We start from the raw sequence: 112,809 nt of genomic DNA on the forward strand, positions 1-112,809 counted from the left end.
GCAAGCCTGTGCGCCTGCCGACGCCGGTCGTAGAGGAAGCCACGCCTCGGGCCCAGCAGGGTGGCGTTCTGGATCTACGCACCTTCCCCGGAGATGCGCGCATCACTGTGGAACCGTGGTGGTTTATTCTGTTGGACCAACTTGGCTGGCTGGAGTGCAGGGGGATCGAGGATCAGACCGGTGCTCGCTACACCATCAAAGTGGCTGTCGCTAATCCAATTACCTCGGGGGATGTGTCGGACGGATTGAACAAACTGCTCAAACGTACAGAATTGGAAAAACTGCGTACTAACACTCCGTTGGTCGTTGCGTTTAAAGCAACGCCCGATAAAGGTGGCGTCGTGGGCAATGCGATTGATTTTCCGGAGTTAAACCTTACGGTTACCAAACCTTTCTGTGATTTATCGGACTTTACTGATAATGGAGACCTAAACGGTTGGCGGCGGGGGCCTGCGGCGGCGGACCCAAGGGACTTGGTACATTATCGGGAGGCGGACGGTAATGGGTGTTTGTTTAACTTCACCTATTCGGAAAAAAGTAATGGCGCTTTACTGTTTAAAATTATTCACGGCTTTGAGGTAGGTCGCACATATAGTTTCAGCATTACAGTGAAGCGTTTCAACCTGGCAGGTGCTGTTCCGCGTTTTTCGTTGAGCGTAAATAGTGCTCCCGTTACGGCGCAAACTGATTTTCCACATATGGTTTGGACCGAACTGGTTGGAACGTTCACAGCGACCTCAGCGAGCATGCAGCTGAACATCGACTCTCATGTTTACACTGGTGGAGGGAACGATTATCTCCTGGATAAGATTTATGTAAGAGAGGTGTAACGGTAAGGCCTAAACCACAGGGCAAAGTCGAACACTTCTATTTTTCTAAATGGAAGTGTTCGATTGTTGTTCGGGTGAATACTTTTGTCATCCCTATAGAAACCTGTCGGCGTTATTTCGGCCCTAAAATCTTCCCCAACTTCTCCGGCGACGGCGCCCCTTGCTGTTGCTGCAACCCACCCTTGTCATCCAGATAGAAAATCGCCGGCGTCGCCGACAACTCCAGTTCATCCATCAACTTCATGTTCCCATCCAACTTGGCCTCGATATTCGCCGGGATCTTCGCCAGTGCCTGCAGCTTGCTGCCCTTGCCGGCGGCTTCGTGTTCTTCCAGGGCCTTTTGCGGGTCTTTGGCGGCGAACAATGCGGCGGATTTGGCCGCGCTGTCTTCGCGGATGATGCCGACCATGATGTGGCGCAACTGCACCTTGCCGGCCTTGACCCACGGGCGCGCCTGTTCCCAGAACATGTTGCAGTACGGGCAGTTGGGGTCGCTGAACAGGTAGACGATACGTGGCGCGTTGACGTCGCCGTCCTGGATCCAGCTGCTTTTTTCCATCTTGGCCCAGACTTCCTTGGCCATCGGCGCGTACACCAGTTTTTCCAGGGGCGCGCTGCTCAGGTCGTTGCCTTGGGCGTCGTAGAGGTTGCCGGCTAGCACGCTTTTGCCGTCAGCGGTCAGGTACAGGGCCATGCCGCGGTTCTGGTACTGCGCGGCGTAGCCGGTGAGGCCGCTGGGGGCGTCGAACTTGCCGAGGATCTTGGCGCCCTTGGCTTCGATCTGTTTGATCGGCGCTGGCCAGTCTTCGGCCTGGGCCAGGGTGGCTGCAAGAGTCAGCGGCAGCAGGGTCAGCAGGTGGCGGAGGCTTGGCATGTGGGTTTCCTTGCAGGGGCGGTGTCGAAGGGTTCCATGGCGCGGGCCAGGCTGGCTTGGGACAGTTCACCAAGGTGGCTGTTGAGCAGGCGTCCATCGGCGCTGTAGAACAGCGTAGTCGGCAAGGCCATCGAGCCCACGGCCTGGCCGAGGCGGCCGCTGGCGTCGAACAGCACGTTGTCGAGGGTCAGGCCCTGGGTGGCGAGGTAGGTGCTGACGCTTTGCATGCTTTCGGCCTGGTTGACGAACAGGAAGGTCACGTCGGGATGTTGGCGTTGTGCGCGTTCCAGCACGGGCATTTCCCGGCGGCACGGTGGGCACCAGGTGGCCCACAGGTTGATCACCAGCGGGCCGCCCTTGTAATCGGCCAGTTGCACCGTTTCGCCGCTGGCATTGCGCAGGGTGATGTCCGGCAGTTGGGCGCCCTTGTCGTACAGGCTCAGGGACAAACTGGTCAGCCCCCAGAACACCAGACCGGTGACCACCCCTGCACCCAGCGGCGTGCGCAGGGCCGGGCGGCGCCAGCCAAACGCCAGCGCGCCGAGGATCAGGGCAATGACGCCGGGCCAGGCGAGGAAGCCGCCGTCACGCAGGTCCACCATCAGCAGCGGGTCGTGGCTGTAGTCGCTCCAGTACACCAACACAAAGCTGAGCCGCGCCACCAGCATGCCCAGCAGGAACAGGCTGAACAGCACCGATTCCGGGTTCTCACCGCCACGCTTGGCCACGCGCCAACCCACCAGGGTGGCGAGAATCAGCGCGCTGATCAGCAGGAGGTGATTCAGGGCGATGGCGAAGGTGCCGATGGTCAGGGTCAACATCAGAGGGCGTCTCGGGTTTGCGTCCAGCGTTGCAGGAAGGCGGCGGCATCCACTTCGCCGGTGATGCGTTGGGCGCGGCGTTCTTCACCGTCCGGGCCGATCCATACGAAGCTCGGCGGGCCGGGCACTTTGTAGCGGCCCAGCAGTTCGCGGCTGGCGGCGTTGTCGGCGGTGACGTCCAGGCGCAGCAGGCGCACGTCCTTGAGGGCGTCCATCACCTCGGGTTTGCCGAACACCTGTTTTTCCATGATCTTGCAGGACACGCACCAGTCGGCATAGTAGTCCACCAGCACCCACTGACCCTGGGCCTTGGCGCTGTCGAGCTGGCTTTGCAGCACGGCGGGGTCGCTGATGGTCATGAAGGCATCGTGGGCGCTGGGTGCAGCCGCCACCGGCGAGCCGCCATAGACCTTCAGCGGTTGCCACAGGTCATCGCTGCCACCGGCCGCGCCCACCACCAACACTGCGCCCCACAGACCCAGGACCAGGGAGCCGGCGCCAAACACCTTGGCGGCCAGGCCGTATTCGCGGGCCAGCGTCCAGCCGCAGTAGGCCATGACCAGCGCCAATGCGCCCCACAAGCCGAGCCACAGGCTGGCATCGACCACCGGGCGGATCATCAGCACGGCGCTGCCGAGGAACAGGAAGCCGAAGATGCCCTTGACCAGGTTCATCCAACTGCCGGACTTGGGCAGCACACCGTTGCCCAGGGTGACGAGCAACAACAGCGGCACACCGATGCCGATGCCGAGGGTGAACAGCGCGAGGCCACCGAACACCACGTCGCCGGTCTGGCCGATATACAGCAGCAGGCCCGCCAGGGGGGCCGTCATGCAGGGGCCCACCACCAGCGCGGAGAGGGCGCCGAGTATGCCGGCCCCGACCATGCTGCCGCCGCTTTGCTGGCGGCTGAGGTTGTCCAGGCGATCACGCAGGAATGCCGGCAGTTGCAGCTCGAAGAAGCCGAACATGGGCAGCGCCAGCAACACAAACAGCGTCGCGATGGAACCGAGCACCCAGGGTTGCTGCAGCCACGCCTGCAGGTTGGCGCCGAGCAGGGCCGCCACCACGCCCAGTGCGGCATACACCAGGGCCATGCACACCACGTAGCTGCCGGCGAGGGCAAAGCCGCGCCGCGGGCTGGCGCCACTGCCCACCACCAGGCCCGCGAGAATCGGCAACATGGGCAACGAGCAGGGCATAAACGCCAGGCCCAGGCCGAGCGCGAAAATCGCCAGCAAGCTCCAGAACAGGTTCCGTTCACTGAGGAATCGGGCGATTTTCTGGTCGTCGGCCGTACCGCCAGCCACTGCTGGCTTGGCTGCCCCGCCCAGGTCCACGGTCATCGACTGCGGCGGATAACACAGGCCCGCATCGGCGCAACCCTGCCAGCCCAGCTTGACCTGGCCGGTGACGCCGGCAGGAATTTTCACTTCCAGGCCCTGGCGATACACTTGCTGCTCGCCGAAGAATTCATCGCTATGGGCTTCACCCTGGGGCAGCACGGGTTTCTCGGCCAGGCCGTCGAACTTCATGCGCTGCTGGTACAGGTAGTAACCGTCGGCAATCTGCCAATACAGTTGGGTCTCGCCACTTTCCAGGCGCTCGGAGGTAAAGGTGAAAGCCTTGCCCACCGGGAGGAAGTCGGGTTTTGTCTCAAACGGATTGCCCGGCGCGGCCTGGGCGAACCCCGCGAACAACACCAGCAGAAAGATAAACAGATGCCGCATGGTCAAGCCTTAGTTCGATGCAAGTGAGGCACACAATGTGTGGCGTTGATTAACCGATGATTAACCGGGGCTATTCTAGAGGGTAGGGAATCTCTGAGCATGGATCTTTTAGCGGCATAATCTGTACTTAATCGGCTGCACTTTTAATCACGCCATCTTTCATGAAGGGTTCAGCATGCACGTACTGGTCTGCGAAGACGATGATCTGATCGCCAGCGGCATCGTGGCCGGCCTCACCGCCCAGGGTTTTACCGTGGAGCGCGTTGGCACGGCGGCGGCTGCACGGGCCATGCTCAAGGCGGCGACGTTCGACATCATGGTGCTCGATCTTGGCTTGCCGGACGAAGATGGCCTCAAGCTGCTGCAGCAACAGCGCAGCCAGGGCCTGGAAATCCCGGTGCTGATCCTCACCGCACGGGATTCCGTGACCAACCGCGTCGACGGCCTGCAAGCCGGTGCCGACGATTACCTGCTCAAACCCTTCGACCTGCGCGAGCTGGCCGCCCGCCTGCAAACCTTGTTGCGACGCATGGCCGGGCGCAGCGTCAACCTGATCGAGCATGGCCGCTTGGCCTACGACCCGAGCAGCCGCGAGACTTTTCTCGGTGGCGAACCGGTGGACCTGTCCCGTCGCGAGCAGGCGTTGTTGCAAGCCCTGCTGCACAACAAGGGCCGAGTGCTGTCCAGCGAGCAGCTCAAGGACAGCGTCTATGGCTTCAATGATGAACTGGAAAGCAACGCGCTGAACGTGCATATCCACCACCTGCGCCGCAAGTTGGGCAACGGCATCGTCGAGACGGTGCGCGGCCTCGGCTACCGCCTGGGCCCGGCGGACGATGGAGAGGACGCGTCGTGAAAAGCCTGCGCCTGCGCCTGACGTTCAAGCTGGGCGCCGCCTTTGTGTTGATCTGGGCCCTGGCGGCGGCCTGGATGCTCAACGATCTGCGCAACCAGATGATGTTCTCCCTCGACCAGCGCCTGGTGGCTTCGGCGCGCATGGTCGCCGGGCTGATGGAAGAGATGCCGGGCTTGGCCAGTTCCAGTGTGGGCAAGCATTTCGGCGCCAAGCCACTGAATGTGCCGGGCGGCATGGCCTGCCAGGTCAGTTCGTTGCGCGGCGAAGTCCTGGCCCGCAGCCACACGACCCCGGACGAGGGCCTGGAGTCCATGCGCAGCGGCTTTCGCGACCAGGTCATCGACGGCGCGGCGTGGCGCAGTTTCACCTTGTCCCGTGGCGATCTGTTGATCACCACCGCTGACCGTCAGGTGGAGCGCGAGGCGTTGAACCTGTCGATCCTGCTCGCCGCTTCGGTGCCGGTGGGCGTGGCGATGCTCGGTTGCCTGTGCCTGTTGTGGCTGGGTATCGGCCAGAGCCTGGTGCCGCTCAACCGCATGCGTGACGCGCTGATGCGGCGCAGTGCCGACTCCCTGGAACCGTTGCAGATCCACCCGCTGCCCAGCGAACTCAAGCCGCTGCTCGACACCCAGAACCAACTGTTCCAGCGCATTGCCAAAGCCATCGAGCGCGAGCGCCGCCTCACCGGCGACGCGGCCCATGAGCTGCGCAGCCCGCTGACGGCCATCAAGACCCACCTGCAAGTGGCCCGCATGACCGACGGTGCGGCGCGCGACCAGTCCCTGGTCCATGCTGAGGAGGGCGCCGACCGTTTGCACCGTACCCTGGAGCAACTGCTGTTGCTGGCGCGCGTGGAAGGCAGCCTGTCCTTCGACGACGGTTTGCAATCCAGCGCCGAGCAAGTCGCGCGGCTGGCCATCCAGGACGCCAATGCCGGCGACAACGGGCGCATCGACCTGATCCTGGCGGACAACCTCGTCGACACCCCGGTGGAAATGCCGGTGGGCCTGGCGGTCGCGGCGCTGCGCAACTTGCTGGACAACGCCTTGCGCCACACGCCCGCCGATACACGCGTGGAACTAACTGTGTTCACCGACGCCGAGCATGTGGTGTTCCGCGTGCGTGACCATGGCAAGCAGATCTCCAGCGAGGACTTGCAATACCTCACCCAGCGTTTCTGGCGCAATGGCAACAGCGAAGGCTGCGGCCTGGGCCTGGCGATCGTGCAGGCGATCGTGCAGCGCTGCTCTTGCTCGTTGAAATTCGACAGCCAGGCCGATGGCCTGCGGGTTGAGTTGGGCATGCCGCTGCGGCGCTGATCCTTTTCTTTCAAGCGCCAACAAATAGTTACCGCCCACCTGGAATTCAACCCTTCAGGATGGCGGTAATTTTTTTGCGCTTGAACGGGCTGAATGATTCGGCCTGGACTGAAAAGGACAGCTTTTATGTTGGTGATCGATACCAGTTTTCCCTCCAAGGATTTCAATGAACGCAACGGCGACGCCGTGCGCCAACTGATCCTGCATTACACCGCTGCGCCCTTTGGCTCATCCCTGCGCACCCTGACGCGCGATGGCGTCAGCGCGCACTATCTATTGCCCGACCCGGATGAACCCAGCTACCGCGCCGCCGGTTATGAGGAACTGCGCGTATTCCGCCTGGTAGACGAAGACCAGCGCGCCTGGCATGCCGGGGTCAGCCAGTGGGGTGGGCGGGATAACCTCAATAGCTGCGCGATTGGCATCGAAATCGTCAACCTGGCACGGGATGACGGCGGCGTGTTTACCTTTCCTGCGTACGCGGAGGAACAGATCGATGTGTTGATCGCGCTGATGCGCGACATTCTTGGCCGTTACCCGCAGATCGGCCCGAGTGATATCCTCGGGCACTCGGATGTGGCGTATTGGCGCAAAAGTGATCCCGGCCCGCGCCTGCCGTGGCAGCGCTTGCATGAGGCGGGGATCGGCGCCTGGTTCGATGAGGCGACGCGGGCGATGTACCAGCGCCGGTTTTGCCTCGGCTTGCCGCCGGAGGTCGAGGTGGAGCGGGCGTTTCAGCGTTACGGGTACAAACCTGCGCAGAACCGGCGGGCGTTTGAACAGCGCACGCGGGCGTTCCAGATGCACTTTCGGGCGCGGGATTATGGCGGGTTTCTGGATGCGCAGACCTGCGCGATCTTGTATGCCTTGAATGAAAAGTACCGCAGCCTTTGACCGCATACACATATCTTGTGTCTAACTCGGTCCAAATGTGGGAGCGGGCTTGCTCGCGAAAGCGGTGGGTCAGTTACACATGTATTGACTGACACTCTGCATTCGCGAGCAAGCCCGCTCCCACATTTTGTATCTGTGCCTATCTGGCAGATGTCCTCAAGCACTCAGGCTTTTTAGTGACCACCGGCCTAAATCCTCCCTTCGCTGGTGCGTTTCCAGAACAGGAATCAGATGAGGGATCGAGTAATGTCCGTCGCTATCAGCCATATCGAAGACACCCCGCTTCACGAAACGCTCTACCAGTTCGACGAAACCCCGCTGCTGGCCCGCCAGCGCCAGCAGGAGTCCAACGCCCGCAGTTACCCGCGGCGCATCCCCCTGGCGCTCAAACGCGCCAAGGGCATCTACGTGGAAGACGTCGAAGGCCGCAGTTTCATCGACTGCCTGGCCGGCGCCGGCACCCTGGCGCTGGGGCATAACCACCCGGTGGTGATCGCGGCTATCCAGCAGGTGTTGAGCGATGAACTGCCGTTGCACACCCTGGACTTGACCACGCCGGTCAAGGATCAATTTGTGCAGGACCTGTTCGGCCTGCTGCCGGCAGAGCTGGCGCAACAAGCGAAAATCCAGTTCTGCGGGCCCACCGGTACGGATGCGGTGGAAGCCGCATTGAAACTGGTGCGCACGGCCACCGGACGCAGCACGGTGCTGTCGTTCCAGGGCGGCTACCACGGCATGAGCCAGGGCGCCTTGAGCCTGATGGGCAGCCTGGGGCCGAAAAAACCCTTGGGCGCGTTGCTCAGCAACGGCGTGCAGTTTCTGCCGTACCCGTACGACTACCGTTGCCCGTTCGGCCTGGGCGGCGCGGAGGGGGTGCGGGTCAACCTGCATTACCTGGAGAACCTGCTGAACGACCCGGAAGCCGGGGTATTGCTGCCGGCAGCGGTGATTGTCGAAGTGGTGCAGGGTGAGGGCGGCGTGATCCCGGCCGACCTCGACTGGCTGCGCGGCCTGCGCCGTATCACCGCGAGCGCCGGCGTGGCGTTGATCGTCGACGAGATCCAGAGCGGCTTCGGTCGCACCGGCAAGATGTTTGCCTTTGAGCACGCCGGCATCATCCCGGATGTGGTGGTGATGTCCAAGGCCATCGGCGGCAGCCTGCCGCTGGCGGTGGTGGTGTACCGCGACTGGCTCGACACCTGGCTGCCGGGCGCGCATGCCGGGACGTTCCGTGGCAATCAGATGGCCATGGCGGCGGGATCGGCGGTGATGCGTTACCTCAAGGAGCACGACCTGGCCAGCCATGCCGCCGCCATGGGCGGGCGCCTGGGTGAACACCTGCGCATCTTGCAACGCGACTTCCCGCAACTGGGAGATATTCGCGGTCGCGGGCTGATGTTGGGGGTGGAGCTGGTCGATCCGCAGGGCACCGTCGATAGCCAGGGCCATCCGCCGGTGCATCGCCAACTGGCGCCGCTGGTGCAGCGTGAATGCCTCAAGCGCGGCCTGATCCTGGAGCTGGGCGGGCGCCATGGCAGTGTGGTGCGCTTTCTGCCGCCACTGGTGATCACCGCTGCTGAAGTGGACCGGGTGGCCGAGATCTTTGGTCGCGCCTTGGCCGCAGCGGTCGCCAGCCTCTAATTTTTTCGCGGCTCTGTACGTTTCTACAGATATCAGCGCTGCGCGTGGTGCGCAGCCAGCCTTTTAGCGATGGAGAACAGCAATGACCTCAGTATTTGACCGCGACGACATCCTGTTTCAGGTAGTGGTCAACCATGAAGAGCAGTATTCCATCTGGCCCGACTACAAGGCCGTGCCGGAAGGCTGGCGCACCGTGGGCAAGAGCGGCCTGAAGAAAGAGTGCCTGGCCTATATCGAAGAGACTTGGACCGATATGCGCCCGTTGAGCCTGCGTCAGAAGATGGATGGTGCTGCGCTAGCTTAAGCAGCGCAGATCAAATGTGGGGGCGGGCTTGTGTGGGAGCGGGCTTGCTCGCGAATGCGGTGGGTCAGTCAGAGACGAATTGACTGACACTGCGCATTCGCGAGCAAGCCCGCTCCCACATTGGGACGGTGTTGCCTTTTAGGTGTTCTTCTCTTTTTCCGACCCGGCTGTCACCACCTGCACACTCAAACGCGGCGTAGCCAGATCCAACCCCGCCTCATCCAGATGCCGCTTCAGTGACAAGTTGAACGCCCGCGACACTTCCCACTGCTTGATCGGCGCCGTTTTGAACCGTGCGCGCAGGATCGCGCTGCCCGACTCGAAACTCTCCACCCCCTGAATCTCCAGTGGCGACCAGATATTGCGGCGTTGCAGCGGGTCGTTGCGCATCTTCTGGCCGACATCGCGCATCAGCTTGATGGCGTCGTCGATTTCCATGTTGTACGGGATCGCCACCCGGAAGATCGCGTAGCCGAACTCCCGCGAGTAGTTCTTGATGCTCTTGATTTCGCTGAACGGAATGGTGTGCACGATGCCGTCGATATCGCGCAGGCGCACGGTACGGATGGTCAGGCCCTCGACGGTGCCGAGGTGGCCGCCGACGTCCACGTAGTCATCGATGGCCAGGGAGTCTTCGATGATGATGAACAGGCCGGTGATCAAGTCCGCCACCAGTGACTGTGCGCCAAAACCGATGGCCAAACCGATCACACCGGCACCGGCCAGCAGCGGCGTGACGTTCATGCCCATGTTTGCCAGGGCGACGATGGCGGCGATGATAAAGATGGTCACGAACAACACGTTGCGGATCAGCGGCATCATGGTCTGCGCACGCGCATTCGCCAGGCCTTTGCGCGAGCGGGTGAGGGCGTGGTGGATCGCGGTGTCGCTGAGGATCCAGATCAGCCACGCAAACAGCAATGTGCCGGCCAGGCCGAACAGCTTGACGCTGATTTCATGGCCGTCGCCTTCGGTAAAACGAATCAGCGACAGGCCCCACACCCGCAGGCCCAATTCGATAAACACCAGCCACACCACCAGGTGGGCGAGGGTGTAGACAAAACTTTTCAGCCGCTCGGAGTACAACGCATGGCGCTTGTGCCCGCGTTGAGGCTTGAGCGCGTGACGCCGCACCAGGCCGTTGATCACCATGCACAACACCAGCAACACCGTGCACAACAGCGATTGGCGCAACGCGGTGCTGGTGTCGCCGGCGGAGACAAAGGTGGCGAACAGCGAGATACCCACCAGCAGCAAGGCCGGGATGTACCAGAAGGAACCGATGATCTCGATGGTGTCGCTCAGGGCGCGGCGCGTGAGGCGGCGCGACAGCGGCTGGTTGCGGATCAGGTGGGCAATCGGCCGGCGGAAACGCAGGATGAATACGCCGGTGGACAACGCAGCCATCACATTGGCGACGGTGGCCGCCGTGTGGGACAGGTGCTGGCCCAGGGCCTGGACCAGCCGTGGGTCGCTCAAGGCTTCACCGAAGGCGGCAAAGCTGCCGATCCACCACAGCGGGCGGAAGGCCTGGTGGCGCAGGATATACAGGGCGCGATGGCGGTGCGGGCCGTCGAGCACCGAAAACGCAATTACACAGATCGCCGAGAAACAGGTGCCGACCACCAGCGCATAGGCCAGCACCATCGCCAGGGATTTGCCCAGGGACGACGGCAGCACGTAGCTCAGGTACACCGTGATCACCAACGCGATCAGCCACGGCCCCAGTTTGCGCAGGGCGAAGCGCACCATGTCCCAGGTGCGCGGGTGTTGCGGCAGCTCTTCGGGGAGGCCGAAACGTTCGCGCACGCGGTGGCTGAGCCAGATCAGTGCGTAGGCCAGCAGGCTCCACACCGCCAGGATCAAGGCAAAGCCGAAAATGATCGGCAGCCATTCGTTGGCCGGCAGCAACAGGGCGCTGAATTCATCCTTGGCTTGCTCGAATTCATTGGACCAGCGCCCCAGCGGGCTGTCGGCCCCGGAAAACTGCGCTTCCAGATTGGCCAGCGTACCGCCGATCAACCCCAGCACACCTTCTTCGGCGGCGGGTTGGGCTTTTTGTGTGGCGGCGCGCAGTTTTTTCAGGTCGCTCAGCAGTTGGGTGCGCTGCTGGTCGTTCTCCAGGGTCTTGATCACCTCGTCCAGCGACTGCCCCAGCGGCACTTCGGCCTGGGGCTGGGCCTTGTTGTTGCTGCCAAGCAAGCCGGGCAGGCCCACGGCGTGGGCAGGCGCGAGCGGCAGCAAGGTGAGCAGGGCGATCAGCAGGTAGCAGGGCAGGGCAAGCAGGCGGGAGAACACTAGGCGGTCAACCTTGAACACGACGGGTTGACCGAGTGTACGAGGGCAGGGGTCATTCGGCCAGTTTGGCGAGGATTTTGTACACCACGGTGCCGAGGATCAGCAGCATGCCGATCCACATGCCGAACACGCCCAGGGGTTTGTCGCGAAAGTTGAAGCCCACGGCCAGCATGATCATGCCGATCAGGATCGGAATAAGCATGGCGTGGAAGGAGGACATGGAGATCATGGTGCGACGGCCTTGTCGGAGTGGGAATAGTGACAAGTCTAGGTCGGATTTTTGGAAGTGGGAGTGATATGGGTCAGGTTAACGCAGAACCAAATGTGGGAGCGGGCTTGCTCGCGAATGCGGTGTGTCAGTCAGCACTTTTGGTACTGACAGACCGCATTCGCGAGCAAGCCCGCTCCCACACAAGCCCGCTCCCACATTTTTGACCGAGTCAGCCCGAAGTATCAGGGCAAATCGCGACTGGCGTAGAAAGCCCCCAACACCTTCACCAGATGCGCCAGGTCATGGCTACCGCACAGCTCGCGAATGGAGTGCATGGCAAACGTCGGCAAGCCGATATCCACGGTGCGCACGCCCAGGTGGCTGGCGGTGATCGGGCCGATGGTCGAGCCGCAGCCCATGTCGCTGCGCACCACGAAGCTCTGCACCGGCACTTCCTCGGCCATGCACAGGTGGCGGAAGAACCCGGCGGTTTCGCTGTTGGTGGCGTAGCGCTGGTTGCTGTTGACCTTGATCACAGGCCCGGCGTTGAGCTTGGGGCCGTGGTTGGCGTCGTGCTTCTCGGCGTAGTTTGGATGCACGCCGTGGGCGTTGTCCGCCGAAACCAGCAGGGATTTCTGAATGGTGCGTACGAATTCATCCCCTTCCGGCAGCAGGCGGCGCAGGGTCTGTTCCAGCATCGGGCCATCGGCGCCACAGGCTGAGCAGGAGCCGACTTCTTCGTGGTCGTTGCACACCAGCACGCAGGTTTCATCGGTTTCGCTGGTGAGCAAGGCTTGCAGGCCGGCGTAGCACGACAACAGGTTGTCGAGGCGGGCGCCGGCGATGAAGTCGCCATTCAGGCCGATCACGGCTGCGCTTTGCGTGTCGTAGAAGCTCAGCTCGTAGTCGAGCACCACGTCGGCGTTCAGGCCGTGTTCGCGGGCGAGTTGCTCGGTGAGCACTGCGCGGAAGTCCACGCGCTCATCGCCGGCAAATTGCGCGAGGATCGGCGGCAGCTCGGTCTGGGCATTGATCGCCCAACCCTGGTTGGCTTCACGGTTCAGGTGGATGGCCAGGTTGGGGATGATGGCGATGGGCAGCTTGAAGTCGATCAGTTGGCTTTCGACCTTGCCGTCGCGGCGGAAGGTCACGCGGCCGGCCAGGGACAGGTCGCGGTCAAACCACGGTGCCAGCAGCGCGCCGCCGTAGACTTCGACGCCCAACTGCCAGAAACCTTGGCGTTGCAGCTCGGGCTGGGGCTTGACCCGCAGGCACGGGCTGTCGGTGTGGGCGCCGACCAGGCGGATACCGCCCTGCAACGGCGAGTGGCGGCCGAGCTTGAAGGCGATGATCGAAGAGTCGTTGCGGGTCACGTAATAGCGCCCGTTGGCCTCGGTGGCCCAGGTTTCGCGCTCGTCGAGACGCTGGTAACCGGCGGCTTCCAGGCGCTGGGCCAGGGCAGCAGTGGCATGAAAAGGAGTAGGGGAGGCCTTGAGGAAGTCAATCAGGCCTTGATTCAACGCTTCGCGCATAAATAGCTCCAGACAGCAATGCGCGGAGTTTACCGTATTGGTTTCACTCGGTGTCTAGAACTGGCGCAGAACTAAATGTGGGAGCGGGCTTGCTCGCGAAGGCGGTGTGTCAGTCAACATTTTTGGTACTGACAGACCGCCTTCGCGAGCAAGCCCGCTCCCACATTTTGATTGTATTGCCAACTTTAGAACGGGGCCGGGCACTCGAAGCGCAAACGCTCGCCGCTTTGCGGGTGGGTGAAGCTCAGCATGCTTGCGTGCAGGCACAGGCGCGGCCAGGCGGCCAGGGCTTGTTCGTGGGCGTACAGGCCGTCGCCCAGGAGTGGGTGGCCGATAGAAAGCATATGCACGCGCAACTGGTGCGAACGCCCGGTAATCGGCGTCAGCTCCACACGGCACCAGTCGCCACAGCGTTCCAGCACTTTCCAGAAGGTCAGCGCGTGTTTGCCGAACTCGTGGTCCACCACATGGCGTGGCTTGGTGGGCGGGTCGTAGCGCAGGGGCAGGTCGATGCTGCCGCTGTCCAGTTCCGGTTGGCCCCAGGCCAGGGCGGTGTAGGCTTTTTCGGTTTCACGGTCGTGAAATTGGCGGGACAGTTCGCGGTGCGTGTCGGCATCGCGTGCCAGCAGGATGATCCCTGAAGTTTCCCAGTCCAGGCGATGGACGATGCGGGCTTCGGGGTAGCCGTTTTCCTGCAGGCGGGTGATCAGGCAGTCCTTGTTGTCATCGGCGCGGCCAGGCACCGAGAGCAGCAGGGTCGGCTTGTTCACCACCAGGACGGCGTCGTCCTGATGAATGATATGGATATTGGACAACGGCATTAAACAGCCTCGTAACAAACGCCAACGGCGGCTCGCCCACCCAGGTCCCCAAAAGGGAACAAGGTGCGCGAGCCGCCGTGGCGACCGCCTGTTCGCTTAACGATCAGGCAGGGTGATATTGAGTTCCAGAATCGAGCAGCTGCCGTCGTTTTCCAGGGCGACATGCACGTCATCGTTGCCGATATTGACGTACTTGCGGATCACCTCGACCAGTTCCTTCTGCAAGGCTGGCAGGTAGTCCGGCGTGCTGCGTTGGCCGCGTTCGTGCGCCACGATGATCTGTAGACGCTCTTTCGCTACCGACGCGGTACTTGGCTTTTTGTTGGCGCGAAAGAAGTCGAGAAATTTCATTGTTTAGTTGCCTCCAAAGATACGCTCGAAGAATCCCTTCTTCTTTACATCGAGGAAGCGATGTTCCACGGTCTTGCCGAGCAAGCGATCAACCGCATCGCTGTACGCCTGGCCGGCGTCGCTCTGGTCATCAAGAATCACCGGCACGCCCTGGTTGGATGCCTTCAGCACGGCCTGGGATTCCGGGATCACGCCCAGCAGGGTCACTGCAAGGATGTCCTTCACGTCTTCAACACCGAGCATTTCGCCGTTGCTGACGCGCTCAGGGTTGTAACGGGTCAGCAGCAGGTGTTCCTTGATCGGGTCTTCACCTTTTTCGGCGCGCTGGGACTTGCTGGCCAGCAGGCCGAGCATGCGGTCCGAGTCACGTACCGAGGACACTTCCGGGTTGGTCACGACGATGGCTTCATCGGCGAAGTACATCGCCAGGTGAGCGCCGGTTTCGATACCCGCCGGGGAGTCGCACACCACGTATTCGAAGGTTTCCTTCAGTTCAGCGAGGACTTTGCCTACGCCTTCCTTGGTCAACGCATCTTTGTCGCGGGTCTGGCTGGCAGCCAGTACGTACAGGTTCTCAAGGCGCTTGTCCTTGATCAGGGCCTGTTGCAGGTTGGCTTCGCCGTTGACCACGTTGACGAAGTCGTACACCACGCGGCGTTCGCAGCCCATGATCAGGTCGAGGTTGCGCAAACCGACGTCGAAGTCGACGATGACTGTCTTGTGGCCGCGCAGAGCGAGGCCGGTACCGATAGCGGCGCTGGTGGTGGTCTTACCCACACCACCCTTGCCGGATGTAACCACGAGAATCTTGGCCAAGGTGTTTCACCCCTAAGGAAAAAGGACGTTTCAGTCCCTGAAAAACATCTCTTGATACTCGCCGCAGGCGGACAGCCCTTGTAGGGAAAAGACGGGTTTGCGCAGGAAAAACGCCAACCTTCAGATGTTCCTACACAAGTAATGCCAGTTTCGCTGTGCTATCAGAGTCTAGAGATGCTTGGAAAATGCGGCAGTATCCGTTAAAGACGGAGGATGTTCAACACATCGCCCGACAGGCTGACCTGCACCCCCGCCCCCCAGAGCGGATCACGGCGCAAATCTTCGGAAACCTTGTAACGGCCTGCGATGGACACTAGCTCAGCGGTCAATTGCTGGCAAAAAATCCGCGCCTTGGTATCACCCTTGATGCCGGCCAGGGCACGGCCACGCATCGGGCCGTATACATGGATGTTGCCATCGGCGAGAAGTTCCGCCCCGGGACTGACCGAGGAGATCACCACCAGGTCGCTGCCTTCGGCGTAAATCTGCTGCCCGCCGCGTACGGGCGAGGTGATGATCTTTGTAGGCTTGATCGTCGGAGCCGGTGGTTTTTCCGGTTTTTTCTTCTCTTCGGCGACCAATGGTTCGATTGGACGCTCGCGCGCGCCGGACGGCGGCAGTACTGGCAGTTCAATGGCGATGGCCGCGGCAATGTCTTCGATACGGCTGGCACGAATCGCCAGGGTGCGCAGGCCATGGGAGCGGCACACGCGCATCAGGCCGGGCAGGTCGATAAGGCCCTGGCCAGCCGGAAGTTTGTCCAGGGCCAGTACCAGCGGGGCATTGTTGAAAAAGTTCGGCGCCAGGGCGACCTTGGCGGCGAGCTGGCGGTCCAGGGCGTCGAGGTCGTTGCGGGCCAGTTCCAGCACGGTGATGGCGAGCATGCTGCCTTTCAGCTGGAACACGGGATCTTGGTCTAGCGGTTCGGTTTGGCTCATGGTCGGCATAAAGCGGCTTGTCACGAAAAGTGTCGAGACTTATAACGAGAACATCCACTGGCCGCAAGCCGAGTCGAACCGTTGTAGAATGCGCGGCCCTGTCTTTACCGGAATCTGTAATGGATCGCCCGCGTTTTCGAGCTGTATTTTTTCACCCGCGTTTCTGGCTGTTATGGCTGGGGCTCGGCCTGCTGTGGCTGGTCACCCAGTTGCCGTACCGTGCGCTGTTGACCATTGGTCGCCTGCTGGGTGCGGGGATGTACCGTGTGGCCGGCGAACGCCGCCGCATCGCCGCGCGAAACCTGGAACTGTGCTTCCCGGAAAAATCCGCGAAAGAGCGTAAACATTTGCTTAAAGAAAACTTTGCCTCCACCGGCATTGCCTTCTTTGAGATGGCCATGAGCTGGTGGTGGTCGCGCCAGCGCCTGGCGCGCCTGGCCCATGTCGAAGGGCTGGAACACCTCAAGCAGGCCCAGCTGGATGGCAAGGGCGTGATCCTCATGGCCTTGCACTTCACCACCCTGGAGATCGGTGCGGCTCTGCTTGGGCAAAAGCACACCATCGATGGCATGTACCGCGAACACGGCAACCCGTTGTTCGACTTTATCCAGCGCCGTGGCCGTGAGCGCCATAACCTCGACTCCCTGGCCATCGAGCGCGAAGACGTGCGCGGCATGCTCAAGCTGCTGCGCGCCGGCCGTGCGATCTGGTATGCGCCGGATCAGGACTACGGCGCCAAGCAGAGCATCTTTGTGCCGCTGTTCGGCATCCAGGCCGCCACAGTGCCGGCCACCAGCAAGTTCGCCAAGCTGGGCAAGGCGCTGGTGGTGCCGTTCACCCAGGAGCGCCTGGCGGACGGCAGTGGTTACCGGCTGGTGATCCATCCGCCGCTGACCGACTTCCCGGGCGAAAGCGATGAAGCCGACTGCCTGCGTATCAACCAGTGGGTCGAAGCCTCGGTGCGCCAGTGCCCCGAGCAGTACCTGTGGACCCATCGCCGCTTCAAGAGCCGGCCACCGGGCGAGCCCAAGCTGTACGAAAAACGCCGCCGATAAGACAGATGAGCACTTGTGGCGAGGGAGCTTGCTCCCGCTGGAGTGCGAGGCGCTCCCAAGATGTTGGGGCCGCTACGCAGCCCAGCGGGAGCAAGCTCCCTCGCCACAATAAGACCGACCTTTCCCCACATGGAGTGACGCGATGCGCCCAGCTGAACCGGTTACAGGCTTGATTCTTTCCGGCGGTGGGGCGCGAGCGGCGTATCAAGTGGGAGTGTTGGCGGCGATTGCCGAGTTGTTGCCGCCGGGGGCACCCAATCCGTTTCCGGTGATCGTCGGCACCTCGGCCGGCGCGATCAATGCCGTCAGCCTGGCCAGCGGTGCCACGGATTTCACCGCGGCGATCCAGCGCCTGACTGCTTTCTGGCAGGGCTTTCGCAGCCATCTGGTGCTGCGCAGTGATTGGCCGGGGGTGATTCGCCAGGCGAGTCGCTTCTTTATCCATAGTTTGCTGGGCCTGGGCGCTCAGGTGCCGGTGGCGCTGCTCAACAGCAGTCCCCTTAAAGCGTTGCTCAAGGACAAGCTGCATCTGGACGGCATCGACGAGGCCATCCGCAACAAACACCTGCATGCAGTGGCGATCACCGCATTCGGCTACGAATCCGGGCAGGCGGTGACGTTCTATCAGGGCGGCGGCACCATCGACGCCTGGTTGCGCCATCGGCGTATCGGCGTGCCCACGCAATTGTCGGTGGAGCATCTGCTGGCCAGTTCGGCGATCCCGTTGCTGTTCGCCCCGGTCAAACTCGACCACGAATACTTCGGCGATGGTGCCGTGCGGCAATCCGCGCCCATCAGCCCGGCCCTGCACCTAGGCGCCAGCCGTGTGCTGGTGGTGGGCGTCAGCGGCAACCCACGTGGCAATGAGCCGGCCGTGCAGCGTACCTTCACCGGCCAGGAGCCAACCCTGGCGCAGATCGGCGGGCATATGCTCAACAGCACGTTCATTGACAGCCTGGAAAGTGATATCGAGTTGCTGGAACGCCTCAACCAGTTCAGCCATTTCCAACCGGCCGACAGCGCGGCCCGTGGCCTGGCGCCGGTGGAAGTGTTGGTGATTGCGCCGAGCCAGCCCATCGACGAGATCGCGGCACGGCATCGCCAGGAATTGCCGGCGGCGTTGCGTCTGTTCTTGCGGGGGCCGGGGGCGACCAAGACGAGCGGGGCGGGGGTGTTGAGTTACTTGCTGTTCGAGGCGGGGTATTGCAGCGAGTTGATCGAATTGGGGCGGCGGGATGCGTTGGCCAAGCGGGAAGAATTGTCGAAATTCTTGGGCCTCACACCAAACTAAATGTGGGAGCTGGCTTGCCTGCGATAGCGGTATGTCAGCCAATAAAATTGGCACAGACAGATTGCTATCGCAGGCAAGCCAGCTTCCACAAGGAATCGCGGCTAACAGTTAGAAGTGGTACTTGACCAGGAAGCTCGCCGTGTCCTGGTTGGTCTTGAACGCACCGGAATCTTCGATCCCGTACTTGTTCTTCCAGTAGTCGTACTCAAAGCCGACATACAACTGCTTCGCGCCCCAGTTCATCGCCTTGCCCAGGTCATATTTGACCTGCGGGTTGAAGTGCAGGTTGGCGTGGTAGGTGCCACGGGCGTTCTTGTCGTTGTCCACCACCCAATCCATAAAGCCATCGATCAGGATGTCGGAGTTGCCCACTGGCAGGGTGTAGGCCCATACCGGGGTGATCTGCCAAACGCCATCGCCCGGGCGGTTGCCTTCGGTCTGGCGCTGGTAGAAGTTCAGCTGGAAGTAGTCGAAGCCAGGCACGTTCAGGTCAAAGCCAGGGCCGAACAGGTACGACTCGTTGTCGCCTTCGCCGAACTCATAAGTGAAGGCCAGCAACACGTCCTTGATCGGGCCAAAGGACAAGTCTTGGTTGAAGATCTTGCCGAACGACAGGCGTGGGCTGATTTCGCCGTAGTAAGTACTTGGGCCGACGTTGCCGTCTTCTTTGCCGTTGTAAAAGATGCGGTCGACAAAGAGGAAGTTGTCGCCGTACTTCCAGGCATCAGCATGTTCGAACGTGACGGTTTGCTGGATCTGTGGGTTGACGGTGAAGTTCTTGCCCCACAAGTAAGTCAGGCTGTTGTTTTGCCATTGCAGCAGGTCACCGGCCACGGCTTGGCCACCGGCCAGCAGGGATCCCGCCAGCATCAGGCCTTTGAACATAGGTTTCATTCGGTTGCTCCCGAGTTAAAGTTTTGTGGTTTTTCTTCTACGCAGGCGCTCTGGTGTGGCGCCTTTTGGTTCGCTGCAAAAATCGTCTGTTCGGTCAGCTTTAATGCTTTTAGCAAGACCTGCGCCAAGGTGTTTAAAAAGCCAAAAAATCCCCGTCGGCTGCATGAGATGCAGTCGAATTCAGAGGACGTTTGCGCACTTTGGCAGCAGACATTAGGCCGGGATAAGTTGGCCTTGCAGTCAGCTTTTACATTCGCTGTTTTTTTTTGAGTCGATTCGAGCGGGCGCGGAGAATACTGGCTCCAAAGCCTTGGCTCAAGTGCGCTGTTAAAGAGCGCGTGGGGCGAGAATGGGGCACGGCTTGTGGCCGGCCCCGGGTGAATGGCGTGCATGTCGGTGTTCCCTGTTCGTTTTTGTTTTTGTAATTAACGAAGGAATCAATGCGAGTGGGCGACTTCCGGGCGTTCCGCGCCGCCGAGGATGTTGAACAGCACATTCAGCGACAACGCGCTGAGGGTGGCCATGGCAATGCCACTGTGGGTAATCGGGCTCATCCACAGCGGCAGTTGCGCGAAGAACTCTGGGCGTACCACCGGGATCAGGCCCATGCCGATACTCACCGCCACCAGCAGCTGGTTGCGTCGGTCGGCGATGTCGGCTTCCTGGAGGATCTTGATCCCCGTCGCCGCCACCATGCCGAACATGGCAATCGCCGCACCGCCGAGCACCGCCGGCGGAATCGACGCCACCAGGTACGCCGCCTTGGGCAGCAGGCTCAGCACGATGAGGAAGGCGCCGGCCATGATCGTCACCGAGCGGCAACGCACGCCGGTCATCTGCACCAGGCCGATATTTTGCGCGAAGGACGAGTGGGTAAAGGTGTTGAAGAACCCGGCCACAAACGACGCGCCGGCATCACACAGCAGGCCACGGCGGAGCATTTTCGGGGTGACGTCCTGGCCGGTGATCTTGCCCAGCGCGAGAAACATCCCGGTGGACTCGACAAAGATGATCACCACCACCAGGCACATCGACAAGATGGGCGCCAACTCGAACTTGGGCATGCCGAAGTGCAACGGTGTCACCACCTGCACCCACGGCGCCTGGGCCAGGCCGCTGAGGTCGACCATGCCGAGCAGGCCGCACAGCACGTAGCCCAGGCCCATGCCGATCAACACCGAGATGTTCACCCAGAAGCCGCGCATGAAACGGTTGATCAGCAAGATGGTGCCCAGTACCAGCGCAGCAATCGCCAGGTAGATCGGCGAGCCGAAGGTGGCCGCCGCGCTGCCGCCGCCGGCCCAGTTCACGGCCACTGGAAACAGCGACAGGCCGATAGCCGTAATCACCGTGCCGGTGACCAGGGGCGGAAAGAAGCGCACGACCTTGGACATGAACGGCGCGATGATCATGCCAAAGAACCCGGCGGCGATGGTCGCGCCGAAGATCCCCTGCAAGCCGATGCCGGGCATGCCGGCCATGGCCACCATGCTGCCGACGGCGGCGAAACTGGCGCCCATCATCACCGGCATGCGAATGCCCACCGGACCGATGCCGAACGACTGCACCATGGTGGCGATACCGGCCACCAGCAGGTCGGCGTTGATCAAAAAGGCGATTTCTTCACGGCTCAGGCCCGCGGCCTGGCCAATGATCAAGGGCACGGCGACGGCGCCGCCGTACATCAGCAAGACGTGTTGCAGGCCTACCAGAATCAGTTGCAAGAGGGGCAGCCGCACCATGGCGGGTGCGGCAGGAATCTGCGGTTCGGCTAACTCGGTCATGCAACACCTCGGATCTTTTTTATTGTTGTGTTGTTTGGAACGCAATCTTCAAAAACGCTGCAAATTCCCTGTGGGAGCGGGCTTGCTCGCGAATGCGGTGGTTCAGCCACTGATGTGTTGGATGACACACCGCATTCGCGAGCAAGCCCGCTCCCACAGTTGGATTTGTGTGGATCAGTTAGTTGGTACGGGCCCCCTGATTGATCCAGGTGCCAATCAGATCCCGTTCCTGCTGGGTCATCTGGGTGATGTTGCCCAACGGCATGATCTGCGTCGCCACGGCCTGCGCCTGAATACGCGCCGCCTGCTGCTGGATCTGCGCCGGGGTATCAAACATCACTCCACCCGGTGCGGTGCTGAACAGCGGGCTGGTGGGCTTGGCCGAATGGCACACGGCGCAGCGTTCCTGGATCACCCCATGCACTTTGTCGAAATCAATCGACGCCTGCGCGGGTGCAGGTTCGGCAGCAGGCGCAGCGGCAGGTACCGCCGGTTTCAAGCCGCCACCCAATGCCGTTTCCGGCAACGGTTGGTACTCGATGGCCGCAGGGGCCTTGGCCACTTCGGCCACCGGCTTGGGACCGGTCACATAGGCCAGGCTGATCATCGCCAAGGCGCCCACCGGCAAGGTCCACGCGTACTTCTGGCTGTTATGCCGGGTGTTGAAGTAGTGACGGACCAACACGGCGGCCACGGCGATACCGGCCAGGATCAGCCAGTTGTATTGGCTGCCGTAGGTGCTCGGGAAGTGGTTGCTGATCATGATGAACAGCACCGGCAAGGTGAAGTAGTTGTTGTGGCGCGAACGCAGCAAACCCTTGGCCGGCAGCGCCGGGTCTGGCGTGCGGTTCTCGGCGATGGCCGCCACCAGTGCGCGTTGCGCCGGCATGATGATGCGGAACACGTTACCAACCATGATGGTGCCGATCACCGCACCGACATGCAGGTAGGCGCCACGGCCGCTGAACACTTTGCTGAAGCCGTACGCGGCGGCAATCAACAGCACGAACAGGATGAAGCCGAGCAGAGCAGGGCGTTTGCCCAAGGCTGAGTCGCAGAGGAAGGAGTAGATGAACCAGCCGGCGAACAGTGAGCCGATGCCCAGCAAGACGCCTTCGGTGCCGCTGAGGCTGCTGCCGGGGGCGAGCAGGTACAGCGTCGGGTTGAGGTAGAACACCACGCATAGCAGCGCGACGCCCGACATCCAGGTGAAATAGGCTTCCCATTTGAACCAATGCAGGTTGTCCGGCATGGTCGGTGGGGCCAGTTTGTATTTTTCCAGGTGGTAGATACCGCCACCGTGGATCGCCCACAAGTCACCGGCCAGGCCGCTCTTGGGGTTGACGCGATTGAGGTTGTTTTCCAGCCAGACAAAGTAGAAAGAAGCGCCGATCCACGCGACGCCAGTGATCATGTGAACCCAGCGCACGCTAAGGTTCAGCCATTCCAACAGATGTGCTTCCACAGTCTTTACCTCTCGCCTGTCACCCTTGTTGTCGGGTGATCAGACCTTCTCTTATTGGTGGGGGGCGAGGATCAACCGCTCATCCTCTTTGAAAAAATGCTCATCGCAGTTATTGCCTGTGCCACTGCGATCAACCACCAGGAAGTCATCCCGCTTTTCGATCGTCAGCACCGGGTGGTGCCAGACGCCGCGATGGTAATTAATGCCCTGCCTGCCGTTGGTGACGAAGGCGCGGACCAAGCCCGATACAGGTCTATCGCCAAGTGGCGCGACCACGATCAGAAAGGGGTTGCCGAGCAGCGGTATGAAAGCCTGGCTGCCCAGCGGGTGTCTCTCCAGCATGCACACGGTCAGTGGCATGTCCTGCGCGTCGGCGCGGAAGATGCTGATGATGGCGTGGTCTTCAGGCGCAGCGGTTTCGACCGTGGCCAATTTGTGAAAGCGCATGGTCGACCCGTTGTTGATCATGAAGTGATCGCTGCCGTCGGTTTCGATAACGTCTCCGAAGGGGGCGAAGGCTTCTTTGGTCAGGGGTTCGATCACTAGTGTGCGCATGGCTGTCTTCTTATCCGAATTCGATCGTTCCCACGCTCTGCGTGGGAACGCTGCCTTGGACGCTCTGCGTCCGCTCTTTGTGACGCAGAGCGTCACGGGATGCATTCCCACGCGGAGCGTGGGAATGATCGGTGGTTACTTGGCTACTTTGCCCAGAACCCGCAGGCGGCTCACACCACCATCCGGGAACACATTCAGGCGGATGTGGGTAATCGGCCCCAGTGCCTTGATCTGCTCGGCGAAGCTGTGTTCAGCGTGCATTTCCAGCTTCTGCGCCGGCAGCAGTTCGCGCCAGAACAGCGATTGGGTTTCGATCTGGCTGTCGGTGCCGCCTTTCACGAAGGCGCCCTGGATGGAGCAGGTGTCCGGGTAGTTGCCCTTGAAGTGCAGGGTGTCGACGATGATCTTCTCGATCTCGCCCGGGTGGCCCAGCGCGACGATCACCCAGTCATTGCCCGGTGTACGGCGACGCGCGGTTTCCCAGCCGTCGCCCATGTTGATGCCACGGCCCGGGTTGAGGATGTTGCTCATGCGCCCGAAGTGTTCATCGGAGCAGGCCAGCGCACGGCCGCCGTTGAGGGCCGAGGCCAGGTCGACTTGTTCGTTGTCGCCAATCGACGACCAGTCGCGGAACGGAATGCCGTACACACGCAGACGGGCCACGCCGCCATCCGGGTAGATGTTGAAGCGCAGGTGGCTGAAGGCCTTGTCGTTGTTGATCTCGTGGTAGTGGTGGCTGTTGCCTTGCAGCTCGACGGCCGACAGCACTTCCACCCACTGGGTGTTTTCATCAGGGTCGCCCGAGGCCAGGAAGCAGGCTTCCAGCGAGGCCGACGGCGGGAAGTTGCCGGTGAAGAATGAAGTGTCGATGTCCACGCCTTTGATCGAGCCGGGTACGCCCAGGCGGATCACCGCGCTGTCGTAGCCTTCGAAGCGCTTGCGGCGTGATTCCCAGCCGTCCATCCACTTGCCGTTGTCATCGAAAACGCCCTCCTTCCATACGGCCGGGGTCGGCTGGAACAGGCGGTTGGCGTCGGCGAACCAGTCATCGGTCACCGAAAGAATCTTGGTGCCCAGGCGGGCATCGGCCAGGTTGACGAACTTCTCGAAAGGTACGGCGTAAGCTTTCATTCTTCTTGTCTGCCTTAGATAGAGTGGCTGGGGATGGTCGTTTAGAGGGTCAGTAAACGGAACAACGCGATCTTGTTGATCTCGGCCAGTGCGCATTTGAACTCGGTGTCGACCGAGTTGTGGATGCGCGTTTCGAACGCGGCCAGGATCTGATGCCGGTTGCTGCCTTTTACCGCCATGATGAAGGGAAACTTGAACTTGGCCTTGTAGGCATCGTTCAGCTCGGTGAAGCGAGAAAACTCTTCGGCCGTGCATTGGTGAATCCCCGCGCCAGCCTGTTCATCAGTGCTGGCTTGGGTCAGTTGGCCCTGGACGGCAGCTTTGCCGGCCAGGTCCGGGTGAGCGTTGATCAGGGCCAGCTGGCTGGCATGATCGGCGCTCAACAGGATGTCGCTCATGCGCTGGTGCAGGGTTTCGATCTCATCGATCGAAGGGTCCTGGCCCAGGTCGAAGGCCTTTTCGGCCACCCATGGCGAATGTTCGTAGATGTCGGCGAAGGCCTGGACGAATTCGTCACGGCTCAGCGTCGAGGGTTTGAGGGTCTTGAAGGCGGTCATTTGGCGGCTCCCTGGAACGGGTGGGTGTCGTGCCAGTGACGGGCAATGTCGACACGGCGGGTGAACCACACCTGTTCGTGGCCTTTGGCGTATTCGATAAAACGCTTCAATGAGGCCAGGCGTGCAGGGCGGCCAATCAGGCGGCAGTGCAGGCCGATGGAAAGCATTTTCGGTGCCTCGGCGCCTTCGGCGTAGAGCACGTCGAACGCGTCTTTCAAGTAGTCGAAGAAGTCATCGCCCTTGTTGAAACCCTGCACCTGGGTGAAGCGCATATCGTTGGTGTCCAGGGTGTAGGGGATCACCAAGTGCGGCTTGCCGGTGGGGTTGTTGGGCTCCCAATAGGGCAGGTCGTCGTCGTAGGTGTCGCAGTCGTAGAGGAAGCCGCCTTCCTCCATCACCAGCCGCCGCGTATTGGGGCCGGTGCGCCCGGTGTACCAGCCCAGTGGGCGTTCGCCGGTGAGTTCGGTGAGGATGCGGATGGCTTCGAGCATGTGCTCGCGTTCCTGGGCCTCGTCCATGTACTGGTAGTCGATCCAGCGGTAACCGTGGCTGCAGATCTCATGGCCGGCCTCGACCATTGCGCGGATCACATCCGGGTGGCGTTGGGCGGCCATGGCCACGGCGAAGATGGTCAGCGGGATATCGAATTCCTTGAACAGCTTGAGGATGCGCCACACGCCGGCACGGCTGCCGTATTCATACAGCGACTCCATGCTCATGTTGCGCGCGCCCTGCAGCGGCTGGGCCGAGACCATTTCCGAGAGGAACGCCTCGGACTCTTTGTCACCGTGCAAAATGTTGCGCTCACCGCCTTCTTCGTAGTTGAGTACGAAAGACAGCGCAATGCGTGCCTTGCCCGGCCAGTGGGGGTGAGGAGGGTTACTGCCGTAACCGATCAGGTCGCGTGGGTAGTCAGCGCTCACTGCAGTCTTCCTTCTTGTTCGTGATCATTCATGTGGCGGCCGGGCAGTGGAATGACTGGGTGGCGTCACAGCGATGAGTGATTGTATACAACTTATCGCTCACTTTGTAAGCCTACATTTCTGCATTTTTTCCGCAGGTCTCTGTGTAAAGGGTGTAGCAAGAAACTTGCCTGGTTGGTCAGCTAATGGACAAAAGGTCGTTTAAAAGCAAGGATTACTCGTCGATTGGCTGCTCAGGCAATATGGGCGGGGTGATCAAAAGGTTTGTGATTTTTATTGTGTACAATTTTTTTAAAAAGTGTCTTAATCAGCCATCGCCGGCTTTTTCACTGCCCTGAAAAAGTGCGGACCTTTCTTCTACTGACTTCGGGAGGCGCGTAGACGCCATGGGACGTTTGACCACACACGTTTTGGACGCCGCACACGGCTGCCCCGGCAGCGCGATCAAGGTTGAGCTGTATCGCGTCGAAGGCGCGCAGCTGGAACTGGTTGCCAGCGCCCACACCAACAGCGACGGCCGCTGCGACGCGCCATTGTTGCAAGGTGATGATTACCGCAGTGGTGTCTACCAACTGCAATTCAGCGCCGGCGACTACTACCGCGCCCGTGGCGTGCAACTGCCTGAACCGGCTTTTCTCGACGTGGTGGTGCTGCGCTTCGGCATCAGCGCCGAACAGGATCACTACCATGTCCCGCTCCTGATTTCGCCCTACAGCTACTCCACCTATCGCGGTAGCTAGCGTCACCTCGCTTCACACCCCCAAAGCTCTTCGTTGGTTTTTTGCCCGCCCACACTGCGGGCTTTTTTTCGTCCGCTCAAAGGCGTGGCAAGTATGTAAAGCACTGCGCGCGGCAAGCTGCTTAGGCTGGACTTTTGTGTGGGCAGGAGCCAGCCATGAACAACCCTATCGACGCTCAACCTGAAGCATGCGTTCAGACGCTGCTGACCCGGCGGATCAATGCTATTGGCGATCCCGGCAGGCTGATCAATCAGTTGCACAGGGCCCAGACGCGCTGTATCGAAACGGGCAAAGGGCTCAAGCGCTTGATCGTGCGGGCGCCGCGTATTTCACGGATGGTCCGGCGGGTATTGCAGGATGCCTTCGCCCTGAACCCCGATCACCTCTTGTTTACCGAGCCGGGTCAGGTCAATAGCCTCACCGAGCGCGCCCTGGCCTTGCTGGTCGATCCGTTGATACCGGCCAATATCAACCAATTCACTCAGTTGAGTGTCAAGGACGATGGCGCGCGAAAACTGTCCTACAGCCCCCTTCAGGCCCTGGAAAAGGTCAGGGCGCTGGGTTTGCTGGAGCGCTTCAACCAGGCTGCGGCGGCGTACTGGAGTCGCCTGGCCTACGGCTCCTGGCGTACGCGGCGCGAGCGGTGGGTGCAGTTGTATGGTGCGCAGTTTGCCGACCAGGCATTCATTGCGTGTCAGTTGTATGAGCTGTCGGAGCCGGGGTTTGCCATGGTCCGACAAGTGGTGGACGCGCCCACTCCCCAGGCGCGGCGGCTTGCCGGTGGTGAATGGGCGGGTGTGCAGGTGCGTCAGTTGTTCTGGCCGGGGAGCAACCAGGCGGCGCTGGCGATTCCGGGTGCGCTGTATGTTTCACGGGGACCGCTGCACGTCGCCTATCTGCCCGGCCTGGAACGTGGGTTTTATGAGTACCCGTCCTGGGCGCAGATGCAACAAGGGCTGGGGACGTTGCTTCGGGGGCGTTTGTTCACCCTATTGTGGCAGTGCCTGCCGCTGCTTCGGCGTGATGCAGCCCTCGAGCAGGGCCCGATCGTGCATGACGACGCGTTGGCCCACAGTGCATTGGCCCTGCTGGATGGGCAGTGGCACAACGAGCTGGCATGCGCCCTGACGATCAATCACACCGCTGTCGCCGCGTCGGGGCAACCACCGCCCCAGCCCCGTCGCTTTCTTGCCCATATCGAAAAGGCCCGCAAGCACTTGGTGGGCGAGCCACGCCTGGTGCCGTCACTGACGGCCTTGCTGAAATGGGACGGGCAGCGACAGGCGGCGCAGGTCATGTTGGGGCGTTTTACCCCGGGGCTTTCACTGGCCGGTCGTGAGCACCGGGTGCGCCGTCATGAAAACGGCCTGTTCGCGTTGCTCGATAGCCAAGACCTGGCAAAAGACACTGAGCCCTATCTGGCATTTGTGGCCCTGCAAGCGCGCTGGCAGATGCAGCGCGAACGCGTGCGGCAGTGGACCGAGGTTGCGCCCGAGCGTGCTTTCGATCCCGCATTCTGGCTGGAGCGCCCGGACGGCACCCGCAAGCGTGCGACCCTGATGCTTGAGGCCCGGCGCCAGGCGCTGCTTGCCGAAGCGGAGTTGCTGCGGCGTGCACAGCTGATCAGTGCGGCGCATCGGCAGTGCCTCGTCGATGTGCTGGAGACGCCCCTGGCCGGTCAGCGCACCGGCAGTGACGCGTGTGTATTGCGTATCCGAGTGGGACGCGAAGGAGAACGCGGCGTACCGTTGCACGATGTGTTTGTGGTGACCACGCGCAAGGGGCACAGGCATCCCACTCGGCAACAGCCGGCACTGCTGGTGGTGGGCGGGGCACACGGCGGGATGCCGGCGTTCAACTGCCTGGCTGACTTGAGCCACAGCCTGCAGGCCAGCCTGCAAAGCCCTGACGGTTCGCCGTTGTGGTGCAGCGTTGCGCGGGATCAGCGTGCCCTGCGCGGGGCGGGGGGTGAAGTGACTTACGCGCCGGTCACCGGCAATGTCCTGCATGAAGGGTTCAATGCACTGCTCAAGCTGTATGCCCGGCTCGCTGCACAACTGGATGACAAGGTCCGGCTGTACAGCGAGGTCAGCGACCCCGCCCTGGCTCGGCTGTTGCTGGCCGATGAGCTGCACGAACACTTGCAGGTGCCGGAGGACGACGCCCGAATGTTGGCGTTGGCCAATGTACAGTTGTTGCGCGTTGCCGCGACACAGGCGAAAAAATTGCCTGCATGGCTCGGCACCACCACCGCAACACTGCGCCAGCGCTACAGGCATTTGCAAAACCACTACCTGACCAGCGCCGTGGCTTTTGAGGAAAAACTCTGGAGCCTGCTGCCTGAGCTGGAAGATTTTGCCCGCGAGCGACTGATCGCACAGCTGACCCTGGATGGCTTCTATCCGCAACTGGATATCGACCGTCCACTGTTCGATATTCCCGACGATGTCAGCGCGCATTTTTGTGGCTTGTCGAGCCAATGCGTGGTGGGTGACCGGCACGTGAAAAAGGTCGTAAGCGCGCAACGCAGCACCTACAGCCTGCTGCAATTGGCCCTGCATAACCTTGACCCCCAGGCGCCATGGACCGAATGGCGGCTGAACCGTGCCCGCTATCTGGACCCCGGCTGGAAAGATCGCCTGAGCGTGCGCTACCTGATCAAGACCCTGTCCGCCCTGGACATCGGCGGGCATTACGAAGCACGCATCCGCCAGGTGTTTTATCCGGAGTCGGACAACCCAGGCCTTTCCCCGGTACTCAGCTACCGGGTCGTTTGGCAGCACGCACGATGGCAGCTGTTTGCGGCCGAACAGCAAGGTCTGAGCAGCCAGGGGCGCAGTCTGTTCAATACCGCCATCGCCGCCCGCGTCCCCGACGACCTGGAGCGCAATGGTCATAGCGTGCGACTGTGTTTCGTCCGGTTGGTGGGCTACACCCTTGAGCATGACCGGCACATTGCCGGGATGCTGGTGTTGTTTGACCGGGTATCGCAACGCTGTGTGGTGTATTGGCCGACGGCGCAGGGTTTTCCAGTGATCAGCGAATACCCGGACTGGGATGCCATGAGGAACACCCTCAACCGCACCTGTGCTTTGCCCGAGCCGATCAAGGTGCTGGCTCGGCAGGTTGCACCTGGCTGGGCGCATGAAGCGCTGGCCAGTTATCCCGGGGCGCCGCCGTCAACCGAATCGGCGCGGGGTGCCTTTGGGCGATTCCGCATGAAGGGCTTTTTTATCTTGGCGATAGGCGAGGCCGTTTCTCGGTTTATACGTTCGTTCAAGGTGCGCCATCGCGTGGCGTCCGTGCTGCCGGAGGAGATCGAGACGCAGATCCGCGAGCAGATCCAGGCAGTTGCGTCACGTTGGCTGGAGATCGGCGTCACTGACCACAGCCATGCAGCGGCGTTGCTGGTACATGCGCGGTTGTTTGAAATCCAGCGTCTTAGCCAGGCCAGTGCCCGCTCCGCCCACGCCTTGGCGGAGTATCGCGAACTGCGCCTGGGTGAACAGCGCGCGGCGACGGTGCGTGGTGCGTTGTCGTTTATTCCGCTGATTGGCGTGGGGATAAGTGTGTACGAGCTGCTGCTGGCTGCACGGCACTATCACCACAGTGGCGATCCCAAGGCGGCGGTGGACGTGGCCTTTCTGACGTTGATCGCCTTTGTCGATGTGCTCACGGCATTGGTGCCTGGCCCCAAGGGGCTTTCCAGCGCCGGTTCCGCGACCGCACGGGCAACGATACGCAATGCCATGGTGCACTTTTCGCAGCGCCAAGCCCTGGCGGGCCTGAAGCGATCATTGCCCAGGCCGCTGAAGCTGTTGGAGCGTTACAAGAAAGGCGGCGTGCCCAGTGATGCGCTGCAGTTGCAAGGCCCGGGGAACAGAGGCAGTTACATCAAGGATGGTGAGCAGTTTGTCGTTATCGATCGCGAGCGCTACCCGGTATACCGGCGCAAGGATGAGCAAGTGCTGCGTTTTAGAAGCCAGCAAGCTGACGGCCAGGATGAATTGATCCTGTACATCGACGAGCCGCGAGAGTGGCTGCTGGGCGCCGATGCGCCGCAGCCGCAACCAGGGCCCAGTGCAGCCCCGTGGCGACCTTGGGCTTCATCGTCGCCAGCAACTGAATGGGCGCGGCCTGCGCCAGCGTTGCTGGAGCAAGCGATACGTCAATCGCCAGAGGCGCCTGGCGGTTGGCAGGTGTGGGGATTCGTGACGGAAATGGCGTTAATTGAAGCAACGCCACCCAGGAATATCTTCACGGTAGCCAGCGCGACGCCCGACCAGGCCTTCAGCGTGATGAGGCTGGGAACTCGCTATTACCGGCTATTGCCCGAGGCGCAGGGGGGCTTGTCGCAGCGCCTGGTGTTCATCACGCCCAACCATGCCGTGGTCCACCCGGCATCCATCGACGTGTACTTCTGGACCGGGCCAGGCATTGCAAACCAGCCGATCCCGGCGACCCTGGGAGCCAATGGCGTTTGGACGTTGCATCGAGGGTTGTTTACGGAACCGGTGTCGGCGTCGTTGAACCGGGCCTTTCCATTGATGACCCGTAGCAGTCGGCATTTTTTGCTGGAGCGTCTGTTGCATCTGTCGGACTCCAGTGGGAGCACGCTTACCGCCAAGCAGTGGTTCGATCTCAGGGCGACGCTCGACAGATGGCTGGCCCCGGCTGCCGTGGGGCAGACGGATGATTTGTTGAGGCTGTTGCGACCCATCGAGAGCTCGACCAGGACCAGTATCTTCATTGGCGACGAAGGCCTGACCCCAGGGTTTGATCGCATGGACTTCCATTTGACGCAGGCCCCCCAGGCTTCGTTGCAAGCAGCGACTCAGCACAATCTGACTGCGCGACGTCACTTGGCCCAGGGGCAGGTTCGAACGCATCTTGAGCGGATGGGGTTCAGCTTGCACGCGGTGGAAAAACGCCTTGGCGCCTTGCAGGCGTCGGATTTCTACTGCACGCATCCACAGTCCGACACTGTGTATTTCGTCATGACGCGCTGGGCGAGTGGCAGCTCGCTGGATCTAAAGGCCCGCGTGGGCATTCAAATGAGCGATGAGTGGTTCCGGCACCGGTTTTTCACGACACACATCGACGCCTATGCGCCGATCTCTGCGGCGATGAGAGAAGGGCGCCTGGTGAAGATCATTGCCGGTGTGCAATGGACGTCCAGGCGTGACCCTTCGGTCTATTTCGTCAGGTTCGGCAACGTTATGCCCGGAGCAAAGCAGCAACGCCCGCGCTACCAAAGAAGGCGGCACTGACCCGGTTGAACCAGCCCTGGCCGCTGCCGCTGCGCAGATACCGTGCCGCACCGTGCGCGCCGAGGCCGTAGGCCAGCTTGCAGAGCAGGTCGAGCAGGGTCCAGGTGGCAATCATGATCAGCAGCTGTGGCAGGAATGGCTGCTGGCTGCTGAGAAATTGCGGCAGGAACGCGGCGAAGAAGAGGATGTCCTTCGGGTTGCTGGCGCCCAGCACAAAGGCACGCCCGAACAGTGTGCGAAAGCGCGGTACGGCGGCCAGTTGCGGTACTTCGGCACCCTGGGCCGGTTGCCGCGACTGCTGCCAGCTCTGCCAGGCGAGGTAGAACAGGTACGCCGCGCCGACGATCTTCAGGGCGCTGAACAGTTGCTCGGAGGCCAGCAACAGCGCGCCCAGCCCCAGGGCCGACGCGCTGAGCAGGCAGATCGAGGCAAACACCCCACCGAGAAACGCTGGATACGAACGGCGCAGGCCGTAGTTCAGACTATTGCTGATCATCAACAGTGACAGTGGCCCCGGGATCAGGATCACCACCAATGCCGCGCCGCTGAACAGTAGCCAGGTTTCCAGGTTCATCATGTACTCCGTTTTTATAGAAATATGAATTTGGCGATAAAGATCGCGCACAGCACCCACAGGCTCACCGAAATCTCGCGGTACTTGCCGGTGCCCGCCTTGAGCGCCACGTAAGTGATAAAGCCCAAGGCGATACCGTCGGCTACCGAAAAGGTCAGCGGCATCATGATCGCGGTCACGATGGCCGGAATGCTGTCAGTGGCTTCATCCCAATTGATGTGAGCCATGCTTGCCATCATCAGCATCGCCACGTAGATCAGCGCGCCAGCGGTGGCATAGGCCGGGATCATGCCGGCCAGCGGTGCAAAAAACATCGCGGCTACAAACAGCACGCCCACGGTCACAGCAGTCAGCCCGGTACGGCCGCCAGCGGCAACACCCGCGGCGCTTTCCACGTAGCTGGTCACCGGCGGTACACCGACCATCGCGCCGAACACGCTGGAAGCGCTATCGGCCTTCAAGGCGCGGGACAGGTTATCGATCTTGCCATCGGCATTCACCAGGCCGGCCCGTTGCGCGACGCCCATCAGTGTACCTGCGGTGTCGAACATGTGTACAAAAAGAAAGGCAAATACCACGCTAATCATGCTGACATTGAATACACCTTTTATGTCCATGGCCATCCAAGTGGGCGCCAGGCTCGGCGGGGTGGAGACCATGCCGTTGTAGTGCACCAGGCCCAGGCCCCAGCCGGCCAGGGTCACGGCGATGATGCTGATGAGGATCGCGCCGAAGACGCGGTGGTAGCTGAGGATCGCGATCAGCAGGAAACACACGGCCGCGAGCAAGGGCGCCGGTTCATGCAGGGAACCGAGCTTGATCAGCGTCGCCGGGCTCTCGACGATAATCCCAGCGGTCTTCAGGCCGATCACCCCGAGGAACAAGCCGACACCCGCGCCCATGGCATGGCGCAGGCTCACCGGAATACTGTTGAGCAACCACTCACGCACCCGCGACAGCGTCAGGCCCATGAACAGCACGCCCGAGATAAACACCGCGCCCAGCGCGGTTTCCCAGGTGTAGCCCATGGTGCCGACCACGGTGTAGGTGAAAAACGCATTCAGGCCCATGCCCGGCGCCAGGCCCACCGGCCAGTTGGCGTACAGGCCCATCAGCAGGCAGCCCAGGGCGGCGGCGATGCAGGTGGCGACGAACGCCGCGCCGTGGTCGATGCCGGCGTCGGCCATGATGTTGGGGTTGACGAAGATGATGTAGGCCATGGTGATAAAGGTGGTGAGGCCGGCGATCAATTCGGTCCTCACTGTGGTGCCATGCAAGCGCAGTTTGAACAGGCGTTCCAGCCAGCTGTTGCTGGGCGGGGAGAGGTCCAGCGTCGGGGCTTCAGATTTGCGGCTATCCACAGCAAGTACTCCTCAAGAGTTTTATTGTTATTTCCAGCGCCGGTCACAGATGTGGGCAACAGCGCTTTGAGGTACTGGCGGGTTTTGTTGACCAACAGGTCAGGAACTCGCACGAGGCGAATTATGCTTTTGTATACAAAGAAAGCAAATAATGTTTTCGAATGATGCTGTGGAAGGCGATAGAAGGTTAGTTTGCCGCACTCAGTGCCTGATTCACCGCCAGCCATCCGGCAACGGCTTGTTCGCCGGCGTCACTGAAGGCGCGTTGCAACAGTTTGACCTGCTCACGTCGCAACGACTGTTCAAAACGTTGCCCTTCTTCGCTCAATTGCAGCAGGCGTTTGCGCTTGTCGCTCTCGGACGCAACGCTGTCTACCAGGTGCATTTCCTGCAATTGGCGCAGCGGCATATTCAGCGCCTGCTTGCTCACGCCAAGCAATTCCAGTAGCTCTTTCACGCTCAACGTCGGGTAACGCGCGATAAAAAACACAATGCGCTGGTGTACCCGGCTCAAGCCACGGCGTTCGAGCATTTCGTCGGCTTTGGCGGTGAACGCCTGGTAGCCGAAGAAGAACGCTTCCATGGCTTCTTGCTGGGCAGCTGGGTTTTTAAGGTCAAGCATATTGACGTATCCGTGGGAGCTGTCGTAATTTCGGTCAACCAGTTTGACGTATTTCCCACAGTCTTCGCTAGCGGTGAACCCATGGCCTTCTCTGAACGTGTTACGCGCCTCAAAAGCTCCCTGATCCGTGAAATCCTTGCGGCGGCCCAGCGCCCGGAAGTGATGTCGTTCGCCGGTGGCTTGCCGGCAGAAGCCATGCTGCCGGCGTTGAACTGGGACGATATGCCACTCAACATCGGCCAATACGGCATGAGCGAAGGCGAACCGCAGTTGCGCGAATTGCTCGCCGCCGAGGCCCGCGCGCTGGGCATACCGTGCCAGGCCAGCCAGGTGCTGGTGGTCAGCGGCTCCCAGCAAACCCTGGACCTGGCGGCCAAGTTGTATATCGACAAAGGCACGCAGATTTTGCTGGAAGGCCCGACGTACCTGGCGGCGTTGCAGATCTTCCAACTGTTCGGCGCCGAGTGCCTCAGCGTGCAGTTGGAAGCTGACGGTCCTGACCTTGGCGCATTGCGCGCCAACCTTGAGCGCCACCGTCCTGCCTTCATCTACCTGATCCCGACCTTCCAGAACCCCTCGGCCGTACGCTACAGCGAGGCCAAGCGTGAAGCCGTCGCCGCGTTGCTCGATGAGTTCGGCGTGACCCTGATCGAAGACGAGCCTTATCGAGAGCTGACCTTTGATGGCGGCAGCGCCAAACCCATCGCCGGGCGTCTGAAAAAAGCCAGCTGGATCTACACCGGCACCGTCTCCAAGACCTTGCTGCCGGGCCTGCGCGTCGGCTACCTGATCGCCAGCCCGGACCTGTTCCCGCACTTGCTCAAGCTCAAGCAGTCGGCGGACCTGCACACCAACCGCGTCGGCCAATGGCAGGCCATGCAGTGGATCGGCACAGAGCAATACCGGCACCATCTGGGGGAACTGCGCAGCTTCTATCGCGAACGCCGCGACGCTTTCCAGGCCGCACTGGAGCATCACTTTGCCGACCTGGCCGACTGGCAAGTGCCCCAAGGTGGATTATTCTTCTGGCTTACCTTGAAACAGCCGCTCGACACCCGCACTTTATTGGCGCAAGCGCTGGATCAGAACGTCGCGTTCATGCCCGGTGAACCGTTCTTTTCCGAGCCGGACCAACACTTGGGCTCGTTGCGCCTCAATTTCAGTCACATCGACCCGGCCCGCCTGGACGAAGGCCTCAAGCGCCTGGCCACGGTGGTCCGTCAAGCACAGCACGCGCAAGCGGCATAAGGGGAGCCCCATGTACAAGGTTTATGGCGATTACAAGTCGGGCAACTGCTACAAGATCAAATTAATGCTCAACCTGCTGGGCATTCCCTACCAGTGGATCGATGTGGACATCCTCAAGGGTGACACCCAGACTGCCGAGTTCCTGGCCAAGAACCCCAACGGCAAGATCCCGGTGCTGGAACTCGAAGACGGCACCTGCTTGTGGGAATCCAACGCGATCCTCAACTTCCTGGCCGATGGCAGTGAGTTCTTGCCGACTGAACCGCGGTTGCGTACCCAGGTGCTGCAATGGCAGTTCTTCGAGCAGTACAGCCATGAGCCGTACATTGCGGTGGCGCGGTTTATCCAGTTCTACCTGAACATGCCGGAAGATCGCCTTGAGGAATACAAGACCTGCCACAAGCGCGGCCACAAGGCGCTGAAGGTAATGGAGCGCCAGTTGCAGGCCACGCCGTACCTGGTGGGTGAGCAGTATTCGATTGCCGATATTGCGTTGTATGCCTATACGCATGTGGCGCATGAGGGTGGGTTTGATTTGGCGCCGTATCCAGCCGTGCAGGCGTGGTTGGCGCGGGTTGCCAGCCATCCAAAGCATGTGACGATGCTGGGCTGATCCACTCGGTCAAAATGTGGGAGCGGGCTTGCTCGCGAAAGCGGTGTGTCAGTGACAGATGTAGTGCCTGACACACCGCATTCGCGAGCAAGCCCGCTCCCACATTTAGCTCTGCGGTGTGTCAGGTAATGCTTCATTGAGCAGGTCGAAACAGCGCTGTGCTGCGGGGCTCAAGCTCATCCCGCTCCGTGTAATCAAGCCGATCTCCCGGTTCACCCCAGGATGATCAATGTTGATCCGCTGCAACCCCTCCAGACTGTCCGCCGCCGACTCCGGCAACACACTGATCCCCAGCCCCTGGCGCACCAGCGCCAACACCGTCGACATGTAGTTGGCCTCCATTCCCGCGTTCATCGTCAGCCGCGTTTCATCGAACAACGCGTCTACTTGCTCGCGCACGCTGCTGTCGCGACCGGTGAGGATGATCGGTTGGTCCGTCAGTTGCTCCAGGGTCAGCTGGCGATGGCGGGTGAGGGGATGATCCAGCGGCACAAAGGCACACAGCCGGTCATTGAGCACCGGGACAAACGCCAGGCCGTGGCTGAGTCGCGCACGCACGCCGATGCCGAAATCCACCTCGCCGGAACGCACCTGGGCATGAATGCGATGGGCCACCAGGTCATGCAGGCGCACTTCGATCCCGGCAAAACGCTCGCGAAACAGGCGCAAGGCCGGGGGCAGGGCGCCGGCACAGACCGAGGGCAGGGCGGCGATGGTGACCACGCCGCGGCGCAGGGCGGCGAGGTCGCGGGAGCCGGTGACGATGTTGTCCAGGTCCAGCAGCAGTTTTTCCATCGGGCCGCGCGCCTCCTGGCCGGCGGCGGTGATGCTGACGTGACGCGGGCTGCGGTCGAGCAGGGCGACGCCGAGCCAGTCTTCCAGTTGTTGCACCTGCACGGTCAGTGCCGAGGGTGACAGGTGCAACTCGTTGGCGGCCTTGGTGAAACTGCCCGTGCGGGCGACGGCAAGAAAGGCTTGGATGTGTTGGATGCTATTTTTCATAAGAGCAGCTTCATTTTGTTTTTCCGAACACGAGCGGCTGAATATTCCAATTTACAAAGACTAACCCGCTTCCAATACTCCAGGGAAAACAATAACCGGCCAACAAGGCCGCTCTGGAGTAACCCATGCTCGCTACCCTGGGTGTCATTACCATCCTGTGCCTGCTCGCTGCCGTCATGAGCAAACGCCTCTCGCCACTGGTGGCCCTGATCGCCTTGCCGATCATCGCCGCGCTGCTCGGCGGTTTCGGCCTGCAAACCAGTGCCTTCATCATTACCGGTATCAAGAATGTCGCCCCCGTGGTGGGCATGTTTGTGTTTGCGATCCTGTTTTTCGGGATCATGACCGATGCCGGCATGCTCGACCCGATCATCGACCGCATCCTGCGCACGGTTGGCACGCGTCCTACACGGATTGTCGTGGGGACTGCGACCCTGGCGCTGCTGGTGCACTTGGACGGCTCCGGTGCGGTGACCTTTCTGGTGACGGTGCCGGCGATGCTGCCGTTGTATACGCGGCTGGGCATTGATAAACGCATCCTCGCCTGCGTGTGCGCGATGGCGGCCGGGGTCAACTTCCTGCCGTGGACCGGCCCGGTGCTGCGCTCGTCCGCGGCCCTGCATGTGCCGGTGGCGGACCTGTTCCAGCCGCTGATCCCGGTGCAGATCGTCGGCCTGATCTTCGTGTTCGCCTGTGCCTGGTGGCTCGGCCGCCGTGAAGAAAAACGCCTGGGCCTGGGCGCCGGCTCCACGGTGGATGCCATGCCGCAGCGGGTGCTCAGCGATGACGACATCAAGCTGCGTCGCCCGCGTCTGTTCTGGGTCAACCTGATTCTGACGGTGTTGGTGATGGTGGTGATGATTGCCGGCTGGGTCGACCCGGTGGTGATGTTCATGCTCGGCACCGTGGTGGCGCTGTGCATCAACTACCCCAACGTGGACGCCCAGCGCGCCCGCATCGATGCGCATGCCAAGACCGCCCTGACCATGGCCAGCATCCTGCTCGCCGCCGGGGTGTTCACCGGCATCATGCAAGGCACCGGCATGCTCAAGGCGATTGCCGAAGTGGCGGTGGCGCAGATCCCGGCCGGCCACGGCAAGCTGATCCCGGCGGTGGTGGGCTTTATTTCCATGCCCCTGAGCATGCTGTTCGATCCCGATTCCTACTATTTCGGCGTGATGCCGGTGATCGCCGAAGTCGGCAAGGCCCTGGGCGTCGACCCGCTGCAAGTGGCCCAGGCCTCGCTGCTGGGCGTGCATACCACCGGTTTCCCGGTCAGCCCGCTGACCCCCGCGACCTTCCTGTTGGTGGGCCTGTGCAAGATCGAATTGGCCGATCACCAGCGCTTCACCATCCCTTTTCTGTTTGCCGCGTCGGTGTTGATGACCCTGACCGCGTTGCTCCTGGGAGTGATTTGAGATGAAAACCTTGCGCATCGGTTCTGGCGCCGGTTATTCCGGCGACCGTATCGAACCTGCCGTCGAATTGGCCGAGCGTGGTGGCCTGGATTATCTGGTGTTCGAATGCCTGGCTGAACGCACCATCGCCCTCGCGCAACAGGCGCGGATCAGTGACCCCGCGGGCGGCTACGACCCGCTGTTGAGCGAGCGCATGCGCCGTGTGTTGCCGTTCGTGGGCGATAAGACTGGGCGTCGCCTGCGGGTGATCACCAATATGGGCGCGGCCAACCCTGTGTCGGCGGCGGTGGAAGTGCGGCGGATTGCCAGCGAACTGGGCCTGGAGCTCAAGGTGGTCGCCGTCGTTGGCGACGATGTGCTGGACGTGTTGCAAGGAGATTTTCTGCTGGATAACGGCCAGACCGTCGGGTCCCTGGGCGAGCGGCTGATCTCGGCGAATGCCTACCTGGGTGTTGAGGGCATCCTGGAGGCGCTGCACGCCGACGCCGATGTGGTCATCACTGGGCGAGTGGCCGACCCTTCGCTGTTCCTCGCGCCGCAGATGTTTGAATTCGGCTGGGCGGCGGACGATTGGCAGCGCCTGGGGCGCGGTACGCTGGTCGGGCATTTGCTGGAATGTGCCGGGCAAGTCAGTGGTGGTTATTTCGCTGATCCCGGCTTCAAGGACGTGGATGACCTCGCGCGCCTGGGCTTCCCCTTGGCCGAAATCGATGCCGACGGTGAAGCCTTGATCACCAAGGTCGCGGGCTCGGGCGGGCGGGTCAGCCGCGCCACCTGCACTGAGCAATTGATCTACGAAGTGCATGACCCGGCGGCGTACCTCACGCCGGATGTCACGGCGGACTTTTCCCAGGTGGGGTTTGTCGAGGAGGCCGTTGATCGCGTGCGCGCTCAAGGGGCAGACGGCCGCGCGCGTCCCGAGCGGTTGAAAGTCAGCGTCGGTTATCTGGACGGTTGGATTGGCGAGGGGCAAATGTCCTACGGCGGGCCGGGGGCTGTCGCACGGGCGGAGTTGGCGCGGGCTGTCGTCCTCAAGCGCCTGGAGTTGATGGGCGTGAAGATGCAGGACGTACGCGCCGAACTGATCGGCATGGACGCGCTCCACGGCCCGCGCAGCAGCGTCGAGCCCTGGGAAGTACGCCTGCGCGTGGCGGCTCGCTGTGAGGATCGCCTTGAGGCGGTGCGGGTTGGCAATGAGGTGGAAACCCTCTACACCAACGGCCCGTCCGGCGGCGGCGGTGCCAGCAAGAGTGTGCGGCAGGTGGTGGCGGTGGCATCGTTGCTGCTGCCGCGTGATGCGGTCAACCCGAGGATCGAAGCATGAAGTTGCACACGCTGGCCCATTCCCGCACCGGGGACAAGGGCGATACGTCGAACATCTCGATCATTGCCTACCGCGCGGAAGATTACCCGTTGCTGTGTGAGCAACTGACGGCCGAACGCGTGGCCGAATTTTTTGCCGGGTTGCTGGAGCCGGGTGCGGCGCCGGTGCGGCGCTACGCATTGCCCAATGTGCAGGCGCTGAACTTCGTGCTGCCGGGGATCTTGCGCGGCGGCGTCACGCGTTCGCTGGCGCTGGATGCCCATGGCAAATGCCTGGGCTCAGCGTTACTCGATCTCGATTTGGTAATACAAAACTAACTGTGGGAGCTGGCTTGCCTGCGATGGCAGTGGGTCAGTTGGCATTTCTGCTACTGATACACCGCCATCGCAGGCAAGCCAGCTCCCACAGGGGGTTATCCGCGCATGTCAGATCGCGGCAAACCGCTTGTCGAGGTAATCAATAATTACCTTGGAGTCGTACATCCAGGTGACCTGGCCATTTTCTTCAATACGCAGGCACGGCACCTTGATCTTGCCGCCTTGCTCCAGCAGGGTCTGGCGATCCTGCTCGTTGTTCTTCGCGTCCTTCAACGCCACCGGCACATTCAGGCGGTGCAGGGTACGACGGGTCTTCACGCAGAACGGGCAGGCATGGAACTGATACAGCGTCAGCTCCTTGGCCGCGGCGTTGACTTGAGCCTGCTGCTCGGCCGAACGCTGCTTCTTGCGTGGGCGCGTCAGGAAGTCGCCCGCGATGATGACGTGGCCGAGGCCCACTCGAAGTGCTTTGACAAACATGGCTGAAACCTCTTGCCCATGAAGAAGGGGCCGCAGCTTACCTGATTTCTGCAGGCGAAAAAAAACCGGCGATGAACGCCGGTTTTTTCCTACCCAGCCGATTACTTGATCAGGCTGAGGAATTCGCTGCGGGTTGCCGCGTTTTCGCGGAACTCACCCAGCATCACCGAAGTGATCATCGACGAATTCTGTTTCTCCACACCGCGCATCATCATGCACATGTGCTTGGCCTCGATCACCACGGCCACGCCCAGGGCACCGGTCACCTGCATCACGGCATCGGCGATCTGGCGGCTGAGGTTTTCCTGGATCTGCAGGCGACGTGCGTACATATCGACAATCCGCGCGACCTTCGACAGGCCCAGCACTTTGCCGCTTGGGATATACGCGACATGGGCCTTGCCGATAAATGGCAGCAGGTGGTGTTCGCACAACGAGTACAACTCGATGTCCTTGACCAGCACCATTTCGCTGTTGTCAGAGCTGAACAAGGCACCGTTGGTGACTTCTTCCAGGGTCTGCTCATAACCGCGGCAGAGGTACTGCATCGCCTTGGCGGCACGCTTTGGCGTGTCCAGCAGACCCTCGCGGGAAACGTCCTCGCCGAGTTGGCCGAGGATCGCGGTGTAATTCTGTTCCAGGGACATGAAACTACCTGTGGGATTTTCGCAAAGCGCAAGGTTACGGTGGCGGACACATCGCTGCAAGCCTGAAGAGGCGACTTGTTACTCGTCACGCCCTTCCATCATGGTGCGCTTGAGCATCACATACACCGCCCCCGCGCCGCCGTGGCGGGCCTGGCATGAGGTAAAGCCGAGCACTTGCGCATGTTGGCGCAGCCAGGTGTTGACGTGGCTTTTGATCATCGGGCGCTTGCCGTCCAGCCGCACGGCCTTGCCGTGGGTGACGCGTACGCAGCGGATTTCGAATTTGGTCGCTTCGGCGAGGAAGGCCCACAGGGTTTCGCGGGCTTTTTCCACGGTCATGCCGTGCAAGTCGAGGCTGCCTTCGAAGGGGATCTGGCCGACCTTGAGCTTGCGCATCTGGCTTTCCTGCACGCCGTCGCGGGCCCACATCAGCTCGTCTTCGGGGCCGACGTCGATCACGAACTGGTCCGACAGGCCATCCACGGTGGTGGCATCGGTGCGCACGGTCGCGGCCTGGCGCAGCTTGGCGATCTGCGCGCGGTCGGCCTTGGGTTTGCCGGTATCGGCGCGGTCGTGCTTGATCGGCTTGACGCCGCGCAGCTCGTTTTTGAACAGGGAAAAATCGTCGTCTTGCATATCAGCCTCCGCGAAGGGCGGGCAGTTTACCTAAATCGCGGCGGCCAGGGCGCAGGAAACGCTATTCAAGCGCCATCAGTCGTGCTTTTTCATCAGGTGCGAGGCGATATTGAGTGATAACGGCTGGCGCATCTTCCTACGGCTACGACGCCATAACCACACGCCCAGCCACAGCACCAGCAACCCGCTTATCAGCAGGATTGCCGAACCGCCAGGGCTGGCATTCAGCTCGCCAAGGGCCGGTGAATGACCCGACAAACCAGCGCCACCAGCACCCGCCAGCAGCAGACCTACAATCGCCAGCAGCGCGGCAAAGCCGGCTACCAGGCGCAGACGCCAATTGCTCGGGCCCTTGGGGCGCAAGCGACGAGCATCAAAACCATCGGATATCTTCATCCCGACCTTTCCTCCAGGGTATCGGCCCTTCGACCGGAAGATACACGGGTTGTTCCGGGGGGAGGGGTAAATGCGCCAAATGAGAAGGCAATGGGGATGAGCGGGGCCGTAAACACGCCGCTCATCCCAGGTACGATCAGATCAGATCTTTGGTCAAGGCGAGGGTGGCGAAGTTGTCGGCCATGATGGCCATTTCGGTCTGCTGCACGTGCTCGGCACTCAGGATGCCGCCTTTGTAAGGCAGGTCGCGGGTGGCGCAGGCGTCTTCTACCAGGGTGCAGCGAAAGCCCAGGTTCTTGGCCGCACGCACCGTGGTGCTGACGCTGGAGTGGCTCATGAAGCCGGCCACGATCAGGTCCAGGGAGCCAAGGTCTTGCAGATGTTTTTCCAGGCCGGTGCCGTGGAAGGCGCTGGGCAGCAGCTTGCCGATGATGGTCTCGTCACCGCTTGGCTCAAGGCCGGAAATGAACTCGCCGCGCTCGCCTTGCGGGTCGAACAGGCCGCCGACCGTGCCCAGGTGGCGCACGTGGACAATCGGGCGCCCGGCGTTGCGCGCCGCTGCAACCAACTGCTTGATGTTGTCTACCGCCGCGTCCATGCCCGAGAGGGCGAGTGGACCGCTGAGGTATTCCTTCTGGGCGTCGATGATCACGAGGGTCGCATGGCTGAGGTTGGCTGCTGCGTAACCGCGACCGCTGAGTTGAAACATCGTCTTTGGAACGGACATTCTGGGGCTCCTGTGAGGGGGGCTTTTGCGACATTGTCCACTGGCTGAGCGGTTCTGTGAATCGCTACTATCGTAAGGTACGCCGTTGTTGGCGTGCAGCCCTGTCAAGTGGGCGCCACGTTTAACTGAATGCTGGCAATTTGGATGAAATCCGACGGATGGCAACGAAGTTTCGTACATCGTCGGTACAGGCGAAGGCTGTTAGAATCGCCGGTCGTTTTTTCAGGAGTCTGCCCCCGTGATCACTTCCCGCCTGCGCACCTTGCGCGACCACATCCGTTGGGCTGTCAGCCGTTTCCATGGGGAAGACCTGTTTTTTGGCCATGGCACCGACAATGCCTGGGATGAAGCCCGCCAATTGGTGCTCGGTGCCTTGCACCTGCCGTGGGAAATTGCTGATAGCTACCTGGACTGCAACCTGGAAGAAGAAGAGATCTCCCACGTGCAGCGTTTGTTGCACCGGCGCATCCACGAGCGTGTTCCGACCGCCTACTTGTTGAAAGAAGCGTGGTTCTGCGGCATGTCGTTTATCGTTGACGAACGGGTGCTGATCCCGCGTTCACCGATTGGCGAGCTGATCGAAAACCGCTTCGAGCCTTGGCTGGCCCAACCGCCTGCGCGCATTCTCGACCTGTGCACTGGCTCCGGTTGCATCGGTATTGCCTGCGCCTACGAGTTCCAGGACGCCGAAGTGGTGCTGGGGGACTTGTCCTTTGAAGCGTTGGAAGTGGCCAATCAGAACATCGAGCGGCATGGCGTCGATGAACGCGTCTACACCGTGCAGGGCGATGGCTTCGACGGCCTGCCGGGGCAGCGCTTCGACTTGATCGTGTCCAACCCGCCGTATGTGGATGCCGAAGATTTTGCCGACATGCCGGACGAATACCAGCACGAACCCGAGTTGGGCCTGGCCTGCGGTGATGATGGCTTGAACCTGGTACGGCGTATGCTGGCCGAGGCGGCGGACCATCTGACCGAGAAGGGCTTGCTGATTGTGGAAGTGGGCAACAGCCAGGTGCACGTCGAGGCGTTGTACCCAGAGGTGGACTTTGCCTGGCTGGACTTCCAGCGCGGTGGGCACGGGGTGTTCATGTTGACGGCGGAGCAGTGTCGTAAGCATCAGGCAGCATTTGCCGCCAAGGTGTAACTGTAGGAACTGGGTCAGTGTGGGAGCGGGCTTGCTCGCGAATACGGTGTGTCAGCTAATATATTTAGTCACTGACACACCGCTTTCGCGAGCAAGCCCGCTCCCACATTTTGATCTCATTTCATAGCCGGAACCGGTTTTAGCGGTGCGTGGCAATCCAGATCAACAACCCCGCCTGGAACACGGTAAACGCCACCAGGCAGGTAATGGTAAAGCGCAGCCCGCTGTCCTCACGCTTGAACTTGGTGACCTTTTCCTCTTCCTTGCGCAGCTTCACTTCCTGTTCCGCCAGGTTATGCTCGGCCTGTTGCAGCATCTGCGCCGCTTCCAGGATCTCGACAAACTGCACCTTCTCGGTGTTCCAGTTTTCCAGCACATCCCCGACCTTGCCCGGCTGCACGTTGCCCTTGAGGTGCTGCACGTCGGCGTAGGCCACATCGAAGCCGTGGACACGCAAGAAGTGATCGCGGCGCAGGCGCGTGGCTTCGTTCAGTGCGTCTTTGTTGGACAGGTCCACGCCGTCGATGCGGTAGCTGGACCACTTCTTCTTCGCCCACGCCGCCCCTTGCGCCACGAGAAAGCGCCCGATACCGCGGTTGGCCGGTTCGATTTCCAGGCTGTTGCCCGGACCGAAATGCACACGGTGTTTATCGTGATCGACCCATACGTCCAAGTGGTTCTGTTCGCGCCGCACCCGTTGTCCTGGCAATTGAATGACCATGCGCAGCAGGCTGTGGTGGCTGTCATTGCGCTCGGCATAGCCGAATTGCACGAACCGCAGCGGTCGCACCCCGGTGGCGCGGTCGGTGGCCAGGGGCGCCAGGCGCAGCATCTTGAAATGCTCGGGCTGGACCTCCGCCCACGGCAGGGGCGCCGCATCGACGGCCTCGGTTTTTTCAGCCGGGGTGTCGGCGGTGGGTTCCGGTGTTGCTTCTGTGGTTGTCATGCGGCGCGATCCTGTCCTAGCCCAGCAAGCCGACAGCTTTTTTGCTGCGACACTGGGCTTATCGGCCGCTTTCTTCAGGACTAGAGACAAATTGTCGCTTAACGGGGTTGAAGTCCGTCGATAAAGCGCACCACGCGGCTGCCCAGCTCGGCAGCGAGGGGCAATTGCGGGTCGTTGTAGGACGCCAATTGCTGCTGCACATCTTTGGGCACGATACGCATGACGTGGTTCATGCCCTCAATCAGCGCGAGTTGTGCATCGGGCTTGGCCTTTTTCAACTGCTGGGCATCGCCGATGCCGACCTGGATATCGTTGGTGCCCTGGATAATCAGCGCTGGCATATCCAGCTTGGCAAACGCCGCCGAGGGATCGGCACGGAACAGGCTGATCAGATACGGCTGCACGCTCGGTCGGAAAATACCTAGCAGCGGGCCAGGCACATCCGCATCCACTTGCCCGGCCTTGAGGTGATCGAGGATCTGATTGCTGCGCAGCAACAGGGCAGGGGGCAGGTGATCCGCCAGCTGCTGACGGATCACCTGATCCACCGGACGTGCGCTGCCGGACAGGGAGATCACACCCGCCGGTTCCAGTTGTGGCGCGGCGAGGGCCGCCACCAGCGCGCCTTCGCTGTGGCCGAGGACGACCAACGGGCCCATGCGTTTGTCTGCCTTGAGCAGTTTGCCCCAGGCCACCGCGTCGGAAACGTAGGCGTCGAGCGTGAGGTTACGCTCGTCTGGGGTGGCTGCAAGGCTGGCGGCCACGCCACGCTTGTCGTAGCGCACGCTGGCGATGTTGTGCCGGGCCAGTACCCACGCCAGGCGCTTGAGGCTGTCGTTGCGCGCGCCGTCGGCGCTGTTGCCGTTGCGGTCGGTGGGTCCGGAGCCGGCGATGATCAGCACCACCGGCACCGGTTTGTCGGATTGGGGCAGCAGCAGCGAGCCAAACAGCTCGCCGCTGCCGGTGTCCAGGCTGATGGGCCGTTGCAGCACCACGGGGGAGGCGGCGTGTGCCACGGCGGTAAACAGGGTGAGGGCCAGCAGTAAAACTCGAAGCATCATCGCGCCATCATCAGGGAGGTGCCGGTTCGACCAATGTCTACCCGGAAGGTTTCGAGGATGAACTAGTCGGTTGGCCCGCGTATACTGGCGCGCTTGGTTATCACCCCTGAGTGATTACAACTGATTTCACGGAGCGCCCTGCATGTCCGGCAATACCTTCGGCAAGCTGTTCACTGTCACCACCGCGGGCGAAAGCCATGGCCCGGCGTTGGTCGCCATTGTCGACGGCTGCCCGCCCGGCCTCGAGCTGTCCCTGGAAGACCTGCAGCGTGACCTCGACCGCCGCAAGCCCGGCACCAGCCGCCACACCACCCAGCGCCAGGAACCCGACGAAGTCGAGATCCTCTCCGGCGTGTTCGAAGGCCGCACCACTGGGTGCGCCATCGGCCTGTTGATCCGCAACACCGACCAGAAGTCCAAGGACTACTCGGCGATCAAGGACCTGTTCCGCCCGGCCCACGCCGACTACACCTACCACCACAAATACGGTGAACGCGATTACCGTGGCGGTGGCCGCAGCTCGGCCCGCGAGACTGCAATGCGCGTGGCTGCCGGTGCCATCGCCAAGAAATACCTGGCCACCCAGGGCATCGTGATCCGTGGCTACATGAGCCAGTTGGGGCCGATCGAGATCCCGTTCAAGACCTGGGACAGCGTGGAAGACAACGCCTTCTTCAGCCCCGACCCGGACAAAGTGCCGGAACTGGAAGCCTACATGGACCAGTTGCGTCGCGACCAGGATTCCGTCGGCGCCAAGATCACCGTGGTTGCCGAGGGCGTGAAACCGGGCCTGGGCGAACCGATCTTCGACCGCCTGGACGCCGAACTGGCCCATGCGCTGATGAGCATCAACGCGGTGAAAGGCGTGGAAATCGGCGCCGGCTTCGCTTGTGTCTCCCAGCGCGGCACCGAGCATCGCGATGAACTGACGCCGGAAGGTTTCCTCAGCAACAATGCAGGCGGCATCCTCGGCGGTATTTCCTCCGGCCAGCCGATTGTGGCGCACCTGGCGCTCAAGGCGACGTCGAGCATCACCACGCCGGGCCGCTCGATCGATGTGCATGGCAACCCGGTGGACGTCATCACCAAAGGCCGCCATGACCCGTGCGTCGGCATCCGTGCCACGCCAATTGCCGAGGCGATGATGGCCATCGTGCTGATGGACCACCTGCTGCGCAACCGTGGGCAAAACGCCGACGTGCGCGTCACCACCCCGGTGCTGGGCCAGCTGTGACCTTTAGCCAGGGAGCTTGCTGTGGCGAGGGAGCTTGTCGAATCGTCGCACCGTCCCGCTGGGCTGCGCAGCAGCCCCCCACAAAATGACCCCGAATCTCCCCTACTGGCGCCTCTCCAGCTTCTACCTCTTCTACTTCGCCCTGCTCGGGGCGACGGCGCCATTCCTGGCCCTGTACTTCGATCACCTGGGCTTTTCCAGTGCGCGCATCGGCGAACTGGTGGCCATCCCCATGCTGATGCGCTGCGTGGCGCCCAACCTGTGGGGCTGGCTCGGCGACTACACCGGGCGGCGCCTGGCCATCGTGCGCTTTGGCGCGGTGTGTACCTTGGCGAGCTTCTCGCTGATCTTCGTCAGCCAGACCTACGCCTGGCTGGCCCTGGTGATGGCGCTGCACGCCTTCTTCTGGCACGCGGTACTGCCGCAGTTTGAAGTGATCACCCTGGCGCACCTGCAAAAACAGACCTCGCGCTACAGCCAGATCCGCCTGTGGGGCTCCATCGGTTTTATCCTCACCGTGGTGATCATGGGGCGCCTGTTCGACTGGCTGAGCCTGGATATCTACCCGGTGGTGGTCGTGGTGATCATGGCCGGCATCATTGGCGCCAGCCTGTGGGTGCCGAATGCGCAACCTGCCACCCACGGCAACCGCCTGGCGGGTGATGGCTTTCTCAAGCAATTGCGCAGCCCCGGCGTGCTGGCGTTTTATGCCTGCGTGGCGTTGATGCAAATGAGCCATGGCCCGTATTACACCTTTCTCACCCTGCACCTTGAACACCTGGGCTACAGCCGTGGCCTGATCGGCCTGTTGTGGGCGCTGGGGGTGGTGGCGGAAGTGCTGATGTTCCTGGGCATGAGCCGCATCCTCACGCGCTTTTCGATACGCCGGGTGCTGCTGGCGAGCTTCCTGCTGGCGGCTGTGCGTTGGTTGTTGCTGGGTTCGTTTGCCGAATTTTTCTGGGTGCTGCTGTTGGCGCAGGTGATGCACGCCGCCACTTTTGGCAGTTTCCATGCGGCGGCGATTGCCTTTGTGCAACGCAGTTTCGGCGATAAACAACAGGGCCAGGGCCAGGCCTTGTATGCCGCATTGGCCGGCACCGGCGGGGCGTTGGGCGCACTGTATGCCGGCTATAGCTGGAACCTGTTGGGGCCGACCCTGACCTTCAGTATCGCCAGCATCGCGGCACTCGCCGCCGCCATTATCATTGGCCTTCGATTGCAAGAGCCCAACAGAGGAACCGTGCAATGAGTTATGTCGCTGTCTACCACGTGGCCACACCGGACACTCCGAACAAGGTCCTGACCCATCTCGACGATATCGCCGCGACCCTGGCTGAACATGCCGTGCGCTTCGAGCGCTGGCAGCCGAGCCCGATCGAGAAGGGCGCCAGCGATGCTGACCTGATCGCCGCGTACCAGGCGCAGATCGATAGCCTGGGTTACGCCAAGGTAGAGGTGTTCAGCGTCACGAGCGCTCACCCGCAAAAAGACCAGATGCGTGCGCAGCTCCTCAAAGAGCGCCGCTTCAGCGAGGACCATGCGCGTTTCTTCATCGCCGGGCAGGGGTTGATTGCCTTGCACGTGGAGGACTATGTGTATGCCGTACGGTGTGAGAAAAACGACGTGTTGCTGATCCCGGCGGGCTTGCCCCATTGGATCGATATCGGTGAGAACCCGCACTTTGTGATGCTGCATCTGTTTAATACGGCTGAAGGGGAGACTGCGCTCACCGACGACGAAATTGCCCTTCGTTTTCCTGGTTTGGACGACTAAGCACAAGTTCCTGAATGTTCAACCCCTGCGAGTTGGAAGTTGTTGTGGGAAGAAACTTATTCGACTGTAGGGCTCAGCTGTTTATTGCGGGCCTTACTCCTTAATACCATTCGTTATGCAACTCTTCCTGGCACCCATGTTTATATCACCTGTCAATCGGAGAAATCCGAAGGTGGTGAGACATCCGCCGATAAAGGAGAGATGTAATGAGAGGCGCAGAGGAGTTGTACCCGCCGCTATATACCCTGCCCAACGCCATCAGAAGACGCCTGAGTTTGGCGGGCAAGTCCCTGACGCCGACAGAGCTGGAGATCCTGCGTTGGGCGTCGAATGGCAAGACTGTCTGGGAGATCAGCCAGATTCGCGCAACGTCCGAAGCCACGGTGAAATTCCACCTGCGCAACATCTACGGCAAGTTGCAAGTGAACAACCGCGTGCAGGCGATGAATGAGGCGACGCGCCAGGGACTTTGGTGACAGGCGCATGAAAAAGGGCCGCAACGCTGAATGGCGTTGCGGCCCTTTTTTGTGTCTGGTGTTTAAGCCGAATGGTAGGTCGGCAGGGCAAAGCGGTTCTGGCTTTGCAGCATCGAAATTTGCGGCAGGTCGCTGGCTTGTTCGGCCAGGTCGCGGCGGATGGCGCTGATGACCCACGTCAATTGGTCGGCGGTATGCAGTTGCTGGTAAGAGATCGAGCGCTTGACCTGTTTGCCTTCGCTGTTGCGCAGGGTCAACAGAATGCCGCCATCTGGGCGAGGCTGGGTGGTGACGTCGTAGTTGGAGAATACTGAGGCGAATTTATCTTGGATCAGGCTCATGTCTATCAGCTCCGTTGGCTCAAGTTGGCAAGCATGGAGTGATAGGTGCAGTGATTGTGCCATCTAGTCGATTATTAAAAAATCCTTATAAAACAATCACTTATAAATTTCTTCGATTTTCATTTTCGTGCAAATTGCATGAATGGCCATCATGCATCCTGCATTTTGCGCTGTTCAACCGGGTGGTTTGGCGCGCCGATATACATGCAGACTGCCTTGGAGCGGCTAAATTCCGTTTTTTTGCGGTAGCCCATCGGGATACAAAACTTTTCAAATCCCGCGTGTACAGGTGAACAAGGGCTGACGTAATTTCCTGCAAGGCATAACGAAGAATAAGAAAAAGGACGTTCCTCCATGAGCCATCCGCAAAACGACATGATCACCTGGAGCATGCTGCTGCGTAAGGTGCCCGCCATTGTTCGCGCCCTGCCACGGGTGGTGCGCGGCATGCGTGCCGCCAACGTCACCGACCCGGCCCAGCCTTGCGGGCTGGGCTGGCACTTCGAGCAGGCCACCCTGCGCAACCCTGATGGCACCGCGCTTTTATACGCTGACCGTGTGCTCAGCTACCGCGAGGCCAATGGGCGCGCGAACCGTATCGCCCATTACCTGCAAGCCCAGGGCGTGCGCAAGGGGGACGTGGTGGCGATGTTTATCGAAAACCGCCCCGAGTTGCTGCTGAATGTGCTGGCCGTGGCCAAACTGGGTGGCATCTGCGCCATGGTCAACACGTCGCAGACCCAGGGCACGCTGGTGCACAGCCTGAACCTGGTGAACCCGGTGGCAATCGTGGTGGGCTCGGAATTGGTGGGCTCTTTTGAGGCAGTACGTGACCAGGTGGCGATCCCGGCCGAACGCACGTGGTTCGTCGCCGATCAGCAGGCTAGCGAGGTGCCTGCAGGTTACGTCGACCTGATGGCTGCCAGCGCCGAGTGCCCGGCAGACAACCCGGCCAGCACCGCACAGATCTTCTTCAATGACCCGTGCTTCTATATCTACACCTCCGGCACCACGGGCCTGCCCAAGGCCGGCATCATGAAGCACGGTCGTTGGACCAAGACCGCCGTCAGCTTCGGCAGCATTGCCCTGGACATGGGCCCGGACGACGTCCTGTATTGCACCTTGCCGCTGTATCACGCCACCGGCTTGTGTGTGTGCTGGGGCTCGGCGATTGTTGGCGCCTCGGGGTTTGCCATCCGGCGCAAGTTCAGTGCCAGCCAGTTTTGGGACGATGCCCGCAAGTTCAACGCGACCACCCTGGGTTATGTCGGCGAGCTATGCCGTTACCTGCTCGACCAGCCGCCCAGCGCCAGCGACCGTGACAACCGCGTGACCAAGATGGTCGGCAATGGCCTGCGCCCCGGGGTGTGGGCGCAGTTCAAGCAGCGCTATGGCGTTGACCATATTTGCGAGCTGTATGCCGCCAGCGACGGCAATATCGGCTTCACCAACGTGCTGAATTTCGACAACACCATCGGCTTTTGCCTGCAACACTGGGCGCTGGTGGACTACGCCCACGACAACGGCGAGCCAATCCGTGGCAACGATGGCTTTATGCGCAAGGTGCAGACGGGCGGGCAGGGCCTGTTGTTGGCGCGAATCGACGAGAAATCACCCTTCGACGGCTACACCGACCCCGAAAAGAACCGCAAGGTGATCCTCACCGACGTGTTCGAAAAGGGTGACCGCTACTTCAACACCGGCGACCTGTTGCGCAGTATCGGCTTTGGCCATGCGCAATTCGTCGATCGCCTGGGGGACACTTATCGCTGGAAGGGCGAAAACGTTTCCACCACCGAGGTCGAGAACATCCTGCTGCAACACCCGCAGATCGCCGAAGTGGTGGCCTACGGGGTGGAAATCGAAAACACCAACGGCCGTGCGGGCATGGTCGCGATTACCCCGAGTGAATCCCTGGCTTCGCTGGACATGCGCGAACTGTTGCAATTTGCCCACGGTCAGTTGCCACACTATGCGGTGCCGCTGTTCCTGCGGATCAAGGTAAAAATGGAGACGACGGGCACCTTCAAGTACCAGAAGGTCAAGCTCAAGGAAGAGGCGTTCGATCCAGAGAAGGCGGGTAACGACCCCGTCTACGCCTGGCTACCGGGCACCGATGCCTATGTGCCCGTGACGGGGCAGTTGCTGGCGCAGATCCAGGGTGGCCAATTCCGTTATTAAAAGTAGCGTTATTGATTCTAGCTATGACGGCTTTTGGCAAAAAAGCCATGACAGTGGGGAACTCCATCGCGACACTAGGCGCCTATATAGCCATCGCCAGGGAGCCCCCACATGTCAGACCAAGCCAAACAGATGACCGAAGACGAAGCCGCCGAATTTGCCGAGCAGGTCTTCGACGTTGCGCGTCGGGGCGACACCGCCTTGCTCGCCGCACTGCTGGCCAAAGGCTTGCCGGTCAACCTGCGCAACCATAATGGCGACACCTTGCTGATGCTCGCCGCCTACCACGGCCATGGCGAAGCGGTAAAAGTACTGCTGGAATTCAAGGCCGACCCGCTGATCGCCAATGACAAGAACCAACTGCCGATTGCCGGCGCCGCGTTCAAAGGCAACCTGGACGTGGTCAAGGCCCTGATCGAAGGCGGCACGGCGGTGGATGCAGCCTCTTCTGACGGGCGTACTGCCTTGATGCTGGCGGCGATGTTCAACCGTGTCGAGATGGTCGATTACCTGCTCGGCCAGGGCGCCAACCCCAAGGCCACCGATGCCCAGGGCGCCACCGCACTGGCGGCGGCATTGACCATGGGCGCAGCGGATACGACGGCGCAGTTGCAGAAACTGGTGTAGGCTACGCGCCCTTTAAAACCCGCCCGCCACAGGACTACCCCATGAAAACCGCCCTCGTCGAACTCATCAGCAAAATCAGCGCCGGCGTCATGGGTGAGGACGAGGTGGCGCGCATCGCCGAGGAAGCGGCCCAGGCCTACGCAGACCCGGCGGCGTTTCTGGCGGCCAATCCGGATATCAACTACGACGACACTTTCCCTATTCCGTTGGGTGAATGGATCGTCGTGGGTAGCCTGCCGGACACCGCGCTGTTTCAGGCCGACACCTACGGCGACCTGTTTGCGCAGATCGTCGCTTCGTTCGGCCCCGGCGTGGCGTTCAACCTCAAGCCCAAGCAACTGGCCAAGACCGATGACCTCACGGCGTTGAACCGCATCCAGATCCAGATGAGCGCCCTCAGCCCTGAAGACGGCGGCTACACGCTGCTCAACTTCAGCCAGTTGCTGGATGACGAGATTCAGGCGGTGCTGGTGTACGGCAACGACCTGCCACGGGTACTGGAATTGTGTGCTGAAGTGGGTATCAACGCCGAACCTTCGCTGGAAGCGCTGCGAATCGCCCTACACGTGTGAAATAAAACGGAACCCCCGTCAGTGCTGACTATCCTACAAGTGCATGCCCTCACTTAGGAGCGACACCATGGGTTCCACTTTTAATGGTTTGATCGGGCTGATCATCCTGGCGCTGGATATCTGGGCGATCATCAACGTGTTCAAAAGCGGCGCGAGCACGGGCGCCAAAGTGCTGTGGATTCTGCTGATCCTGTTGTTGCCGGTGCTGGGCCTGATCATCTGGGCAATCGCCGGGCCGCGGGGCAACGTGCGGATCTGAGCCGTTCGCCGCACCTGATGTAAGCACAGTCAATGTGGGAGCGGGCTTGTGTGGGAGCTGGCTTGCCTGCGATGCGGACACCTCGGTCTATGAGTGACATCGAGGTGATGCTATCGCGGGCAAGCCCGACTCCCACACAAGCCTGCTCCCACATTTTTTTGTGTCCAGTCATAAGATTTGTGTGTCGAAATATTCGCTACACGGAATTTTCACACATCATCTCGGACAATTCCCCCCCGCTTCATTTCCGTGTGAGAAGGCTCTGTCTCGGGCCGAGAAAACCACCACAAAGAAGGTTTTTTCCTCAGTAATCAATAGCGCTGATGGCATTCCTCGGGCACCATTTGCGCCAACGCGCTGACCCCCTGTACTCACACGCTTGGGCGTGGGCAGGATGCCGCTGCAATATTTCGCAACTTAAACTTCCAATGGGTCCTAAAACGACATGGCAAACCCGGACGCCCTGAATCAGCAGCGAGCTTCAAATCGCCTGCTGCAACCGACCGTCAAATCCCATCTGGCGTACACGCTGCTTTGCGCACTGGTCATGATGGTGATGTTCTCCCTGCTGCGCCTGGCGCTGCTGGTTTACAACCGTGAAATGATCCTCGACACGCCGGCCTCGACCTTCCTGGAAGCGTTCGGCAACGGCCTGCGCCTGGACATTCGCCTGGTGGTCTACCTGCTGATCCCGTTGCTGCTGGCCCTGTTCAGCGTGCGGGCCATGGCGGCGCGCGGGTTCTTCCGTGTCTGGCTGACCGTTGCGTCCAGCATCGCGCTGTTCCTCGGCCTGATGGAGATGGACTTCTACCGCGAGTTCCACCAGCGCCTCAACGGCCTGGTCTTCCAGTATGTGAAGGAAGACCCGAAAACCGTGATGAGCATGCTCTGGTACGGTTTCCCGGTGGTGCGCTACCTGCTGGCCTGGGCCGTGGGTACGTTGATCCTGAGCATCGCCTTCAAAGGCGCCGACCGTGCGACGCGCCCGCGTGGGCCGTTCAGCGGTGGCACCATCAGCACCCGTCAGGTGGCGCCGTGGTACTCGCGCATCGCGGTGTTTGTGGTCTGCCTGTTGATCGCCGTGGTCGCCGCCCGTGGCACCCTGCGCCAGGGCCCACCGCTGCGTTGGGGCGACGTGTATACCACCGATTCCAACTTCGCCAACCAACTGGGCCTGAATGGCACGTTGTCGTTGATCGGAGCAGCCAAGGCTCGTTTCTCCGAGCACCGTGACAACACCTGGAAAGCCACCTTGGAACAACCACTGGCAACCCAGACCGTGCGCGACATGCTGGTGCTGCCGACCGAGAAGCTGGTGGATACCGACACTGCCGCCGTGCGCCGTGAGTTCACGCCTCCGGCCGAGAAAACCCTGCCGATCAAGAACGTCGTTGTGATCCTGATGGAAAGCTTCGCCGGTCACTCGGTGGGCGCCCTGGGACGTCCGGGCGATATCACGCCGTACTTCGACAAGCTTGCCAAGGAAGGTTTGCTGTTCGACCGTTTCTTCTCCAACGGCACCCACACCCACCAAGGGATGTTCGCCACCATGGCTTGCTTCCCGAACCTGCCGGCCTTCGAATACTTGATGCAGACGCCGGAAGGCAGCCACAAGCTGTCGGGCCTGCCGCAGTTGCTCAGCGCGCGCAAGTTTGACGACGTGTATGTCTACAATGGCGACTTCGCCTGGGACAACCAGTCGGGCTTCTTCAGCAACCAGGGCATGACCAATTTCATCGGGCGTAACGACTTCGTCGATCCGGTGTTCTCCGACCCGACGTGGGGCGTGTCCGACCAGGACATGTTCAACCGTGGCCTGGAAGAGTTGAAAGCCCGCGAAGGCGGCAAGCCGTTCTACGCGTTGCTGCAAACCCTGTCCAACCACACGCCGTACGCGTTGCCGACGCCATTGCCGGTGGAGAAAGTCACCGACCGTGGCAGCCTCAACGAGCATTTGACGGCGATGCGCTACTCCGACTGGGCCCTGGGCCAGTTCTTTGAAAAGGCCCGCAAAGAGCCGTACTTCAAGGAAACCCTGTTCGTTATCGTGGGTGACCACGGCTTCGGCAACGAACAGCAGATTACCGAGATGGACCTGGGCCGCTTCAACGTACCGATGCTGATGATCGCACCGGGCGTGCAGGAGAAGTTCGGCGAGCGTGACCACACCGTGGGCACCCAGATCGACATCGTGCCGACCATCATGGGCCGCCTCGGTGGTGACACGCTGCACCAGTGCTGGGGCCGCGACCTGCTGAACCTGCCGGAAGGCGACAAAGGCTTCGGCGTGATCAAGCCGTCGGGCAGCGATCAGACCGTGGCGCTGGTCACCGACGACCGCATCCTGGTTCTGCCCAAGGAAATGCCACCGAAGTTGTGGCAGTACGAACTGGGCGCCAACCCGACCGGTAAAGTGATCGCGGATTCGCCGGATGAAGCGGCACTGAAGCAGAAACTTGAGTCGTTCCTGCAGACCGCCACCAAGAGCCTGCTGGATAACACCGCAGGTGTGGTTGATGGTAAGCCGGACTAACTAACCGGCGATAAAAAAGAGGCCCTCTAGAGGGCCTCTTTTTTTGCCTGCCGTTTATATCCGGCCGAGTAACAACAGCACCAGCAACACCACCAGAACCACACCAAGGATACCCGACGGGCCATAACCCCAATTGCGTGAGTGTGGGAATACGGGCAGGCCACCGACCAGCAGGAGGATCAGGATAATGATCAGAATGAGGCTCATGGTTTTGTACCTTCTGGTTATTGAGCAATAGGCCTGCAGGTTCAATCGCAGACGGCTTAATAACTCCGACTGGTGCCCTTCGTGGAAAATTCCAAGTTTTTTTAAAGCATTTTGCACACGGGCTTATTTCTTTTAATACGCTGCCTTAGTTGAAAGTTATTGAACTTGTGCACTGCGCCATGCTCCGACCCGGTCGCGGGTTTGCCTGGGGCATTCATCAACTTGATGGTGCGTGGGTGTGGGAAAAACCTTCGCTACACTGCCGATCACTTCTTCCGTGAACCACAAGGCAACTTCCTATGCAAAATCGCATGATGATCACTGGCGCCGGGTCCGGCCTGGGTCGCGAAATCGCTCTGCGCTGGGCCCGCGAGGGTTGGCAGTTGGCCTTGTCGGACGTCAGCGAGCCTGGCCTGCAAGAAACCCTCAAGCTTGTGCGCGAGGTAGGTGGCGATGGCTTCGTCCAGCGTTGCGACGTGCGCGACTACAGCCAGCTCACCGCGTTTGCCCAGGCCTGCGAAGTGAAGCTCGGCGGCATCGATGTGATCGTCAACAATGCCGGCGTGGCCTCGGGCGGGTTCTTCGCCGAACTGTCCCTGGAGGATTGGGACTGGCAGATCGCGATCAACCTGATGGGCGTGGTCAAGGGCTGCAAGGCGTTCCTGCCGCTGTTGGAAAAGAGCAAGGGCCGCATCATCAACATCGCTTCGATGGCGGCGCTGATGCAAGGCCCGGCCATGAGCAACTACAACGTGGCCAAGGCCGGTGTGGTGGCCCTGTCGGAAAGCTTGCTGGTGGAACTCAAGCAACAGGAAGTCGGTGTGCACGTGGTGTGCCCGTCGTTTTTCCAGACCAATCTGTTGGATTCGTTCCGTGGGCCGACGCCCGCGATGAAAGCGCAGGTCGGCAAGTTGCTGGAGAGCTCGCCGATTTCGGCGGCGGATATTGCCGACTACATTTACCAGCGTGTGACTGCAGGCGAATTCATGATTTTGCCCCACGAACAGGGGCGGATGGCGTGGGCACTTAAGCAGAAGAATCCACAGCTGCTGTATGACGAAATGACCACCATGGCCGACAAGATGCGCGCCAAGGCGCAGGCGACCAAGGCCTGAGCACAATGATCGTTCCCACGCTCTGCGTGGGAATGCCGCCGGTGACGCTCCGCGTCACGCTTTCGAGAACGGACGCGGAGCGTCCAGGGATGCATTCCCACGCAGAGCGTGGGAACGATCAGCCCGCGCCCACAATTTGGGGTGTGGTCTGTCAGGGAAATTACCGGCGGATGTAGGTCAGGCCTGATTTTGCCGCAAGCCATTGCTGTACTCCCGCGCAATCACGCATGGTCAAGGTCCTGTCACTCTTAAAGGACTACCGCCATGCTGGTACTTAGCCGTGCTGTAGGCGAAAGCATTTCCATTGGCGATGACATCGCCTTGCACATCATCGAGCTGAACGGCTCCCAGGTGAAATTCGGGGTCGAGGCACCGGTGGGGGTCAATGTGCACCGCGCCGAGGTGTATCAGAAAATCCTCGAGCGCCAAGCCGCAGAAACCCCGGCCTCCGCTAACCCGTAAACCCTCAGTCGAACAGATGCTTGGGCACGTCGTGCTTGAGCATCAACTGGCATTGCTCGCTTTCGGGGTCGAACACGATCAGTGCCTGGCCCTTGGTCAGCGCCTGGCGTACGCGCAATACGCGGGTTTCCAGGGGCGTGTCGTCGCCATTGTCGGTGCCGTCGCGGGTGACGAAATCTTCAATAAGGCGGGTCAGGGTGTCGACTTCAAGTGCGTCGTAGGGAATCAGCATACAAGCCTCGGCTGGGGAATCCCGGCGATGCTACTGCGCCGGGGCCTTTGTTACCAGCAGTTGCCAGCCTCAGGTTTTCTGGCCGACCAGGCTGTCCACGGACGGCACCCGTGTGTCGCTCTCCATCTGCGTCTCGTGTTCCAGCTGATGACTGAAGCGGTCCAGTGAACCCTGGGCCGGTTGCGCATCGCTGGCGAACACCGGCGGGCTGAGAATGTATGCCCCCAACAGGCGGCTCAAGGCCGCGAGGCTGTCGATATGGGTGCGCTCGTAGCCGTGGGTCGCATCACAACCAAACGCCAGCAGTGCCGTGCGGATATCGTGGCCGGCGGTCACGGCCGAGTGCGCGTCACTGAAGTAGTAACGGAACAGGTCGCGGCGCACCGGCAGTTCATTGTCCGCCGCCAGGCGCAGCAAGTGCCGGGACAGGTGATAGTCATACGGCCCACCGGAATCCTGCATCGCCACGCTCACCGCATGCTCACTGGAGTGCTGGCCGGGGGCGACCGGGGCGATATCGATGCCGACAAACTCGCTGACATCCCAGGGCAGGGCGGCCGCTGCGCCACTGCCGGTTTCTTCGGTGATGGTGAACAGCGGGTGGCAGTCGATCAGCAATGGCGCGCCGCTGTCGACGATGGCTTTGAGCGCCGCGAGCAGGGCGGCCACGCCGGCCTTGTCGTCGAGGTGACGGGCGCTGATGTGCCCGCTTTCGGTGAACTCGGGCAGCGGGTCGAAGGCCACGTAGTCACCCACGCTGATCCCCAGGGAATCGCAATCGGCGCGGGTCGCGCAGTAGGCGTCCAGGCGCAGCTCCACGTGGTCCCAACTCACCGGCATTTCATCTACAGCGGTGTTGAACGCGTGCCCGGAGGCCATCAACGGCAGCACGCTGCCACGGATCACGCCGTTGTCGGTAAACAGGCTGACGCGGCTGCCTTCGGCAAAACGGCTCGACCAGCAGCCCACCGGCGCCAGGGTCAGGCGGCCGTTGTCCTTGATCGCCCGCACGGCGGCGCCGATGGTGTCGAGGTGGGCGGACACGGCGCGGTCGGGGCTGTTTTTCTGGCCCTTGAGGGTGGCGCGAATGGTGCCGCGCCGGGTCATTTCGAAGGGGATGCCCAGCTCTTCCAGGCGCTCGGCGACGTAGCGCACGATGGTGTCGGTAAACCCGGTGGGACTGGGAATGGCGAGCATTTCCAGGAGGACTTTTTGCAGGTAGTTGAGGTCGGGTTCGGGGATGGTTTGGCTCATAAAGACTCCTGGCGTCGGATCGTTCCCACGCTCTGCGTGGGAATGCCTCATCGGACGCTCTGCGTCCGTTCTTGTGACGCGGAGCGTCACGGGCTGCATTCCCACGCGGAGCGTGGGAACGATCACTCAACTGTGTGGGAATAGAAGGTCCACAAACCGCTCAGCCGTCGGCTGCGGTTCATGATTGGCCAGTCCGGCCCGTTCGTTGGCTTCGATAAAGACATACTCGGGTTGGTCGGCGGCGGGCACCATCAGGTCCAGGCCCACCATGGGAATGTCCAGGGCGCGGGCCGCACGCACGGCGGCGTCCACCAGCGTGGGGTGCAGGATCGCGGTGACGTCTTCCAGGCAGCCACCGGTATGCAGGTTGGCGGTGCGGCGCACGGCCAGGGTCTGGCCGCGGGGCAGGATGCTGCTGTAGTCGTAGCCCGCCGCGTGCAGGGTGCGTTCGGTTTCGGCGTCCAGAGGGATTTTGCTTTCACCATCGGTCGCTGCCTGACGGCGACGGCTCTGGGCTTCGATCAGCGCGCCGACGCTGTGATGACCGTCACCGGTCACTTCAGCGGGGCGTCGGATCGCCGCGGCGACCACTTCAAAGCCGATCACCAGGATGCGCAGGTCCAGCCCCTCGTGAAAACTCTCCAGCAGCACGCGGCTGTCGAACTGGCGTGCCGCTTCAATCGCCTGCTGCACCTCCTCGATGCTCTGCAAATCCACCGCGACGCCCTGGCCTTGCTCGCCATCCAGCGGCTTGACGACGATGCGCTGGTGTTCGTCGAGAAACTCCAGGTTGTCATCGGCACTGCCGGCCAATTGCTGCGACGGCAGTTTCAAACCGGCAGCCTTGAGCACTTTGTGGGTCAGGCTCTTGTCCTGGCACAGGGTCATGCTGATGGCGCTGGTCAGGTCGCTCAACGATTCACGGCAACGCACGCGACGCCCGCCGTGGCTGAGGGTGAACAGGCCCGCGTCGGCATCATCCACCTGCACGTCAATGCCGCGCCGGTGGGCTTCCTCGACAATGATCCGCGCGTAGGGATTGAACCCTGCCTGCGGGCCAGGGCCGAGGAACAGCGGTTGGTTGATGCCGTTCTTGCGCTTGATCGCAAAGGTGGTCAGCGCGCGAAACCCCAGCTTGGCGTAGAGATTTTTGGCCTGGCGGTTGTCGTGCAACACCGACAGGTCCAGGTAACTCAGGCCACGGCTCATGAAATGCTCGACCAAGTGACGCACCAGCACTTCGCCGACGCCGGGGCGCGTGCAGTGCGGGTCGACTGCCAGGCACCACAGGCTGCTACCGTTCTCCGGGTCGTGAAACGCCTTCTGGTGATTCAGGCCCATCACGCTGCCGATCACCGCGCCGCTGTCTTCATCCTCCGCCAGCCAATACACCGGGCCACCTTGATGGCGCGGCGTCAGGCGGTCGGCATCGACGGGCAGCATGCCGCGCCCTTGATAGAGCTGGTTGACCGCCAGCCAATCGGCCTCGGTCTGCACGCGGCGGATGCGAAAGCCGCGAAACACACGGGTCGCCGGGCGATAGTCGGTGAACCACAGGCGCAGGGTGTCAGACGGGTCGAGGAACAGCTGCTGCGGGTCGATCCCGAGGATCTGCTGGGGCGCGGCCACGTACAGGGCGATGTCCCGTTCACCGGCCTGCTCATTGAGCAACTCCAGGGCCAGGCTCGACGGGTCGGCGAAGGTGTGCCCGATCAACAGGCGCCCCCAGCCGCAATGCACGACGATGGGGCCAGGGCTCTGCGGGCTACCATCTTCCGCCAGTCGGGCTTGCAGGCGCTCGTAGGATGGCGCCTGGCCCCTCAGGAGGCGTTGGCTGTAAGCCGCTGCATGAGGTTTCATCAATCAGATTCCTTGTTCGCTGAGCCACAGGTTCAGCGCCGCCAGTTGCCAAAGCTTTGAGCCGCGCAACGGGGTCAGTTGGCCCTGCGGGTCGGTGAGCAGGCGGTCGAGCATGGCCGGGTTGAACAGGCCGCGATCCTGGCTTGGGTCCAGCAGCAGGTCGCGTACCCAGTTCAGGGTGTCGCCTTGCAAATGCTTGAGGCCAGGGACAGGGAAGTAGCCTTTCTTGCGGTCGATGACTTCACTTGGAATCACCCGGCGCGCGGCTTCCTTGAGCACTTGCTTGCCGCCGTCGGGCAGCTTGAACTTGCCTGGCACACGGGCCGAAAGCTCCACCAGGCGGTAGTCGAGGAACGGCGTTCGCGCTTCCAGGCCCCAGGCCATGGTCATGTTGTCGACGCGTTTGACCGGGTCATCCACCAGCATCACCGTGCTGTCCAGGCGCAAGGCCTTGTCCACGGCGGCGGTGGCACCGGGCATGGCGAAATGTTCGCGCACGAAGTCGCCGGCGGCGTCATTGGCGGTCAGCCATTGCGGCGCGACGGTGGCCGCATAGTCGTCGTAGCTGCGGTCGAAAAACGCCTCTCGATAGGCGGCGTAAGGGTCACTTGCGCCGTCCACCTGCGGGTACCAGTGGTAACCGGCGAACAACTCGTCGGCACCCTGGCCGCTTTGTACCACCTTGCAATGCTTGGCCACTTCCCGCGACAGCAAGTAGAAGGCGATGCAGTCGTGGCTGACCATCGGCTCGCTCATGGCGCGGAACGCTGCTGGCAGTTGCTCGATGATCTCGCTTTCGGCGATGCGCAGTTGGTGGTGACGGGTGCCGTAGTGCTTGGCGATCAGGTCCGAGTACTGGAACTCGTTGCCGGCCTCGCCGCCGGCGTCTTCAAAGCCGATGGAGAACGTCGACAAGTCCTTTACCCCGGCTTCACGCAGCAGGCCGACGAGCATGCTCGAATCGACACCACCGGAGAGCAACACGCCTACATCCACGGCGGCCCGTTGACGGATGGCCACGGCTTCGCGAGTGCTGTCGAGGACGCGGTCGGTCCAGTCTTCCAGCGTGAGGTTTTTTTCATCCTCATGTGGGCCGTAGGGCAGGGTCCACCAGGTTTTCTGCTCGGTCTTGCCGCTGGCGTCGATGCGCATCCAGCTCGCCGGTGGCAGTTTTTCAATGCCCGCCAGCAAGGTGCGCGGCGCCGGGACCACGGCGTGGAAGTTCAGGTAGTGGTTGAGGGCGATCGGATCGAGGATCGGATTGATATCGCCGCCTTTGAGCAGCGCCGGCAGTGCCGAGGCAAAGCGCAAACGCTGGCCGGTGCGCGACAAGTACAGCGGCTTCACACCCAAACGGTCACGGGCAATGAACAGGCGCTGGGCATCGCGCTCCCAGATGGCAAACGCAAACATGCCGTTGAGCTTGGGCAGCAATGCTTCACCCCAGGCGTGATAACCCTTGAGCAGCACCTCAGTGTCACCGCCGGAATAGAAGGCGTAGCCCAAGGCTTCCAGCTCTTCACGCAGTTCCGGGAAATTGTAGATGGCGCCATTGAAGGCCAGGGACAGGCCCAGTTGGGCGTCAACCATCGGTTGGGCCGAGCCGTCCGACAGGTCCATGATTTTCAGGCGACGGTGGCCCAGGGCAATTGGGCCCTGGGCATGGAAGCCCCAGGCATCGGGGCCGCGGGGGGCCAGGTGATGGGTAATTCGTTCTATCGCTGCCAGGTCGGCAGGTTGTTGATCAAAACGTAACTCGCCAGCTAATCCGCACATAAATTCCTTACCGGTTTTTCCGTTGGGGAGGGGGAACACTCAATACGCCCAAAGGGCGCGTACCCAGAAACTGACACGGGGCTATAGTGGGAGTTTTAGAACAATAAGTTATAAGGCAGTTGGCCTTAACCTCTCCAGGGGAGCTTCAGGTGCCGCGCGGGCTGGTCACAGAGGGCGTTATATAGATGCAGGATGCATGCAAAACGCTGGTCGATCATGAGGCTGATCGCGCCGATATTCGGATGCGTATTTTCTGTCCGTGGCCTTAGGGTGGACCTTTGTTTAGCTACGCGACAAGGACGCTTTTCGATGACGGATAAACGTGATTTGAGTGCAGTCACAGAGCCTGTGACTGAAGATGAACTGCTGGCCGTACTGCTGGACATGACCGGTGACCTGGACAAAGCCCGCGTGCTGCGAAAGACCTTGCCCACCTGGTTGGTCGAGGCCAAGCCCGCCACGCTTGCGGCCCTCGAACAGGCCCATCGCGACAGTGAGCAACCGCGCAAACAGGTCAAGGCGTTGCTGTCGCGCCTGCAACCCCTGCATCAGTTTTGTGTGGAGCGCCTGCACACGTTTTTGCTCAGCAAGGGGGTTGCCAGTGTTGATGTGGAGCGCGATCAGCTGGAGGTGATCACGCGTCAAGTCACTGGCTTGATGCCGCCGTTGTCCGGCCCCTTGATCGAAACAGTGACCTGGGAAAAAACCAGCCTGGTGCAAGCGGCCATGCACAACTTCGATGCTGCCAAGGCCCGCAGTGGAGGGATGGCCGCGGGGACCGTCGTTCGTTCTGCGGCCACGCGCAAAGAGGTAGCGGGGCTGAGTGCCGCGCAGTTTGTCGATTACTGCCGTGAACTGGACCTGGGAGAGACCTACCAGCGCCATATACGGCAGGTCTTTGACTTGCCTGCCCCGTGGGGGGCACCCGCCCAGTCGGGGTTGGGGTACAACGCCGCGTCCGTGCAGATGGGACGCGCGAAATTGCTCGATATGCAGATTGACCTGCACATCGCCTGTGCACAGGGGCACGTCAACGAAGCGTTGGGTAAACGGTTGCTCAAGCTGATCAAGGCTGATCGCCCCGCCAACGACCTGGCGTATTTGAGCCCGCTGGAAAAACCACTGATCTGGCAGGGGATGAACATCGACGATGCCTGCCTCTGGGGTGTGTTGGTGGTCTGCGACGATGAGCCCGGCCAGTTGGGCGGGGGGACGATCCTGGTGTATATGCCCAACGAGCCCGTCCGGCCCTGGTACGAGTATGAGACGCTGGAAGATTTCAAGCGCTACCTGACCTTGAAACTGCAAGTCACTTCCTACCGCACCGCGTTTGCCCGCTACCTGGATGAGCACGAACGCGTGGGTTTTTTCCAGCGCTTCGACAAGGGGCGCACATTGGGCCAACTGGAGCCCGTACCGGTCACGAGCAATTTTTCCGAATTCTTTTTCAATGCCTTCACCGGGAAGCTGCAGCGTGATGCCCTGGCCCTTGCGGTGCCCACGGCGCAGGTCGATGAGGATGCCGACCAGGCGCGCTGGCAGGCTTACTTCGACGCAGGGCTGGACCTGCTCAACGTGGCGTCCTTTGTGGTGCCGGTACTGGGCGAGTTGATGTTGGGCGTCGCCGTCGGGCAACTGCTGGGGGAGGTGTTCGACGGCGTCGAAGACTGGCTGCACGATGACAACGCAGAGGCGTTGGGGCACCTGGTTAATATCGGCGAAAGCCTGGCCGCCATGGTGGCGTTCGCAGCAGCAGGCCGGGTGGTGGGGACGCTCAAGGCCAGGGTGACGTCGGCAGGTTTTTTCGACAAGGTTGAGGCGATTGCTCGTTCCGATCACCGCCCGGCACTGTGGCGACCGCGGTTGGCGCCTTATCGCCAAACGTTGCCCATCGGCACGCCGTGGGCAACCAACAGCAAGGGCATTTGCCAGGCGAAGGGCCAGTCGTGGATCAAAATCGACGGTTCGGTCTATTCAATTGGTTACGACCCGGGTATGGGTCAGTGGCGTATCAACCATCCGACACGTGCGCAGGCTTATCGCCCGGCGCTGAGGCACAACAACCGGGGCGGGTGGCAACATGCGTTCGAGCAACCCGAGCAATGGCGAGACCAGATCTATGCCTTGACCCGACTCGACCCTGAATTGGAAGCACTGTTGCCGAAAGACACCCGGGCGATAGCCGCGATCAGCGATACAAGCCACACCCAGGCGCAACGCCTGGCGATGGAGCAGGGTACTTTGACGCAACGGTTCGAGGATATGTGGGTACGGTTCAGGCAGCATCAAAAAGTCGCCCGCTTGATTGGTCAGCTAGAACTCGGTGAAACGCCCACAGCCGACACCGCACGTACGCAGATGCTGGCGATTCCAATGATGTCGGGGTGGCCCAAAGGGCGATTTATCGAACTGCTCGATGACGAAGATTATTTGCTTGAAAGTTATCCGGATGTGAGCCCCTTCGATTATGAGGACCTTAGCGTTCATCTTACACAGCGTCAGCTCCAGGAGGGTCAAGTCATGGAGACGGTGTTGCAGGCACTCACCGCCGAGGAACGTAAAGGGCTACTGGGCGAAACGGTCGCCTTGGACAAGGCTGCGGCGGTGTTCCAGCGTCGATTGCTGGCGACGCTCAAAAACCGCCGGCAATCACTGACGCAGAAGCTCTACGAAGAGCAGGAGGGCGACGCTCAGGGGGCGCTGGTTGTATTCAAGAACGCTTATCCGCAGTTGTCCAACCGCGTCGCCTGGGAGTTGCTGAGTCAGGCCACCGACAGTCAGCGCCGCGCCCTGGACCTGACCGGACGATTGCCCCTGAGCTTGGCCGAGCGTGCATCAGGCGCCTTCGCGCGCCAGCGTGAAGACATCGCGATTGCCGGCCTGTACTGGCCAGAACAGGCCGTGCCGGACACTCGGCGTCTTGCCTTGGGCGTGTTGCGGGAGCTACCGGGCTGGCCTCGCGACCTGTTCATGCAATTGCGCGAAGGCAGTGTACGTGGCGAAGTGCTTGACGCGATGGGTGACCCCCTGGCCAGTTTACGCCGCACGCTGGTGCAGACGGCTGATGGTTTCCAGGCCTTTGATGAGACATCTCAGTCACTGGATACAGTGGCTGGCGGCTCTCTGGGTTTTTATCAGGCATTGGTGGATGCCTTGCCCCAGCGTTCCCGCATCCCCCTTGACCTCTTAGAGGCGCGAGCGTCACAGCGCCTGCTCAGCCGGATTCGCCAGCACACGCAGGAGCATCGGCCGCGCGTAGCGGCGTATTTGCGCGGGGAGGTTGAGGATATCGAGGCGCCAGCCTTGTCCTGCGTCCAGGCCGCGCCTGCCGGGGCAGGGGCGACGGAGCCCGCGCTGTTGCGCAAGGTGCGAAAGCTCTACGCACGGCTCGATGACAGCGAGCTGGCCAACATTATCCAGGATGCAGGTGTCGATCATCTGAGTCGGGCCAAAGCCATCGAAGCGTTGCAGCAGCAGTTTGAGACATTGCACCGCACGTTGAAAATCTGGCGCAGTGACCGCGCCACCTACAAATCTCAGGGTTCGCCGCTCTGGGGTTATCGCTTGAGTCGACACCAAGTGCTCAAGACCATCGAGCAGGGGTGGAGGCGCATGACCCAACAGTTTGATCATCACCATCGAAATGTGGAAAGCCTGTCCCTCGATGGCATGCTTCACGATCCTCTGCCGATCCTGCCGGCGCAGGTTCGTTTTGATCATGTGAAACTGTTGTCATTGGGGAACATGGGCCTGGACGACGCCGTCGCGTATTTCCTCAAGCACTTCAAGAACGCGATGTTTGTGAACCTGGCAGACAACAAGATCACGCGGTTCCCGGAGGTGCTCTCGCAAATGAAGCAGTTGGAATACGTGTGCCTGGCCAATAACGCCCTGCAATTGACCGAGCACACACGGGCGACGCTCGCCGGGCTGCGCAGCCTTCAGGTGCTGAATCTGAGCAACAACCCACTGCAGGACCCGCCGGATGTGAGCCGCATGTTTGTCATGCGCGAGCTGAACCTGCGTAATTGCCGACTCAAGGAGTTTCCCAAGGGCGTGGCTCGCTTGCCTTATCTGGAGAATCTCGACCTGCGGGAGAATGACATCACCACCCTGCCCGAGTGGTTGCTCCAGGTACCCCGTAGTTACGCCCAAACCGTCAATTTGCGGCATAACCCGCTGGATGTGCCCAGCCAGTTGCTGCTGCGCGATTACCGTCGCACCCACGGGGTAGGCATGGGGTATCTGGAGGACGATATTGCCCGCTTGACCGAACAAAAGGCCCGCGATTTGTGGTTGGCCGATGACCGAGTTGAAGGATTTGCCGAGAAAGACCGCACCTGGGCCGGCCTCAGGGACGAGCCGGGCTCCGATGGCTTGTTCAATCTGCTGGCCGAGCTCGGTGGCGCGGCAGACAGCTCCCAAGTGCACGAAGACATGGACCGCCGCGTCTGGACTGTGCTGGAAGCGGCTGCTGGCGACAGTGAATTGCGCGAAGGGGTGTTCCAGCGAGCGGCCACTCCGCTCAATTGCGATGATGCGGCGGCAGTCAGTTTCAGTGCGCTGGAGGTATTGACGCAAATTCGCCAGGCCGAGCAGCTTGCCGCCACAGGGCAATTGACGGCCACGCCATTATTGAAGCTGGCCCGTGGCCTGTTTCGCCTCGATCAACTGGAACGGCTTGCGCATAACCATAGCCTTGAGCACCCGCTGGCTGATCCATTGGAGGTCCACCTGGCGTTTCGCACTGGGCTGGTGGACCGCTTTCATTTGCCTGGGCAGCCTCGGCACATGCGCTTCGCGTCACTCGGTGGGGTGACAGCCAGCGACTTGAATGAAGCGGAGTTCCAGATCAAGGCGGCGGAACTTTCGCCACGCTTATTGCGATACCTGGTGGAGTTGCCGTTCTGGCAGCAATACCTCAAGCGCAGGCACTCTGCCGGTTTCGAGGCTTTGAATGAGCCATTCGACGAGCGCATGAGTGCGGTGTTCGACCAGAGCCTGACTCTGGATGACACGGACTACCGTGAACAGATGAACGCCATCCTTCAAGAGCAGGTAGCGGCTGAAAACAAAGAACTGGATCGCCTCACCCAGGAGGCATTGAAACGGGAAGACCTGGGTGGGTGCTTGATGCCCTAGGTTTTTTTGGCAGTGCTGCGCACCAGGGTACGCACCGCGAACCGGTTGGGGTGGCATGCTTCGGCCACACCGCGCGGCACCGGCAAGGGCTCATTATCGAGCCAGGCCGCCAGCAGTTCGGCAGACAGCGGCGCGGTGATCAGGCCCCGGGAGCCATGGCCGCTGTTGACATACAGCCCGTCCTGCCAGGGACACGGCGTGTCCGGAACCCAGCGCGCGTCCTTACTCAGAGCGGCATAGGCTTGGGTGAAGGCCGCACTGTCGGCCAGCGGGCCCACAATCGGCAAGTAGTCCGGGCTGGTGCAGCGGAACGCGGCGCGGCCTTGCAGGGTAGCTGGGTCGAGGGTGTCGGCGTGCAGGCGTTGGGCAAGGTCTGACGAGATGTCCCGGAGCATGGCCAGGTTGCCGGCATGGTCAGCGGTGGTGGGCGTGAGGTCTTCGTTCTTGAAATCAAAGCTGGCCCCAAGGGTATGTTCGCCCAGGCGCGGTGGGGCGACGTAGCCTTCGGCGCACACCACGGTGGCCAGGGCCTGGCTTTGCGCAGTCTGTGGCAGCCGGGTTATTTGCCCACGAATGCGCTTGAGAGGCAGGTCGGTGAAGCGCTGGACCTCGGCGGCACCGGCCAGCACCACCACCGGCGCGCTGGCGAGCAGGCGTTCGCCGTCCCAGGCCTGCCAGTGATCGTCGGCTTTGCGCAGATCAAGTACATCGTGATGGGCCAGCACGCTGACTCCGGGTTGGCTGGCTTGCCAGTGGCACAACGCAGGTGGATGCACCCAACCGCCTTCGGGGAAAAACAGCCCGCCATGTTCAAGGGCAATGCCGGCTTTAAGCTGGGCCTCATCGCGGTCGAGCAGGTGCAGCAGGTCCGGTGCAAAGGCATCGGCGAGCTGCGCCTGGCGCTGGGCTTCCTTGGCATCGAAGGCCAGTTGCAGCACGCCGCAGCCGTCCCAGTCGACGCCACGGTGCAGGTGTTCGAGGAGGCGTCGGGTGTGGCCGAAACCAGCGACGATCATCTGCGACAACGCCGTGCCGTGGGCGGATAGCTTCAGGTACAGCACGCCTTGGGGGTTGCCGGATGCCTCCTGGGCGAGGGCGTGGTGGCGTTCCAGTACGGCGACCTGCCAACCCCGCGCTGCCAGGCTGGCAGCCGTGGCGCAACCGGCCAGGCCGCCACCGATCACCAGGGCCCGGCGTTCGCCTTTACCTTGCGCGGCGCGGGCGAACCAGGGCTTGGTAACGGTCGGTTGCGGTGTCTCTTCGGGCCAGCCGAGAAATTCGCCGCGCAGGATCTCCCACTTGTGGCCGATGCCCGGCGTGCGTTTCATCTTGAACCCGGCCGCGTTGATCAGCCGCCGTACCCAACCTGTGCTGGTAAAGGTACTGATGGTTGAACCTGGCGCCGCGAGGCGTGCCAATTCGGCAAACAGCTCGGCGGTCCACATCTCCGGGTTTTTTGCAGGCGCGAAACCGTCCAGAAACCAGGCATCGATCTGCGCATCGAGCTGGGGCAATTGCTCCAGCACGTCGCCGATCAACAGGGTCAGGGTCACGCGGCCATTGCCCAGCACCAGCCGTTGGAAACCCGGGTGGATGGCAATGTACTGGGCCAGCAGTTGTTCGGCGAACACTGCCAGCTCTGGCCAGAGGGCAAGGGCGCGTTGCAGGTCGGCATGGTTCAACGGGTACTTTTCCACGCTGACAAAATGCAGCCGTGCACCGGCCACCGCGTGTTGTTCGAACAGCTGCCAGGCGCAGAGAAAATTCAGGCCGGTGCCGAAACCGGTTTCGCCAATCACCAATCGCCCGTCCGCCGGCAGAGCCGCAAAGCGCTCCAGCAAGCGGTTTTGTTCAAGGAACACATAGCGGGTTTCTTCAAGGCCCGACTGGTCGGAGAAGTAAACGTCGTCGAAGACCCGCGAGTGCGGGCGGCCTTGGTCATCCCAGTCGAGCTGGGCGTGGGTGATGGGGGTCATGGGCGGCTCATAGTTTGAAGCAGGTAAAGACAAGGCGGCCATTCTAGCCGATCAATGGGCAATGAATTGACCCATGGCAAGCACCGGTGGAATTTCCTCCCGCGTATTGCTGCCCAATCCGCTAGTCTTGAGCCATCTTGAAACGGAGCTGCCCATGTTCGAATCCGCCGAAATCGGTCACGCCATCGACAAAGACACCTATGACGCCGAGGTGCCCGCCCTGCGCGAGGCCCTGCTGGAAGTGCAGTACGAGCTGCAACAGCAGAAGCGTTTCCCGGTGATTGTCCTGATCAACGGCATCGAAGGCGCCGGCAAGGGCGAGACCGTCAAGCTGTTGAACGAATGGATGGACCCGCGCCTGATCGAAGTGCGCACCTTCGACCAGCAGACCGACGAAGAACTGGCCCGGCCACCGGCCTGGCGTTACTGGCGCCAGTTGCCCGCCAAGGGCCGCATGGGAGTGTTCTTCGGCAACTGGTACAGCCAGATGCTGCAAAGCCGCGTGCATGGGCAAATCAAGGATGCGCGCCTGGACCAGGCCATCGCCGGTGCCGAGCGCCTGGAAAAGATGCTCTGCGACGAAGGCGCGCTGATCTTCAAGTTCTGGTTCCACCTCTCCAAGAAGCAGATGAAGGCGCGGCTCAAGGCCCTGGCCGACGACCCGCTGCACAGCTGGCGCATCAGCCCGCTGGACTGGCAGCAGTCCGAGACCTACGACAAGTTCGTGCACTTCGGTGAACGCATCCTGCGCCGCACCAGTCGCGACTATGCACCGTGGCATGTGATCGAAGGCGTGGATGCGCATTACCGCAGCCTCACCGTGGGCAAGCTGTTGTTGGAAGGCATGCAAAATGCCCTGAAGCTGCCCAAGGGCAAGGCCAGCGGCATGAACCCGGCGCCGCTGATTGCGTCGGTGGACAAGAAAAGCCTGCTCGACAGCCTCGACCTGACTCAGCGCTTGGAGAAGGATGATTACGAAGAACAGCTGATCACCGAGCAGGCGCGGCTGTCCGGCCTGATGCGCGACAAACGCATGCGCAAGCACGCGCTGGTCACGGTGTTTGAAGGCAACGATGCGGCGGGCAAGGGCGGTGCGATCCGCCGGGTGGCGGCGGCGCTGGACCCGCGTCAGTACCACATCGTGCCGATTGCCGCGCCCAGTGAAGACGAGCGCGCCCAGCCGTACCTGTGGCGCTTCTGGCAGAAGATTCCGGCGCGCGGCATGTTCACCGTGTTCGACCGTTCCTGGTACGGCCGCGTGCTGGTGGAGCGCATCGAGGGCTTCTGCACCCGCGCTGACTGGATGCGCGCCTACGGCGAGATCAATGACTTCGAAGAGCAGTTGCGCGACGCCGGCGTGATTGTGGTCAAGTTCTGGCTGGCAATCGACAAGCAGACCCAGCTTGAGCGTTTCCAGGCCCGTGAGGACATCCCGTTCAAGCGCTTCAAGATCACCGAAGACGACTGGCGCAACCGCGACAAGTGGGACGATTACCGTGCGGCGGTCGGCGACATGGTTGACCGCACCAGCACTGAGATCGCGCCGTGGACATTGGTGGAAGCCAACGACAAGCGTTGGGCACGGGTCAAGGTGTTGCGCACCATCAACCTGGCGCTGGAAGAGGCCTTCGAGAAATCCGACAAGCACGATAAGAAAGGCAAGAAGAAGTAGGCCTATCTATGGGGTGAATGATCGTCGCGGTGGGAATCAGCTGGATCTATGCTCGATCCATCTCCCAACAACGACAAGATCGAGGTAGCCCATGCGTGAAGTAGTGATCGTCGACAGCGTGCGAACCGGCCTGGCCAAATCCTTTCGCGGCAAGTTCAACCAGACCCGCCCGGATGACATGGCGGCCCATTGCGTCAACGCGCTGCTCAGCCGTAACGGCATCGACCCGGCGACGGTGGAGGATTGCATCGTCGGCGCCGGCTCCAACGAGGGCGCCCAGGGCTACAACATCGGGCGCAATGTGGCGGTGTTATCGCAGTTGGGCACCGGCACGGCGGGTATGACCCTCAACCGTTTCTGCTCATCGGGCTTGCAGGCGATTGCGATTGCGGCCAACCAGATTGCCTCGGGGTGCAGCGACATCATTGTCGCTGGCGGTGTCGAATCCATCAGCCTGACGATGAAAAGCGTCAACACCGACAACCTGATCAACCCGCTGCTTAAAGAGCAGGTGCCGGGCATCTATTTCCCCATGGGACAGACGGCCGAAATCGTCGCGCGGCGCTACAGCGTCAGCCGCGAAGAACAGGACCTGTACGCCCTGCAAAGCCAGCAGCGCACCGCCCAGGCCCAGGCCGACGGTCTGTTCGACGATGAAATCGTGCCGATGGCGGTCAAGTACAAGGTCGAGGACAAAAACACCGGCGCGGTGCAGATCCTCGACGGCGTGGTGGATCGCGACGACTGCAACCGCCCGGACACGACCTTGGCCAGCCTGCAAGGCTTGAAGCCGGTGTTCGCCGAAGACGGTTCGGTGACGGCGGGTAACTCGTCGCAACTGTCCGACGGCGCCTCGATGACCCTGGTGATGAGCCTGGAGAAAGCCCTGGAACTGGGGCTCAAGCCGAAGGCGTTTTTCCGTGGCTTTACCGTGGCCGGTTGCGAGCCTGACGAGATGGGCATCGGCCCGGTGTTCTCGGTGCCCAAGCTGCTCAAGGCCAAGGGCTTGCAGGTGGCGGACATTGACCTGTGGGAATTGAACGAAGCGTTTGCGTCGCAGTGCCTGTATGCGCGTAATCGGTTGGAGATCGATAACGCGAAGTACAACGTCAACGGTGGCTCGATTTCCATCGGGCACCCGTTCGGCATGACCGGTTCGCGGCAGGTGGGGCATTTGGTGCGGGAACTGCAGCGGCGCAATTTGCGTTACGGCATTGTCACCATGTGCGTGGGCGGCGGCATGGGCGCCACGGGCCTGTTCGAAGCCGTACGCTAAACCCCACTGGGAAAAATGAGGCCAGTGTGGGAGCTGGCTTTTGTGGGAGCTGGCTTGCCTGCGATAGCATCACCTCGGTACATCTGACTCACCGAGGTGTCTGCATCGCAGCGGTGCGGCGATCCGACAAGCCAGCTCCCACATTTGATTTGTGGTGTGCTGGAAAAAATCGCTCGCCAAGGTACCCCTTCGTCCACCTAGAATGCCCGCTCTACTTCCTCTGGCTTCTGGGGCACTCATGCACATCTCTTCCGGCCGCTGGGTCTATGGTTTTCTCCTGACCCTGTTGACCGCGCTGCTCTGGGGCATTCTGCCGATCAAACTCAAGCAGGTGTTGCAGGTGATGGACCCGATCACCGTCACCTGGTTTCGCCTGACCGTCGCCGGCGGTTGCCTGTTCATTTACCTGGCGCTGAGCAGACGCTTGCCCCGTCTCAATGTGCTGGGGCCCAAGGGCGGCTGGCTGGTGGGCATGGCCGTGTGCGGCCTGGTGGGCAACTATGTGCTGTACCTGGTGGGCCTGAAAATGCTCAGCCCCGGCACCGCGCAACTGGTGGTGCAGATGGGCCCGATCTTTCTGATGATCGCCAGCGTGTTTGTGTTCAAGGAGCGCTTCAGCCTGGGGCAGGTTGTCGGCTTGATCGTGCTGATCTGTGGCTTTGGCTTGTTCTTCAATCAACGGTTGGAGGAGTTGCTGACGTCCCTTGGCGCTTACACCGCCGGCGTGCTGACCATCCTGCTGGCCACCACCATTTGGGTGTTCTACGCCCTCGGCCAGAAGCAGTTGCTGACGGTGTGGAATTCGCTGCAAGTGATGATGGTGATCTACCTGTGTTGCGCGGTGTTGCTTACGCCGTGGGCACATCCGCTGGAAGCCCTGGACCTGAGCCCGCTGCAAGGCTGGCTGTTGCTGGCCTGTTGCATGAACACCCTGGTGGCCTACGGCGCGTTTGCCGAAGCGCTGGCGCATTGGGAAGCCTCGCGGGTCAGCGCGACCTTGGCGCTGACGCCGTTGGTGACGTTTGTCGCGGTGGCCCTGGCAGCCTGGTGGTGGCCAGACTTTGTGCAGGCCGAAGACATCAACGCCCTGGGCTATGCCGGGGCGTTGGTGGTGGTGCTGGGCTCGGCGACCGTGGCGCTGGCGCCGTCGTTGATTGCCGGGCTCAAGGCCCGGCGGTTACGCATGGCGTCTTAAGCACCCAGCATGTTTTCCGGGCGTACCCACTGGTCGAACTCGGCATCGGTGAGGTAGCCCAGCGCCAGCGCCGCTTCCCGTAGCGTCAGCCCTTCTGCGTAGGCCTTCTTGGCGATCTCGGCGGATTTGTCGTAGCCGATATGCGGGTTGAGCGCTGTCACCAGCATCAGCCCGCGCTCCAGGTGCTCGGCCATCTGCACGGCGTCGGGCTCAAGCCCGGCCACGCAGTGTTCCTGGAAGTTGTTGCAACCGTCGGCCAACAAACGGATCGATTCCAGCAGGTTGTGGATGATCACCGGCTTGTACACGTTCAATTGCAAATGCCCCTGGCTGGCGGCGATGCCGATGGTCACATCATTGCCCAGCACCTGGCAGGCCAGCATCGACAGTGCTTCGCACTGGGTCGGGTTGACCTTGCCCGGCATGATCGAACTGCCGGGCTCGTTGGCCGGCAACTTGACCTCGGCGAACCCGGCTCGCGGGCCGGAGCCCAGCAGGCGCAGGTCGTTGGCGATTTTCATCAGCGCCACCGCCAGGGTTTTCAGCGCGCCGTGCAGGGTTACCAGCGGCTCATGCCCGGAGAGGGCGGCGAACTTGTTTGGCGCGGTGACGAAAGGAAAGCCGCACAACGCCGCCAGCTCGGAGGCAATCGCCTCGCCAAAACCATGGGGCGCATTCAGGCCGGTGCCCACCGCTGTGCCGCCCTGGGCCAGCTCGCACACGGCGGGCAGGGCGCTGCGCACGGCGCGTTCGGCGTAGTCAAGCTGGGCGATAAAGGCCGAGAGTTCCTGGCCGAAGGTGATCGGCGTGGCGTCCATCATGTGGGTGCGGCCGGTCTTCACCAGCTTCATGTGCTGCGCTGCCTGTTCGGCGAGGCCGCCGGACAGCGTGGCAATCGCCGGCAACAGGCGCTGGTGCACCGCTTGCACGGCGGCAATGCTCATCGCCGTGGGAAAGCAGTCGTTGGAACTCTGGGAACGGTTCACATGATCGTTGGGATGCACCGGGCTCTTGCCGCCACGGGGTTTGCCCGACAGTTCGTTGGCGCGGCCGGCAATCACTTCATTGGCGTTCATGTTGCTCTGGGTGCCGCTGCCGGTCTGCCACACCACCAGGGGGAACTGGTCGTCATGCTGGCCTGCGAGCACTTCGTTGGCAGCCTGCTCGATCAGGCGGGCGATATCGGCGGGCAAGTCGCCGTTGCGGCTGTTGACCCGTGCGGCGGCCTTTTTGATCAGGGCCAGGGCGTGCAATACCGCCAGGGGCATGCGTTGCTCGCCGATGGCGAAATTCACCAGCGAGCGTTGGGTCTGCGCGCCCCAGTAAGCGTCATCCGGGACTTGTACTTCTCCCAGGCTGTCGGTTTCGATACGGCTCATCGGGCACTCTCCTTGATAGCGGTTTGCGCAGTTTAGGCCGTGATTGGCCTGTGGGGTTCCCCAAAAGACGTTTCATCGGGTTCATCCCTCGAGAATCCTTGCCCGGCAAGGCTCGGGGTTGAGCCGCGAGGTTTTTTAGGCGCAGAATGGGCGCCCTTGGGGTCTTACCTCGCCTGCTAGAAAAGGAAACTCGATGACTCGTCTTCGTGCCATCTGTACCGCGGTTGCTCTGGTTTGCGCCAGCGGCCAGGTTCTTGCCGATACCGCCAGCCACAACGCCAGTGCCGAAGCCTTCCTTACCCTGGCCCATGCCGACAAGCTGGGTACCCCGGTGTACATGCAAGTGCAGCAAATGTTCGCCCAGCGTTTCGAACAAACCAAGGCGCCCGCCGCCAAGCAGTCCGTACTGGACAGCTACCAGGCCAAGGCCAACGCTGCCCTGGACCAGGCGATCGGCTGGCCGAAGCTGAAGCCGGACATGGTCAAGCTCTACACCACCAACTTCAGCGAATCCGAACTCAAGGACCTGGTTGCCTTCTACCAGTCGCCACTGGGCAAGAAAGTCCTGGAAAAAATGCCGCAACTGACCCAGCAATCGGCCCAGATGACCCAGCAAAAGCTGGAAAGCGCCGTGCCGGTGGTGAACAAGCTGTTGGACGACATGACCAACGAGCTGGCGCCAAAAGCCGCCGCACCGGCCAAGAAGAAGTAAGCAGGAATGACCATGCAACAGCGTATCGAAACGGCGCTCGCCGCCTTGAGCCCGCAGCATTTGAGCGTGCTGGACGAAAGCCACATGCACAGCCGTGGGTTGCAGACCCACTTCAAGGCCGTGCTGGTCAGCCCGCGGTTCGAAGGGCTTAACCGCGTCAAGCGCCACCAGACGGTCTACGCCACCCTGGGTGACCTGATGAGCGAGTTTCATGCGCTGGCGCTGCATACCTACACGCCTGAAGAATGGGCGAAAATCGACGCAGCCCCGGCCTCGCCGACCTGCGCTGGCGGACATTGACGGGTTATCCCTGATAGAATCCGCAACGCGCCGCTTAGCCGGCGCGTTTTTTTTGCATCCGGTTCACCCTTTACGAGGGTAGCCACCTGGAGAGAACACCCATGACTCAACCAATTGTCGTGGCGGCACTGTATAAGTTCGTCACCCTCGAAGATTACGTCGCCCTGCGCGAGCCACTGCTGCAGGCGATGGTCGATAACGGCATCAAAGGTACCTTGCTGATCGCCGAAGAAGGCATCAACGGCACCGTTTCCGGCAGCCGCGAAGGCATTGATGGCCTGATGGCCTGGTTGAAAAACGACCCACGCATGGTCGATATCGATCACAAAGAGTCGTACTGCGACGACCAGCCGTTCTACCGCACCAAGGTCAAGCTCAAGAAAGAGATCGTGACCCTGGGCGTCGAAGGCGTCGATCCCAACAAAAAAGTCGGTACCTACGTTGATCCGCAGGATTGGAACGCGTTGATCAGCGACCCGGAAGTGCTGTTGATCGACACCCGCAACGACTATGAAGTGTCGATCGGCACCTTTGAAGGCGCGATCGACCCGAAAACCACCAGTTTTCGCGAATTTCCCGACTATATCAAAGCCAACTTCGACCCGGCCAAGCACAAGAAAGTCGCCATGTTCTGCACCGGCGGCATTCGTTGCGAGAAAGCATCGAGCTATATGCTCAGCGAAGGCTTCGATGAGGTCTACCACCTCAAGGGCGGCATCCTGAAGTACCTCGAAGAGGTGCCGCAGGAAGAAACCAAGTGGCAGGGCGACTGCTTTGTTTTCGACAATCGCGTGACCGTGCGCCACGACTTGAGCGAAGGCGACTACGATCAATGTCATGCCTGCCGCACACCGATCAGCGCCGAAGACCGCGCATCCGAACACTACGCGGCTGGCATCAGCTGTCCACATTGCTGGGATAAGCTGCCGGAGAAGACCCGCCGTAGCGCAATCGACCGGCAGAAGCAGATTGAATTGGCCAAGGCCCGCAATATGCCGCACCCGATTGGCTTCAACTATAAGCAATCACCTTCCGAGGCCTGAGCCATGTCCGCGCGCCTGCTCTATGTAATGGACCCGATGTGTTCCTGGTGCTGGGGGTTTGCCCCGGTGGCCGAAGCGCTGGTGGAGCAGGCCCGCGCCGGCGGTGTGGACGTGCACCTGGTGGTGGGCGGCTTGCGCACCGGCAGCGGTGCGGCACTGGAGCCGACGACCCGGCGCTACATCCTTGAACACTGGCAGGCCGTCACCGACGCCACGGGCCAGCCGTTCAAACGCGAGGGTGCATTGCCCGACGGTTTTGTCTACGACACCGAGCCTGCGTGCCGCGCCATTGTCACCGCGCGCAGCCTGGCGCCGGATTGTGCGTGGACCTTGCTGGGGCTGATCCAGCGCGCGTTTTATGTCGAGGGCCGCGACGTGACCCTCGCCAGCGTGCTGGTGGAGCTGGCCGAGCAGGCGGGCATCCCGCGTATCGAGTTCGCCGGGGCGTTCGACCGTGCCGAGCAGCATGCCGCGACCGCCGCCGATTTCACCTGGGTGCAGGACTTGGGCATCGCCGGTTTCCCGACGCTGCTGGCTGAGCGCAATGGTCAACTGGCCTTGCTGACCAACGGTTATCAGCCGCTGTCGGAGCTTTCGCCGCTGTTGGGTCGATGGCTGGAGCGAGCAGCCTGTGCATGAGCCCGCTCAACGCACTGATCGGCTGACCTGGGCGGAAATTCGCCGCCTGGCCCTGCGTCACAAGAAATCCCTGTGGATCGCCAATGGTGTTGCCGTGCTGGCGACGCTGTGCAGCGTGCCCATTCCGCTGTTATTGCCCTTGCTGGTGGACGAAGTGCTGCTGGGCCACGGCGATGCCGCGCTGAAGGTGATGAACCACGCGTTGCCGCTGGGTTGGCAGAAAGCCGCTGGGTATATCGGCTTGATGCTGCTGGTGACCTTGTGCCTGCGCTGTGGTGCGCTGGTGTTCAACGTGGTGCAGGCGCGGCTGTTTGCGCGGCTGGCCAAGGACATCGTGTATCGCATCCGCGTGCGCCTGATCGAACGGCTCAAGCGCATTTCCCTCGGTGAATACGAAAGCCTGGGCAGCGGCACCGTCACCACGCACCTGGTCACCGACCTGGATACCCTCGACAAGTTCGTCGGTGAAACCCTCAGCCGCTTCCTGGTGGCCATGCTCACCCTGGTCGGCACCTCGGCGATCCTGGTGTGGATGCATTGGCAACTGGCGTTGCTGATCCTGTTGTTCAACCCGTTGGTGATCTACGCCACGGTGCAGTTGGGCAAGCGCGTCAAGCACCTGAAGAAACTGGAAAACGACAGCACCTCGCGGTTTACCCAGGCGCTGACCGAAACCCTCGATGCCATCCAGGAAGTGCGCGCCGGCAACCGCCAGGGCTTCTTCCTCGGACGCCTGGGCCAGCGTGCCCAGGAAGTACGTGACTATGCGATCCATTCGCAGTGGAAAACCGACGCCTCCAGCCGTGCCAGCGGCTTGCTGTTCCAGTTCGGCATCGACATCTTCCGTGCGGCAGCGATGCTCACGGTGTTGTTTTCCGACCTGTCCATCGGCCAGATGCTCGCGGTGTTCAGCTACCTGTGGTTCATGATCGGCCCGGTGGAGCAACTGCTCAACCTGCAATACGCCTACTACGCGGCGGGCGGAGCGCTGACGCGGATCAACGAGCTGCTGGCGCGGGCCGACGAGCCGCAATACGCCGGTGGCGAAGACCCGTTTACCGGGCATGAAACCGTCGGTATCGAAGTGCGCGGCCTGGATTTCGGCTATGGCGAAGACTTGGTGCTCGACCAGTTGAACCTGGCCATTGCGCCGGGGGAAAAGGTCGCGATTGTCGGTGCCAGCGGTGGCGGCAAAAGTACCCTGGTGCAACTGTTGCTCGGGCTGTATACGCCGCAGGCCGGGAGTATCCGGTTTGGCGGTGCAACCCAGCAGGAAATCGGCCTGGAGACGATTCGCGAGAACGTCGCGGTGGTGCTGCAACACCCGGCCTTGTTCAATGACACCGTGCGCGCCAACCTGACCATGGGCCGTACCCGCAGCGATCAAGCCTGCTGGCAGGCACTGGAAATTGCCCAGCTGGATGCTACCGTCAAGGCTCTGCCGATGGGCTTGGACAGTGTGGTGGGGCGTTCCGGGGTGCGTTTCTCCGGTGGGCAGCGGCAACGCCTGGCGATTGCGCGCATGGTGTTGGCGGAGCCGAAAGTGGTGATCCTCGATGAGGCGACCTCGGCCCTCGACGCGGCCACCGAGTACAACCTGCACCAGGCGCTGGCGCGGTTTCTCAGTGGGCGTACTACACTGATCATCGCCCACCGCTTGTCGGCGGTTAAGCAGGCAGATCGAGTTTTAGTGTTTGACGGCGGTCACATTGCCGAGGATGGCGACCACCAGCAGCTGATTGCCGAGGGTGGGTTGTACGCCAAGCTCTATGGGCATTTGCAACAAGTACGTTGATTTGAACTGGGCTGTGCTAACGGAAGCGGATGTTCGCGTGCGTATCAAGCAGTGCATGTGCAAGGGACTTCATGAAGCAAAAGCGAACTCTCGGAACGCCTCGGCTGTTGGGCATTGTGTGGCCCTTCATCGCCGTCGTGCTGTTCCAGGCATTGTTGGGCTGCGTCAGTCTCTACGTGCTTTCAGCAGTGCGCGGGTACGTAGCAGGCGAAAGCTTGTGGTCCAAGGGCCAGAAGGACGCCATCTACTACCTCACTCTCTACGCCGATAACCGCGACGAAGCCACGTTCCTCAAGTACCAGCAGGCCATCGCCGTGCCCCAGGGCGGGCATGAGTTGCGCATCGCCTTCGACCATTCCACCCCGGATATCGCCGCGGCCCGCCAGGGCATCCTCAAGGGCGGCAACCATCCTGATGATGTCTCCAGCCTGATCTGGCTGTACCTCAACTTTCGCCATTTCAGCTACCTGGAAAAAGCCATCGAACTGTGGACCGTGGGCGACGGCTACCTGGTGCAACTGGATGACCTGGCCCAGGAGATGCACCGCGCGATCCGCTCGGACCACGTCAGCGGCAACGACGTGCGGCAGTGGAAGGCGCGCATCATTGCCATCAATGACGGCGTGACCCCGGCCGCCAAGGCCTTCAGCGATGCCTTGGGCGAAGGCTCGCGGATGATCCTGCGGCTGTTGCTGACCACAAACCTGGCTACCGCCCTGGGCCTGATCGCGCTGGCGCTGTTGCGCACGCGCAAACTGTTGACCCAGCGCCATGCGTTCGCCGACGCGTTGCAGGCGGAAAAGGAGCGTGCGCAGATTACGCTGGAGTCGATTGGCGATGGCGTGATCACCACTGACGTTGACGGTGCCATCGCCTATATGAACCCGGCCGCCGAGGCATTGACCCACTGGAAATCGGCCCAGGCCCAAGGCTTGCCGCTGGCTGCGCTGTTCAATCTGCTCGATGAAAACGCCGAGCCCGATGGTTTTACCCTGATCGAACACATCATCAAGGGCCAGCTCAGTGGCGGTAGCGAGCATTCCAAGCTGATCCAGCGCCTGGATGGCAGTACGGTCTCGGTGACGCTGGTCGGCGCGCCGATCCGCAGCGCCGGCAAGGTCAGCGGTGCGGTGCTGGTGCTGCACGACATGACGCAGGAGCGCCAGTACATCGCCAACCTTTCATGGCAGGCCTCCCACGACGCCTTGACCGGCCTGGCCAACCGTCGTGAGTTCGAGTTCCGCCTGGAGCAGGTGTTGCACCACGTTGGCCGTCAGCAAAACCCACGGCACGCGTTGATGTTCCTCGACCTGGACCAATTCAAGCTGGTCAACGACACCTGCGGGCATGCGGCCGGCGATGAGTTGCTGCGGCATATCTGTGCGCTGTTGCAATCGGACCTGCGCGAAGGCGACACCTTGGCCCGGCTGGGGGGCGATGAGTTCGGCATCCTGCTGGAAAACTGCCCGGCGTCGGTGGCGGAAAAAATCGCCGAGAGCCTGCGCCATACGGTGCAAAGCCTGCATTTTGTGTGGAAGGGCCGGCCGTTCATGACCACCGTGAGCATTGGCCTGGTGCATATTTCGCACGTGCCGACCACCCTGGAAACCTCGCTGCGGGCGGCGGACATGGCCTGCTATATGGCCAAGGAGAAGGGGCGTAACCGGGTGCAGGTCTACCATGCCGATGACTCGGAGCTGTCCCTGCGTTTTGGCGAGATGGCCTGGGTGCAACGCCTGCATATGGCCCTGGAAGAAAACCGCTTCTGCCTGTACGCCCAGGAAATCTCACCGCTGGGGCATACCGATGGTGGCACTGGCCATGTTGAAATCCTCCTGCGCCTGCACGATGAGGCGGGCCGCATTATTCTGCCCGACAGCTTTATTCCGGCCGCTGAGCGTTACGGCCTGATGACGTCGCTGGACCGTTGGGTGGTGGAGAACGTGTTCAAGATCATCGCCAACTGCATGCGTGAGCGGCCGGGGCGGCCGATGGCGATGTGTGCGATTAATCTGTCAGGCATTACGATTGGCGATGACGACTTTCTCGGCTTTTTACGTGAGAAATTCGCGGCTTACAGTATTCCGCCAACGATGATCTGTTTTGAAATAACTGAAACCAGTGCTATTGCCAATCTGGGCAGCGCTATTCGCTTTATTAATGAACTCAAAGCGTTAGGTTGTCACTTCTCGCTCGACGACTTTTGTGCCGGAATGTCCTCGTTCGCTTATCTCAAACATTTACCTGTAGACTTCCTGAAGATCGATGGAAGTTTCGTAAAGGATATGCTGGACGACCCGATTAACCGCGCCATGGTCGAAGTGATCAACCACATCGGCCACGTCATGGGTAAGCGCACAATTGCCGAATTTGTTGAAACACCCCATATCGAACAGGCTCTACTTGAGATAGGTGTGGACTACGCTCAGGGCTATCTGATCGAGCGCCCGCAATTGTTTACCTTTGACAGCTTGCAGTGTCGACCTGTGCGGCCGCAGCCTCTGCTGTTCAAGGCGCCCGGCACATTCCGCTGAAACCTCTGCTGGTCTGTACTATCACACTTAAAAAGGAGCCTTATAGTGATCGACACATTCAACAGAACCGGCCCGCTAATGGAAGCCTCGAGTTACCCCGCCTGGGCGCAGCAATTGATCCAGGACTGTAGCGAGAGCAAGCGCCGCGTTGTCGAACACGAACTGTACCAGCGCATGCGCGATAACACGCTGAGCGCCAAGACCATGCGTCACTACCTGATCGGTGGCTGGCCCGTGGTTGAGCAGTTTGCCTTGTACATGGCACAGAACCTCACCAAGACCAAGTTTGCCCGTCATCCTGGGGAGGATATGGCGCGGCGTTGGCTGATGCGCAATATTCGCGTGGAGTTGAACCACGCCGATTATTGGGTGCATTGGGCCCGCGCCCATGGCGTCAGCCTGGAGGAGTTGCAGGCGCAGAACGTCCCGCCGGAACTGCACGCCTTGAGCCACTGGTGCTGGCACACCAGCTCAGCCGACTCGCTGATCGTGGCCGTGGCCGCGACCAACTACGCCATTGAGGGGGCGACGGGGGAGTGGTCCGCCGTGGTCTGTTCTACCGGAGTCTACGCGGCTGCCTTCCCCGAAGAAGAGCGCAAGCGTGCAATGAAGTGGCTGAAGATGCATGCCCAGTACGATGACGCCCACCCGTGGGAAGCGCTGGAAATCATCTGCACCCTGGCCGGCATGAACCCGACCAAGGCCTTGCAGGCAGAGCTGCGCCAGGCCGTGTGCAAGAGCTACGACTACATGTACCTGTTCCTGGAAAGCTGCATGCGTCTGGAGAAAGAGAAAGAGAAAGAGAAAGCGCCAGCGGCGGTGCGTGAGCGCCAGGTGCGCGTCGCCAGCGAAGCGTGATGTGACCCGTGATGGCGGGGTCTACCCCGCCATTGCCAAGCGGTTGCGACCTTCGCGCTTGGCCACGTACAAGGCGCTGTCGGCCCGGCGCAACAGGCTTTCGGCCGATTCTGCGGCCAGCAGGGTCGAGCAGCCAAGGCTGACGGTCAATTCGATTCTTTCACCTTCCGCCCAATAATCCTGGGCTTGTGTCGCCTGGCGCAGGCGCTCGCCGACCATCGCCGCCGCATCCCGGCCAGTGTTGGACAGCAGGATCAGAAACTCTTCCCCGCCAAACCTGAACACCATATCGACGTTGCGCAACTGGTTCTTGATGGCCTGGGCCACGGTGCGCAGTACGTTGTCGCCGGCGGTATGGCCGTGGGTATCGTTGATGACTTTGAAGTGATCGATGTCCAGCATCAGCAGTGACAGCGGGGTCAGGTGCCGGCGTGCCATGTCGATTTCCCGTTGCAGGGTTTGGTCCATGGCGATGCGGTTACCGGTTTCTGTCAGCGGGTCGAGCAGGGCGCTGCGGGTGGCCGCGCGATAGAGCAGGGCGTTGCGCATCGGGTAGAGCAGGGTGGCCAGCAGGGATTCGAGCTGGCTCAGTTCTTCTTCCTGCAAGCGCTGGTTGCGGCGGAACACCAGCTCACCCAGATGCTCACCTTCATGGCTCAACGCGTAGCTCACCGAATGATGACCGCGATGGCCGAACTCCAGGCGCAGGTCGCTGGCTTCGTGGCGGTACTGGAGGGCGTCGAGGGGGACCAGGCGCTGGATCTCGCGGAAGAACAGGCCGAGGATGCGTTCGGGCTCCAGGCTGGTCTGCAAGTGCATGCTCAACTGCTGGCGCAGCTGGGCGACCGTGGTGGGGCGGCGTGCCAGAACGGACGGTTGACCGAAACCCAGGCGTTGCAACTTGGCACTGTCGAAGTCGATTGCGTGGGTCTGGGTCGGTGTTTTCATAAACTATCAGCCTCTAAGCACTTAACTGTCTTACAGGCTCGATAAGAGTGGCGAGTGCCATGCGTAGTACTGTTCCCTCAGTTCCGTAAAACATTGGAAACAGTTTAAACCGCTTTGCAGTGGGTTATAACCCCTGGGCACTGCCACACGTCTTGTCATCGCCTAACCTGCTTGAAAAGAGTTAGAGCGAGATTCATGCCAAATAGTTTGTTTTTATAAAACTTATTTTAAATCAATCAGCTGTAATTGGCACGCCCGTGCGAATGTAAAGAGTGGCGCCGGTTATTTGGCTATTGGCCCACCAACGTCGTGTGGTCGATCTGGTCGATCGAGGTCACGCCGGTCAGCGTCATGGCCACGCGCATTTCCTTGGCGAAGATATCCAGCAGGTTTTCCACCCCGTGCTGGCCGTCGGCGGCCAGTGCGTAGACGGTGGAGCGTCCCAGCAGGCACGCCTTGGCCCCGAGGGCGAGCATGCGCACCACGTCGAGCCCGGAGCGTACGCCCGAGTCCACCAAGACCGTCAGGTCATCACCGACGGCCTCGGCAATCGGCGGCAACGCCTTGGCGGTGGACAGCACGCCGTCCAGTTGCCGGCCGCCATGGTTGGAGACCACGATGCCATCGGCGCCGAAACTCACGGCGTCCTTGGCGTCCTGCGGGTCGAGGATGCCCTTGATGATCATCGGGCCCTTCCAGAAATCGCGGATCCACTCCAAGTCGTTCCAGCTGATCGATGGGTCGAAGTTGTTGGCCAGCCAGCCGATGTAGTCTTCGAGATGGGTGGGTTTGCCCAGGTATTTGGAGATGTTGCCCAAGTCATGGGGGCGGCCCAACAACCCGACATCCAGCGCCCATTGCGGCTTGGTGACCGCCTGCAGCATGCGCCGCGACGCGGCGAACGGGCCGGACATGCCCGAGTGCGCATCCCGATAACGCGAACCTGGCGTCGGCATGTCCACGGTGAACACCAGCGTGGTGACCCCGGCAGCTTGCGCACGCTCCAGGGCGTTGCGCATGAAGCCGCGGTCCTTGAGCACATAGAGTTGGAACCAGATCGCCTGCGGGCTTTGCGCTGCGACCTCTTCAATGGGGCACACCGACACCGTGGACAGGCAGAAGGGAATGCCCTTGTTCGCCGCCGCCTTGGCGGCTTGCACCTCACCGCGACGTGCGTACATGCCTGTCAGGCCTACAGGGCTGAGGATCACCGGCAGCGCCAGCTCCTGGCCAAACAGCGTGGTCTTGAGGCTCAGGTTGTCGACATTGCGCAGGATGCGTTGACGCAGGCTGATATTCGCCAGGTCCGAACCGTTGGCGCGCATCGTGTGCTCAGCGTTGGCACCACCGTCGATGTAATCGAACAGAAAGCGCGGCAGCTTGCGTCGGGCGGCTTCACGGTAATCGGAAGCGGACGAAATGATCATCAGCGTAAACTCCACAGGTCAAAGGGGGTCCACGATAAGCAAAGCTCTGGCATGATAAAAACAACTTTTTCAACTAGCACCCAGTCGCTAAAGGAATGCCGATGAACCTCAGAACGCTGCGTACCTTTGTCGAAGTGGTGCGCCAGGGCGGTTTTTCCCAGGCGGCTGAGGTGGTGTCCCTGACGCAATCCACGGTCAGTAAAGCGGTCAAGACCCTGGAGGACGAGCTGGGCATGCCGCTGCTCAATCGTCTTGGGCACCGCAACGAACTGACCGCCGCCGGTGAAATGACCTACCGCCGTGCCCTGGTGCTGCTCGCCGAACACAACGACCTGGTGGCCGAGATCAACGACTTGCGCGGCCTCAAGCGCGGCGTGCTGCGCATCGGCTTGCCACCGGTAGGGTGCGGCGTGCTGTTCGCCGCGATGTTTGCGACTTACCGCCGCCGCTATCCGGACATCGAGATAGAGCTCACCGAATACGGCAGCAAAAAACTGCGCGAATGCCTGGAAGCGGGGGAGGTGGACCTGGCAGCCCTGCTGTTACCGGTGGATGAAGGCTTTGATTACCAGCCGGTGCGAAACGAACCCTTGATGGCCGTGTTGCCGGTGGACCATCCGTTGGCACGACGCACCCGCATCGATTTCACTGATCTTGCCGACTCACCGTTCATCCTGTTCGAGGCCGGCTTCGCCCTGAATGCCAAGATCCTCGCCGCCTGCGAGCGCAAAGGCGTGACCCCGCGCGTCGCCGCCCGCAGCGGGCAGATCGACTTTATCGTCGACCTGGTCTCCGCAGGCCTGGGCGTCGCCTTCCTGCCGCGGATGCTGGCGCACAAGCACCAACACGCCGGCATCGCCCTGATCCCCCTGGACGAACCCCACACCGACTGGCACATCGCCCTGGCCTGGCGCGCCAGCGCCCACCTGCCACCAGCAGCACGGGCCTGGTTGGATCTGGCCAAAGAGCAGGCACTTCTGACCACTCATCCGCTTTAATGGCTTAAGAAGCTTGACTTCTTCTTTTTAATCAGTAACATACGGCGAATTCCGCGATAGCTCAGTTGGTAGAGCAAATGACTGTTAATCATTGGGTCCCTGGTTCGAGTCCAGGTCGTGGAGCCAGATAGAGAAAAGCCTGCAGAGATGCAGGCTTTTTTTTTGCCTTGGATTTTGCCCGACCGGTCACGCGCGACATCCATCGCGCGTGAACCTTGCCCTTACAACGTTTGCACAATCACCTGACTTTTCAGATCATTGACCATCCCCTCAATTGCCGGCTTCATCGCGATGAAGTCCTGCGGGCTGCATTGCGCGTCGGTGTGGTTGAACTGGTAGTGGCGGGTGACCACCACGCCGTTGCCATCCTGGGCGTAGGTGGCCTGGTAATCGAAGCCGCCTTGCTTGAGCGACACCGCCTTGGGCACTGCCAGAATGTTTACCGTCTTGGGGAAGTCGAAGCGGGCCTGCTCCGAGATTTCCCCTGAGAGGCAGGTGAAGTTCTGGGTGCGTTCTTTCTCGGCCATAAACGCAAACACGTTCTGGGAGATGCCGCCGGCGAGGCTGGAGAGGGTCGGTACGCCGGTGGGGCCTGGCAGGTTGACCAGGTTGTCGGTGTGGCCCTTGATCACCGACTTGAAGGTCGGTGCGTTGCCGTCTAGTGGGTCGCTCTCGACTTCACCACCACCGGACTGGCCGTACATGCTGAGGATCTTCTGCGTCAGTTGTTTCAAATCGGCAGGGGGCAGCGATTTGAACACGAAGCGATTGAACTCTGCGCTCCAGCCTTCCACGGTGGAAATGTTGTTGAAGTCGGCGGCACCGCTGTCTGCGACGTTGAATGTCAGCGTGTTATCGACCTTGTTCAGTTGGCTGATCGGCGTGCGTTCCAGTACGCCGGTCTGGGTCAGCAGCACCGGTTTGCCCAGTTCCGGGATCGGCAGGTAGCCGGCCGCAAGCGGTGTGGCGGTGGAGTCCAGGTACAGGTCCAGGCTTGGCACGTAGGTGATGGCATGGTTGAGCAGCCCCAGCGTCGGCACGGTTGGCAGGGCGTAGGCGTTGCCGAAGTTGATCAGGGCGGGCGAGCTTTCGATGGCCACGGCCTTGAGCAGGGCTTCGAGCAGGGCGACATGGTCTTTGCAGTCGCCGTAACGGTTGTCCAGCACCGCCTGCGCCGGGTGTGGCACCACGCCGCCGGCGCCGACGTACACGGCGACGTAGCGAATGTTCTTGCGCACCCAGTCACTTAGCGCCAGGGCTTTGCTGCGGGGCGTGTCGAGCTGGGCGGTGAGTTCCTTGGCCAGCTGTGTGATGGCGGGCGTCACGTCAACCTGGGCACGGGCAGCGTAGGCTTGGGCAAATTGGTTGTAGTCGGCGAACGTCGATACGGCCATGAATTGCCCGTAGTCGGTGTAGGCGACAGCGCCGTTTTCTATGCGGGATTTCTCGGTGGGCTGCAGGTCCCAGCGATAGATCTTGCGTCCGGGCGCCGCTGCAGGCGTGGACGCCTTGTAGCCTTTGGCGTCAGCGTACAAGGGCATATTCGCCGGCATATCGTAGGAATAGCTGGTCTGCTCGGTGTGGTAGAAGTCCGGCGCGTTCATGTCTTCAAACTGCTGGGGAAACAACGGCTTGTTGCGTTGACGCTGATACCGCAAGACCAGGCGGTCGCCCACGGCCACATCCGGGAAGATCACCACTTTGACCCGCGAATCCTGGAACATCGGCGCATCCGCCGAAGCCTGCTCCTGCTGTTCCTTGATCTGTTTGGGTTGCACGCGGATTTTGCGGCCGCTGGCTTTCTGGGTGTAGGCCTCGACGACCTTCAGGGTTTCCAGTGTGCGGTTGAAGGCCAGGGGACGCTGGGCGTGCAATTTGATTGCGCGCTCTTCATTGACCTTGGCGATCATTTCCACGTCGAGCACAAAGCTGCCGTCGGCGTTGACCACATAAGACTGGGTGTTTTTTTCGATGGTGAGCGAGTGGTCGGTGTCGTCGGCCTGAGCTTGTGCAGTGAACAGCCCGCAAACGACCACGGCCAGCACACCCAAAAGGCGTGCCGGGAAGAGCGTAAAGCCTTGCATAAAGATCCTTCTGAACGATGACGCGCACCGTCTTCAAGAGGGTGCGCGCTCCTTGGCTAATTCGCTAATGCGAAGCGTTACTATATAGAGATGGCGAAGGGCCTGCTGGCTTTTTACGGATGGTCAGCCCATCAGTACTGCTTGATACGTGGCGCTACAACCGAGGCTGCGATGTCCCACGTCAGCAGCAGTTGGGTAATCGCCGCGTCGATCACGGCATGGGGCACGTTATCGCGCGCGAGGATCGAAACGCCCTGCAAAAAGCTGTCGAACACCGCTGCCATCGCTGCGCCGCTCGGCATGTCGGGCAATTGCCCGGCGCGGATCGCACGCTCGACGCAGGCCACGATTCCCGCCCGCGTGCGCACCCGGGATTGCGTCAGCGCATCCGCCACCCGCGCATTCTCGGGGCTCGGTGCACTCATGACACCAAGCGCCACCATGCAGCCCTTGGGATGCCCGTCTTCACACTGCATGCGCGCCGACTGGCGCAGTGCGGTCTCGATGGCTTGGCGCGGCAGCAGGGTTTCGTCCCACAGGCATTCGGTGACTTGGGCGTAGGTCGCCAGGTAGCGCTGCACGCATTCGTCGAACAGGGCTTCCTTGGAGCCGAACGCGGCGTAAAAACTCGGCGCAGAGATGCCGCCACCCAGTCCGGCTTTGAGCTGGGCGAGGGAAGTGGCGTCGTAGCCGTGTTGCCAGAACAGGTGCATGGCCTGTTCTACGGCGTGGTCGCGGTCGAAGTTACGGGGTCGGCCCATTTGTGCCATTTGCGGTCTCCGGTGGGGAAGCGAGATAAATACTAGTCGATACATAAGTCGTTGACAACGTGCCGTCAGCGCCTGCAACATTTATATCGATCAGTATCTAAGTCCCTCCAAGGAGTTTCCCGTGACCCCCTCACTCAGCTTATCCGCGTCATCCGAACGCCTGCCCATCGGCGCCTTGCTCGCCCTGGCCATGACCGGTTTTATCTGCATCGTCACCGAAACCTTGCCTGCGGGCCTGCTGCCATTGATCAGCGAGGGCCTGGCGATCTCGCCGTCGATGGCCGGGCAGATGGTCACCGCGTATGCGCTGGGCTCGGTGCTCGCGGTGATCCCCATGACCATTGCGACCCGGGGCTGGCGCCGGCGTAATGTGCTGCTGCTGACCATCGTCGGCTTCCTGCTGTTCAACTCCATTACGGCGCTGTCATCCCACTATGGCGTGACCCTGGTTGCGCGTTTTTTTGCCGGTGTCGCGGCGGGATTGGCCTGGAGCCTGTTGGCCGGTTACGCCCGGCGTATGGTCGCGCCGCACCAGCAGGGCAGGGCGCTGGCATTGGCGATGGTCGGCACGCCGATCGCATTGTCGCTGGGTGTGCCGCTGGGTACGTGGCTGGGCGGGTTGATGGGTTGGCGCACCACGTTCGGCCTGATGTCGGCGCTGACGTTGGGGCTGATCGTCTGGGTGTTGGTGAAGGTTCCGGACTATCCACCACAGGCCGCGCATCAGCGTGTGTCCCTGGGCCAGGTGCTGACCACGCCGGGCGTGCGGCCGGTGCTGGCGGTGGTGATCAGTTGGATGCTGGCGCACAACATTCTGTACACCTACATCGCCCCGTTTGTGGCGCAAGCAGGCCTGGCGGCGCGAGTGGATGGGGTACTGCTGGTGTTTGGGGTGGCCGCGTTGGCGGGGATTTGGCTGACGGCCAGATTGGTCGAGCCGTTACTGCGCCAAACCGTTTTGGTCAGCCTCGCGACGTTCGCGGGGGTCAGCGTGGTGTTTGGTTTTGTCGGAAACTTGCCACTGGTGATTTACCTCGGTGTCGCCGTGTGGGGCCTGAGCTTCGGCGGCGCCGCGACACTGTTGCAAACCGCCCTGGCCGACGCGGCGGGAGAGGGCGCGGACGTCGCGCTATCGCTGAATGTGGTGGCGTGGAACAGCGCGATTGCCGCCAGCGGCGTGGCCGGCGGGGTGTTGCTGGAGACCTGGGGAGCGACGTCGTTTCCGTGGGCGATGCTGGCGCTGATCGCGCTGTCATTTGCGCTGGCCTGGGGCGCTCGCAGTCATGGGTTCAAGCCGGGAGCGCGGGGTGCGGGAAAACCTGCAGCCGTCGGGCACTAATCTGACATCCTGTAGTCAATAATCCCTGCAATATCATCCACTTGGCTCCGCTCGCCGGAGCCTGTCGCTTGACTCTCTTCTGAAGATTTAACCCATGTACCTACGCAAAATTGCCGTTGGGCTGTCAGCCCTTGTTTTGCTTTCCGCCGGGGCGAATGCCCGCAGTCAGTCAGACCTCTACACCAAGCAACAAAAACAGCTGTCATTCGACAGTTGCACCGAGCTGTTTCCCACCGCAAAACCAATCAACACCGCCACGGTGCCTGCCGCCATGAAACCCCTGGCGCTGTGCTCCGATCACTTTGCAGTGCTCTATTCGCAGGCCAGCAAGACCCCACTGGTGGTGGTCGAACGCCTGAATGCCGCGCAATTGAAAGACGCCAAGGGTGAGGAACGTACCAACCAGTTCTACGCCGACCCGCGCATTCCCAAAGGTGGCCGCGCCGAGTTGAGCGACTACCGCAGCCAGCACCCGGCCGTGGACCGTGGCCACCAATCCCCAGCCGCCGACGCACCCAACGCCAATGCCATGGCCCAGTCGTTTGCGTTGTCGAACATGGTGCCGCAAGACCCCACCAACAACCGCAAGATCTGGAGCAAGGTCGAGGCCGATGTGCGCAAGTTTGCCGTGCGTGCCGGCGGCGATGTGTATGTGTTCACCGGCCCGCTGTTCGACGCCGGCTACAGCACCATCGGCGACAACCGGGTGTGGGTACCGACGCGGTTGTTCAAGCTGGTATACGACGCCTCGTCCAAGCGCGCCTGGGCCTACGTGCTGCCCAACGCCGAAACCCGCATCCAGAAACCGATGGACTACGACACCTTTGTGAAAAGTACCGGGCTCAAGTTGCTCGGCAACCTTCCCGTGTCGGGCTCGGTGGGACGTACCTGACGGCTACCTGGCCTTTTTCAGCGCCTTCAAACGCTGGGTCGCCCGTTGCACGGCGGCCATTTTCTCCGGGCGTTTCATCTTTTTCCATTTACGGATGTCATCCTTGCTGCGTCCGCAACTGACGCAAAGATCGCCGCTGAGCTGACAGGTGGAGATGCAGGGGTTCTCGATATCTTTAGCCAAGGGTTCACCCGGGGTTGGAATAAGTGGCCGTGGTTACACGGCGCGAAATTCGACGGTGAGGTGGCTCACTTCGTGCACCGGCTTGAGGCGCTCGCGAATGCCCTCGGCATCCGTCGTCGCACAGCCCACCACGCTGACAATCGCCGCGTGTGCGTCGGGCCCTACACGCCAGACGTGCAAGTCGGTGATCCGCGCATCGCCAGGCTGCTCAACCAGCTCGCGGATCTCGGCGGCGACGTGCTCGTCGGTGCGGTCCAGCAGCACGCCAGCGGTCACCCCCATCAAGCTCCAGGCCCAGCGCGCAATGACGATGGCGCCGACAATGCCCATCACCGGGTCCAGCCACACCCAGCCCAGGTAGCGCCCGGCCAGCAACGCGGCAATGGCGAGCACTGAGGTCAGCGCATCGGCGATGACGTGGACGTAGGCAGAGCGCAGGTTGTTGTCATGGCCGTGGTGATGGTCGTGATCGTGGCTATGACCGTGGCCCAAGAGCAGCGCACTGACGATATTGACGACCAGGCCAACCACGGCGATCAAGGTGGCGGTGCCGAATTGCACCTCGGCAGGGTCGAGCAGGCGCATCACCGACTCCACGCCAATCCCCAGCGACACCAGCGCCAGGATCAGCGCCGAGGCAAAGCCGCCGAGATCACCGACCTTGCCTGTGCCAAAGCTGTAGCGCGGGCTGTTCGCATGCCGTTTGGCATAGGCGTACGCAGCGGCAGCAATACCCAACGCGCCGGCATGGGTGGCCATGTGAAAACCGTCAGCGAGCAGGGCCATGGAGCCGGTGATTGCGCCGGCAGCGATTTCCACCACCATCATCGCCACCGTCAGCAACACGACCCACAAGGTGCGCCGGGCGTTTTCATCGTGGGATGAGCCGAGGAACACGTGTTCGTGGGTATGGCTATTGGCGAGGCTCATTTGGAGTAGCGCCGGATGGCTTCAAGCAGCTCCTCGACGCCCTTGCTGCGTGCTTCCTCGGAGAGGGTCGGGTCGGCCACGTGCGCCCTGGCATGGTCTTCGATGATTTCTTCCATCAGGCCGTTGATCGCGCCGCGTGTGGCGGCGACCAGGTGCAGGGTCTTGGCGCAGTCGGCGTCCGCTTCCAGCTCGCGCTCAAGGGCCTGGATCTGCCCGGCGATGCGTTTTACGCGTTTGATCAAGCTGTCTTTGTTTGCGGATACGTGGCCCATGGATATACCCCCCCTACCTATGAAGGAGGCGATCATTGCATACCCCACCCCCCTATAACAAGGTGCGGTTCCACAGCGTCGTCAAACCGCTTGGGTCACTCGTGTTCCGTAACCGGGGCGGCTTCTTCAGCCAGCTTCAGGCGGTCGGCTTTGCTGATGTATTTGTCTTTGGATTTGGGCGCCAGTTTGGCGTTGGCCTTCTTAGCTTTGGCCTTGAATAGTTGCTGCAGTTTTTTCTGGCGATTCATGGGTTTTTATCCGACGGGTGAATGGGCGAATGATACCAGCTTAAAAAACCGTGACCGTTTCCCTGGGTCGCTTTTTAGCGCCGATCTGTGCATTGAATCGCCTTGCGCTTCGCCAATAATCGGGCCGTGCAATACCCGAGCATCCAGCGCTAACGGAAGACATTGATGAGCATCCACACCCGCACCAAACGCATGACCGTCCCGCAACTGGTGGCGATGAAGGGCCAGCAGAAAATCGTCTCCCTGACCGCCTATTCCAGCGCCATTGCCACGCTGATCGACCCGCTGGTGGACTTCATCCTGATCGGCGACTCCACCGCCATGGTCGGTTACGGAAGGCCATCGACCCTGAGCATGCAGCTCGAAGAAATCATCGGCCACACCCGTGCGGTGGTCGATAGCACGCGGCTGGCCTGTGTCATCGCCGACATGCCGTTCGGCAGTTACCAGGAATCCAACGAGCAAGCCTTTCGCAATTGTGCCCAGGTGCTGGCGCGCACGGGTTGCGATGCGGTCAAGCTGGAAGCCAACCAGGCGTTGGCGGGCACCGTCGAGTTTCTGGTGGCACGCGGCATTCCGGTGATGGCGCATGTGGGGTTGATGCCGCAGTTCGTCAACGTGATGGGCGGCTTCAAGGCCCAGGGCCTCACGGCCGAGACCGGCGCGGTGATTGCCGAGGATGCGCGCGCGAACTTGCAGGCCGGGGCCTTCAGCCTGCTGCTGGAAGGGGTCGCCGAAGGCGTGGCGCGGCAGATCACCCTGGACTCGAAAATGCCCACCATTGGCATCGGTGCTTCACCGGCTTGCGACGGCCAGGTGCTGGTCACTGAAGATGTGCTGGGCCTGGGCGGTGAGCATGTGCCGCGCTTCGTCAAGCAGTACGCCGACGTGGGCGCGGTGATCCGCGATGCCTGCGCGCGTTATGCCGACGACGTGCGCCATGGACGTTTCCCTGAGGCGCGGCATTGTTATGGGCTATGACGGATGGCCTGGGCCAGGTGCTGCACGGCGCGGGCAATATCCTTGCTCCAGTCGACGGTGAAGCTCAGGCGCAGGTGATGTTTCCAGGCGCCTTGCTGGCTGAACAGTTCCCCCGGGGCAATGACGATGTGCTGGGCCAGCAGGCGTTCGAATAGGTGACGCATGTCGACCGGATGCGTGGCCTCCAACCAGAAACACGCGCCACCTTGCGGCGGGATTACATGGAACAGGCCCGCGCCGTGTTCATCCAGCAGGCTGCGCAGGCGCGTCATGTGTTCCATCAGCAGGGCGCGCAGGGCCTGTAGATGCAGGTCGAAACGCCGGGTGCCGAACAGTTTGGCGATGGCTTTCTGGCGGCTCGGCGACAGGCGGAATGCCCGCTCCCGGAACTGCTGCTGCAACTGCGCCGCGTGCCCGCGACACAGCACGTAGCCGTAGGGCGCTTCCGCGCCGATGACCTTGTCGAAGGTGGAGAACACCAGCAGTTTCTGTGGGTCGGCAAAGTCGCGGTAACGGGCCGGTTGTGCGGCGAAGTACAGTTCGCCGTACGTGTCGTTTTCGAACAGCCAGATCGCCCGTTGCGCCAGCCAGTGACAGATCTGTTGCTTGTCCTCGGCCGGTGTCACGCTGCCGTGGGGCGTGTTCACCGTCGAGGACAGTACGGCCAGGCGGATGGGTTCCCTGTTGAGCACGTCATCCAGTGCACCGAGGTCAAAGCGCCCGTCGGCGTCGAGCGGCATTTCGATCACGCGGATCCGGGCCGCCTGCAACTGGTGCAGGATCGCCCACGAACAGGGTGATTCCACCAGCGCCACGCTGCCTTCCAGGTTCAGCGCGCGCAGAGACAATGCCAGCACACTGTGCAGGTCCGCGCCGATATACACCTGATCCGCCTGCCAATAGTCGTCAGTGGAACGGGTGTAGCGTTCGGCCAGCGCCGCGCGTAATTCGGTTTCACCGAACGGCAGGAAAAGCGGGGTGGGTGAGCGCGGGTAGTGGCGAGCCCGTTCGCGCTCGATCATCAGTAACGGGTTTTCCAGCGACAGCAGCATGGCCGGCGCGTCGCTGCTCAAGGCCAGCATGTCCGGCTGACGGGCGCTGGCGAAAACCTGGTCAAGCAGGTTGGGTAAGCGTTCATTCACTGCAACAACTGGCATCAACCGAGTGAAATAACCCTGCTTGGGTCTGGCGCAGATGCGTCCTTCATCTTCGAGCAATGCATAGGCGTACTTGGTGGTCGAGACCGACACCCCCAGGCGCTGGGCGAGTTGGCGCAGGGATGGCAGCTTGTGTACGCCTTGCGCCGGGGCCGTCTCGATCAACTCGACGAGGTAGCGGTAGACGGCTTGGTAGGCGAAGGGCGTGGCGTTGGTCTTGTCCATGGTTCCTCCTGCCTATCAAGCCGCTCCGTGGTTACTTGCCAGCAGGTCGTGCGAGGAAGTCGGTGATCAACCCTAGAACCTGCTGCTGGATCACTTCCCGTGGCCGCGCGCCCTGGGCATCGTGACAAATCATCCCGTCACCGGGCGAGCTCTCTTCGATCAGCGCCTCGCCCGTGGGTTTGCAGATCGCCATAAAGCTGAAGTGGGTGGCGTCGTCGATCTTCAAGTACTGCGTTGATGCCTTGGGCAGGCGCTTGGCCAGGTCCGTAGACTCCAATTCAGCGGGCAGATCCGGCCCGTTTGCCGCTGCCGCCAGCACCAATACCGGCACCGGCAGTGCGGCGAGGCTGGCGTCGGTCATGCCGCGTGACAGGCCCAGGTCCAGGGACACCACGGCGGTGACGCGCTTGTCGCGCAAGTCGGCTGCCATCTGGGTGCTGTCGGGGTTCATTTTCTGATAGGCGATGCAGCCAGACAGTTGCACGTGGGCCGCGCAATCCTTGGCGAACAGGGCGGGGTCGAAGCGCGCGCCGGCGATCTCCAGCACGGTCCAGCCACCGAGGGAGTGCCCGATGGCGGCAATCCGCTGCGGGGCGACCGCGCCAAACTGCTGCGGCTGCGCGAGCACCGCATCGATGGCCCGGCTCAGGTCCTTGGGCCGCTGCCACAATTGCGCGGCGGCTTCCGGGTTGCGGTCTTTGCTGGTGGTGCCGGGGTGGTTGACCGCCGCAACGATGTAGCCCTTGTGGGCCAGCGCACTGGCCAGCCACACCTGGTTGCCCCAATTGCCGCCGTTGCCATGGGACATCACCACCAGCGGATGTTTGCCACTGGCAGGCGGCGCGTCGGGTACGGCGAGGGCGCCGTAGAACACGGCATCGTCGCGGATCAATTCCGGTTTGGCTTTGGTGGTGGCCGGGTACCAGACGACCATCTGCAACGGGCGGTTGTTCTGCGCGTCGGGGAGGGTGGTGTTCTGGAAACCGATGGCGCTGTTGTCGGCGAATGCGGGTGTGGTGAGGCCAATCAAGAGCAAGGCGCGGAGGGTGTTTTTCACTGTTGTTATCGTCCTTGAAAGTGAGGCGCGGATCATGACTGGAAATCGGCGGTTTTGGTAGAGGGGGCGGGGGACTAGGACGTTTCTGGTGTCATCCTACTTTTAAGTATGACGGAATTGTCGTTCGTTATTTTGGGAAGTGGGTGGGTGTTGGGGGTTGTTGATTCGTGCAAGAGTGGTGGCGTGGTTCTTTCAGATAGATTGGTTTGATCCTTGTGTATTAACTTCTGACGCTAGGGTGATAATTATGAAGAGGAAAATGATTTGTCCGCGTAAGTATCGGCTCGGCTTTCTAGTGGCAGCGTTGTTGTCCTTCAATGGTGCAGTTTATGCGGTGGACGCGACCATCACTAAGACCGCTGCGCCGGATGTTATTACCGTGATATCAATTGGTGGTACGGGCTTGTCTTTTTTTGGTCTGCGCAATACGGATTTTCCGGATGCAACGGCCGGACGATCGATGAAGTTGCGGGGTATTGAGTGGCGAACAACGTCCTACCCTCAAACGCTCGACGAAAAAGTAGAGCTTTGCTATTTCCGGCCCTTTCAGGGGCTGGAAAACAATTGCAGGCCAATTTGGCCGAGTATGTCGGGTACGTTGCATGATTTTGATGATCTGCCATTCGGCAGGGGCGCATCGGTCACAATAAAACATCATGTAAAGGATGGTGGTGCACGACTGGCTTATCCAGCCGGTACTGACTCGGTGACTTATCACTATAGCTATTAGTTAGTTGCTTTAAACTCTCGTGTGTATGAGGTATGGAGGATATTCATGAATACTATTGTGATGCGGTTTTCTTTAGCGGACAGTCGCTTGGCAAGCGTTCCCTCTAGCGCTGCCCACTCGCCATTGGTTCTGCCTGTGGATGGTGAAAGCAATGCCTCACACACCGAGGGAGGCACTGGTACGATCAGCACGTTGTCAACGCTGGCCCGTCAACTTAGCGAGGCGGCAGAACGGGCTGAAGCCCGCGACACTCGTAAGGTCACGCGCGACACACTTGCCGCAGAAGCCTATCTCGCCAACAAAGCACAATCTGATTCCGAGGGGGCAGCGCTTCTAGCTCGGGCTCGGCAAGCTACCGGCTTCATCGACGGCGCTGATAGCAATCCGTTCAAAGGCCTCGCGCGCGACCAACTGAATCTGATTGCCCGCGATGAGGGGGGCTCCTTTACCATCAACGAGCGGCGCGCCGCGTGGAAGGAGTTGCAGGCTTCCGCCGCGTCTGGCACTGCAAATACTGCCGATGTATCTGCCAGTGGACGGGAGATCATGGTCTCCCGCTTGTTTCTCGGCATCGAGCCCCCAGTTGCCAAAGCTCCAATGACCATGCTCAACATGAGTCAAAGTGCTTATGATTTTCTCACCCGAGATGATCGTGAATTACTGTCGCAAATGTACGCGTATGCGCAGGCGCAAGGTGCAGATTTGCGCAATGTCGATAACGTGGCCGGTTTACTGGCTGACTATCGCCATCACAACGATGGCCGCCAGCTCCTGAATGCCAACAACGGCAAGGGTTACGACCTGGAGGGGTACATGGTTACGGTAGACTTCCAGGCAGAGGATGCAGCCACCGCTTCACGTATCTTGAACGGCACGGCGATCAACAGCACGCTTATCGACCGGGGCTTTCTACGGCACTTTCTCGATCCTGGTTACGGTGCGCTGCAAAACACCAGTGACCTGGCTTTTCTTGAGCAGATGGTGATCAAGTTTTCCGCCGAAGGTGCTGCGCAAACCTCACTCGACAGCAAATTTGCGTCCTACAAGTCCATCAGCATCAACGACAATGTTGTGGTTACCACCCACAGGAACGTGAAACTCCCCCCTTTCGAAGCGCATGTCACGAACGTCGACGGCGTTTGGGCGCTTACCGAAAAAGGCAAAGCCGCCGGATATATGTTGGACAAAACGACCGGCCGGCTGATCAAGCCAGCCGCTCGCCCTGACGATCAGGCGCCGCCGACCCTTGGCCGCGAGACGCCCAACCGCACCGTCATGGAGTTCAGCGCGGACCACCGTGACCAACCAGGCACACGCTGGCTCATGCCCGGCAATCTGTTCAAGCTGATGCGAAATTTCATGTCCTGAGCGCTGTTGATCTTCGACAACCTATCAGCCTTGCACTGTGGGCGGCGTGTGATCGGATGCTGGGGATTGCGCGTCGGGGAGAATGAAGGCCGGGAGCAGTTTCAGCTGTTTGTAAGGGCCGCTGATGAGCGTATTACCGCCCATGGCTTGCAGGGTGATGCGCTCGGACCGGTAGCGATGAAACAGGCTGAACAGCGGCCTTTTCGGCTGGTACACGCCGGGCTGTGGTTCGACGTATTTCAGGGCGAGCATGGCGCTGCCCACGGCCTCTGGATCGACCTGGCCGGGCACGGTCCATTGGGACAGTGCCATGCTGCTGAAGAAGTTGAAAGTGGAACCTATGACTGCACCTATGGCGCCGCCAACGAGCAAGTTCATCTTGAACGTGTCGGTGATGCCAAAGTACTCGGCAAACAACAGGATGGGGGTCATCAGCGCAAGATAAGCGAGGGCTTGCTCTACCGGCGCCCAGGCCTTGGAAGGCTCGGTGCGCAGTTGGTCCTTGAGCTTGAGTTTTTTGATCGTGGTGTCGGGTTGCATGCGTTACCCCTCCTGGGTTGAGACGGTCCTGATGACGAGGCGTCGCATTCTACGCAAAGCGCGGGTGTGATCATACGAAGATCAACTGTGGGAGCTGGCTTGCCTGCGATAGCATCGCCTCTGTATTGCGGGTATACCGAGGTGCCCGCATCGCAGGCAAGCCAGCTCCCACACAATCCCGCTCCCACAGGGTGCAGCGGTGTTCTCAGGGGGGGTTACCGCACCAGGCACGGCTGCTTGTTGTTGAACGTCCACCCCGGAATCAAAAACTGCATCGCCACGCTGTCATCTCGCGCACCGAGGCCCATGCCTTTGTACAGCTCATGTGCCTTGGCCACGGCGTCCATGTCGATGTCCACTCCCAGCCCGGGCTTGCTCGGCACCTGCACGTAGCCGCCTTCGATTTTCAGCGGTTCGCGGGTCAGGCGCTGGCCGTCCTGCCAGATCCAGTGGGTGTCGATGGCGGTGATGTCGCCCGGCGCGGCGGCGGCGACCTGGGTGAACATCGCCAGGGAAATATCGAAGTGGTTGTTGGAGTGCGAACCCCAGGTCAGGCCCCACTCATGGCACATCTGCGCGACGCGTACCGAGCCCTGCATCGTCCAAAAGTGTGGGTCAGCCAGGGGGATGTCCACCGATTGCAGCTGGATCGCGTGGCCCATCTCGCGCCAGTCGGTGGCGATCATGTTGGTGGCGGTTTTAAGGCCGGTGGCGCGGCGGAATTCGGCCATGACTTCGCGGCCGGAATAACCGTTCTCCGCACCGCATGGGTCTTCGGCGTAAGCGAGCACAGGGTGCTGATCGCGGCACAGGCGGATGGCTTCTTTCAATGACCAGGCACCGTTGGGGTCGAGGGTGATGCGCGCATCGGGGAAGCGTTCGGCCAGGGCGGTGACGGCTTCGATTTCGGCGTCGCCGCTCAATACACCCCCTTTGAGTTTGAAGTCGTTGAAGCCGTACTTGGCCTTGGCGGCTTCGGCCAGGCGCACCACGGCGTCGCTGGTCAGCGCCTTTTCGTGGCGCAGGCGGAACCAGTCGTCATCGGCATCCGCTTCGTTGCGGTAGGCCAGGTCGGTGGCGTTGCGGTCGCCGACGTAGAACAGATAACCGAGCATTTTGACCGCATCGCGCTGCTGCCCTTCGCCGAGCAAAGCGGCCACGGGCACTTCGAGGAACTGCCCCAGCAGGTCGAGCAACGCCGCCTCCATGGCGGTAACGGCATGAATGGTGATGCGCAGGTCAAAGGTCTGCAGGCCGCGCCCGGCCGAGTCCCGCGAGGCAAAGGTGCTGCGCATCTGGTTGAGGATGCGCTGGTACTGGCCGATGGGTTGGCCGATCACCAGGCTGCGCGCGTCTTCCAGGGTTTCGCGGATACGTTCGCCGCCGGGCACTTCGCCGACGCCGGTGTGGCCGCTGCTGTCCTTGAGAATGACGATATTGCGCGTGAAATACGGGCCGTGGGCGCCGCTGAGATTGAGCAGCATGCTGTCGTGGCCGGCGACGGGAATGACTTGAAAGTGTGTGACTACTGGCGTGTTCATGGCAGGTTCCTAATTGGGCTCAGAGAGGTTTGCTGATGGCAGCGCCGGTGGGCACGGCGCTTGGCGCCGCCAGCACGGCAGAGGGCGAAGTCTTGGCAAAAAACACCAGGATCGCGGCAAGCACCGAAGTGCCGGCCAGGCCGTAGAGGCCGCCCTGGATCGAGCCGGTGGTTTGTTCCAGGAAACCAAAGGTGGTCGGCGCGACAAAGCCGCCGAGGTTGCCGATGGAATTGATCAGTGCGATCACCGCCGCCGCGATGCGCACATCCAGGTAGCCCTGGGGGATCGGCCAGAACAGTGACGACGCCGACTTGAAACCGATGGCCGCAAAACAGATCGCCACAAAGGCAAACACCGGCCCGCCGGTGGTGGACATGAACATGCCCGCCGCCGCAATCAACAACGCCGCCGCGACCCAGGCCTGCTGGAACTTGAACTTGCCCGACAGCGATGCGAAGGCGTACATGGCGATGATCGAGATCAGCCACGGGATCGAGTTGAAGAACCCCACCTGCACATCACTCAAGTCGCCCATCTTCTTGATGATGCTCGGCAGCCAGAAGGTGGCGGCGTAGATCGTCAGTTGGATGCAGAAGTACAGGGCGCAGAACAGCAGGATCTGGCGATCCTTGAGCAGCTTGCCGAGGGTCGGTTTGACCGTGGTCAGCGCCTCACGCTCGCGTTGTTCGCGGTCGATGGCGTTGACCAGCGCGTCCTGTTCCTCGCGGGTCATCCATTTGGCGTCGTGGGGCTTGGAGTCCAGCCAGAACCACACAAAGAACCCCAGCGCCACAGAGGCCAAACCTTCGATGGCAAACATCCACTGCCAGCCGTGAAAGCCGAAGCCCTCGATCTGCAACAGCGCCCCCGACAACGGCCCGGAAATCAGCGACGCAACCGCCGAGCCGCTGAGGAAAATCGCGATGGCCTTGCCGCGCTCGGCAGCGGGCAGCCAGCGGGTGAAGTAATAGATCACGCCGGGGAAGAAACCCGCTTCGGCCACGCCCAGCAGGAAGCGCAGGATGTAGAAGTGGGTTTCGTTCTGGATGAACGCCATCAGCGTGGCGACGATGCCCCAGGTGAACATGATGCGGGTCAGCCAGATTCGTGCGCCGACCTTTTGCAGCAACATATTGGAGGGGACTTCGAAGAGCGCGTAGCCAATGAAAAACAGCCCGGCACCGAAGCCGTACGCCGCCGCGCCGATGCCCAGGTCGTGCTCCATGTGCGTGCGCACAAAGCCGATATTGACCCGGTCGATGTAGTTGAGGATGAACATGATCACGAACAGTGGGAGCACATGGCCCTTCACTTTGCTCACGGCGCGCGTGAGGGTGGAATCATTGTCTGGTGCGGCAGATGCATGGTTTGAATTGTTCACAATTCAAAACTCCCCCTGATTATTTTTATGCGGGTTTGCGTGTTTTGTTGATAGACATCATACAAGTGGTTTTCTGCGATCTGCAATGCGGTGGTAGGCGATTTTGTTCTTATAAGGCCAGAAGATGATTGCTTGTTTTGGTTATTTACGCTGTTTTTAATGGAGTTTTTTGGATTTTCAGCAGGTGGGGCGATTCATGGGTAAGCGATGAGCCTGAAAGTCGATATTGTGGGTTTTCAGATTGGTTGTCATACAAGTTCGTCGGTTTTTCAATCAACCCAGCGTCACCTCCGGGCAGGGTGTTAAGCTCCCTCCCAGCCCAACCCCGTGGACCCGTCACGATGCCCATTGAAAGCGCGCCTCCTGTGCGTAAACGCTCCAGCAACCTCGCCCAAGGTGTGGTTGAAGCGCTGACCCAGCGCATCCTGCTCGGGCAGTTGCAGCCCGGTGAAAAATTGCCGTCCGAATCCACCATCGTGGCCGAGCATGGTGTCAGCCGCACCGTGGTGCGCGAGGCACTGTCCAAGTTGCAGGCGTCGGGGTTGGTGGAGACGCGCCACGGCATCGGCACCTTTGTGCTGGCGCCGCAAGCGCAGTCCGGGCTGCGCCTGCATGTGGACACGCTCGCCAGCGTGCGCAGCATGCTGGAGTTGCGCCTGGGCCTGGAGGTGCAGGCCGTGGCGCTGGCCGCCCAACGCCGCAGCGATGCGCAACTGGCGCGCATGCGCGAAGTGCTGAGCGACTACCAGGCCTCCCTGGCCAACAACGACAGTTGTGTGGAAGAGGACAAACGCTTCCACCAATTGATCGCCGAAGCCACCGGCAATACGTTCTTCAGCGAAATCATGCTGCACCTGGGCAATGCGATGATTCCGCGCACTCAGGTCAAGGCCGCCGAACGCGGTGGCGCGGACTTCGCCCAATTGGGGCAACTGGCGCATCTGGAGCATGAGGCGATCTTCAACGCGATCAAGCGCCAGGACCCGGACGCTGCACGCGCCGCGATGGTGCTGCACTTGACCAATAGCCGCGATCGTTTTTCGGGAGAGTAGGGCAGTTGAACGAACACACTTTATCTGCGCGCCTGGAGCGCGTGGCGGCAAACGTACCCCTGGGCGCGCGGCTGGCCGATATCGGCTCCGACCACGGCTACTTGCCGGTGGCCTTGCTGCGCCGGGGCGCGATCAGCGCGGCGGTGGCCGGTGAGGTGGCGACCACGCCGTTTCATGCGGCCCTACGCACGGTGCGTGACAACGGCCTGGAGCAGCACGTCACGGTGCGCCTGGCCAACGGCTTGGCGGCCATCGAAGCGCAGGACCGGATCACTGCGATCAGCATCTGCGGCATGGGCGGCGAGACCATCCGCGACATCCTCGACAGCGGCAAGGCGTACCTCAGCGGCCAGGAGCGCCTGATCCTGCAACCCAACGGCGGCGAGCAACCGTTGCGCCAATGGTTGATGGACAACGGCTACGCCATCCTCACTGAAGAGTTGCTGCACGAAAACCGTTTCTACTATGAAATCATCGTCGCCGAGAGCAGCGAGCCGGTGCAGTACAGTGCCGAGCAACTGTACTTTGGCCCGCTGCAAATGCAGGCGCGCAGCCCGGCATTTTTGGCCAAGTGGCAACGCATGCTGCGCCAGAAGCAGAAGACCCTCGCCAGCCTTGAACAGGCGCGCCAGGCGGTGCCCGAGGCGACGCTACAAGAGATCGCCCAACAGGCCCGCTGGATCACCGCGCTGCTGGCCTGACAGACCGTTATTCAATAAGGATTCCCGCAATGGCAGACGCCACCGACCAAGCTTTTTATGACCGTGCAGACGCGCACATCGAACTCTCCAACGAGCAGCTCAAGGCGGAGGAAAACCTCGGCCAGGTCAGCGCCTCGATGATGTTTGGCACCACCCGCTTCAATGCCTGGGCCAGTGCGCGCAACTTCAAGTCCGGCGCGGAAATGGCCGAGGCGCGCGAGGCGATGTTGAAGTATTTCTGCGATCAGTACCGGATGATGCTTGAGGATAATCTGGATGATCACATCAACAATTTTGACAGGTACAAGATGGGCAAATAAGCCCTCAGGATTGCCGTCAGGGCGCGAAGTCTGAAGGCTCCTGTTCGGCAGTGGGCGGTTTGGCGGGGGCGTGGGCCAGTGGGCTGATCAGGTTGGTGTATTCCTCGATGATGCGGTTGATCGCCTCCGGTGGTTCGCAGGCCTTGAATTCGATGCGGATCTGCACTTCGTCGGGATCACGCTCCTGGCCTTCGCGCTTGGTGGTGCCGAAGGTCACGAAAAACTTCTCGCTCTGCAGGTCGCCGTTTTCCAGATCGTGGCTGGCCTTCTGCACTTCGGTGCTGTGCATCTTTACCGACAGGTCTACATCCATTTTGTGCAGCGCCAAACCCTTGGGGGCCACCAGTGCGATCAGCGGTACGGTGATGGTATGGCCCTCGGTCAGGGCGATATCGACCATCTTGGCCTTCATTGGCGTGCCCAGGTCTTCAACGTTGTAATCGAAGAATTGGTCGAACAAGGCGATGTATTGCTGGGCGATCAGGTTGTGCGTGGCCGCTGCTGCCTGGTGCAACCCGCGGGTGATGTGGCTCAAGTCACTGGCCGACATGGGTTCCTTGGGGCGTGAGAAAAATGCCATGGTGGATTCCTTTCAGGTCGAGTGGGTTGCCCCGCCGTGAGGCGGGGCGGTTGGCGTTACTTAGTTTTTTCCGCAGGCTTGGCGTCAGGCAAAGGCAGTACCCCTGCTTTTGGCAGTTCCGTCGGGCTGGTTGCAGTGGCGTTTGGCAGCATGACCGGTTTGGTCGCTGCATCGGTGAGGAAGTCGATGACGCGCATCAGCGCTTCCGGTGGGTCCTGACGCACGATTTTGGTCTTGATTTCGTAGCGTGCGCGGGTGTCGGTCTTGCGGGTCTGGCTGGACTTGTGGCTGGCGGAGCCTTTCACGGTCACGCTGAACGGGCCCCAGCCCATTTTGGCGTCAAAGCCACCGGAAACATCAGTGGAGCTTTTGTCCTCGGCCATCTGGGTGATGGTCAGCTCGAACTCGATGCTGCCTTCTTGGATGGTGATGTTGGGGTGGCTGATGGCGGCCAGCAGCGGAATGCGCATGGACTTGCTGACTGTGCCCTTGTAGACACCTTGTTCATCAACCAGGGTTTCGTCGTAGTCGAACTGCACCGAAACGGCCTTGCCGTCCTGGATGCACACGCCCATGAGGAAGTCCGCATAGGCTTTGCTCGCAGCGACTTGTGCCTGAATCATTGCCATCAGCGGGCCAGTGATCATCTTGTCCAGAGGAAGGGCGGCTATCACGCCTCCAATGAGACCTTTATCAATATCTGCCATGTCTAATTTCCTTATCGTGAGTGCGCGAAAGTGCGCAACTTCAATCTATCCATGCTGAACTTTCTGATTCAGTAGGAAGTAATTACCGATGAAGACAAGTTTCCTGGCGCCGGATATTGGCGATCTGCCGCAGGCTCAGCCCATACTTTTCGGCCAATACACTTCGCGATACACCGTTGGAAATACCCATTTGAATATGTTGATTACGGATCTGCCGAAAAAAATGGTCGGACTTCGGTATTTCCAAAGCAATACCCGCGAAATCATTGATCAGCGCTTGCAGTGATTCCGTTGACAAGATCAGCGCCAACGAAGTGCGTTGAACCTGTTTTGGAATGTATTTAGGGCGGCCGCCATACACGCACGTCAGGCGGAAAGCATCTTCCAAACCGATACAGGCAACCAACACCTGAAGGGAGTGGGGGAGTTGGTGGACATCAATGTGTCCCAGGTCGATCGGTTCCATCGGTCTTACCTCCTTGGCGTGAGAGCTGGTCAGAGCTTAGGAAGTAATGAACGCCGATAATCAGTAGGAAACTTTACCTATGAAAGTAGGGAAGTTTTACCTTCTGAAGATGATCCCGCCTGAGTGATGGACTTGAGTTTCCTAAACCAAGAGGGAACTACCCATGTCCAGTCATTCGATTGATATGGCATTTATTGCCAGGCTCGAAGGTGGGCCGGCCACACGCGGTTATGTGCCGGACCCGGAACACAGTCGGAGCGGGGTCACCATAGGTACAGGCTTTGATCTGGGGCAGCAGAAAAATCTGGATATGCTGCCCAAAGACCTTGCCCAGCGGCTTGCGCCTTACCTTGGGCTGATTGGCGCGAAGGCCGTAGCGCGCTTGCAAACGCTGCCGCTGAACGTCAGCGCAGACGATGCATGCAGGATTGACGAGGCTTACAAGGCGCCCTTTATCGCACGCTTGAGCAGCGACTACAGCAAAGCTGCCGGGCGCCCGTTTGATGCATTGCCGGCACCGATGCAGACGGTGATCGCTTCAGTTGCCTTCCAATATGGCAACCTCGCCATTCGCACTCCAAAGTTCTGGGCGCAAGTGGTGGCGGGGGACTGGAAGGCCGCAGAAAGTAATTTGCGCAATTTTGGTGACCGCTATTCCACCCGCCGTTGCAAGGAAGCGGATTTGTTGGCGAGTGCGTTGTAACGGTAAAGATACAGCCACCCGAGATTGCCTCGGGTGGCTGTTTGCATCATGGGCAGGGTTTGGCCAGCAATAAACTGACCGCCCCCATTTTTTCTGCGTCATCTACACGGGTGCCGTTGGGCAGGGTGCGCCAGTCCACGTCGACGCACAGTGCCGTGACCGCGACCTTATTGGCTAAGCCTACTTTTACCGCGAAGTCATAACGGTAGGTTGCGCGAGTGGACGCGAAGGGCTTGACACTGCTTGCGTTCGTTAGAACTTTGTATACGAGGTCGGGTACTTGCTTCATCGGCACGGTGAAGTAAGTGGGCGATTGCTCGCTGAAGTAACCGGTTGTTCGTGTGCTTTTCCATAATTGCTGCCACTGGAAGTTGCTTGCATGGGCACTCAGTGTGGCGGCATAGTCTTTCAGTGTTTGGGGTTCAACTTCTTCGGTGTTCAAAGCGTGTGCGGGGGAGGCCAATAAAGACAGTGCAGCCAGTGAAACAGCGGTTAGAAAACGACGGTCCATGATCAATTCCTTTTTTCCTGGGTGATGAAAAAGCCTGTTCGAAAACAGGCTTTTTCTGTTGCTGCATCAGTAATAGCTCAATAGCTGTCTTCCACCAGGGATGCCCAGCTATCGGCGTTGGTGATGACCTGATTCAGGTCGTTATCATGTTGCTGGGCGTACTCCAGGAGGCGCAGGCAGGCCTCACGGCCGTCAGCGTTGTCGTCGGTGTCCAACACATCGCGAAAATGGCTGACTTCGTGGATAAGCGTACTGGAGCGCGAACCAATGCCATACGTCGTAGCATCGAAGAAGGGCTGGGCAAGTGTGATGGCGTGATTTGCGCCTTTCAGGTTCACATCGACTTCAGCGTACCAATCAGACTGTGAGTTTGTGTCAGTGTCATAAAAGATCTTGGTTTGATGTATCTCACTCAACGCCTTGCGGATCACACCCAGGCGTTGGGCCAGCACTTTCAAGTCTTGGCGATGGTTGACGCCCATCCACACCTCGGCGACGGTGGCATTGCCGGCGTTGAGTTGGCCGATGGTGTAGTTGAGTGCGCGCAGTGCAGCCCAGCGTGCTGCACGATAGGTTCTTGCTTCGGAGCTGGTCAGTGGACGAGGCATGATGAATCTCCAGTGGTGTTAGGAGATTTCAGTCTGAGCGGGTGCAAAAGGCGTGATCAGCAGGAAGTGATTCCACTGCAGGCACGCGTTGCGCCATTAGTTACAGATGCGCCCTCGATACTGAGTGCTTTTGCCCCATTTTCGCGCACGGCGCGTGCACTTCTAGCGTGCCACCCCGCCTGTTTCCTACGTCCTGACCACGGCCCGTATCTTGCTAGAGCCAAGCTAATCAATGACATGGCGTTTTGCCGTTAGTCATTTCAAGGCTTTGCCCAGCGGTGCACCGCCTGGGTCGTTTTTGGGGAGTGGTCGGACATGCACAGCTTTTTATCACCCGGTATCCGCCTGCTCGGCCGTTTTGGTTTTGCGCGCAAGTTCCAGATCCTGTTCCTCCTGTTCATGCTGCCCCTGGCTGGCAGCCTGTGGATAATCGGGCAAGACTATCGGGCCAAATTGGCGGTGATCTCCAGCGAGCAGTCCGGCGTTCGCCAACTGCTGGCCCTGGATGCACTGGACGGCCAATTGACTGCCCAGCGCAACCTGGCCGCGCGCTGGAAAGCCGCCGACATCCTGCACGCACCAACGCCGGCGGCGAAGGCGGCGATGGACAAGGTCGATGCCAATTACCCGCTGCTGTTGCAAAACCTGCAAACCCTGGGCGAGTCGCTGAAAGCCCAGCACGCCAGCGCCGATATCCTCGCGCGCTTCGAGGCGTTGCAGGCCACCGTCAAAGGCATGGATTCCCAATCCCTGCGCACCGTGGGCTGGTGGCCGGACGGCTATGACCGCTTCACCGCGGCCCTGACGGCCATGCAAACCCTGCGCGAGCAGGTGACCCTGGACACTGGCCTGATCCTCGATCCCTGGCTGGAAACCTACCTGCTGATGCAGATTTCCACCCAGCACACCCCTGACCTGATCGAGCGTGTCGGGCGCATGGCCAGTGTGGGGCAATCGTCCATCGCGTCCGGGCAGTTCACCTTGCAAAGCCGCTTGCAGATGCGCGACCTGCGCAGCCGCATCGGCGACGCGCGCGACCAGTTGGTCAAGGCCGCCGCGTCGCTCAAGGCCAAGCAGTACGCAGGCATGGAGGCGTGGACCGCGCAGTATGACAACAGCCTGCAAACCCTCGATAACCAGCTCAAGGTTCTCGACGATGGCGTGTTCGGTGGCACCATCAAACTCGACACCGCCGCCTTCGAAGGCAGTGTCGATGCCATGCTCGGCAGCCTGGGCGCCCTGCGCAACCAGTCGCTGACGTCCCTGGACGCGCGCCTCGGTCATTACCACGATCGTTCCCTCCAGCAGATCGTGCCCGTGGCGGCGACGTTCAGCCTGTTGGCGTTGGCGGCGCTGTACCTGTTTATGTGCCTGCAAGCCTCGATCCGCCGCAGCGCCAGTGGCATTACCACGCTGGCGGAGTCGCTGCGTGACGGCAACCTCTGCGTGGAAGTGGCGGTGCAGGGGCGTGACGAACTGGCGGCCATCAGCACCGCGCTGAACGTCGCCGTGGTGCAGTTGCGCACCAGCTTGCTGGGGGTCAATCACGAGACGCAGCAGTTGGGCTCGGCGGTGCTCACCCTCAATGCGCAATCGGGCAGCACCCTCAACGAAGTCGAAGACCAGCAACAACAAATCAGCCAGATCGCCGCCGCCGCCACCCAACTGGCAGCGACCTCCCTGGGCGTCGCCCGCAGCTGCGAACAAGCGTCGGGCAGTGCCCAGCAGACCCGACGTATCGCCGAAGACAGCAGCCGCGACAGCCAGCGCACCACGGCCAGCATCCAGCAACTCAACCAACGCCTGACGGACACCGCCAACGCCCTGGAGCAAGTCAGCCAGCAGGGCCAGCAGATTCAATCGGTGGTGGACACCATTCGTGGCATCGCCGAGCAGACCAACCTGCTGGCACTCAACGCCGCCATCGAAGCCGCCCGCGCCGGCGAGCAGGGGCGCGGCTTCGCCGTGGTGGCGGATGAAGTACGCAGCCTGTCGCAGCGCACCCAGGCCTCCACCGCACAGATCGCCGGCACGGTGGATAGCCTGCGTGCCACGGTGAGCCAGGCGGTCAACCTGATGGGCGTCGCCTGTGAGCAAGCGCTGACCGACGCGGCGTCGGTCACCGGGCTCGGCGCCCGCCTGGGCGAGATCGCCGGCGCGGTGCAGAACGTCACCGACACCCTGGCGCAGATCGCCACGGCGGTCGAAGAACAGGCCGCGACGGCGGACGAAGTGAGCGGCAATATCCAGCAAGTGGACCAGGCGGCGGGGCGTTTGCTCGATGGTGCACGGGCGGTGAACCGCGCGGCAGACACCCTGAGCAAGGGCAGCCAGGCCTTGAGTGACAACACCGCACGATTCCGGCTGGTGTGATTCCCTGTGGGAGCTGGCTTGCCTGCTCCCACATGATCGATGATCGTTCCCACGCTCTGCGTGGGAATGCCGCCGATGACGCTCCGCGTCACGCCTGCAAGAACGGACGCAGAGCGTCCTGGGATGCATTCCCACGCAGAGCGTGGGAACGATCAAACCAGCGCCCACATTTTTGATCTTCATCAGCCGGCAGATAGCGTAGTCTCCTGCTGCACTCCCTTTCATTCGCCCTGCGGAGCCCTGCCATGATCACCGTCCACCACCTCAATAACTCCCGCTCGCAACGCATCCTCTGGCTGCTCGAAGAACTCGGCCTGCCGTACCAGATCAAGCGCTACCAACGCGACCCGAAAACCAACCTCGCCCCACCGGAACTCAAGGCCATTCACCCGCTGGGCAAGTCCCCGGTGATTGAAGACGGTGGCCAGGTACTGATCGAGTCTGCTGCGATCATCGACTACCTGATCCGCCGCCACGGCGCAGGCCGCCTGCAACCCGATCCGGCCACCGCCACTTACGATCAGTACGTGCAATGGCTGCACTTTGCCGAAGGCTCGGCCATGCTGCCGTTGATGCTCAACCTCTACGTCGGTCGCCTGGGCGAGGCGGGTGCGCCGTTGCATCCGCGGATCGAGTCGGAAGTGGCCAATTATCTGGGCTACCTCAACGACGTGCTGGGGCGCACGCCCTATCTGGTGGGGGATGAGTTGAGCGGTGCAGATATCCAGATGAGCTTTATCGGCGAAGTCGCCGGAGCCCAGGGCAAGTTGCAGGCCTATCCGAACCTGGCTGCGTGGGTGCAGAAGTTCCAGGCCCGGCCGGCATACCGCAAGGCAGTGGAGCAGGGCGGCGAGTACGCGTTCGCCAAATAAGGCGACTCATGGGGGCAGGATTTGCCCCCATTCGCTGCGCGTCAGCGAACCACGTCAAACACCGTGTATTCGTTCACATAGTGCGTCTGGCTCGACGTCGATTCCAGGGTCAGGGCAACGCCCAGGTCTTCGATGAACACGCGTGAGGTCGTGTAGTCACCCTGGTCGCAGGCCAGTTTGATCGCGTCGCCCGTCAGCGCGGCAAACACTTGGCGTGCGGGAATGCGCGCGCCGACGGTGCAGGTCAACGACGTCTCGATGGGCTTGTCGGTGGGGCGGGCGGGCACGTTGACCATGCGCAATCGAGCGGTCAGCGTCTGGCCCGGCGCCCAGCTGGCCGGCACCTTCAGCTCGGCTTCACGGGTTTGCAGCACCCGGCCATCGCCGACGCCGTTCATTTTCGATTTCAACTGGATCAGGTCCGCTTGAGTCAGGCGATCCACGTTGAAGGTCTGGCCGTAGACCTCGTTCTTCACCAGCAAACCGCCCTCGGCCTTGAACGTGACCGACGTCGGTAGGTCTTTGCTGCCGTCGCCTTTCTTCGACAGGTAGGTGTAACTCAGGGTCTTGAATTTCGGTTGCAACAGCGGTGCGCCAAGCTGCTGGAGCACGTTGGCCGGCACCTCGACATCGCTGATATTCACCTCGGCTTGCGTGCGCGGGTAATCCACCGGCGCGATGTCTGGTCGCAACCGCGCCAGCAGCCCGGCGTTGACGCCACCCTGTATCGAACAACTCACCCGCGACTGCGTGCCTTGCTTGCCCTCCGGTTCGACGATCAGCACACGTTCCACCTGGCGTATGCCGGGCGCCTTGCCCGGTTGGGGTTTGATGAGCTGCCAGCCGTCGCCCACCTTGAGCTCGCTGCGGGTGTATTCGCCGTCGCCTTTTTGCAGCGCCCCCGGTTGTTCCAGCAGCGGCGCGAGGCGCTTGGCCACCTCGTCCACGCCGCCGTCGACAATAAAACCCCAGTAATAAAACAGCCCCAGCGGCCCGAGGTCG

Annotated in this window: 107 protein-coding genes and 1 tRNA gene (1 of these 108 only partly in view); 51 read left to right on the forward strand and 57 right to left on the reverse strand. The window is 61.2% G+C overall.

What is annotated here, in order from left to right; genetic code table 11:
* On the forward strand, positions 1–830 hold an 830-nt coding region (locus ACZRMO_RS16775), incomplete at its 5' end, for a carbohydrate binding domain-containing protein (protein WP_463973543.1).
* A 112-nt stretch (positions 831–942) separates the two neighbouring features.
* On the opposite strand, the gene dsbG is transcribed toward ACZRMO_RS16775, so the two are convergent.
* Genes dsbG through dsbD form a run of 3 tightly spaced genes read right to left on the reverse strand, consistent with a single transcriptional unit; the run spans position 943 to position 4,255 of the window.
* Positions 943–1,704: a thiol:disulfide interchange protein DsbG gene (gene dsbG / locus ACZRMO_RS16780; protein ID WP_463973544.1), complete on the reverse strand. Its 762-nt coding sequence runs from the start codon at positions 1,702–1,704 to the stop codon at positions 943–945.
* Complete coding sequence (locus ACZRMO_RS16785; RefSeq protein ID WP_463973545.1) at positions 1,680–2,525, reverse strand: TlpA family protein disulfide reductase; 846 nt, start codon at positions 2,523–2,525, stop codon at positions 1,680–1,682. The genes dsbG and ACZRMO_RS16785 overlap by 25 nt, the downstream gene beginning before the upstream one ends.
* Positions 2,525–4,255: a protein-disulfide reductase DsbD gene (gene dsbD / locus ACZRMO_RS16790; RefSeq protein ID WP_463973546.1), complete on the reverse strand. Its 1,731-nt coding sequence runs from the start codon at positions 4,253–4,255 to the stop codon at positions 2,525–2,527. The genes ACZRMO_RS16785 and dsbD overlap by 1 nt, the downstream gene beginning before the upstream one ends.
* Before the next feature lie 175 nt (positions 4,256–4,430).
* Here dsbD and ACZRMO_RS16795 point away from each other — a divergent pair, with 175 nt between their 5' ends.
* From ACZRMO_RS16795 to ACZRMO_RS16815, 5 genes are all read left to right on the forward strand, one after another.
* Positions 4,431–5,111, forward strand: a complete 681-nt coding sequence (locus tag ACZRMO_RS16795; RefSeq protein ID WP_463973547.1) for a response regulator — start codon at positions 4,431–4,433, stop codon at positions 5,109–5,111.
* The gene (locus ACZRMO_RS16800) at positions 5,108–6,430 is read left to right on the forward strand and encodes an ATP-binding protein (RefSeq protein WP_463973548.1); all 1,323 of its coding nucleotides are present in this window, start codon (positions 5,108–5,110) and stop codon (positions 6,428–6,430) included. Before ACZRMO_RS16795 ends, ACZRMO_RS16800 begins: the two co-directional genes overlap by 4 nt.
* A gap of 126 nt (positions 6,431–6,556) precedes the next feature.
* Entirely contained in the window at positions 6,557–7,324 is a 768-nt protein-coding gene (locus ACZRMO_RS16805; RefSeq protein WP_463973549.1) for an N-acetylmuramoyl-L-alanine amidase, read from the forward strand.
* Between the two features lie 246 nt (positions 7,325–7,570).
* Positions 7,571–8,965: a diaminobutyrate--2-oxoglutarate transaminase gene (locus ACZRMO_RS16810; protein ID WP_463973550.1), complete on the forward strand. Its 1,395-nt coding sequence runs from the start codon at positions 7,571–7,573 to the stop codon at positions 8,963–8,965.
* Positions 8,966–9,047: 82 nt separating this feature from the next.
* Entirely contained in the window at positions 9,048–9,269 is a 222-nt protein-coding gene (locus ACZRMO_RS16815) for an MbtH family protein (protein ID WP_017527671.1), read from the forward strand.
* A 138-nt stretch (positions 9,270–9,407) separates the two neighbouring features.
* Here ACZRMO_RS16815 and ACZRMO_RS16820 read toward each other — a convergent pair whose 3' ends face one another.
* The 7 genes from ACZRMO_RS16820 to minC all read right to left on the reverse strand — a co-directional run bounded on the left by ACZRMO_RS16820 (position 9,408) and on the right by minC (position 16,236).
* Positions 9,408–11,567 (reverse strand): mechanosensitive ion channel family protein, encoded by a 2,160-nt coding sequence (locus ACZRMO_RS16820; RefSeq protein ID WP_463973724.1) that lies wholly within the window; start codon positions 11,565–11,567, stop codon positions 9,408–9,410.
* A gap of 52 nt (positions 11,568–11,619) precedes the next feature.
* Positions 11,620–11,796, reverse strand: a complete 177-nt coding sequence (locus ACZRMO_RS16825; protein WP_010208820.1) for a hypothetical protein — start codon at positions 11,794–11,796, stop codon at positions 11,620–11,622.
* Positions 11,797–12,020: 224 nt separating this feature from the next.
* On the reverse strand, positions 12,021–13,310 hold the full coding sequence (locus ACZRMO_RS16830; protein WP_017737533.1) for a M18 family aminopeptidase: 1,290 nt from the start codon (positions 13,308–13,310) through the stop codon (positions 12,021–12,023).
* A 185-nt stretch (positions 13,311–13,495) separates the two neighbouring features.
* Positions 13,496–14,131 carry an RluA family pseudouridine synthase gene (locus ACZRMO_RS16835; RefSeq protein WP_017737534.1) on the reverse strand — a complete coding sequence of 212 codons (636 nt, stop codon included), beginning with the start codon at positions 14,129–14,131 and terminating at the stop codon, positions 13,496–13,498.
* Positions 14,132–14,227: 96 nt separating this feature from the next.
* Positions 14,228–14,482 (reverse strand): cell division topological specificity factor MinE, encoded by a 255-nt coding sequence (gene minE / locus ACZRMO_RS16840; protein WP_003175252.1) that lies wholly within the window; start codon positions 14,480–14,482, stop codon positions 14,228–14,230.
* A 3-nt stretch (positions 14,483–14,485) separates the two neighbouring features.
* A complete protein-coding gene (gene minD, locus ACZRMO_RS16845) occupies positions 14,486–15,298 on the reverse strand; it encodes a septum site-determining protein MinD (RefSeq protein WP_017737535.1) in 813 nt (270 codons plus the stop codon).
* 200 nt (positions 15,299–15,498) lie between these two features.
* Positions 15,499–16,236 carry a septum site-determining protein MinC gene (gene minC / locus ACZRMO_RS16850; protein WP_463973551.1) on the reverse strand — a complete coding sequence of 246 codons (738 nt, stop codon included), beginning with the start codon at positions 16,234–16,236 and terminating at the stop codon, positions 15,499–15,501.
* 119 nt (positions 16,237–16,355) lie between these two features.
* Here minC and ACZRMO_RS16855 point away from each other — a divergent pair, with 119 nt between their 5' ends.
* Entirely contained in the window at positions 16,356–17,291 is a 936-nt protein-coding gene (locus ACZRMO_RS16855; protein WP_124526466.1) for a lipid A biosynthesis lauroyl acyltransferase, read from the forward strand.
* Between the two features lie 142 nt (positions 17,292–17,433).
* Positions 17,434–18,582 carry a patatin-like phospholipase family protein gene (locus tag ACZRMO_RS16860; RefSeq protein ID WP_463973552.1) on the forward strand — a complete coding sequence of 383 codons (1,149 nt, stop codon included), beginning with the start codon at positions 17,434–17,436 and terminating at the stop codon, positions 18,580–18,582.
* Positions 18,583–18,690: 108 nt separating this feature from the next.
* Here ACZRMO_RS16860 and ACZRMO_RS16865 read toward each other — a convergent pair whose 3' ends face one another.
* The 8 genes from ACZRMO_RS16865 to puuE all read right to left on the reverse strand — a co-directional run bounded on the left by ACZRMO_RS16865 (position 18,691) and on the right by puuE (position 25,891).
* Complete coding sequence (locus tag ACZRMO_RS16865) at positions 18,691–19,476, reverse strand: outer membrane protein OmpK (protein ID WP_124529478.1); 786 nt, start codon at positions 19,474–19,476, stop codon at positions 18,691–18,693.
* Complete coding sequence (locus tag ACZRMO_RS16870) at positions 19,473–19,868, reverse strand: hypothetical protein (protein ID WP_124529480.1); 396 nt, start codon at positions 19,866–19,868, stop codon at positions 19,473–19,475. Before ACZRMO_RS16870 ends, ACZRMO_RS16865 begins: the two co-directional genes overlap by 4 nt.
* A 45-nt stretch (positions 19,869–19,913) precedes the next feature.
* Entirely contained in the window at positions 19,914–21,260 is a 1,347-nt protein-coding gene (locus tag ACZRMO_RS16875; RefSeq protein ID WP_017737540.1) for a nucleobase:cation symporter-2 family protein, read from the reverse strand.
* A 178-nt stretch (positions 21,261–21,438) separates the two neighbouring features.
* The gene (locus ACZRMO_RS16880; protein WP_463973553.1) at positions 21,439–22,725 is read right to left on the reverse strand and encodes a urate hydroxylase PuuD; all 1,287 of its coding nucleotides are present in this window, start codon (positions 22,723–22,725) and stop codon (positions 21,439–21,441) included.
* A gap of 51 nt (positions 22,726–22,776) precedes the next feature.
* Positions 22,777–23,280 (reverse strand): ureidoglycolate lyase, encoded by a 504-nt coding sequence (locus tag ACZRMO_RS16885; RefSeq protein ID WP_463973554.1) that lies wholly within the window; start codon positions 23,278–23,280, stop codon positions 22,777–22,779.
* A 135-nt stretch (positions 23,281–23,415) separates the two neighbouring features.
* Positions 23,416–24,411, reverse strand: a complete 996-nt coding sequence (gene alc / locus ACZRMO_RS16890) for an allantoicase (protein WP_207045003.1) — start codon at positions 24,409–24,411, stop codon at positions 23,416–23,418.
* Positions 24,412–24,452: 41 nt separating this feature from the next.
* On the reverse strand, positions 24,453–24,968 hold the full coding sequence (gene uraD, locus ACZRMO_RS16895; protein WP_124529486.1) for a 2-oxo-4-hydroxy-4-carboxy-5-ureidoimidazoline decarboxylase: 516 nt from the start codon (positions 24,966–24,968) through the stop codon (positions 24,453–24,455).
* Positions 24,965–25,891 (reverse strand): allantoinase PuuE, encoded by a 927-nt coding sequence (gene puuE / locus ACZRMO_RS16900; RefSeq protein ID WP_463973555.1) that lies wholly within the window; start codon positions 25,889–25,891, stop codon positions 24,965–24,967. Before puuE ends, uraD begins: the two co-directional genes overlap by 4 nt.
* Positions 25,892–26,277: 386 nt before the next feature.
* Here puuE and uraH point away from each other — a divergent pair, with 386 nt between their 5' ends.
* Positions 26,278–26,631, forward strand: coding sequence for a hydroxyisourate hydrolase (gene uraH, locus ACZRMO_RS16905; RefSeq protein WP_124529490.1), 354 nt, complete (start codon positions 26,278–26,280; stop codon positions 26,629–26,631).
* 155 nt (positions 26,632–26,786) lie between these two features.
* The gene (locus tag ACZRMO_RS16910; protein ID WP_463973556.1) at positions 26,787–31,901 is read left to right on the forward strand and encodes a dermonecrotic toxin domain-containing protein; all 5,115 of its coding nucleotides are present in this window, start codon (positions 26,787–26,789) and stop codon (positions 31,899–31,901) included.
* On the opposite strand, the gene ACZRMO_RS16915 is transcribed toward ACZRMO_RS16910, so the two are convergent.
* The 3 genes from ACZRMO_RS16915 to ACZRMO_RS16925 all read right to left on the reverse strand — a co-directional run bounded on the left by ACZRMO_RS16915 (position 31,849) and on the right by ACZRMO_RS16925 (position 34,458).
* The gene (locus tag ACZRMO_RS16915) at positions 31,849–32,475 is read right to left on the reverse strand and encodes a LysE family translocator (RefSeq protein WP_124529494.1); all 627 of its coding nucleotides are present in this window, start codon (positions 32,473–32,475) and stop codon (positions 31,849–31,851) included. The two genes, ACZRMO_RS16910 and ACZRMO_RS16915, sit on opposite strands and share 53 nt — an antisense overlap.
* 14 nt (positions 32,476–32,489) lie before the next feature.
* Complete coding sequence (locus ACZRMO_RS16920) at positions 32,490–33,836, reverse strand: NCS2 family permease (protein ID WP_463973557.1); 1,347 nt, start codon at positions 33,834–33,836, stop codon at positions 32,490–32,492.
* A 187-nt stretch (positions 33,837–34,023) separates the two neighbouring features.
* Positions 34,024–34,458, reverse strand: coding sequence for a MarR family transcriptional regulator (locus ACZRMO_RS16925; protein WP_463973558.1), 435 nt, complete (start codon positions 34,456–34,458; stop codon positions 34,024–34,026).
* An 81-nt stretch (positions 34,459–34,539) separates the two neighbouring features.
* On the opposite strand from ACZRMO_RS16925, the gene ACZRMO_RS16930 reads away from it, so the two are divergent.
* Both ACZRMO_RS16930 and ACZRMO_RS16935 read left to right on the forward strand, forming a co-directional pair.
* Positions 34,540–35,706, forward strand: coding sequence for an aminotransferase-like domain-containing protein (locus ACZRMO_RS16930; protein ID WP_463973559.1), 1,167 nt, complete (start codon positions 34,540–34,542; stop codon positions 35,704–35,706).
* 10 nt (positions 35,707–35,716) lie between these two features.
* On the forward strand, positions 35,717–36,319 hold the full coding sequence (locus tag ACZRMO_RS16935) for a glutathione S-transferase family protein (protein ID WP_463973560.1): 603 nt from the start codon (positions 35,717–35,719) through the stop codon (positions 36,317–36,319).
* 105 nt (positions 36,320–36,424) lie between these two features.
* On the opposite strand, the gene ACZRMO_RS16940 is transcribed toward ACZRMO_RS16935, so the two are convergent.
* On the reverse strand, positions 36,425–37,321 hold the full coding sequence (locus ACZRMO_RS16940; protein ID WP_463973561.1) for a LysR family transcriptional regulator: 897 nt from the start codon (positions 37,319–37,321) through the stop codon (positions 36,425–36,427).
* A 125-nt stretch (positions 37,322–37,446) separates the two neighbouring features.
* Here ACZRMO_RS16940 and ACZRMO_RS16945 point away from each other — a divergent pair, with 125 nt between their 5' ends.
* From ACZRMO_RS16945 to ACZRMO_RS16955, 3 genes are read left to right on the forward strand one after another with little or no spacing between them, the layout of a single operon-like run.
* Positions 37,447–38,739: a CitMHS family transporter gene (locus ACZRMO_RS16945; protein ID WP_124529506.1), complete on the forward strand. Its 1,293-nt coding sequence runs from the start codon at positions 37,447–37,449 to the stop codon at positions 38,737–38,739.
* A gap of 1 nt (position 38,740) precedes the next feature.
* Entirely contained in the window at positions 38,741–40,063 is a 1,323-nt protein-coding gene (locus ACZRMO_RS16950; protein WP_463973562.1) for an acyclic terpene utilization AtuA family protein, read from the forward strand.
* Positions 40,060–40,380 carry an AtuA-related protein gene (locus ACZRMO_RS16955; protein WP_463973563.1) on the forward strand — a complete coding sequence of 107 codons (321 nt, stop codon included), beginning with the start codon at positions 40,060–40,062 and terminating at the stop codon, positions 40,378–40,380. Before ACZRMO_RS16950 ends, ACZRMO_RS16955 begins: the two co-directional genes overlap by 4 nt.
* 108 nt (positions 40,381–40,488) lie before the next feature.
* Here ACZRMO_RS16955 and ACZRMO_RS16960 read toward each other — a convergent pair whose 3' ends face one another.
* From ACZRMO_RS16960 to ACZRMO_RS16980, 5 genes are all read right to left on the reverse strand, one after another.
* Positions 40,489–40,860 carry a glutathione S-transferase N-terminal domain-containing protein gene (locus ACZRMO_RS16960; protein ID WP_463973564.1) on the reverse strand — a complete coding sequence of 124 codons (372 nt, stop codon included), beginning with the start codon at positions 40,858–40,860 and terminating at the stop codon, positions 40,489–40,491.
* 101 nt (positions 40,861–40,961) lie between these two features.
* Positions 40,962–41,507 (reverse strand): GTP cyclohydrolase I FolE, encoded by a 546-nt coding sequence (gene folE / locus ACZRMO_RS16965; RefSeq protein WP_003442011.1) that lies wholly within the window; start codon positions 41,505–41,507, stop codon positions 40,962–40,964.
* A 78-nt stretch (positions 41,508–41,585) separates the two neighbouring features.
* Entirely contained in the window at positions 41,586–42,143 is a 558-nt protein-coding gene (locus ACZRMO_RS16970) for a Smr/MutS family protein (RefSeq protein WP_032888029.1), read from the reverse strand.
* 75 nt (positions 42,144–42,218) lie between these two features.
* Positions 42,219–42,539, reverse strand: coding sequence for a hypothetical protein (locus ACZRMO_RS16975; RefSeq protein ID WP_463973565.1), 321 nt, complete (start codon positions 42,537–42,539; stop codon positions 42,219–42,221).
* Between the two features lie 136 nt (positions 42,540–42,675).
* Positions 42,676–43,266 (reverse strand): cysteine hydrolase family protein, encoded by a 591-nt coding sequence (locus ACZRMO_RS16980; RefSeq protein ID WP_026136688.1) that lies wholly within the window; start codon positions 43,264–43,266, stop codon positions 42,676–42,678.
* Positions 43,267–43,504: 238 nt separating this feature from the next.
* On the opposite strand from ACZRMO_RS16980, the gene prmB reads away from it, so the two are divergent.
* Positions 43,505–44,413: a 50S ribosomal protein L3 N(5)-glutamine methyltransferase gene (gene prmB / locus ACZRMO_RS16985; RefSeq protein ID WP_463973566.1), complete on the forward strand. Its 909-nt coding sequence runs from the start codon at positions 43,505–43,507 to the stop codon at positions 44,411–44,413.
* 139 nt (positions 44,414–44,552) lie between these two features.
* Here the strand turns inward: prmB and ACZRMO_RS16990 are convergent, their stop codons facing one another.
* Positions 44,553–45,359, reverse strand: coding sequence for a hypothetical protein (locus tag ACZRMO_RS16990; protein ID WP_463973567.1), 807 nt, complete (start codon positions 45,357–45,359; stop codon positions 44,553–44,555).
* Between the two features lie 98 nt (positions 45,360–45,457).
* Complete coding sequence (locus ACZRMO_RS16995) at positions 45,458–46,420, reverse strand: alpha/beta hydrolase (protein ID WP_463973568.1); 963 nt, start codon at positions 46,418–46,420, stop codon at positions 45,458–45,460.
* A gap of 142 nt (positions 46,421–46,562) precedes the next feature.
* Between ACZRMO_RS16995 and aroC the strand changes: the two genes are divergently transcribed.
* The 4 genes from aroC to ACZRMO_RS17015 all read left to right on the forward strand — a co-directional run bounded on the left by aroC (position 46,563) and on the right by ACZRMO_RS17015 (position 49,903).
* Positions 46,563–47,654, forward strand: a complete 1,092-nt coding sequence (gene aroC, locus ACZRMO_RS17000; protein ID WP_017735877.1) for a chorismate synthase — start codon at positions 46,563–46,565, stop codon at positions 47,652–47,654.
* 85 nt (positions 47,655–47,739) lie between these two features.
* On the forward strand, positions 47,740–48,903 hold the full coding sequence (locus ACZRMO_RS17005; RefSeq protein WP_463973569.1) for an MFS transporter: 1,164 nt from the start codon (positions 47,740–47,742) through the stop codon (positions 48,901–48,903).
* The gene (locus ACZRMO_RS17010) at positions 48,900–49,427 is read left to right on the forward strand and encodes an acireductone dioxygenase (protein WP_463973570.1); all 528 of its coding nucleotides are present in this window, start codon (positions 48,900–48,902) and stop codon (positions 49,425–49,427) included. Before ACZRMO_RS17005 ends, ACZRMO_RS17010 begins: the two co-directional genes overlap by 4 nt.
* A 206-nt stretch (positions 49,428–49,633) precedes the next feature.
* Positions 49,634–49,903: a response regulator transcription factor gene (locus ACZRMO_RS17015; protein WP_463973571.1), complete on the forward strand. Its 270-nt coding sequence runs from the start codon at positions 49,634–49,636 to the stop codon at positions 49,901–49,903.
* Positions 49,904–49,965: 62 nt separating this feature from the next.
* Here the strand turns inward: ACZRMO_RS17015 and ACZRMO_RS17020 are convergent, their stop codons facing one another.
* Positions 49,966–50,244, reverse strand: coding sequence for a DUF3509 domain-containing protein (locus tag ACZRMO_RS17020; protein WP_010208870.1), 279 nt, complete (start codon positions 50,242–50,244; stop codon positions 49,966–49,968).
* 149 nt (positions 50,245–50,393) lie between these two features.
* A complete protein-coding gene (locus ACZRMO_RS17025; protein WP_463973572.1) occupies positions 50,394–50,600 on the reverse strand; it encodes a hypothetical protein in 207 nt (68 codons plus the stop codon).
* Between ACZRMO_RS17025 and ACZRMO_RS17030 the strand changes: the two genes are divergently transcribed.
* The 5 genes from ACZRMO_RS17030 to ACZRMO_RS17050 all read left to right on the forward strand — a co-directional run bounded on the left by ACZRMO_RS17030 (position 50,599) and on the right by ACZRMO_RS17050 (position 56,416).
* Positions 50,599–52,425, forward strand: coding sequence for a long-chain-acyl-CoA synthetase (locus tag ACZRMO_RS17030; RefSeq protein ID WP_463973573.1), 1,827 nt, complete (start codon positions 50,599–50,601; stop codon positions 52,423–52,425). The genes ACZRMO_RS17025 and ACZRMO_RS17030 overlap by 2 nt on opposite strands.
* Before the next feature lie 111 nt (positions 52,426–52,536).
* Positions 52,537–53,052: an ankyrin repeat domain-containing protein gene (locus ACZRMO_RS17035; RefSeq protein WP_124529530.1), complete on the forward strand. Its 516-nt coding sequence runs from the start codon at positions 52,537–52,539 to the stop codon at positions 53,050–53,052.
* A 41-nt stretch (positions 53,053–53,093) separates the two neighbouring features.
* The gene (locus ACZRMO_RS17040) at positions 53,094–53,624 is read left to right on the forward strand and encodes a hypothetical protein (protein ID WP_463973574.1); all 531 of its coding nucleotides are present in this window, start codon (positions 53,094–53,096) and stop codon (positions 53,622–53,624) included.
* A gap of 67 nt (positions 53,625–53,691) precedes the next feature.
* Positions 53,692–53,883, forward strand: a complete 192-nt coding sequence (locus ACZRMO_RS17045; RefSeq protein ID WP_003172956.1) for a PLDc N-terminal domain-containing protein — start codon at positions 53,692–53,694, stop codon at positions 53,881–53,883.
* A 445-nt stretch (positions 53,884–54,328) separates the two neighbouring features.
* Positions 54,329–56,416: an LTA synthase family protein gene (locus ACZRMO_RS17050; protein ID WP_463973575.1), complete on the forward strand. Its 2,088-nt coding sequence runs from the start codon at positions 54,329–54,331 to the stop codon at positions 56,414–56,416.
* A 54-nt stretch (positions 56,417–56,470) separates the two neighbouring features.
* On the opposite strand, the gene ACZRMO_RS17055 is transcribed toward ACZRMO_RS17050, so the two are convergent.
* Positions 56,471–56,623 carry a DUF3309 family protein gene (locus ACZRMO_RS17055; protein ID WP_015885095.1) on the reverse strand — a complete coding sequence of 51 codons (153 nt, stop codon included), beginning with the start codon at positions 56,621–56,623 and terminating at the stop codon, positions 56,471–56,473.
* A 299-nt stretch (positions 56,624–56,922) separates the two neighbouring features.
* Between ACZRMO_RS17055 and ACZRMO_RS17060 the strand changes: the two genes are divergently transcribed.
* Positions 56,923–57,738, forward strand: coding sequence for an SDR family oxidoreductase (locus tag ACZRMO_RS17060; RefSeq protein WP_463973576.1), 816 nt, complete (start codon positions 56,923–56,925; stop codon positions 57,736–57,738).
* 264 nt (positions 57,739–58,002) lie between these two features.
* Complete coding sequence (gene csrA / locus ACZRMO_RS17065) at positions 58,003–58,200, forward strand: carbon storage regulator CsrA (RefSeq protein WP_463973577.1); 198 nt, start codon at positions 58,003–58,005, stop codon at positions 58,198–58,200.
* Positions 58,201–58,204: 4 nt separating this feature from the next.
* Here csrA and ACZRMO_RS17070 read toward each other — a convergent pair whose 3' ends face one another.
* From ACZRMO_RS17070 to ACZRMO_RS17085, 4 genes are all read right to left on the reverse strand, one after another.
* Positions 58,205–58,432, reverse strand: a complete 228-nt coding sequence (locus tag ACZRMO_RS17070; protein ID WP_003192759.1) for a YheU family protein — start codon at positions 58,430–58,432, stop codon at positions 58,205–58,207.
* 69 nt (positions 58,433–58,501) lie between these two features.
* The gene (locus tag ACZRMO_RS17075; RefSeq protein WP_124525812.1) at positions 58,502–59,686 is read right to left on the reverse strand and encodes an osmoprotectant NAGGN system M42 family peptidase; all 1,185 of its coding nucleotides are present in this window, start codon (positions 59,684–59,686) and stop codon (positions 58,502–58,504) included.
* Between the two features lie 126 nt (positions 59,687–59,812).
* Positions 59,813–61,546 (reverse strand): N-acetylglutaminylglutamine synthetase, encoded by a 1,734-nt coding sequence (gene ngg, locus ACZRMO_RS17080; RefSeq protein WP_463973578.1) that lies wholly within the window; start codon positions 61,544–61,546, stop codon positions 59,813–59,815.
* A gap of 3 nt (positions 61,547–61,549) precedes the next feature.
* A complete protein-coding gene (locus tag ACZRMO_RS17085; protein WP_463973579.1) occupies positions 61,550–63,322 on the reverse strand; it encodes an N-acetylglutaminylglutamine amidotransferase in 1,773 nt (590 codons plus the stop codon).
* 309 nt (positions 63,323–63,631) lie between these two features.
* Here ACZRMO_RS17085 and ACZRMO_RS17090 point away from each other — a divergent pair, with 309 nt between their 5' ends.
* On the forward strand, positions 63,632–68,464 hold the full coding sequence (locus ACZRMO_RS17090) for an NEL-type E3 ubiquitin ligase domain-containing protein (protein WP_463973580.1): 4,833 nt from the start codon (positions 63,632–63,634) through the stop codon (positions 68,462–68,464).
* On the opposite strand, the gene mnmC is transcribed toward ACZRMO_RS17090, so the two are convergent.
* A complete protein-coding gene (gene mnmC, locus ACZRMO_RS17095; protein ID WP_463973581.1) occupies positions 68,461–70,440 on the reverse strand; it encodes a bifunctional tRNA (5-methylaminomethyl-2-thiouridine)(34)-methyltransferase MnmC2/FAD-dependent 5-carboxymethylaminomethyl-2-thiouridine(34) oxidoreductase MnmC1 in 1,980 nt (659 codons plus the stop codon). The genes ACZRMO_RS17090 and mnmC overlap by 4 nt on opposite strands.
* Positions 70,441–70,594: 154 nt before the next feature.
* Here mnmC and pap point away from each other — a divergent pair, with 154 nt between their 5' ends.
* From pap to ACZRMO_RS17110, 3 genes are all read left to right on the forward strand, one after another.
* Positions 70,595–72,112 carry a polyphosphate:AMP phosphotransferase gene (gene pap, locus ACZRMO_RS17100; protein ID WP_463973582.1) on the forward strand — a complete coding sequence of 506 codons (1,518 nt, stop codon included), beginning with the start codon at positions 70,595–70,597 and terminating at the stop codon, positions 72,110–72,112.
* A 91-nt stretch (positions 72,113–72,203) separates the two neighbouring features.
* Positions 72,204–73,388, forward strand: a complete 1,185-nt coding sequence (locus ACZRMO_RS17105) for a thiolase family protein (protein ID WP_463973583.1) — start codon at positions 72,204–72,206, stop codon at positions 73,386–73,388.
* Positions 73,389–73,626: 238 nt separating this feature from the next.
* Positions 73,627–74,583 (forward strand): DMT family transporter, encoded by a 957-nt coding sequence (locus ACZRMO_RS17110; protein ID WP_463973584.1) that lies wholly within the window; start codon positions 73,627–73,629, stop codon positions 74,581–74,583.
* Here ACZRMO_RS17110 and ACZRMO_RS17115 read toward each other — a convergent pair.
* Entirely contained in the window at positions 74,580–75,962 is a 1,383-nt protein-coding gene (locus ACZRMO_RS17115) for a class II fumarate hydratase (RefSeq protein ID WP_463973585.1), read from the reverse strand. The two genes, ACZRMO_RS17110 and ACZRMO_RS17115, sit on opposite strands and share 4 nt — an antisense overlap.
* 193 nt (positions 75,963–76,155) lie before the next feature.
* On the opposite strand from ACZRMO_RS17115, the gene ACZRMO_RS17120 reads away from it, so the two are divergent.
* The 7 genes from ACZRMO_RS17120 to ACZRMO_RS17150 all read left to right on the forward strand — a co-directional run bounded on the left by ACZRMO_RS17120 (position 76,156) and on the right by ACZRMO_RS17150 (position 83,843).
* On the forward strand, positions 76,156–76,674 hold the full coding sequence (locus ACZRMO_RS17120; protein WP_124525803.1) for a DUF2059 domain-containing protein: 519 nt from the start codon (positions 76,156–76,158) through the stop codon (positions 76,672–76,674).
* Between the two features lie 6 nt (positions 76,675–76,680).
* Positions 76,681–76,974, forward strand: a complete 294-nt coding sequence (locus ACZRMO_RS17125; protein ID WP_463973586.1) for a BolA family protein — start codon at positions 76,681–76,683, stop codon at positions 76,972–76,974.
* A 101-nt stretch (positions 76,975–77,075) separates the two neighbouring features.
* A complete protein-coding gene (gene trhO / locus ACZRMO_RS17130) occupies positions 77,076–78,017 on the forward strand; it encodes an oxygen-dependent tRNA uridine(34) hydroxylase TrhO (RefSeq protein ID WP_124525801.1) in 942 nt (313 codons plus the stop codon).
* Between the two features lie 36 nt (positions 78,018–78,053).
* The gene (locus ACZRMO_RS17135; protein WP_463973725.1) at positions 78,054–78,656 is read left to right on the forward strand and encodes a DsbA family protein; all 603 of its coding nucleotides are present in this window, start codon (positions 78,054–78,056) and stop codon (positions 78,654–78,656) included.
* Entirely contained in the window at positions 78,649–80,451 is a 1,803-nt protein-coding gene (locus tag ACZRMO_RS17140; protein ID WP_207044920.1) for an ATP-binding cassette domain-containing protein, read from the forward strand. Before ACZRMO_RS17135 ends, ACZRMO_RS17140 begins: the two co-directional genes overlap by 8 nt.
* A gap of 71 nt (positions 80,452–80,522) precedes the next feature.
* Positions 80,523–82,985, forward strand: coding sequence for an EAL domain-containing protein (locus ACZRMO_RS17145; protein WP_463973587.1), 2,463 nt, complete (start codon positions 80,523–80,525; stop codon positions 82,983–82,985).
* Positions 82,986–83,063: 78 nt separating this feature from the next.
* Positions 83,064–83,843 (forward strand): TenA family transcriptional regulator, encoded by a 780-nt coding sequence (locus ACZRMO_RS17150; protein ID WP_463973726.1) that lies wholly within the window; start codon positions 83,064–83,066, stop codon positions 83,841–83,843.
* Positions 83,844–83,864: 21 nt separating this feature from the next.
* Here ACZRMO_RS17150 and ACZRMO_RS17155 read toward each other — a convergent pair whose 3' ends face one another.
* A complete protein-coding gene (locus tag ACZRMO_RS17155; RefSeq protein ID WP_463973588.1) occupies positions 83,865–84,791 on the reverse strand; it encodes a GGDEF domain-containing protein in 927 nt (308 codons plus the stop codon).
* Positions 84,792–85,081: 290 nt separating this feature from the next.
* On the reverse strand, positions 85,082–86,218 hold the full coding sequence (gene lldD, locus ACZRMO_RS17160) for an FMN-dependent L-lactate dehydrogenase LldD (protein WP_448183711.1): 1,137 nt from the start codon (positions 86,216–86,218) through the stop codon (positions 85,082–85,084).
* Positions 86,219–86,319: 101 nt separating this feature from the next.
* Here lldD and ACZRMO_RS17165 point away from each other — a divergent pair, with 101 nt between their 5' ends.
* Together ACZRMO_RS17165 and ACZRMO_RS17170 are read left to right on the forward strand one after the other, a co-directional pair.
* The gene (locus ACZRMO_RS17165; RefSeq protein ID WP_463973589.1) at positions 86,320–87,216 is read left to right on the forward strand and encodes a LysR family transcriptional regulator; all 897 of its coding nucleotides are present in this window, start codon (positions 86,320–86,322) and stop codon (positions 87,214–87,216) included.
* Positions 87,217–87,266: 50 nt separating this feature from the next.
* Positions 87,267–87,342 (forward strand) — tRNA-Asn (locus ACZRMO_RS17170).
* 95 nt (positions 87,343–87,437) lie between these two features.
* Here the strand turns inward: ACZRMO_RS17170 and ACZRMO_RS17175 are convergent.
* Together ACZRMO_RS17175 and ACZRMO_RS17180 are read right to left on the reverse strand one after the other, a co-directional pair.
* Positions 87,438–89,300, reverse strand: coding sequence for a DUF3857 domain-containing transglutaminase family protein (locus tag ACZRMO_RS17175; RefSeq protein ID WP_463973590.1), 1,863 nt, complete (start codon positions 89,298–89,300; stop codon positions 87,438–87,440).
* 131 nt (positions 89,301–89,431) lie between these two features.
* Entirely contained in the window at positions 89,432–90,070 is a 639-nt protein-coding gene (locus ACZRMO_RS17180) for a TetR/AcrR family transcriptional regulator (RefSeq protein WP_463973591.1), read from the reverse strand.
* Positions 90,071–90,191: 121 nt separating this feature from the next.
* Here ACZRMO_RS17180 and ACZRMO_RS17185 point away from each other — a divergent pair, with 121 nt between their 5' ends.
* Together ACZRMO_RS17185 and ACZRMO_RS17190 are read left to right on the forward strand one after the other, a co-directional pair.
* Positions 90,192–91,409: an MFS transporter gene (locus ACZRMO_RS17185; protein WP_463973592.1), complete on the forward strand. Its 1,218-nt coding sequence runs from the start codon at positions 90,192–90,194 to the stop codon at positions 91,407–91,409.
* 94 nt (positions 91,410–91,503) lie between these two features.
* On the forward strand, positions 91,504–92,301 hold the full coding sequence (locus ACZRMO_RS17190; protein ID WP_463973593.1) for a DNA/RNA non-specific endonuclease: 798 nt from the start codon (positions 91,504–91,506) through the stop codon (positions 92,299–92,301).
* A 3-nt stretch (positions 92,302–92,304) separates the two neighbouring features.
* On the opposite strand, the gene ACZRMO_RS17195 is transcribed toward ACZRMO_RS17190, so the two are convergent.
* The 4 genes from ACZRMO_RS17195 to ACZRMO_RS17210 all read right to left on the reverse strand — a co-directional run bounded on the left by ACZRMO_RS17195 (position 92,305) and on the right by ACZRMO_RS17210 (position 93,934).
* The gene (locus tag ACZRMO_RS17195) at positions 92,305–92,484 is read right to left on the reverse strand and encodes a DUF1289 domain-containing protein (protein ID WP_463973594.1); all 180 of its coding nucleotides are present in this window, start codon (positions 92,482–92,484) and stop codon (positions 92,305–92,307) included.
* Positions 92,485–92,517: 33 nt separating this feature from the next.
* Complete coding sequence (dmeF, locus tag ACZRMO_RS17200; RefSeq protein ID WP_463973595.1) at positions 92,518–93,414, reverse strand: CDF family Co(II)/Ni(II) efflux transporter DmeF; 897 nt, start codon at positions 93,412–93,414, stop codon at positions 92,518–92,520.
* Positions 93,411–93,686, reverse strand: coding sequence for a metal/formaldehyde-sensitive transcriptional repressor (locus ACZRMO_RS17205; protein WP_463973596.1), 276 nt, complete (start codon positions 93,684–93,686; stop codon positions 93,411–93,413). The genes dmeF and ACZRMO_RS17205 overlap by 4 nt, the downstream gene beginning before the upstream one ends.
* 95 nt (positions 93,687–93,781) lie before the next feature.
* A complete protein-coding gene (locus ACZRMO_RS17210) occupies positions 93,782–93,934 on the reverse strand; it encodes a DUF2986 domain-containing protein (protein ID WP_463973597.1) in 153 nt (50 codons plus the stop codon).
* 165 nt (positions 93,935–94,099) lie between these two features.
* Between ACZRMO_RS17210 and panB the strand changes: the two genes are divergently transcribed.
* Positions 94,100–94,915 (forward strand): 3-methyl-2-oxobutanoate hydroxymethyltransferase, encoded by an 816-nt coding sequence (panB, locus tag ACZRMO_RS17215; RefSeq protein WP_463973598.1) that lies wholly within the window; start codon positions 94,100–94,102, stop codon positions 94,913–94,915.
* Here the strand turns inward: panB and ACZRMO_RS17220 are convergent.
* Together ACZRMO_RS17220 and ACZRMO_RS17225 are read right to left on the reverse strand one after the other, a co-directional pair.
* Entirely contained in the window at positions 94,903–96,297 is a 1,395-nt protein-coding gene (locus ACZRMO_RS17220) for an aminotransferase-like domain-containing protein (RefSeq protein WP_463973599.1), read from the reverse strand. The genes panB and ACZRMO_RS17220 overlap by 13 nt on opposite strands.
* Before the next feature lie 31 nt (positions 96,298–96,328).
* Positions 96,329–97,354, reverse strand: a complete 1,026-nt coding sequence (locus ACZRMO_RS17225) for an alpha/beta hydrolase family protein (protein ID WP_463973600.1) — start codon at positions 97,352–97,354, stop codon at positions 96,329–96,331.
* 247 nt (positions 97,355–97,601) lie between these two features.
* On the opposite strand from ACZRMO_RS17225, the gene ACZRMO_RS17230 reads away from it, so the two are divergent.
* Together ACZRMO_RS17230 and ACZRMO_RS17235 are read left to right on the forward strand one after the other, a co-directional pair.
* Positions 97,602–98,084, forward strand: a complete 483-nt coding sequence (locus ACZRMO_RS17230) for a hypothetical protein (protein WP_463973601.1) — start codon at positions 97,602–97,604, stop codon at positions 98,082–98,084.
* A gap of 45 nt (positions 98,085–98,129) precedes the next feature.
* Positions 98,130–99,452, forward strand: a complete 1,323-nt coding sequence (locus ACZRMO_RS17235) for a hypothetical protein (RefSeq protein WP_463973602.1) — start codon at positions 98,130–98,132, stop codon at positions 99,450–99,452.
* Between the two features lie 24 nt (positions 99,453–99,476).
* Here ACZRMO_RS17235 and ACZRMO_RS17240 read toward each other — a convergent pair whose 3' ends face one another.
* From ACZRMO_RS17240 to ACZRMO_RS17250, 3 genes are all read right to left on the reverse strand, one after another.
* Complete coding sequence (locus ACZRMO_RS17240) at positions 99,477–99,992, reverse strand: hypothetical protein (RefSeq protein ID WP_463973603.1); 516 nt, start codon at positions 99,990–99,992, stop codon at positions 99,477–99,479.
* A gap of 215 nt (positions 99,993–100,207) precedes the next feature.
* A complete protein-coding gene (gene gudD, locus ACZRMO_RS17245) occupies positions 100,208–101,533 on the reverse strand; it encodes a glucarate dehydratase (protein ID WP_463973604.1) in 1,326 nt (441 codons plus the stop codon).
* A gap of 19 nt (positions 101,534–101,552) precedes the next feature.
* Positions 101,553–102,914, reverse strand: a complete 1,362-nt coding sequence (locus ACZRMO_RS17250) for an MFS transporter (protein ID WP_463973605.1) — start codon at positions 102,912–102,914, stop codon at positions 101,553–101,555.
* 341 nt (positions 102,915–103,255) lie between these two features.
* Here ACZRMO_RS17250 and ACZRMO_RS17255 point away from each other — a divergent pair, with 341 nt between their 5' ends.
* Genes ACZRMO_RS17255 through ACZRMO_RS17265 form a run of 3 tightly spaced genes read left to right on the forward strand, consistent with a single transcriptional unit; the run spans position 103,256 to position 104,987 of the window.
* On the forward strand, positions 103,256–103,966 hold the full coding sequence (locus tag ACZRMO_RS17255; protein ID WP_463973606.1) for a FadR/GntR family transcriptional regulator: 711 nt from the start codon (positions 103,256–103,258) through the stop codon (positions 103,964–103,966).
* Between the two features lie 5 nt (positions 103,967–103,971).
* Positions 103,972–104,667, forward strand: a complete 696-nt coding sequence (locus ACZRMO_RS17260) for a tRNA (adenine(22)-N(1))-methyltransferase (protein ID WP_463973607.1) — start codon at positions 103,972–103,974, stop codon at positions 104,665–104,667.
* Positions 104,668–104,696: 29 nt separating this feature from the next.
* Positions 104,697–104,987: a DUF3144 domain-containing protein gene (locus ACZRMO_RS17265; RefSeq protein ID WP_124525773.1), complete on the forward strand. Its 291-nt coding sequence runs from the start codon at positions 104,697–104,699 to the stop codon at positions 104,985–104,987.
* A 16-nt stretch (positions 104,988–105,003) separates the two neighbouring features.
* Here the strand turns inward: ACZRMO_RS17265 and ACZRMO_RS17270 are convergent, their stop codons facing one another.
* The 3 genes from ACZRMO_RS17270 to ACZRMO_RS17280 form a co-directional block, all read right to left on the reverse strand.
* Complete coding sequence (locus ACZRMO_RS17270; RefSeq protein ID WP_124525772.1) at positions 105,004–105,567, reverse strand: DUF2589 domain-containing protein; 564 nt, start codon at positions 105,565–105,567, stop codon at positions 105,004–105,006.
* Positions 105,568–105,623: 56 nt separating this feature from the next.
* Positions 105,624–106,274, reverse strand: coding sequence for a DUF2589 domain-containing protein (locus ACZRMO_RS17275; RefSeq protein WP_124525771.1), 651 nt, complete (start codon positions 106,272–106,274; stop codon positions 105,624–105,626).
* Positions 106,275–106,356: 82 nt separating this feature from the next.
* On the reverse strand, positions 106,357–106,740 hold the full coding sequence (locus ACZRMO_RS17280; protein ID WP_124525770.1) for a transcriptional regulator: 384 nt from the start codon (positions 106,738–106,740) through the stop codon (positions 106,357–106,359).
* 163 nt (positions 106,741–106,903) lie between these two features.
* Between ACZRMO_RS17280 and ACZRMO_RS17285 the strand changes: the two genes are divergently transcribed.
* The gene (locus ACZRMO_RS17285) at positions 106,904–107,443 is read left to right on the forward strand and encodes a pesticin C-terminus-like muramidase (protein WP_463973608.1); all 540 of its coding nucleotides are present in this window, start codon (positions 106,904–106,906) and stop codon (positions 107,441–107,443) included.
* Between the two features lie 46 nt (positions 107,444–107,489).
* On the opposite strand, the gene ACZRMO_RS17290 is transcribed toward ACZRMO_RS17285, so the two are convergent.
* A complete protein-coding gene (locus ACZRMO_RS17290; protein ID WP_463973609.1) occupies positions 107,490–107,954 on the reverse strand; it encodes a hypothetical protein in 465 nt (154 codons plus the stop codon).
* A 77-nt stretch (positions 107,955–108,031) separates the two neighbouring features.
* Complete coding sequence (locus tag ACZRMO_RS17295; protein WP_463973610.1) at positions 108,032–108,562, reverse strand: M35 family metallo-endopeptidase; 531 nt, start codon at positions 108,560–108,562, stop codon at positions 108,032–108,034.
* A gap of 1,365 nt (positions 108,563–109,927) precedes the next feature.
* Here ACZRMO_RS17295 and ACZRMO_RS17300 point away from each other — a divergent pair.
* Positions 109,928–110,935, forward strand: coding sequence for a methyl-accepting chemotaxis protein (locus tag ACZRMO_RS17300; protein ID WP_463973727.1), 1,008 nt, complete (start codon positions 109,928–109,930; stop codon positions 110,933–110,935).
* A 245-nt stretch (positions 110,936–111,180) separates the two neighbouring features.
* Positions 111,181–111,807 carry a glutathione S-transferase family protein gene (locus tag ACZRMO_RS17305; RefSeq protein ID WP_463973611.1) on the forward strand — a complete coding sequence of 209 codons (627 nt, stop codon included), beginning with the start codon at positions 111,181–111,183 and terminating at the stop codon, positions 111,805–111,807.
* A gap of 41 nt (positions 111,808–111,848) precedes the next feature.
* Here ACZRMO_RS17305 and ACZRMO_RS17310 read toward each other — a convergent pair whose 3' ends face one another.
* Positions 111,849–112,809, reverse strand: the 3' portion of a protein-coding gene (locus tag ACZRMO_RS17310; protein WP_463973612.1) for a hypothetical protein. The gene runs 299 nt beyond the window's last position; the window shows 961 of its 1,260 coding nt (coding positions 300–1,260); the start codon falls outside the window, past its right edge; it ends in the stop codon at positions 111,849–111,851.

Source organism: Pseudomonas sp. B611 (assembly GCF_055407965.1).

Bases quoted from the DNA above. Each gene is read 5' to 3' on its own strand.
- dsbG (WP_463973544.1), bottom strand. From the start codon at position 1,704: ATGCCAAGCCTCCGCCACCTGCTGACCCTGCTGCCGCTGACTCTTGCA.
- ACZRMO_RS16785 (WP_463973545.1), bottom strand. From the start codon at position 2,525: ATGTTGACCCTGACCATCGGCACCTTCGCCATCGCCCTGAATCACCTC.
- dsbD (WP_463973546.1), bottom strand. From the start codon at position 4,255: ATGCGGCATCTGTTTATCTTTCTGCTGGTGTTGTTCGCGGGGTTCGCC.
- ACZRMO_RS16795 (WP_463973547.1), top strand. From the start codon at position 4,431: ATGCACGTACTGGTCTGCGAAGACGATGATCTGATCGCCAGCGGCATC.
- ACZRMO_RS16805 (WP_463973549.1), top strand. From the start codon at position 6,557: ATGTTGGTGATCGATACCAGTTTTCCCTCCAAGGATTTCAATGAACGC.
- ACZRMO_RS16810 (WP_463973550.1), top strand. From the start codon at position 7,571: ATGTCCGTCGCTATCAGCCATATCGAAGACACCCCGCTTCACGAAACG.
- ACZRMO_RS16815 (WP_017527671.1), top strand. From the start codon at position 9,048: ATGACCTCAGTATTTGACCGCGACGACATCCTGTTTCAGGTAGTGGTC.
- ACZRMO_RS16825 (WP_010208820.1), bottom strand. From the start codon at position 11,796: ATGATCTCCATGTCCTCCTTCCACGCCATGCTTATTCCGATCCTGATC.
- ACZRMO_RS16830 (WP_017737533.1), bottom strand. From the start codon at position 13,310: ATGCGCGAAGCGTTGAATCAAGGCCTGATTGACTTCCTCAAGGCCTCC.
- ACZRMO_RS16835 (WP_017737534.1), bottom strand. From the start codon at position 14,131: ATGCCGTTGTCCAATATCCATATCATTCATCAGGACGACGCCGTCCTG.
- minE (WP_003175252.1), bottom strand. From the start codon at position 14,482: ATGAAATTTCTCGACTTCTTTCGCGCCAACAAAAAGCCAAGTACCGCG.
- minC (WP_463973551.1), bottom strand. From the start codon at position 16,236: ATGAGCCAAACCGAACCGCTAGACCAAGATCCCGTGTTCCAGCTGAAA.
- ACZRMO_RS16855 (WP_124526466.1), top strand. From the start codon at position 16,356: ATGGATCGCCCGCGTTTTCGAGCTGTATTTTTTCACCCGCGTTTCTGG.
- ACZRMO_RS16860 (WP_463973552.1), top strand. From the start codon at position 17,434: ATGCGCCCAGCTGAACCGGTTACAGGCTTGATTCTTTCCGGCGGTGGG.
- ACZRMO_RS16865 (WP_124529478.1), bottom strand. From the start codon at position 19,476: ATGAAACCTATGTTCAAAGGCCTGATGCTGGCGGGATCCCTGCTGGCC.
- ACZRMO_RS16870 (WP_124529480.1), bottom strand. From the start codon at position 19,868: ATGCACGCCATTCACCCGGGGCCGGCCACAAGCCGTGCCCCATTCTCG.
- ACZRMO_RS16875 (WP_017737540.1), bottom strand. From the start codon at position 21,260: ATGACCGAGTTAGCCGAACCGCAGATTCCTGCCGCACCCGCCATGGTG.
- ACZRMO_RS16885 (WP_463973554.1), bottom strand. From the start codon at position 23,280: ATGCGCACACTAGTGATCGAACCCCTGACCAAAGAAGCCTTCGCCCCC.
- alc (WP_207045003.1), bottom strand. From the start codon at position 24,411: ATGAAAGCTTACGCCGTACCTTTCGAGAAGTTCGTCAACCTGGCCGAT.
- uraD (WP_124529486.1), bottom strand. From the start codon at position 24,968: ATGACCGCCTTCAAGACCCTCAAACCCTCGACGCTGAGCCGTGACGAA.
- uraH (WP_124529490.1), top strand. From the start codon at position 26,278: ATGGGACGTTTGACCACACACGTTTTGGACGCCGCACACGGCTGCCCC.
- ACZRMO_RS16910 (WP_463973556.1), top strand. From the start codon at position 26,787: ATGAACAACCCTATCGACGCTCAACCTGAAGCATGCGTTCAGACGCTG.
- ACZRMO_RS16915 (WP_124529494.1), bottom strand. From the start codon at position 32,475: ATGAACCTGGAAACCTGGCTACTGTTCAGCGGCGCGGCATTGGTGGTG.
- ACZRMO_RS16925 (WP_463973558.1), bottom strand. From the start codon at position 34,458: ATGCTTGACCTTAAAAACCCAGCTGCCCAGCAAGAAGCCATGGAAGCG.
- ACZRMO_RS16930 (WP_463973559.1), top strand. From the start codon at position 34,540: ATGGCCTTCTCTGAACGTGTTACGCGCCTCAAAAGCTCCCTGATCCGT.
- ACZRMO_RS16935 (WP_463973560.1), top strand. From the start codon at position 35,717: ATGTACAAGGTTTATGGCGATTACAAGTCGGGCAACTGCTACAAGATC.
- ACZRMO_RS16940 (WP_463973561.1), bottom strand. From the start codon at position 37,321: ATGAAAAATAGCATCCAACACATCCAAGCCTTTCTTGCCGTCGCCCGC.
- ACZRMO_RS16945 (WP_124529506.1), top strand. From the start codon at position 37,447: ATGCTCGCTACCCTGGGTGTCATTACCATCCTGTGCCTGCTCGCTGCC.
- ACZRMO_RS16950 (WP_463973562.1), top strand. From the start codon at position 38,741: ATGAAAACCTTGCGCATCGGTTCTGGCGCCGGTTATTCCGGCGACCGT.
- ACZRMO_RS16955 (WP_463973563.1), top strand. From the start codon at position 40,060: ATGAAGTTGCACACGCTGGCCCATTCCCGCACCGGGGACAAGGGCGAT.
- ACZRMO_RS16960 (WP_463973564.1), bottom strand. From the start codon at position 40,860: ATGTTTGTCAAAGCACTTCGAGTGGGCCTCGGCCACGTCATCATCGCG.
- folE (WP_003442011.1), bottom strand. From the start codon at position 41,507: ATGTCCCTGGAACAGAATTACACCGCGATCCTCGGCCAACTCGGCGAG.
- ACZRMO_RS16970 (WP_032888029.1), bottom strand. From the start codon at position 42,143: ATGCAAGACGACGATTTTTCCCTGTTCAAAAACGAGCTGCGCGGCGTC.
- ACZRMO_RS16975 (WP_463973565.1), bottom strand. From the start codon at position 42,539: ATGAAGATATCCGATGGTTTTGATGCTCGTCGCTTGCGCCCCAAGGGC.
- ACZRMO_RS16980 (WP_026136688.1), bottom strand. From the start codon at position 43,266: ATGTCCGTTCCAAAGACGATGTTTCAACTCAGCGGTCGCGGTTACGCA.
- ACZRMO_RS16990 (WP_463973567.1), bottom strand. From the start codon at position 45,359: ATGACAACCACAGAAGCAACACCGGAACCCACCGCCGACACCCCGGCT.
- ACZRMO_RS16995 (WP_463973568.1), bottom strand. From the start codon at position 46,420: ATGATGCTTCGAGTTTTACTGCTGGCCCTCACCCTGTTTACCGCCGTG.
- aroC (WP_017735877.1), top strand. From the start codon at position 46,563: ATGTCCGGCAATACCTTCGGCAAGCTGTTCACTGTCACCACCGCGGGC.
- ACZRMO_RS17005 (WP_463973569.1), top strand. From the start codon at position 47,740: ATGACCCCGAATCTCCCCTACTGGCGCCTCTCCAGCTTCTACCTCTTC.
- ACZRMO_RS17010 (WP_463973570.1), top strand. From the start codon at position 48,900: ATGAGTTATGTCGCTGTCTACCACGTGGCCACACCGGACACTCCGAAC.
- ACZRMO_RS17015 (WP_463973571.1), top strand. From the start codon at position 49,634: ATGAGAGGCGCAGAGGAGTTGTACCCGCCGCTATATACCCTGCCCAAC.
- ACZRMO_RS17020 (WP_010208870.1), bottom strand. From the start codon at position 50,244: ATGAGCCTGATCCAAGATAAATTCGCCTCAGTATTCTCCAACTACGAC.
- ACZRMO_RS17030 (WP_463973573.1), top strand. From the start codon at position 50,599: ATGAGCCATCCGCAAAACGACATGATCACCTGGAGCATGCTGCTGCGT.
- ACZRMO_RS17025 (WP_463973572.1), bottom strand. From the start codon at position 50,600: ATGGAGGAACGTCCTTTTTCTTATTCTTCGTTATGCCTTGCAGGAAAT.
- ACZRMO_RS17035 (WP_124529530.1), top strand. From the start codon at position 52,537: ATGTCAGACCAAGCCAAACAGATGACCGAAGACGAAGCCGCCGAATTT.
- ACZRMO_RS17040 (WP_463973574.1), top strand. From the start codon at position 53,094: ATGAAAACCGCCCTCGTCGAACTCATCAGCAAAATCAGCGCCGGCGTC.
- ACZRMO_RS17045 (WP_003172956.1), top strand. From the start codon at position 53,692: ATGGGTTCCACTTTTAATGGTTTGATCGGGCTGATCATCCTGGCGCTG.
- ACZRMO_RS17050 (WP_463973575.1), top strand. From the start codon at position 54,329: ATGGCAAACCCGGACGCCCTGAATCAGCAGCGAGCTTCAAATCGCCTG.
- ACZRMO_RS17055 (WP_015885095.1), bottom strand. From the start codon at position 56,623: ATGAGCCTCATTCTGATCATTATCCTGATCCTCCTGCTGGTCGGTGGC.
- ACZRMO_RS17060 (WP_463973576.1), top strand. From the start codon at position 56,923: ATGCAAAATCGCATGATGATCACTGGCGCCGGGTCCGGCCTGGGTCGC.
- csrA (WP_463973577.1), top strand. From the start codon at position 58,003: ATGCTGGTACTTAGCCGTGCTGTAGGCGAAAGCATTTCCATTGGCGAT.
- ACZRMO_RS17070 (WP_003192759.1), bottom strand. From the start codon at position 58,432: ATGCTGATTCCCTACGACGCACTTGAAGTCGACACCCTGACCCGCCTT.
- ACZRMO_RS17075 (WP_124525812.1), bottom strand. From the start codon at position 59,686: ATGAGCCAAACCATCCCCGAACCCGACCTCAACTACCTGCAAAAAGTC.
- ngg (WP_463973578.1), bottom strand. From the start codon at position 61,546: ATGAAACCTCATGCAGCGGCTTACAGCCAACGCCTCCTGAGGGGCCAG.
- ACZRMO_RS17085 (WP_463973579.1), bottom strand. From the start codon at position 63,322: ATGTGCGGATTAGCTGGCGAGTTACGTTTTGATCAACAACCTGCCGAC.
- ACZRMO_RS17090 (WP_463973580.1), top strand. From the start codon at position 63,632: ATGACGGATAAACGTGATTTGAGTGCAGTCACAGAGCCTGTGACTGAA.
- mnmC (WP_463973581.1), bottom strand. From the start codon at position 70,440: ATGACCCCCATCACCCACGCCCAGCTCGACTGGGATGACCAAGGCCGC.
- pap (WP_463973582.1), top strand. From the start codon at position 70,595: ATGTTCGAATCCGCCGAAATCGGTCACGCCATCGACAAAGACACCTAT.
- ACZRMO_RS17105 (WP_463973583.1), top strand. From the start codon at position 72,204: ATGCGTGAAGTAGTGATCGTCGACAGCGTGCGAACCGGCCTGGCCAAA.
- ACZRMO_RS17110 (WP_463973584.1), top strand. From the start codon at position 73,627: ATGCACATCTCTTCCGGCCGCTGGGTCTATGGTTTTCTCCTGACCCTG.
- ACZRMO_RS17115 (WP_463973585.1), bottom strand. From the start codon at position 75,962: ATGAGCCGTATCGAAACCGACAGCCTGGGAGAAGTACAAGTCCCGGAT.
- ACZRMO_RS17120 (WP_124525803.1), top strand. From the start codon at position 76,156: ATGACTCGTCTTCGTGCCATCTGTACCGCGGTTGCTCTGGTTTGCGCC.
- ACZRMO_RS17125 (WP_463973586.1), top strand. From the start codon at position 76,681: ATGACCATGCAACAGCGTATCGAAACGGCGCTCGCCGCCTTGAGCCCG.
- trhO (WP_124525801.1), top strand. From the start codon at position 77,076: ATGACTCAACCAATTGTCGTGGCGGCACTGTATAAGTTCGTCACCCTC.
- ACZRMO_RS17135 (WP_463973725.1), top strand. From the start codon at position 78,054: ATGTGTTCCTGGTGCTGGGGGTTTGCCCCGGTGGCCGAAGCGCTGGTG.
- ACZRMO_RS17145 (WP_463973587.1), top strand. From the start codon at position 80,523: ATGAAGCAAAAGCGAACTCTCGGAACGCCTCGGCTGTTGGGCATTGTG.
- ACZRMO_RS17150 (WP_463973726.1), top strand. From the start codon at position 83,064: ATGGAAGCCTCGAGTTACCCCGCCTGGGCGCAGCAATTGATCCAGGAC.
- ACZRMO_RS17155 (WP_463973588.1), bottom strand. From the start codon at position 84,791: ATGAAAACACCGACCCAGACCCACGCAATCGACTTCGACAGTGCCAAG.
- lldD (WP_448183711.1), bottom strand. From the start codon at position 86,218: ATGATCATTTCGTCCGCTTCCGATTACCGTGAAGCCGCCCGACGCAAG.
- ACZRMO_RS17165 (WP_463973589.1), top strand. From the start codon at position 86,320: ATGAACCTCAGAACGCTGCGTACCTTTGTCGAAGTGGTGCGCCAGGGC.
- ACZRMO_RS17175 (WP_463973590.1), bottom strand. From the start codon at position 89,300: ATGCAAGGCTTTACGCTCTTCCCGGCACGCCTTTTGGGTGTGCTGGCC.
- ACZRMO_RS17180 (WP_463973591.1), bottom strand. From the start codon at position 90,070: ATGGCACAAATGGGCCGACCCCGTAACTTCGACCGCGACCACGCCGTA.
- ACZRMO_RS17190 (WP_463973593.1), top strand. From the start codon at position 91,504: ATGTACCTACGCAAAATTGCCGTTGGGCTGTCAGCCCTTGTTTTGCTT.
- dmeF (WP_463973595.1), bottom strand. From the start codon at position 93,414: ATGAGCCTCGCCAATAGCCATACCCACGAACACGTGTTCCTCGGCTCA.
- ACZRMO_RS17205 (WP_463973596.1), bottom strand. From the start codon at position 93,686: ATGGGCCACGTATCCGCAAACAAAGACAGCTTGATCAAACGCGTAAAA.
- ACZRMO_RS17210 (WP_463973597.1), bottom strand. From the start codon at position 93,934: ATGAATCGCCAGAAAAAACTGCAGCAACTATTCAAGGCCAAAGCTAAG.
- panB (WP_463973598.1), top strand. From the start codon at position 94,100: ATGAGCATCCACACCCGCACCAAACGCATGACCGTCCCGCAACTGGTG.
- ACZRMO_RS17220 (WP_463973599.1), bottom strand. From the start codon at position 96,297: ATGGACAAGACCAACGCCACGCCCTTCGCCTACCAAGCCGTCTACCGC.
- ACZRMO_RS17230 (WP_463973601.1), top strand. From the start codon at position 97,602: ATGAAGAGGAAAATGATTTGTCCGCGTAAGTATCGGCTCGGCTTTCTA.
- ACZRMO_RS17235 (WP_463973602.1), top strand. From the start codon at position 98,130: ATGAATACTATTGTGATGCGGTTTTCTTTAGCGGACAGTCGCTTGGCA.
- ACZRMO_RS17240 (WP_463973603.1), bottom strand. From the start codon at position 99,992: ATGCAACCCGACACCACGATCAAAAAACTCAAGCTCAAGGACCAACTG.
- gudD (WP_463973604.1), bottom strand. From the start codon at position 101,533: ATGAACACGCCAGTAGTCACACACTTTCAAGTCATTCCCGTCGCCGGC.
- ACZRMO_RS17255 (WP_463973606.1), top strand. From the start codon at position 103,256: ATGCCCATTGAAAGCGCGCCTCCTGTGCGTAAACGCTCCAGCAACCTC.
- ACZRMO_RS17265 (WP_124525773.1), top strand. From the start codon at position 104,697: ATGGCAGACGCCACCGACCAAGCTTTTTATGACCGTGCAGACGCGCAC.
- ACZRMO_RS17270 (WP_124525772.1), bottom strand. From the start codon at position 105,567: ATGGCATTTTTCTCACGCCCCAAGGAACCCATGTCGGCCAGTGACTTG.
- ACZRMO_RS17275 (WP_124525771.1), bottom strand. From the start codon at position 106,274: ATGGCAGATATTGATAAAGGTCTCATTGGAGGCGTGATAGCCGCCCTT.
- ACZRMO_RS17280 (WP_124525770.1), bottom strand. From the start codon at position 106,740: ATGGAACCGATCGACCTGGGACACATTGATGTCCACCAACTCCCCCAC.
- ACZRMO_RS17285 (WP_463973608.1), top strand. From the start codon at position 106,904: ATGTCCAGTCATTCGATTGATATGGCATTTATTGCCAGGCTCGAAGGT.
- ACZRMO_RS17290 (WP_463973609.1), bottom strand. From the start codon at position 107,954: ATGGACCGTCGTTTTCTAACCGCTGTTTCACTGGCTGCACTGTCTTTA.
- ACZRMO_RS17295 (WP_463973610.1), bottom strand. From the start codon at position 108,562: ATGCCTCGTCCACTGACCAGCTCCGAAGCAAGAACCTATCGTGCAGCA.
- ACZRMO_RS17300 (WP_463973727.1), top strand. From the start codon at position 109,928: ATGTGCCTGCAAGCCTCGATCCGCCGCAGCGCCAGTGGCATTACCACG.
- ACZRMO_RS17305 (WP_463973611.1), top strand. From the start codon at position 111,181: ATGATCACCGTCCACCACCTCAATAACTCCCGCTCGCAACGCATCCTC.